The organism is Ectobacillus polymachus (assembly GCF_048159605.1).
Lineage (GTDB): Bacteria > Bacillota > Bacilli > Bacillales > Bacillaceae_G > Ectobacillus > Ectobacillus polymachus.
On sequence record NZ_JBLREB010000001.1, the window covers coordinates 747,702 to 863,044 of the forward strand.

The window sequence follows — 115,343 nt, forward strand, 5'->3', positions numbered from 1 at the left end:
TAAAGTTCGAAGCCATGGTCAAGTCATAAAAACGTTAGCGAAACTATTTGATCAAGATACGAAAGGAAAAACAATTAAAAGCGTCAGCATACCTCATGCAAACGCAATTCCTTTTGCTACAGAGATGAAGGAAGTAATTAAGAAAATTAGTGGATTTACCGAAATACAAATCTGCCATACAGGACCTAGTATTAGTACACATACAGGGAGCGGAGCAATTGGCTTTATGTATTTTGCTGAATAAATGAATAGAAGGAAATTAGGAAAGGAAAAGGAGATATCCTTTTCCTTCCGCTTTTTTAGTAAACAAGCTATGGTTGTAAATTTATAAAGTAACAAATAATAAGAGTGAGTAATGCAATAGCACTCATAATGAATCGACGCTTCAAATAAGATGGTAATGTACGAAACATCTAACGTCCTCCTAAATCCTTCTTACTATATATAATGTTCAAAAGGACGTCTTTGTTATACGGTTAGGGCATTGTTTTCGGTAATTTTTTTATTAAACATAAATTGAAGATGAGCAAGATGCAAAGTACCACCTAGAAGCAATACATGTAGTAGCTCCGGATCGAGCTCGCGCGTTTTCCAATTATTACGAAGACGTTCAAGAGCTTCATAAGGTGTTTCCGTTGTAAGTGGATAGGATCCATAATGCATAGGAATGAAATGTTTTGCCTTACAATCTATATAAGCTTGCACAGACTCCTCTGGCGACATGTGAACAGCTCTCATAAACCACTCTGGTTCATACGCACCAATTGGCAGTAGCGCATAATGAATAGAAAAACGTTCGCCAATTTCTTTAAATCCTCGAAAATACCCGCTGTCTCCAGAAAAATAAATAGATTCCTTCGATGATTCATCTAGAATAACCCATCCGCCCCAGTGAGAACGGTTTAAGTCAAATAAAGTTCTTCGTGTCCAATGCTGAGCAGGTACGAAATGAAAGGATATATTTTGGATTGTTGTATTCTCCCACCACTCCAATTCCTCAACCTGGGTAAATCCTTTTCGGTGAAATAATTTTTTAAGACCAATTGGTACCAGATATTGAATAGTAGAAGGTAATTTTCGTAATGTTGAGAAATCTAAGTGATCATAGTGACCATGTGAAATAAGTACAATATCTATAGGCGGAAGATCTTCTAAGCGAATTCCTGGTTCCGTAAGACGACGGTATATTTTTAAATCCTTCGTCCAAATAGGATCAGTTAAAATATTTATTCCATTTACTTGAATAAGAAATGTACAATGACCAATCCAAGTTATAGAAGGAGCCGTTTTATTTCTATGCAAAAATTCTATTTGTTTAATAGGTGATTGATCCATTATATATGGAAGATTATTATTTTTCTTTCTGTTTTCTTTTTTCATCTGAAAATATTGTGAAAGGGTTTTAGCAGTTATAACTCCATCCATATTTTCATATCGTTTTCTCCCCATAAACATCACCTCTAACGTTTTAGTCATAATTATTGTATACAGTTAATGTTAGTCAAAGACGCTTAAATCATTGACTACATATTAAATAAGTGTAAAATTACATTAATTATTCTTTACATAGAAAATTGAGGTGCCAGGGATGAATAAACAAAAAACAATGGTACTAGTTGCAAAGAAGATGAAGCTTGTACGTATTGAAAATGGATATACGCAAGAAAAAATGGCAGACATTCTTGGTATTTCAAAAAAAACGTTAGTACAAATAGAAAAGGAGAGAGTGATTCCATCATGGACAACGGTTGTAGCCGTATGTGCATTGTTTGCGGACAGTGAAATATTAGTTGCTTCATTTGGGGGTAACCCGTTAGAAATAGTAACGGTTTTAGCAAGGGAGTCTGTATCCTATCAAAAGAAAAAAACATTAGGCGGAAAAATATGGTGGAAGGAATTGGGACAGCAAGGTTCTTTTCGATTACAACAAAACATAATTAGTCAGCATTACCGTATAGTAGATAGTGAAGATTATCGATGGTTTAGTACGTTTCAAAAAGAGTCAGCGTTAGCTAAATTTGAAGAATTAGTAAAGTCACAGTAATTTTAAAAGTTTCACTAAATTGTCAAAGTTATATTTTTTAGTAACCGAAAGTGTTTTCATTTCATTTCTCACTTTGCTACAATAATAATGTAGTTACTAGAAAAGGAGTTCTTGTATGAAACGATATCGAAGTTTACTTGTGGTGATTTGCTTGCTTGTTATCGTTGCATCAGGGTGTAGTGCAAGTTCAAAAGTACGAAATCCATTAAATTGGAAGGTAGAGCCCTTCCAGTATATGAATCAAAATGGTCAATCATTTGGAATAGACAACTTAAAGGGAAAAGTGACAGTTGCTGATTTCTTCTTTACGAGCTGTCAAACAGTATGTCCGCCAATGACAGCGAATTTAGTTCGGTTACAGAACATGGCGAAGGAAGAAAAGCTAGATGTTCAATTTGTTTCATTTAGTGTGGATCCGGAAGTAGATACTCCTGATGCCATCCGTACCTTTGTTTCAACATATACGAATGATACGTCAAACTGGAATCTTCTAACAGGGTATAAGCAAGCAGATATTCAAAATTTAGCTCAAACATCTTTTCGAACAGTTGTGGATAAACCTTCAGGCAGCACGCAAGTAACACATGGGACTAATTTTTATTTAATTGATCGTACTGGTACCATTGTTAAAAAGTATAGTGGATATAGCAATGTCCCATACGAGAATATTATTCACGACATCAAGCTTTTATCAAAATAAAGTTCACCGAAGACTTGGGAACTAGTGCTTAAGGGATACATACTGTATTATTTCAACTTCATGTAATGTACTATTTTTCTTTCGGTCTACTAGAGCTAGAAAAGAAAAACGTTCTTTTTCATATTATTTGCCATATTGGCTTTTTATATGAAAAAGGGCGTTTTTTATTTTATCCCGCTTTAACGGGCAGTAAGACCCCCACTTCAAGGCTTAGAGAAATCGGAGAAGGCTAAGTGGGGGACAACTGCCCGTAAAAGTCCGATTGGTTCAACTAACCCTCGGTGGGGGATGAGAGAAAACCCCCACCGAGGGAAGTTTCACTTTATCGGGATGATTTCTTTAAGTATGAAACTACAATATCCTCTACACATTTTTGAGTATTTACAAGAAATAGTGTCGAATTATGAAGGAATCCTTCCGTGATGTAGCGAATAAAAATACGACATAATAAATGAGCAATCGTCCCTCTATGGTAAAAAATGATAGATTGATATATTACTTGAATTTTTTTCTTAATTACCAAAGCATATTTGTATAGGAATGATTGGCCATTAACAAAAAAGGGCAGGAGTTGGCTGCCTTTCCTATAGGAGATTGGTAACCCGTTTAAGGAGGGGAACAAATGGTTAACAAATCAGTTTATCCTAATGAAATGGAACAGGATGTCACCCTTGATCAAGTAAAAGAACAGTTAATTGAGTTTGGTAAAAAGCACGGCGTATTAACTTATGAGCAGATTGCAGAGCGAATGACTGGATTTAACATAGAATCTGATCAGCTGGCTGCTTTTTATGAACTTTTAGTGGAACAGGAAATTGAATTAGTAGGTGATTCTGAAGAAGATCCTACTAATAGCAATCAACATGCAAAAGAAGAATTTGATTTAAATGATTTAAGTATTCCACCAGGTGTTAAAGTAAACGATTCAGTTCGTATGTATTTAAATGAAATTGGCCGGGTTGATTTACTTTCTTCCGAGCAAGAAATTAAATTAGCTCATCAAATTGAACAAGGGAATGAAGAAGCAAAATGTTATTTAGCAGAAGCAAATCTGCGACTTGTTGTGAGTATAGCAAGGCGCTATGTAGGACGCGGCATGTTGTTCCTAGATTTAATTCAAGAAGGAAACATGGGCCTTATGAAAGCAGTAGAAAAATTTGATTACCGTAAAGGCTATAAATTTAGTACGTATGCGACTTGGTGGATCCGTCAAGCTATTACTCGTGCAATAGCAGACCAAGCACGTACAATTCGTATTCCGGTTCATATGGTAGAAACGATAAATAAGCTGATTCGAATTAAGCGACAATTGCTTCAAGACTTAGGACGAGAGCCTACTCCGGAAGAAATTAGTGAAGAAATGGATCTTGCACCAGAGAAGGTCAGGGAAATTATAAAGATTGCCCAAGAGCCTGTTTCACTAGAAACACCAATAGGCGAAGAAGACGATTCACATCTTGGTAACTTTATTGAAGATCATGAAGCGATATCGCCTGCCGACCATGCAGCCTATGAACTGTTAAGAGAACAGCTTGAGGATGTGTTAGATTCATTAACAGATCGGGAAGAAAATGTGCTTCGTTTACGCTTTGGGTTAGATGATGGCCGTACTCGTACATTAGAAGAGGTTGGTAAGGTATTTTGTGTTACAAGAGAACGTATTCGACAAATTGAAGCAAAGGCTCTTAGAAAGTTAAGACATCCTAGTCGTAGTAAACGTCTGAAAGATTTTTTAGATGAATGAGTGTTTGTATTCGTATAGGATTCTCTATTTCAAGTTTGAAAAGGCGTCCTAAAAAATTTTAGGACACCTTTTTTGGGGGAAAAACAGTTAATACAAGATTAGACATGTTCAAAGCTTGTGATCGTAATCTATTCGATTGATAGTGTATTCCTCTGTTTTGGAATCTTTGGTGCGCGAATTGTTAAAATGCCATTTTCATATGTTGCTTTTGATAATTTCTTATTAATGGAGTAAGGTAGTCGAAGGATACGGGATGATTCAGAAGTAGACCGTTCTCGTCGGTAATAGCTATTTACCTCTTGATCTTCTATAGTAGTCAATTCATCTTTGATAGAGATACGGATATATTCTTCTTCCATTTCAATTTTAATCTGGTTTTTTTGTATGCCAGGAATTTCAGCCTCAATAATCAGTTCGTTCCCTACTTCATATAAATCAACCGGAAATGTAACGAGACGATTGCCTTTTTGAAAGAAATGATTCATATCTTCGATGAGTCCTCGCAGTGGTGTTTGCTCAAAAAATTCGTCAATTTGCTTTAGGTACCCTTTCATTTGCAAACGGGAATCGTTACTTTTTTTATCTTCGCTCATTATTCTAACCTCCCATGAATTTACGGATGTCATATTCTATGATGAAATTGCCTACATGTGTTATATATATAGAAATTATCTTTTTTTACTTTTTCTCGCACGTTTTTCATTCTTGTGCTAGTATATATAAGGTCAATATAATAGTATAGAAAAAATGGATTCTATAGAAAGAAGGTAACAATATGTGTGGCTTTGTAGGGTGCTTATACGAAAAGCCTAGAGAACTTTCAGCTGAAGAAAAACAGCAGTTCGAGACGATGAATGCAGTTATTTTTCATCGCGGGCCTGATGATGAAGGATACTTTAGAGATGAGCATGTACAATTTGGATTTCGTCGTTTAAGTATTATTGATATTGCGGCGGGACATCAGCCGTTAACATATGAAAATGAACGTTACGTCATCATTTTTAATGGTGAAGTATATAATTATGTGGAATTACGGGAAATGTTGATTGAAAAAGGAGCTACGTTTGCTACTCAAACCGATACAGAAGTAATCGTGGCACTTTATGCTTACATGAAAGAAAAATGTGTGGATTATTTGCGAGGTATGTTTGCATTTATGATATGGGACCGTGAAGAGAAAAGACTTTTCGGCGCTCGCGACCATTTTGGTATTAAACCAATGTTTGTTGCTCAAGATGAAGATGCGATATACTTCTCTTCTGAAAAGAAAAGTATATTACCTGTTTTGCAAAACAAAGGTGTAAATCCAACTTCCCTTCAACATTATTTTACTTATCAATACGTGCCAGAACCTGATTCACTAACGGAAGATATTCGTAAGGTGGAACCTGGTCATTATTTTATTAAAGAACCAGGAAAACCAATATCATTTCATACATATTGGAAGCCATATTTTAAAGCTTCTAATCAGCCAAAGGCAGAGTATATTCAAAAAATTCGTGACGTATTGTATGATTCGGTGAAGGTACATATGCGAAGTGATGTTCCTGTTGGTTCATTTCTTTCTGGTGGAATCGATTCATCAATAGTCGTGTCAATCGCTAAAGAATTTAATCCAAACTTGCTTACATTTTCTGTTGGTTTTGAACGAGAAGGCTTTAGTGAAGTAGATGTAGCGAAAGAAACAGCAGACAAGCTAAATGTGAAAAATTACAGTGTTACTGTTTCACCTGAAGAATATATGAAAGAATTTCCTCGAATTATGTGGCATATGGACGATCCATTAGCAGATCCAGCAGCTGTTCCATTGTATTTTGTTGCGAAAGAAGCGCGTAAGCATGTTACAGTTGTTCTTTCTGGAGAAGGATCAGATGAACTGTTTGGCGGTTATAATATTTATCATGAGCCGACATCTTTAAAAATGTTTCAATATATACCGACTCCTGGTAAGCGGGTATTAAAAGCACTAAGCGGAGCATTGCATGAAGGATTTAAAGGAAAGAGCTTTCTTGAACGTGGATGTACGCCAATTGAGGAACGCTATTATGGTAACGCCAAAATCTTTACAGAAGATGAAAAAGCAAAATTAATGTTGAACTATAATAATCATATCAACTATATGGATATTACGAAGCCATTATATGAAGAAATTCGATCCTATGATGATGTAAGCAAAATGCAATATATTGATATGTTCACGTGGTTACGCGGTGATATTCTTGTGAAGGCTGATAAGATGACAATGGCTCATTCATTGGAACTTCGGGTGCCATTTTTAGACAAAGAAGTATTTAATGTTGCGTCTACCATTCCAACTGAGCTTAAAATTGCAGATGGCACGACAAAGGCAATTTTAAGAGAGGCTGTACAAGGAATTGTTCCAGATCACGTCTTAAATCGTAAAAAACTTGGATTTCCTGTGCCAATTCGTCATTGGTTGAAAAATGAAATGCACGATTGGGCAGTGTCTATCATTAAAGAAAGCGGAACCGATTACTGCATTGATAAACAATATGTACTAAATTTATTAGATGCACATTGTGCAGGAAAAGGCGACTATAGCCGTAAAATTTGGACTGTGTTATCATTCATGGTTTGGCACCAAATTTACATGGAAGATAAATATGATACGAATGTGTTTCAAGAGATAACAAAGCAGGCGTATTCCAACGTTCGATAAAAGGACAAGATACTAAGTAAAACATTATTGTTGTTAAAGGAAGAGGAATGTAAAAAAGGGAAAGGACTCTTTTTTCATACCTCTTCCTTTTTGTATAATAGAGCGTATAGATTGATTTATAAATAATGAGGAAATTTGCAAATTGGAGGAATATATGTTTACGCTAGAGCCAATAACAAAATCAACCCTATATATTATCAAAGAAATTGTGAATAGTAATATGTATTACAATGAATGTGAAAATGGAAGACCGATGAGAACGGATGATGAATTATCGGAAGAATTTAACTATGTCAATCCAGAGCGAAAGACCTACTTTATAAAAGCGGATGATACCTATATCGGGTTAGTCGATTATTTAGAAAATAATGAGAAGGACGGATATCCTTGGCTAGGATTACTTATGATTCATGGGGATTATCATCATTTTGGCTACGGAACAAATGCGTATTATTTCATTGAAGAAATGCTGATAAAGCAAGGAAAGTCTAAACTACGATTAGGTATATTTAAGAATAACAATATAGCAAAATCATTCTGGACAAAAATGGGGTATACATATTATGAAACGAAATGTTTGAATAAGGGAATTGTCGTAGATTGCTATGAAAAGGTATTGTTTTCGTAGAAGTTAGATAAGATATACTCTAGTTTGACCTTATTTGACCATAGGATTATACTAAAAATAGAAAGAGAAATCTTTCACAAATAACAAGGAGGAGACGTCATATGAAAAAATTTTTTCCTGAGTTGATGAATCGTCGCGATGGTTTCATGGATTTAGAGTCTTCTTTATGGAATATGTGGAATGGTGACTTTTTCAAGCCGCTACTTAAAGCTTCATTTGCTACTGATATTGAAGAAAAAGAAGATGCTTATGTCGTGCACGCTGAACTGCCTGGCTTTTCTAAAGAAAAATTACTAGTAGACTACCATGATGGCGTATTAACGATTCAGGCATCTCGTCAAAAAGAAGATACAAACCAAGCCGAAACATATATTCGTAATGAAAGATATAGTGGTACTTACATGCGTCGCTTTTTTGTAGATGGAATCGATAAAGAACAAATAAAGGCTTCCTATGAGGATGGTATTCTTGAGGTTATCTTACCGAAAATAAATAAAGTAAATGAACAACATAGAGTGATTGAAATTCAGTAATAGCTTAAGGTGAAAATAGAGAAGGAGGTGCCAAGACAGGATTATTTTCCGATTTAGGCACCTCTTTTTTAATAAGGTACAATATTTCTTAACTATGTTCAGTTCGTAATTGATTATTTAAGAGGAGAAAACATGATAATGATAAAATTGCTGTTTAGTTTCCTAGCTGTCCCAATCATCTACGTTATGCTTGCAACGTATCTTATCGTCTCGGCAGCTACTAAAATACCGAAGGGACAAGCAGAATATTTACTTGTTTTAGGAGCGAGGGTGTTCAAAGAAGGCATTTCGTTATCGTTAAAAGCAAGACTTGACACTGCTCTTTCCTATCTAAGAGAACACCCCGAAACAAAGGTAATTGTTTCGGGAGGCAGGGGTAAAGATGAACCTATTGAAGAGGCAATGGCTATGCAGCAATATCTTCTCGAAAACGGTGTTTTTCATGATCGTATTCTTGTAGAAGATCGTTCAACAAGCACGTATGAGAATATCTTATTCTCAATGCAAGCATTCCAATTGTCAAATGTGATAATTGTAACAAATGATTATCATATGTACCGTTCTAAATGGATTGCTAATGACCTGGGTTTACATGCATACGGATTAGCTGCTCCCACTCCTAAAAAAGCAATCATGAAATCCTACATGAGAGAATATGCTGCCATCCTCCATACGTGGCTTACACACTATTAGTATATATTTTTAAAAACGTTGGAACGTAAACGGAGATTTCGTGCGATTATAACGTTTGAAACGTATTAAATTTTTTTAGTAAGGAAAGAATGGACACGTTGTCGAATAGAATATACTATCTTGCTAGTCATGAAAATTCAAATGTAAGGAAGTGTTGGACATGGAAGAACAAGAACAGTTACAACGTATTTATTGCATAGCGCAGGATATTTTAATAATGCTTCGTAACGAATCTTTTGTAAATCGAGATCCTCACATTCGTGATTCAATCGAGTATCTTGCGAGCACAGTTGGAGCACTTTCTACCATTGCACTTAATAAAGATCCAAACTCAAACGATACATTACAATACTCCATTACGAAAATGCGTATTGCACGAAACATTGTTGAACGTGAAAAGCAAGCTAACGCCAAGAAGCAATGTGTATAATCTCCTTTAAAAAGGAATTGCAAAAGAGAGTACTCTCATTTGTAATTCCTTTTTTCTATTCTGTTAAGATTTAGCATAAGTATATAAAAGTAATGCTAAAGGAGGCGAAAGGTGTGAATTTACGGCGTGCTCTTCATCCTTCGCAAATCAAACGGTTGCATCATTTGATGTTCGTCGGTAAATATGTAAAACACGATCTGACTTCCTTTTATATACAATGTCTATCTCCTATTCCATCTTTCCTAAAGGAAATGTATACGACCTTACCTTCTGTCTTTTCTGGAATACTTTCCAATCAACATAATGAATCCTTCTTTACAAACACAACCGAAGCGGAACGTCAACAAATGCTTATTTTATTTCGTTTACGCTACAATAATCATCGGCTGCATGCTCAAATTATCCAATCACAAAAACAAGAATTAGCAAGCTCATATTGTATTATTCCTTCACCATTACTACAAAAGGGACAGACAAGAGAAGTGTTAGATCGGAAGTTAGCAAATGGATACTCCTCTTTTATGCTACCGAAATATACTAGTGATTTCGATATGCCCGAGCTACTTATTAAAGATGGCCGGCTATATGGAAATATTGATTTAAAGCCATCGATAAGTGGAACGATGTTTGTAGAGCAAACAAAGGAAGGGCTCTATCTTGATATAGAAGATTGGAACTCTTATGTGGAAATGCAAGTAGATGAACAGCTTTACTTTGTTTCATCGGATACATTTCGCTTGTTACAAAAACAATTACGAGATTTAGGGAAAAATGTTGTTTATAAAGAAGATGATCGTGTAAAAAACAACCATGTGAATGAACGAGAGTTACAATTTTTACACAATGTGAAACAGCTTGCACTTGAGAAAGAACTCTTTATTGATGAGCTAGATATTTATAATTTTCACATTTGTTTAAAAACGAGTCCAATTACCATTGTGGGTGGTATTCCGGGAATTGGAAAATCGAAACTTGCTCAAGTGTATGGGGAGGCGCTGGGACTTAGGTTTGGAAAGGATTTTCTTCTTGTTCCAATTTCAACTAGTGTACAGGAACCCCAAGATCTGCTAGGCTACCTACATCCAAATGGTACCTATATGGAAAGTGAATTTGGTATTATTTCTACTCTTATAGAGGCTGCTGCTCATCCTGAACGGCTATTTATGATTGTGTTTGATGAAATGAATATTTCTATTATTGAGCATTGGTTTACTACTTTTTTATCCGTTCTTGAATTAGATGAGGAGAAACGGATATTGAAGCTTTATGATGCAAGGGAAGAGGATACGCGTGTGCCGTCATCCGTTAAGCTTGGTCGAAATCTCATATTTGTAGGAACAGTGAATTTTGACGAAACAACAAAGGAATTGTCTGACCGTCTACTAGACAGAGTGAATATTTTACAGTTAAAGAAGCTATCATTTCGTGAGTCATTCCTACTGAAGAAGAGCAAGAAACATATATGTAACATAGTTTCTACCAATGAATATAGAGGGGAATGGAATCAACATCGATCTATTACCACCGTTTTTTCTGAAGAAGAACTCGAACTTTTTGATCGGTTACATCTAGCTTTTCAGAAAGTAGATCGTTCAAAAGGAGTATCATTTCGAACCGTTGCCGCTATTGCTTCCTATATAACAAACATTCCAACAGATGAAGATCTTCTTCCAGTTCTAAGTAGAGAAGAGGCACTAGATATACAATTATCACAACGGATTCTCCCCAAAATAAGAGGGATTGATGCTGTTGTAGGGCCTCTTGTTGATCAAGATAATCATAGCCCAACATCGCTGCTGGCTATTCTCCAATCTCCGTTTGCGCAAGAAGTATCTTCATTTGCTAATAGCATTGGTTATTTAAAACAAAAAGCAAAAGAGCTGGAGCTGTACGGTTATGTTAAATCATGAGTATTGTACAGAAATTGTAGAAGATAGGAAGGTTTTGCCGTTTCAATTGCAAATTCTAGTAGGAGGAGTTGAACGAGCGGAAGTCGTTCCATTGCGAAAGGTTACCCAATCTATTTCTCAGATTATGCACTGTATATACGATATTCAGGAGTTAAAGCCGTTACGTCTCGTTATTCACACATCATGTGATGCCAAGGTAACGTTTGTTTGGAATAAAGTAAATGATGGAAAAAAACAAGGAATGGATCTTCGTTATCATGTAAGTGCAAAGCAAAAGATGGTGCTATTATATGAGCATGGCAAGACGGAATATATATATCCATGGAGATGTGGACTGTATCATTTTGAAATCATATATGATGAAGAGGTATACTTAGGAGCCATTCGAATTGTACCGAAAAATTTTAACGATGAGCAGCTAACACTGATTCAAAATACAGTACAATCATTATGTAGAACGCTATTACTAGATCGGGGTTATTACAAGAAAACATTTCGCATATTCACAGATTTAGAAGATTCTTCTTACATGAATTCGATCCGTCTCCTTTTGAAAAAAATTCCACAAATTAAACAGCAAATTATTTACTTAGAAAAAATAAATAGTTATATACCAATCTATGAGTATAATCATACATTTCGTAAACCTACTTCAAAAACAATTCGAAAAAATGAACGAAGGTGTCCTACATCTACACAAAAACAGTGGAATCGTAAATTTAGATTGAAACCAAGCGATGCTCATCAATATGTAAAATATAAATTGGTTTCTTTTTTAGCACGTCTTCAAACTATGATTCTATTTATAGAGGAGTCCATTGTAAAGCTTGAACATGAAGTGAATGTAGGTATTAATGAAAACAGAGCAATAAAGACAATCATGCAATCAATTGAAAAGAATGGATCTGTAACAGATAGAGAAAAACATAAATATAAAAATTTATACTTAGTAAAGGATATGGAAATGAAGAAAGCTAGTGTTACCTTACAAGAATTTAAAATTCTTCATAGCCTTGTAATAGAGTTTTTTTCTTATATGTTAGACCGACTGCACCAACCATTTTGGAACAATATGAAAATCGTCCAATCATATTCCTCGTTGCCATTTCCATTTCGTCAATGTATTCAGCTGCTTGAATTAAATGATCTGTACGAATCAGAACGAATGCCTAGCTATTTGTTTGTCTATAAACCAACTTATGTCATTTATGAATATTATGTATATGTATCGCTGCTCTTCCTTCTTCAAGAAATAGGGTTTGTTGCATTAACGCCAGTTCTCAAGCAAATCCAATCGTATTTTTATATAGATGGACTTCAAGACGGAACAACAGTTGAGCTTTATAAAAATGAAAAGATGGTAAAAGTCGTATACAATGAATTAATTGAAACGCATCCGTTAATTGCACTTGAAAAAAATAGTAATTTTTATAACGGAGAAGATACGAAAAAACCAGATATACGTGTGGATTATTATGAACGGCAAGGAGCAAGATGGCAGTATCGCTCATCTATTATTATTGAAGTGAAGTATAGTCCGATGTACAACATTTTTCAACCGGTTGGAAATACAAAGGCAACAGAGCAAATGTATAAATATTGGTCTATTAAATATGTAGAGGAAAAAGAGGGTAAGCGATTTTACCAAAGAAGAGCTATATATGAAGTTGTTTGTGTATATCCTGGTAGTCAAGTTCATCCTAAAAAGGTGGAAAGTGGATGTGGGGTGTTTATTCAATTTTATCCATATAAAACAAAGAATGATGAAATTCATGTAAAGGGTAAGGCTGAAATGATGGAGCTGTTCTCTGAATGGTTAGATAAGTTTTAGTTGCATCTTTACAGGGATACGAATATAGTTAAAGAGATGAAAACGCTATCAAACCAAATATAAATAGATTGGTCAATCGATAGAAAGGTGGAGAATTATGTTTCATCGAGTTCAGACGAAAGAGGAGCATTTCGTTTTTGAACAGTTTTGGGGTGACTTTTGTGAAGAAAGAAAAATACAATTTATTGAGCGAAATTTACAGCCTGAACGATTTTTACTAATAGGCGCTGAAAATAGATATATAGGTACAGTTGAATGTGCAAAGTATGAACATCCACATGAGTCTAATTCTGAGTATTTCTATCCTTTTTCTACTCATCCTACTATTATAAAAGAGCGTAAATGGAAGCGAATCTACGAGATTGGAAAATTCTCGATTGAACGACAATTTCGTGGTCAGGGTTATTTTAAGCGACTCGTAGTTATTTTATTTATCCATGCACTAGAGACGAAAGCAACGGCATATATAACGGTTGTGACGAAAAGAATGTATATGTATTTACGTTTTTTAGGATTTCAGATGCATACGCTTGATAAGGAGTTTAAAATTAACGAATTCGTGATTGGTGTACCAATTATGATTGATGCCTATGAAGGAATAAAGCATTTGTATTCTATTAAAGAAATTCGAGATGTAATCAAGATGAATGCTCATGCTATGCAGTTATTGCGTGGTAACGATAATAAAGTTATGTTAACTTAATGCTGTATGAAGAAGATAAAGTGAAACTTCCCTCGGTGGGGGTTTTCTCTCATCCCTCACCGAGGGTTAGTTGAACCAATCGGACTTTTACGGGCAGTTGTCCCCCACTTGGTCTTCTCCGATTTCTCTAAGCCTTGAAGTGGGGGTCTTACTGCCCGTTAAAGCGGGATAAAGAGATGATAGAAAAGGATTCTAGCATTCTTTTCTATCATCTCCTTTTTTTCTATATTCAGAATCCGAACAGGCTTAGGATCAGTTTTTTACGTTTTGGTTTTTCTGTTTGAAGCTGTTGTATTTCTTTTCCAAACACTTTTGGTTCTTCTAGAGTAGCAATTTGATTTTCGAGCTGGATGATATGTTTTTGTAACTCTTCAATTTCACTTCTATGCTGTAATAGCTGGTAGTTTACAACATCATCAGCCTTTTCATGCATACGATCTTCGGTTCTTCCAATTCGTTTGTCTAACAATTGTATGAGATTCATAAGCGATTGTAACTCCTCACGAGAAACAGCACCTTGTTTAACTTTGTCTACTGTTTGGTTCGAGTTTGAAGTTTTACAGTAGTTTTCGATTTGCTGAACCTGTTCTTGTGAAAATACATAATGACCATTTTTATTTTTTTGTAAGGTAAGTTCTAATTGCTGCACGATTCGCATGACAACCTTTGGACTAACACCTAATTGTTCAGCTACCATTGGAGTTTTGATTTCCATCGTAAACCTCCTTTATCGTGTTTAAAGTAGGTTTTCTCTTTTCATTTCTCTTTCCCTTCCATGATGACAAAACAAGTCTGAAATCGGCAAAGAAAGTGATATTTTTCGTGGATTAGAAGGTATTTGAAACAATAAGTAGATAATACCAATATTTATGCAGTATTATTTTTATAATGTATTTCTCGTGGCTTGAAGAATCGTTTATAATAAGGATGCTAAGGGGAAAGGGATTTTTAATTGCAAGTAATGTGAAAATAGGATAACAAATAGTAAAATTCATAAATATTTAACTGTAATAAATTTGATAAAATACTATATAGCAAGTGTAAAATGTGACAAAGTTATTAACGAAATCTTATATTTGTGGTACTATTCATCATAACAGCAATCCGCTATACCGCTCGGGTCGTGCATAACGGAGGGGATAGGAGGTTTTTTTCAATGATAAGTGACATTGAAAATGATTTTTGCAATTATTTAGAGTACGAAAGAAAACAATTTTTAACGGATTGGAAAAAACAAATCCAAATTAGCTTTAACGATCCTTTTCATGATGAAATTATTATTAATGGAGATCATCTACTTCTCTTACTTCGATCCATTATTATGGAAGAAGCGCAATTGGAGGATTTGCAACCCCTTTGTAATAAGATTGCATCGGAGAGGGTACAGGCAGAAGCAAATATCGGGGATTTCGTATATAATACGAACATTGGCCGAAATGCGTTATTTAAAAAGATGTGTACATTTGAAGTAAAAGCTATAGAATTGCTTCCTCTTATTGATAAGGTTCATAAATTTTTTGACTATTTAACGTATAATACAGTGCTTCGCTATTCAGCGATTATCGCAAAAAATTTACAAGATCAACAGAAATATATTAATGAAACGCACAAAGACCGTCTAACAATATTAGGTCAAATGTCTGCAAGCTTTGTTCATGAATTTAGAAATCCTCTTACCTCTATTATGGGATTTGTGAAATTACTACGAGCAGAACAAGCTTCTATGCCATACTTAGACATTATTTCACATGAGATTGAACAATTAAACTTTCAAATTTCGCAATTTCTACTCATCTCTAAAAAAGAGACGAGTGGTCAGATGGAACAATTTTCTTTGAATGATATGTTTCATGAAATTATTCATTTTTTATACCCAAGTATTGTTGATAAAAATGTTAAAATCGAAGAACAAATGCTTCAACCTATAGAAATGTACGGCTATCGTAACGAGATAAGACAAGTTATTCTTAATCTTCTTATGAATAGTATAGATGCATTAGAGTCTATTCGAAAAAATAGAAAAATTATCATTCTTACTCATGAAGATGAGAATACAATTGAAATTTCGATTCAAAATAATGGTCCAATGATTCCGAAGGATCAAATTGAAATGATTTTTGAGCCGTTCGTAACTTCTAAAAAGCTCGGTACTGGGATTGGTTTATTTGTATGCAGACAAATTGTTGCTAAGCATAATGGACACATTTATTGTGAGTCATCAGAGACAAATACATCCTTTCATATGTCGTTTCAAAAGAATAAATAATAATAATTTTAATCATACATATAACAAAGTCTACAAGGAAACTTGTAGACTCTTAATTTGTATAAAGAATCGTCTCTAGTTTTGGAGGTTTCGAAGCGAAGCCAACTGCATAAATGGTATACATTATATTTGGTTTTATTTTCATATTTGGTACGGTTAATATAATATCCTTTGTTCCAGCTAAGCGAACTTCTATATCGGCGGTACCAGGTGTTACTTGTAAAAACTCGGTAAATTGTTTGAATGACACATTTGCAAATAGCACATCACCGTTCTTGAAGGCGACGTCAACTGCTGATGTGTCCGGAGAAAGATGAGCAAAACGAATTTTGGCATCCCCATAAGGCAAAAAGGTGTTATCAATGAAAGAAAGCAGTTGAAACTTACTAACATCGCCTACAGCAGTAATTGTGTACACCTTATTATTCATCACAGGTATCAATGATGAATATATAGGAGAAGTATTTGTCCCTGTTTTATATACATCGAAACGATATTGTCCTTGTGGTATGGAAAGGTAGTTACTTATCTGCTTATAGGAAATATTTTGGAGAATCTGTTGACCATTAATATACATATCGACAGCTGATGCATCGGGGGCTGCGTGTAACACACGTAATTTTGCTTGTTGTATTGATTGTTGAGGTGTAACTCGTCCGGATTCATAAGCTTGTACGAGCTTTTGCACCGCTTCATAGTGCTTGTTATAATATTGTACGTATTTTTGGGGATTTCGATATTTGTAATAACAAGCAAGCTGGTCATACATACTTGCCTCAAAAGCGTATTTCTGTGTTTCAGTCATAGCTACTCCTCCTTTTCATCCATACACTATATGCATAAATAAAGGGACAATATGTATGATTTCGATTAACTTGTCTTTTATAACCCAATACGCTACAATATTTAGAATATTATCAGGTTTTAGTGTTCTCGTATAATTGCGGAAATAAGGTCTGCAAGTTTCTACCAAGCTACCTTAAATGGCTTGACTACGAGGATAAAGGTTGATGGATGTTCCATCTTTTTTTATTCTCGTATTTAAAAAAGGAGAGTGTTCATCATGATTTCGAAACAACAATTACGAAAGCAAATTAACGTCGCAAACAAAAAAGAACGCGCTGATTTTGTGATTCGTAATGCGAATATAGTGAATGTGTTTACTAAGGAAATAATAAAGGGTGATATTGCAATAGCGGATGGTGTGATTGTAGGGATTGGCAGCTATGAGGGGATAGACGAACTGGATGCGAATGGACGGTATGTATCTCCTGGATTAATTGATGCTCATGTTCACATTGAATCATCAATGGTGACTCCTGTGCAATTTTCTCAAATTGTCCTTCCGCATGGTATTACATCTGTTATTACAGATCCACATGAAATTGCAAATGTTGTCGGTTCAAAAGGAATTCAATTTATGTTAGATGATTCAGAAGCATGTCTACTCGATATTTTTGTCATGTTGCCATCCTGTGTTCCAGCGACTCCATTTGAAAATGCCGGTGCTTCTTTACAAGCTGAGCATATTCGTCCTTTTTTAGCTAATAAAAGAGTTTTGGGTTTAGCAGAAGTTATGGATTTTCCGGCCGTGTTGCAAGCGAAGGAGGATATGCTAGATAAACTCCTGCTAACAAAACAAAAGGATGGACATGCTGCAGGATTAACAGAGCAGGATTTGAATGTCTATCGCACTGCTGGTATTTTAACAGATCATGAATGTGTAACAAAGGAAGAAGCACTCATGCGACTTCGTCTAGGGATGTATGTGATGCTTCGAGAAGGATCTGTTGCAAAAAATTTGCATTCCCTATTGTCTGCTGTAACGGAACAAAATGCGCATCGTTGTGTATTTTGTACAGATGATAAACATTTGGACGATCTAATAGAAGAGGGTAGCATTGACTATAACGTTCGAGTCGCCATTTCACAAGGACTTTCGCCGATAACAGCAATCAGTATGGGGAGCTTGTATGCTGCGCAGTGTTACGGTCTACATCAGAAAGGTGCGATTGCTCCAGGTTACGATGCAGATTTATTACTACTCGATAATCTAGATGATTTTACAATTGCAGCAGTATATAAAAATGGAAAGCTAGTTGCTAAAGATGGTGTGTATGTGGCGGATACAAAGCAAGGGGCGGATCCAGAGCATATTAAGCAAACGGTCCACATTCCAAATATCTCAGAAAAAGAGATCGCTATTGAAATGGAAGGTAATACAAAGGCGAATGTAATAGGCCTCATTCCTAATAATTTACTAACCGATCATCTCATTGTAAATGTAGATGTAAAAAAAGGAAAATTCATTCCAAGTATTGAAAAAGATCTATTAAAAATAGCTGTTATAGAACGTCATACCGCATCGGGGAATATAGGATTAGGTATTGTGAAAGGGTTCGGGCTAAAAAACGGAGCCATTGCGACAACAGTAGCACATGACTCACACAATATCATTGCAGTTGGTACAAATGATGCAGATTTATTAGCTGCAATTCGTGCACAGGGTCGTATACAAGGCGGACTAGTAGTTGTAAAGGATGGTGTAACCCTAGCAGAGCTTCCGCTAACTATTGGTGGTTTAATGTCTGACAAGAGTTTTCAGGAAGTATACAAACAGATAAAGCAAATAGACGAAGCGTTGCAGATAATTGGTGCACCATCAGAATTTAACCCATTCCTAACGTTATCGTTTCTTTCTTTACCTGTTATTCCATCTTTAAAAATTACTGATTTAGGATTATTTGATGTAGAAGTATTTCAACATATTGAGGTACGTACAACAAAGAATTGACATTTCCTTATTACTACTTCACAATGGTAAAGGTATAAATGAAGGTCCATAATGATATTTGTTGAATAAAGGATTGTGTACACCGTAAAGGCTGATTCTATATGAAAGGAGGAAGATGAGAAAATGATGGAAAGTTTTTTATTTGATTACGGTAATACAATGATTACTATCGCCATACTAAGTACGATATTTCTTGGCGGAAGATGGTCTTTCCGTCTATTCTCCACGCTTCCGAGCATATATGATTCTCATAGACGTTTGTCTTTTCCTACTGATGTGCAGCAATCCTATGAATTAATAGCAAACGTTTGGGTATTTGACGTTCGGAAACAAATTGCGATGTCGATACGTCATAAAATTGCCCCAGATAATGATGAAGATGGAATATCCTCGTTACTAGTTATTAACAAACCAAAAGTAACGAGGAGGAAATCATTTGAAAAAACTATTGGGGATGTTACCCCTTACATTGGTATTATTTTTAGCAGGATGTAGTTCAAAAGCAACCATTACCCCACAAAGCACAGGGTTTTGGGACCATTATTTTGTATACCCGATTTCGTTTATCATTACCAGCATCGCTCATCTTTTTCACGATAATTATGGTATTGGTATTATTGGAATTACAATCCTTATTCGACTTGTGACAACACCGCTTGTTATGATGCTGAATGATAATCAATGGAAAATGCAGCAAATACAGCCGGAAGTAAAGAAGTTACGTGAAAAATACAGTTCTAAGGATCAAAAAACGCAGCAAGAACTTAACAAAGAAGTAATGAAGTTATATCAACAACATAAGATAAATCCAGCTATGGGTTGTCTTCCAGCGATTGTTCAAATGTTTATTCTCTCGGCATTGTACAGCGCTATCTATCGAACAAAAGACATTGCATCGCATACATTCTTATGGTTTAGTTTAGGACAAGTCGATCCGTATCACATCTTGCCAGTCCTTGCTGCAATTGCAACGTTCTTCCAATACTACGCTATATCAAAACGTCCGACCACAGAAGGCGATCTAGCAAGTAAGCAAATGAAAACGATGATGTATACAATGCCAATTATGATCTTTTTCATGGCATTTCATTTAGCATCTGCCATTGGCTTATATTGGGTAACAGGAAATACATTTATGGCGATTCAAACTATATTTATGGAAAAACGCAAACTGAAGAAAACACAAGCGTTACAACTTAATCAAGAACTTTAAAATCTCTGCGAAGCAGAGATTTTTTTCTTTCTAGGCAAACGCACAAACCAGGTGAAGTTAGTCCATCATAACTTAAGAGTGTAGAGATTTTAATTTTAATGTAAGGAGTGAAAAACTATGTATGGATTTGGTGGTGGATATCCAGGCTATGGCTATGGTGGCTGTGGAGGCGGCTGTGGATGTGGGTCTGGATTTGCGTTAATCGTTGTGTTGTTTATTCTTTTAATTATCATTGGGACCACTGCTATTCGCTTCTAAGTACTAGTAAAGAGCGTCACATATGAAACCGATTAATCATTAATTAATCGGTTCTTTCTTTTTCGTGAAGGCTTACATAATAAATAACAAGAAAAAATATACCGTTATAACGAACGTTCGGCGCAAATTCGTTCTTATAATTCGTGAAAAAATTGACATTCTTCTTTATCCATGTTACCTTTAGTAAGGATTTTTTACTGAACGTATCAAGGAGGTTCTTCAGATGAAATATGATTATGACGTAATTGTAATTGGTGCTGGTCCGGCAGGTATTTTTACTTGCTATGAATTGTCGCTGAAAATGCCAGAAGCACGCGTGCTTTTAATCGATAAAGGTCATGATATTTATCAAAGAAATTGTCCGATACTCCAAAAGAAAATTACGAAATGTCCACCTCCTGTTGGAAAGAAAGACCATGCAGGATGCTTACCTGCCTGCAGTATTACGAATGGATTTGGCGGTGCTGGCGCATATTCTGATGGAAAATTTAATATTACAAGTGAGTTTGGCGGATGGATGACAGATTATTTGTCACCTGCTATTATTTTAGACGTAATTCATTATGTGGATGAAATAAACTTAAAGCATGGAGCAACTAGGGCTATTACGGACCCATTAACGGATAATGTAAGGGACATTGAAAAAAGAGGGTATGCAGTAGGTTTAAAACTACTACGTGCAAAAGTTCGTCATTTAGGAACCGAACAAAACTTAGAAATATTAAAAAGTATTTATGAATATTTGAAAACAAAAATTGAGATGCAGCTAAAAACGCAAGTAGAGGATATCCTTACTGAGAAGGAAAATGGTATCCATGTGATTCGAGGTATTCTTTTAAAGGATGGTACTTCCATTACAGCAAATAAAGTGGTTATTGTTCCAGGACGTGATGGAGCAACATGGTTAACAAAGATACTGAAAAAACGGCGTTTACACATGAAATCTAATCAAGTCGATATTGGTGTTCGTGTTGAAACGTCAAACATTGTTATGGAAGAGATTAATAAACATTTATATGAAGGAAAATTTATTTTTAATACGTCGGTTGGAACAAGAGTACGAACCTTCTGTAGCAACCCTTCTGGTCATGTAGTTGTTGAAAATCATTCAGGAATTATGAATGCGAATGGTCATTCTTTTAAAGATCCAGCGCTGGGAAGTTCAAATACGAACTTTGCACTTCTCGTTTCGCACCAATTTTCCGAACCGTTTGATCAGCCGAATGAATATGCACATGAAATTTCACATTTAGCTAATCAGCTAAGTATGGGTAGTGTTATTGTTCAAAGATATGGAGATTTACTAAAAGGTCGTCGTTCTACAGAAAAGCGAATTCGAGAAGGATTTATTGAGCCGACTTTAAAGGAGGCAGTCCCAGGGGATTTAGGTCTGGTGTTACCTTATAATACAATGAAGAGCTTAATTGAAATGACAGATGCACTCAATCATGTCACACCAGGAATTGCATCTGAACATACCTTATTTTACGGTGTAGAGGCGAAATTCTATTCCGCTCGTCCAAAATTGAATGAGCATTTTGAATCAGAAATTGAAGGTTTATATTTAGGTGGCGATGGAGCTGGCGTCACACGTGGTTTAGCACAGGCGAGTGCATGTGGTGTTTGGATTGCACGGGATATTGTAGAAAAAACTAAGAATACAAAAAGAAATGCTGTTGAGATTGGATAAATTAGTTTTAGAAAGAATTAAAAAGAGAATGATTATTATGAAAGACGAATATTTCTAAGTCTAATACGAGCAGATTATAAGGAGAGGTAACTTTCTTTTATAGTCTGCTCGTATTTTTTGTTTGTAATATGTCCTGGTTTTTTTATTTTGCAATGTGTATAATATACCAAAAAAACAAGGAGGCTTTCTATGAGTAAGTCATTCTATCATTATATGATGAAATATCGTAATGGTTCTAAACTGGATCCATTTGGGGTAGTAGCGAAAGTGATTTACGAGGACCATTCCTTTCCAAAGCAGTCCACCGATTATGATGAAATAAGCTCGTACTTAGAAACAAGTGGTCTTCTTGCAACGATGACGTTGTTCGATGAAGTCTGGGACATATATATTCAGGAGACGTTATCGAGTAATCAGCTATGACATGAAAAAGGAGTGCCTATCGTTTTCCTAAATTATATTAAGTTTCTGCATAATTTATGTAAAAATATTTTCTTCATCATTCATCTGATATAAGCGTTTTCTTCTAGCATGCATATACTAGTATCGTTACAATACGTTATAAATCACGACTCATAAAGGGGAGGATGATTTTGAAGAAAAAAAAGCAGCCAAAATTCAGTATCGGAGACATAGTCGTGGTTACACTATACGGCACTGTTGGCAAGATAACAAATATTAATTTTCTATTTTTATTCGGATAAAATATGGTAGCCTCCCTAACTACATATGCTAAGAGGTGATGTAAATGGGATTAGCTGCAATTTATTTACGACTATCTAGAAACGAAGAGCAACTAAACATAGATGAAATCTTATCTAAGCATAGAAATGCTTTAACGAAACTTGCAAAACAACAGAAACTAACTTACGATATTTACCAAGAAATTTCAAGCGGAGTTAGTACTGACAGACCACAATTGAATTTGCTACTTAGCAGGTTAGATGATTATGATGCTCTCCTTGTAATGGATATAGACAGAATTTCTCGTGACAACGCACATGCTGAGGAGATTAAGAAGATGCTGATTCTTCATGACATCAAAATTTTGACTCCTCAAGGTGCAATTGATCTGTCGCAGGAAAGCAATGAAATGCTTTTTTCATTCCAAGCGATGATGGCAAACTTTGAATATAAACAAATTCGTAAGCGTTTGGGGAGAGGACGATTAGCAGCAGCAGAACAAGGGAAATGGACGATGTCAAATCGAGTTCCTTTAGGATACAAGAAGAATGAAGAAAAGCGACTAGAGATAGTTGAAGATGAAGCTAAAATCATTCGTTTTATCTTCCAAAAAACACTGGAACGAGTTAGTGCAAATGAAATTGCAAAACAGTTAGATACCCTCGGATGGAGAAGTAGACAAGGAAAAATACTCACTTCAGCACATATTAGTCAGATTAGAAAGAACGTTGTTTATTACGGAGTTGTTCATGCGTGCAGACGAATCAACGGCAGAGTAGTTGATGAAGTATTTGTTGAAGATGCTCATGAACCGATTGTAAGCAAACAAACATTTTTGGAAGTACAAAAGAAACTAGAAGAAAATACATCAGGTCATTTCTTTCATAAACTGAAGGCGAAAAGAAAACTTCAAAATTTAATTTACTGTAATTGTTGCGGGCGGAAGAGATATATTCAATGTGATGGAGATGGTGTTGATTTTGTGAAGTCATGCATTTATAAAGTCGATAATAATAAGTGCAAAGACAGAGGACATAAATATGCTCCACTTGAGCAGTTTGTGTTACAAAAAGTGAAAGAAAAGAAGCCGGCCTTTGAACAAGAATTGAGGATATTAAAATCTCTTGATACAGCTGAGATAGAACATAAGTTATTGATTCAAAAAGAATCTTTAGAGAAACAATTAGATAAATTTAATAAACGTGAACAGAATCTGAAAGAAATGCGGATGGATGGAGAGATTACAAAAGCGGAGTTTTACGAAATGCGTGGCAAGAATGAAGAGCAAATCATGAAAGTTCGGCAACAAATGAAACTTATTACTATTCGATTAGAGAATCTATCTAACACAGACGAAGAACAAAAACGATTGGATGATGCTATTAAAAAGCTAGATATCCTTGAAAAACTTAATGATGAAGTCTGTAACACTTTTCTTAAGAAGTTCATAAAAAAAATACGGTTCAGCAGCAATACAGAAGCAAATCATGACACCACAAGAGCAAGAGTAGCCGCTACAGTAGAAATCGAATGGTTATAAAATGAATGATTTGCTCTTTCCTTTTATACTCAGTGCAAAAAAAGGAATATACACAAATTTCATTGATAGAATAATAGCGCTAGACTATACTCAAGCAATGTCTTTTGAAAGGGTTTACGCATTTGAGAGAAATTTACAATGCATTTATGAACTTAGGATTGAAATTCTATTACTCAGAACCTACTATTGAATTAATAGTTCACTATGTGGACAGTATCTTGACGAAGAGATTCTTAGCTAACAAATGTTCAGATGTTAAACTAATATCGAGTGAATATAAATTTTTCGAGAAACTGGGTGATGAGTGTGTCACATAATATTTTACTAATAGAAGACGATTTAGCGATTCAAGAAATGGTTAATGGGTATTTAGTGAAAGAGGGGTTTGTTATAACGGTAGCATCGGACGGAGAAGAAGGAATTGCAAAGTTTTTACAAGATCAGTTAGATTTAATCATTCTTGATATTATGCTGCCTAAAATAGATGGTTTAGAAGTTGTACGTATAATTCGTGAAACAAGTGCGGTTCCGATTTTAATTATGTCCGCAAAAGACACGGATGTTGATAAAGCAATAGGACTAGGGCTTGGTGCGGATGATTATATTTGTAAGCCATTTTCCATGATTGAATTATCTGCACGGGTGAAGGCAGGAATTCGTCGTTCGACAAAATATTCTGCTCCGCAAAAGAAACAAGATGAAATGATTATATTAGGTGATTTGAAAATTGATAAGGCTAATTTTACCGTTCAAAAAAAGAACAAAGATATTAAACTTACTTCCAAAGAATTTGAGCTTTTAAAGCTATTTGCGACAAATCAAAATCGTGTGTTTACTAAAGCGCAAATTTATAACTTTATTTGGAATGAAGAATATTACGGTGATGAGAATGTCATTAATGTTCATATGAGAAGGCTGCGGGAGAAAATTGAGGACGATCCATCTGAGCCGCAGTACATTAAGACACTATGGGGCATCGGTTATAAGTTGGAAGTGATATAGAATGGTTCTATTTTTAACGGTTATTATTTTCATATTAATTGGTGTTATTTATTTTCAATATCGCACTGGGAAAAATCGAAGTGCGAATGTACGTTATACATATGAAAAGTTGCAGGATATTGTGGAAAAGCAAACGAGTGAAAATTTATTAGTAGTAACAGATGATAAAGAATTGAAATTACTACTAGTGGCGATTAATTGTTTGTTAGATGAAAAGAAAAAAACAATTGCTAAGCATTCGAAACTAGAAATCTCGATGAGGAAGATGCTTTCCAATATATCACATGATTTAAAAACGCCGCTTACTGTGATTCTCGGTTATGTGGAAATTTTAAATGTAGATGAAACGATAAGTGAAGAGGAGCGAAAGGTATTACTTGAAAAAATACATATGAAAACGTTAGAAGTGCTAGATCTCATTCATAAGTTTTTTGATCTAGCAAAATTAGAATCCGGCGATAAAGGTATCCAAATGACGCGGATTTATATGAATGAAATTTGTCAGGAACATATATTATCATTTTATGATTTGTTAACAACGCAAGGATTTGATGTTCATATCGATATACCAGAAACGCCGATCTATGCACACGGGAATACAGAAGTTATCGGCAGAATTATGAATAACTTAATTTCAAACGCAATTGCCTACGGCGGAGACGGAAAAACATTAGGGATTACACTGCGAAGTGATGATCAATTTGTGTACGTGGATATATGGGATAAAGGAAAAGGAATCTCTGAATCTCATATCGATAAAGTATTTGAACGTATGTACACATTAGAAGATTCACGAAATCGTTTGTATCAAGGTAGTGGACTTGGGCTTACGATTACGAAGCGCCTTGTAGAAGCGTTAGAAGGAGAAATTCATCTGTCAAGTACGCCGTATGAGAAAACAGTATTTACCGTTATGCTAAGAAGAATCAACTTTTAGCTTGTAGAAAGAGAAATTCTACAAGCTTTTTTGGGGCTTAAGAAATTTGTAAGGAATAGGTAAGAAAAAAGAGAATTTTATTTCTTATTATATAAATATAGAACGGGAGCGAAAGGGGAATGGAAGATGACATATGTATTGAAAACGAATCAATTAACGAAAGTGTTTCATGGTAAAGAAGTGATTTCTAACGTAAATATGCATGTAAAACAAGGTGAAATATATGGATTTTTAGGGCCAAACGGTGCTGGTAAAACAACGATTATGAAAATGATCACGAATTTAATCAAACCAACAAGCGGTGAGATTGAGATTTTCGGTGAGAAATTAACAAGTACATCTTATGAAGTGTTAAAGCGAATGGGGACAATTATTGAATATCCAATCTTTTATGAAAAACTAACAGCTAGAGAAAATTTGTATTTACACTGCGAATACATGGGTTACTATGACAAGAAAGCAATTGACCGAGCATTGATCCTTGTAAACTTACACAATGTCGACGACAAGAAGGTAAAAGACTTCTCACTTGGGATGAAACAGCGATTGGGGATTGCAAGAGCGATTACGACAAAACCAGAGTTATTAATTTTAGATGAACCAATCAACGGTCTAGATCCAATCGGCATTAAAGAATTACGAGAATTATTTAAAATGCTTTGTAAAGAATATGGAATTACGCTGTTAGTGTCCAGCCACATTTTAGCTGAAATGGAGCAAATGGCAGATACAATTGGTATCATTCAAAATGGAAAGCTTATAAAAGAAGTTTCGATGAAAAGTATTAATGGTAAACAAACAGAATTTATTGAGGTTATGGTTCAGGATGTGAACAAAGCAGCTTATATTTTAGAAAATAAATTACGTCTCACAAATTTTAAAGTGATGAAAGAAAATGTGATTCGAATTTATGAAATGACAATCACACAGCAAGAAATCTCAAAAACGCTCATTATGAATGATGTTGTAATTGAAGGAATTAATAAGAAAAATAGCTCTCTAGAAGATTATTTCTTAAATCTTATGAAAGGAGAGGGAATCCATGCTTAATTTGATGAGATTAGAACTGATTAAATTTAAATTTGAATCTGCCATTAGAGGGGCATTTGTAGCAACAATTATTATTTTTAGCTTTTTTGTATTAACTAGTTACGGTGCAAAAGGAGATGGAGACTTTTCTTTTACAAGTTATAACGAGATATTTACTATCATTGATACTTTCGTACGAGCGACGTTTATTATTTTTGGAGCAAGTTTATTAGCGAAATTTATTGTTCAAGAATTTACAGAGAAAACGGTGACTGTGTTATTTATGTATCCAATTAACAGAAAAAAATTGCTAATTGCTAAGCTATTCATTGTAATTCTATTCACTTTTTTCTCCATTGTCATTGCAGATACGATTATATTTACTTTGTTTTATTCCGTTAACTTTTATTTTCCGCTTATGTCTGAAACACTAACAATGCCGGAGATCAAACAAATAATATTGAAATTAGTCATGAATGCTATTGCAGCAACAGGTATGAGCTTAATCCCGCTCTACTTCGGAATGAAAAAGTATTCCGTTCGTTCGACTATTATATCCTCTATTGTAATTGTAGTTCTAGTATGTTCGAATAGTAATGGAGTGTCGATAAATAATATTATTATCATTCCGATTATACTTGCATGTATTGGAGCAATTGCTGCGTATATGACAGTGCGGAAAGTTGAGCAGGTAGATTTATTTTTATAAGCAAAGCAGACGAAATAGGAGGTGAGGCTATTATGCTACAGCTTATGAAGCTTGAAATGAAAAAATTTAAACTTGGGTGGTATATAAAAGGAGCGTTGATCGCCGACCTTATCATTCTGGCCTTATTCATTTCCCTTAACTATATACAACAAATAGAAGGAGACATATTTATTACAAATTACGAGGAAGCTTTTCTATTTATAGGTGCAATGGTGCGGGGCACGTTTATCGTGTTCGCGGCTGTATTAATTGCACAATTAATTATCGAAGAATATAAAAATAAGACGATATTGATCATGTTCTCCTATCCGGTTCAGCGGAAGAAAATAATAGCTAGTAAATTATTCATTGTAGCATTACTAACATTTATAACAATTTGGATATCTCAAATACTAGTTACAGGTGCTTTCTTTACCTTACACGGATACTTTTCGTTTATACCATACTCAATCACAATTACTGAATGGATGAAACAAACTATTACCATAATTCCATTTGCAGTCGCTGCTGCTGGAACAAGTTTGATTCCATTGTATTTCGGTATGCGTAAGCATTCTGTACCCATAACAATCTTGTCATCGCTGCTGGTCGTTTCATTTGCTTGTTCTTATAATCCATCGTTCTCGGTAATCGCAATTATCCCTGTCCAGTTCGCTCTTGCAGCTGTAGGAATAATGATTGCGTACTTAGCGATTCGGAACATTGAAAAAGAGGATGCGATTTAGTTATATAGATTTTTTATAACTTTGCAAATGAGGTTCCTCAAAAAAGAGGAGCCTCATTTCATTTAGAAAGTAAATCTTACATCTTCGGTGCTTCCATTCCAGCCAGAGCCCACTCTTCTTTTGATGGGCCATAGATACCGGGCACTTTCAATCCTGCTTGACGCATAAGGACAGTCATTTGTCCGCGGTGATGGTTTTGGTGATTGATCACTGTCATAAGGACGATGGAATTAGGCATTTGTCGTCCAAAGAAGTCATGAATCGTAGCTATATCTTTATCTGTCCATTGTGTTTTGATTGCCTGAGTAAATGCCTCATTCATTTGCCGATAGCTGTTTGCGATATACTGAGCTGATGATGGAACAGGATAATCCTTCGTTTCTCCTTCGAATTTTAAACCTGTGCCTAATGTCATGACGGGAATAGCCGTCACAATATGCCAAGCAATGCGTCCTAACGACCAGTTCTCCGGAGTGATTTCTTGTTTTAACGATTCATCTGTCAGCGCATCTAAGACTTTTTGCGTTGATTTTGCTTCGTTTTCCCACGTTTTTAAAAAACCTTCTACTGTTTGGAACATAGAAAAAACCTCCTTATGATTGGATTCAAATGGTTATTCGTGAAAGTTTTGTAGTTTCCTTCTATGTATCTAAATTTATTTCACGGACTCATCACGAGCAAATCCTGTTCAGATAAAAAGACCATGCAGTGATGTAACACAGAAAAAATATCTCGCATATCATATTGCGCGAGGTGAGAAACACCATGAATTTCAAATACAATGAGATCGGAAATTTTGACGCTTGTAAGGCTGCTAAAGCACTTCTCGAATTAGCTCAAGATATAAAAGTTACAAATGAAAAGGAAGATAGAAATGAAAAGGAAGATAGAAATGAAAAGGAGCAAATAAGTTAGCCCGTACCTTACAGTGTACGGGTTTTCCTTATTATAATGAAGATTTGGAATTGCTAAATTACAAGCATTCTTTGAGGAGGGAATAAAAATAGAAAGATCACAAATATTAAAATGTTAGATGGTGTGTATGTATACGATATAAACAATCATGACGGAGTATATGTAGAAAATGTTCTTCAATTTATCACAGATTATGAGGGACAAAATGTAGAAAAAGAGTGGGTCCAATTAAACTATCAATTTTCATTCGGTGACCTTGTGCAAGTAACAGGTTATGAGAAAGATGTTTTTCGTGTAGTTGGGTGTCGAACAGAGGTATGGCGCTATAAAAATGATGCATGGGAAGATACGATATACGAACTATCTCGAATAACAGATGGTGAATGGTTAGAGGCTGATGAAGCGGATTTAAAATTGCTTGCGAACGCCCAAACTGCTACTGCTATTTTAAAAAAATTAAAAAATGATAAGTCTGGCATTAACAAGCTTGATCTAGAAAAGCTCAAGGTGGTTAACAGTTCAAAACGAGTTAGTGTCAAAACAAATCGTCAAGAAATTATTGATGGATTACTTGATATATATAATGACTATAAAGAGTTATATGAAAGTTTTCAAGATGAAGAATATGAGATTGTAATGAACGTTGTAATGAATTATTTAACAAAATTAACAGAGAAAAAATGAAACTTTAAAAAGAGAAAAGTAGCTGCAGTATTAAATATATCGTATAAGGTATGCCCACTACTGTTAAAAAGCGAATCAATACTTGAATCATTCTGTCCATTACTATATCTAATTTTTCATCTGCTAAAAATGAAAATGTACCAGCCTTTTCTGTTTCAAAACTTGTTTGTTGCTTAATCAAACGAAACTCCTCCTTCGGTTTGCTTGTACTTAATGAGTATGCACCAAAATGTTTTCCTATAACTTATACATATGAAGTAGGAAATGTTTTTTTTAGGAAACATATTTTGCATTTTTCCTCATAAAACAAAAATAAAGGAGTGATGAGTGTGAAAGAAATCGAAGTGTTTATTGATACAGATGAAATTGCGGAGTTCTTTTACAATCAATTAGTCCAGAGAGGCTATGTACCAAAATCCGAAGAGATGGACGAATTAGCGGATATTGCATTTGACTATTTATTGGAGAAATGTATGATAGATGAAATTTTTGAAGATGAAGACTGAAACATATAGTATAGCGACGAGAATTTACTCGTCGTTTTTAATTTGATTTTAGTATGGTATGGAATCTCTTCTGGGATGGAAAAGTCTTCTATGTATGAATAATATTTGGATAGCGTGAAAAACTAAAATACTCTATTCTATAAAGCGGGAGTTTACATCATGAACCTTCAAATTATCCGTTATGCAGCCTTGTCTTGTATCATTTTTATCTTTATCTCACTTACATACAATATGCATATTATGATGCTTATAGATACCGTTGTTAGTAGCTTTGTTCAGAGTATTCGTAATCCAACGCTAACTCATTTGTTTCTTTTTTTTACTACTGTTGGCTCCATGCGTATATACATTCCACTTTCTCTTCTGTTATTTATTTATTATGTTATACAGAAAAGATTTGCATCATCATTGTTAATTCTCGTATGTTTATACGGTTCTGATTACATCAATAAAGTATTAAAATCCTTTTATCATAGATCTCGTCCTGACGTTCAAACCCTTATAAGTGCATCAGGTTATAGTTTTCCAAGTGGCCACGCTATGAATGCAACCGCATTTCTAGGATTTGTAGCCTATTTGGCGATTACTGAGCATCGTCTGAATCTTGGTGAAAAAATCATGTTGATTTTTGTTAGTAGTCTTCTTATTTTAGCGATAGCGTTAAGTAGAGTATACCTTGGTGTTCATTATCTAAGCGATGTTGTGGCGGGTATGGCTGCTGGGTTTGGATGGATGTTTCTTTGTATTTTGTTTCATCAAAAGTTAAAGGAGAAAATATAATCATATTTACTAGAAAAAAAAGAATCGATCATTCACTTATCTAGTGATGACCGATTCATAATAAACTGTAAAGAGTTTAAATGATAGAATTAAATGGTTTGTAAAAATTCATGTACTTGTTCTTCTGTTTTTGCATTTGCACTATGCAAATGGCCAAGCTTCTTACCATTTTTGAATACGAGAAGGCTTGGAATTCCCATAACTTGATATTCCTCAGCGATCTCTGGAAATTTATCTTTATCAATTTCATACCACGAAAATGAATGAAAGTCAGCAATAACATCATCAATAAAATTATTTAATCGTGCACAATCTGGGCACCACGTAGTGTAAAATTTAACAACAACTGGTGTATCACCGTTACTGATTTCACGAAATTCTGCTTCTGACTGGATGGTTTTCATTAGGTCATTTCCTCCTTATTATGTATATACGGTTTACAACTTTATATTGTGGTAAAACGGGTAGGTCTTCGAAAGTAATCCCTGTTTTGAACCAATGATAGAGTTTTATTCATGCTTCTGTTATTGTAATGCGCTTTCATTTATCTTTATAAACTTTTTATAGTCTTATGTCAATTATTTGAACTGATTGCAAAGTTAAGTTAGAAAACATTACCTTCTATAAATAAGTGCTATTTCTTCCAAACTAGGTAACGATATGAAACAAGGAGGTGTCTGGAATGATGATTAAAGATTTTCGTTCGAATGGAAGGTATTCGATAAAACGAAATCATGTTAAGGCATGGAACCTATTGTTACTTCCCATTCTATTATTTTTGTTTAGTAACGGGGCTTATGCGGAATCAAATAACGAAATCATTTGTCCCAAAGCAGAAGAATTAACTGCTTCCGTTGAACAAGAAAAGGAAGAGCTCACAAAAGCTTTATCAGATTACCTTGTGAAATCAACCTATGGAAAAAGTCACAAAACATGGACGGTGGAGGTTATGAGTCCGTTAAAGGATTTAAAGCGGACGGATGCATCATACTACCATATGGCAATTCAAAAGTGTGGACGTAATGTTGCAGATCGTTCATTTTTTGTTCGGTTACGTTTTACAAGCTCATCACAGTTTAACCAAATGGGTGAATTTTTTGTTAGTAAGGATAGTAACCAAAAGTGGAAGATATGGTTTCGATATGTATAAGAAAGAGAGAGTAGGAAACATCTGTTTCCCTCTCTCTTGTCATTCTGTGAAGAAGCATTTACTATAAACAGTAAGACATGGGAGGAGATGAATAGAATGAAATTTGAAACACATACGACAATTGTAACAAATGACAACGAAATACGAATAGATATAGAGAATAATTTATTTGAACTTACATTAGAAGGGTATCACATGTATACTCTTGGGGAACCAGTGGCATTATTTAAATCAGAAAAAGAACGAATTGGTACGGCTATTCCTAATAAAGTTTCCTGGTATGATGAGAAAACGGTGCTTCACTATCAGCTTGTTTCTCTTCATTCTGTAAATTAAGAAGGTGCGGGAGAATTGAAACTATTTCACACTGCTGATTGGCATTTAGGGAAACTCATCCATGGTGTATACATGACAGAAGACCAAGCATATATTTTAGAATGCTTTATTAAAGCGATAGAGGAAGAAAGACCTGATGCGGTCATTATTGCAGGGGATTTGTATGATCGGGCAATTCCGCCAACAGATGCAGTTGAGTTGTTAAATCGTACATTAAAACGAATTGTAATCGATCTAGAAACACCGGTTCTTGCAATTGCAGGTAATCATGATAGCCCAGATCGTATCCATTTTGGAAGTGATTTGTTGAAGCGTCAAGGTCTTCATATTATTGGACAGTTTCAGTATCCGTTTGAAACGGTCAAGCTCACTGACAAATATGGAGAAGTACATTTTTATCTTGTCCCGTATGCAGATCCAGGGATTGTAAGACATGTATTGCAAAATGAGGATATACATACTCATGATGATGCGATGCGTATGATTACCTCCTCTATTTGTGAGACGATGGACCTTGATGCTCGTCATGTATTCATAGGTCATGCATTTGTAACGCCATTCGGTGAGGAAGAAGAAAACACAAGTGATTCCGAACGCCCGCTATCAATTGGCGGTGCAGAATATGTAAATAGTAGTTACTTTACGAGTTTTCATTATACGGCACTTGGTCATTTGCATCAGGCTCATTTTGTTGCTAACGAAAAGATTCGATATGCAGGCTCGCCTTTATGCTATTCCATCTCTGAAGAATCCCATAAGAAGGGATTCTTCATTGTGACATTAGATGAAGAAGGGAATACTAAGATTGAAAAGCGGCTGCTAGAGCCGTTACGTAATATGAAAACGGTAGTAGGCTCGTTGCGTGATATATTGCACCATGAAATTTCAGATGACTATGTGTTCGTTCGATTACAAGATGAGAACCCAGTATTGCAGCCAATGGAAAAGATTCGGACTGTCTATCCAAATGCTATGCATGTAGAACGAATAATAAAACGGCAAGAATCAATGGATGTAGAGAATGTTACTGAGCGACATAAAATGGATGATCTAGCATTATTGAATGCTTTTTATAGGGAAATGAAAGGAACGGAGCTGTCAGAGAGTAAGCAGCACATTTTCCAAGAGGTATTAGAAGAACTCCGATTAATGGAGGGAGAAAGATAATGAAACCGATTCAACTGACAATGACGGCATTTGGTCCCTATAAACAAAGAGAAACCATCGATTTTACGGAACTTGGAGAGCATCGTCTTTTCTCTATTTCAGGGAATACTGGATCCGGAAAAACGACGATTTTTGATGCAATTTGCTATGCTTTATATGGAGAAGCAAGTGGGGAAGAACGCAATGATGCAAATATGCTTCGTAGTCATTTTGCAGATGATGATACCTATACGAATGTTACGTTATCATTTGAAATGCATCGTAAAACCTATTACATTAAACGACAAATGGCACATCGAAAAGAAGGAAACAAAACGGCCACGGGTGGATCCGTCGAATTATATGAAGTTGTCGAAAATGAAAATATTCCATGCGTAGATCGGTTTCATGTAAGTGATGTGAATAAAAAGGTAGAAGAATTGATGGGCTTAACAAAGCATCAATTTAGTCAAATTGTCATGCTTCCCCAAGGAGAATTTCGTAAACTATTAACATCTGAAACAGAAAATAAAGAAGAAATTCTTCGCCGCATATTTAAGACAGATCGCTATAAGCTTATTCGTGAATTGCTTGATAATAAACGGAAATTTTTAAAAAGTAAGCTTGAAGGCAAAATCCAAGAGCGTGATATGTATTTTCGTCATGCACTTTCGATGCCTTTGCGAGAAGGAAGTACATTAAAAGAGCTTTCACAGAAGGATCGTGCTAACAGCTTTCAAATGATGGAAGCATTAAAGGAAGAACAGACATTTTTTAGTGAACAACTACATGTGGTAATGAAAGAAGAAGAGTTACAAACCACCCTTTTGCGTCAAAAGGAGAAAGAGCATCACGATGCACAGTCATTAAATGAGTTATTTAGCCAACTTGAGCAAAAAGAAAATGAATATAATGATCTAATGAACCGTAAATCACAAATGAAGCAGGAAGAAGAACAGTTGATACAGGGTGAGAAAGCAAATCAAATTATTCCTTTTGAAGATTCCTGGAATGATGCGATTCGTGTCTCAGAAGAGATCAATCAAGCCTGCGAGTCTATTAAAAAACGGAAAGAGCAGCTAGAGGAAGCTTATAAAATAGCTAAATCTCGGTATGAAGAAGAAAAGCAAAAACAATCCCTTCGCGATCAGAAAAAACAAGAATGGATTGCCCTTAATGACCTGAAGTCAATTGTGGAAACATTAGCTGAACGAACAACACAGCTTGCGGCAACATCATGTCAAGTAAAAACAATTAGCGAATCACTAGATACAAACAAACAACAATATGAGCATGACATACAAGAGAGAAAGAAGCTATCCTCTTATTTGCAGCAATTAGACGAAGCTTCCCAGCAATACCTAACTAAACAGCGTGAACTGGATGGAATGAGAGAAGATAGCAAGTTATTAATGAAGTATGAAAAGACATATAAAGAATATGAGCTAGATCAAAAATTGCATCGTGATGCAGAACAAGAATTGAATCGGGAAACGATGGCATATGATGCGATAGAGAAACAGTGGATGTCTGAGCAGGCTGGATATCTTGCTGCTCATTTACATGCTGGAGAAGCCTGTCCAGTTTGTGGTAGTACGGTACATCCAAGTAAAGCCGATTCTCGTTCGAATTCTATAAATGAGAGTCAAATGAATGAAGCACGAAAACAAAAAGAGTCTATTGAAAAGAAATATTATCAAATCTGTGAAAAATGGAAAATAAGCCGGAAACAATGTGAGGAGTTAGCTGAAGAAGCTGCGCAGCGGGGCTATGATGTGGCACATTTTCATCTTCAATTTCAAGAGTTATCTGATAAAGGGAAAAAACTAGCTAAAGAAGTAAAACAGCTTGAAGAGAATGAAACGAAGCGTCGCAGCATGCGAGCGAAAGAAAAGGAATTGGAAGAAAAGCTAGACAAACTCTCTCAAAAAATCAAACAGCTAGAAAACGATCAATATAGATTGAAACTTGCTGAAGCAGAGCAAAAGCTTTCGCTTGAACATGATCGAAATATGCTCCCTCATGCTATCACGTCTTATGAAGAATGGAATTCCTTATATGAAAAGGCAAAACTAGAATTAGAGCGTCTGGAGCAATCATGGTCTGAGGCAGAACGGCTCTATCAAGAACTTCATAAAGATATGATTCAAGTTGAAGCTGATTTTGCATCTATTTCTCGGGAACACGAACGCGCGTTGAAACAAAAGGATGAAAAGTATGAAACGTTTGTATTAAAACTTGCCGAGGGTGGCTTTCAGGATGCAGCTAACTATGAAACTTCGAAACGAACTCCTGAGCAAATTAGTAGTACCAAGAGAAAGATACAAGATTATTATAGTTCAGTTGATTCTGTCAAAAAGCAAGTGGAGCATTTGCGAGATTCTTTAGAAGGAAAAGAAATAATAGATATTACCGAGCTTGCAGAGGAGGTTACTGAGCTTCAACAGCTAGTTAGAACATTAATTGAACAAAGGCAAAATATAAAACTAGCGATCGAAGATGTAAGGAAGCTCCAAGATAACATAGTATCGATTGATGAACAAATCCATGATGATGAAAATAAGTATCAAGAAATTGTGGATTTATATGAAGTAGTAAAAGGGGATAATGAAAATCGGATTTCCTTTGAACGTTATATTTTAATTGAGTATTTAGAACAAATTGTCCATGCTGCCAATGAACGATTAAGAAAGTTATCAGGCGGACAATTTTTCTTAAAACGTAGTGAGCGGATTGAAAAGCGGAACCGTCAAAGCGGGTTAGGATTAGATGTATATGACGCATATACTGGGCAAACTCGTGATGTCAAAACTCTTTCAGGCGGAGAAAAATTCAATGCATCTCTTTGCTTAGCGCTTGGCATGGCTGATATCATTCAGGCGTATGAAGGAGGAATTAGCATTGAAACGATGTTTATTGATGAAGGCTTTGGTTCGCTTGACGAAGAATCTTTAATGAAAGCGATAGATACATTAATTGACCTGCAAAAATCCGGAAGAATTATTGGCGTGATTTCACATGTTCAAGAATTAAAACAAGCCCTCCCAGCTTCATTAGAAGTAACGAAAAGTAAGGATGGTTACAGTCAAACAAAATTTGTAATAAAGTAAATTTGTACAAGTAGACTAGCGGTCACATTTTTCGAATACTTCATCAAGTTTTTCTGCTACTGATTTTTGCATATCTGGTACAGCATGAACGTATGTCTTAAGAGTTGTATTTATCGTTGAATGACCCAATCGTTCAGATATAAGCATCGTTGCATGTGAATGTCTCAAATCGTGGAATCTAATCCTAGGTAATCTCAATTTTTCAGTTACGTGATAAAACGATCTTCGTATGCTACGTTGATCTAATGGATTTCCGTACTTGGATGGAAGAACTAAATCTAAATTGAACTAAATCTAAATCGATATATTTATCACCAGCTTTTTCTTTTTCATAGTCTATTAATTTTCGATGGGATTTTAGTTCTTCCACCAAAATATTTGGGATATAGATAGACCTAATGCTACTTTTGTTTTTTGCACCGTATTTCAATTCTCTTGTTTCTGCCAAAGTCTGTTTAACATAAATCAAGTTATTTTCCAAATCAATATCTTTCCATCTCAGACCTAATATCTCCCCTAAACGCATCCCTGTTAATATTGCTATCCAAAAACTGATATTAAATCGTGTGGCATACTTTTTCTTCTTGCTTTCCTTTAGGAAATAGTCTATTTGTTCTAACCCCAAATTTGCATCTCCTTTTTAGGAATCCTAGGCAATACTACATCTGTAGCTAGATTGTTTTTTATTAACTTTAGTACCTTTGCTCTTTTAAACGATGTCCTTATGAAACTAAAGACTAAGTTAATAGTTCCTTCCGAGTAATGACCATCCTCAATTAATTTTGTAATGTAATGCTGAAAGTGCATGGTTGTAATGTCTTGAATTTTAAAATGGCCCAAATGGGGCTTGATAATGTTCCTATAATGTGTGTAATTAGAGCGAAAAGTTGCTTTGTTTAGCTGATTTTTTCTTTCTCTAAACCATTGCTCCATGAATGTTTCGTAAGTTATGTTAGATAATTTAAGAAAATTTAAGAAAATCATCATTCAACAACTAAGCTTTTAGTTGCACCATAGCATTGTTAGCCTCGCGTCTACTGCCAAATCCCCTACGCTTGATCTGTTTCCGTTTTCCAGTTAAAGGGTCTTTTCCTAAATCAAAGACGAAATCAAATTTCCCAGTTTTTTTATTCTCTTTAATACTTCCTTTCACAATTCAGACCTCCATTTAGGTATTGAAATTGTAAAAGGTTCCCATGTCTGTATTGTAATATTATGGTCACGTTTTGTATAGGGGATATTACATTCAAGAAGAAAACCCTAAATCCAATATTGAATCTAGGAGTTTTAAACTTTAAAAATTAATGTCACCGAATCCTGTATTACATTTTTTATACTCTTCAATAATCGTGTCTATGATTTTTTTGCGACTGTCTTCACTATATTGTGATAGATCATGTTTAAAGAGTATATTAAAAAAATCATAGCTAGATTTATCTTTTCGCATACTCATCACTAATGTATGTAAATTAGAAATAAGATTGCTGAATGTATCAGTATTACGTTTTGACAAAAACTCCAATTCATTTGTAATTTCATCTATTTTTCTAATAGTTTCGTTTTCAAATCGTTGAATCTAAGCCATTTCTTCTTCATGACGTTCAATATCACGTTCTAACTTGTATGCTTAATAATTAGGATCGTTTTCAAGTTTTTCTTGTACTATTTCCCAATGTTCTTCCGCTTTAATTCTGTTTAGAGAGTTAATAGAAGATAAAGATTGGATAGATTATAACATCAAGAAAGTAGATGTTGCCTAATAAAAAAGGTTATTGATACTGGTGTGTATTGTTACAAATGCAAACATTTAATTGAAGATAAGAAGTTATTTGAAATGGGATGTGGTAAATGTGAACCAGATTTAAGTCATTTTGAAAATGTTGAAATAGTAATGAGGTCAAAAGATAAAACGTACTCAGCACTTAATAGACTTGATCAAGTATGTGAAAAAATTTGTAGAGTTGATGATGAAGCGGATGAATATTAATTGGGAGGTAAATGAATGACGGTAGAGCGAGAATTTGATACATTGAAGGACTTAGTTTCAGACGTACTTAAACATGATGAAATGGCACGTAATAATGATACACATTTATATTTTGAGTGCTGCAAGAAGTTAGGTGCTACAATATTTGATGATTTAGAGAAATTGAATTTAAATATCACTAGTGTACATAAGTTGAGACAGCAGATTCAAAATAAAATGGGATTATATAAGCCGAGTGAAAGTGTTCAAAAAGAACGCAATAGAAGAAAGATTAATATTAAAGAGTATCTGGGTAAATTGAAAGCAGCAAATTAATAAATGTATGGACTTGTAGCTCAATGGTAGAGCTAAACTGAGCATTTTACCTGTTCGAATCAGGTCGAGGCCACCTTTGATAATAATTTACTAGTAAAATTTAGCAGGGATTTTTGGTGATTTTGTCGAAAAAATATAAAAATAAGTTAATCTAATAATGGTAGGGGTTGCTTTTTGAATACAAATTTTCGACAAGATTTATTAGAATTAAGTAAGGATTGGGATACCGTTTTTTCAATATTAAAAAAAAGTTATTCTGATGAAAAGTTAGGAAATTGGATAGTTGCATTATTTTTATACGTATTATCAGACGTGAAGTCATTTAAAACTTTACCAAAATTGATTCCTAGTATTATAGGTATATTAGTAAGCAGTGGTGTTATGATTATACATAACCAGATGTTGGTAAAATCACTTATAGCTTTATTTATTTTTATAATATTTTTTTCTTTTAATTTATATTTATATTTAAGAAAAATGCTTAATTTTAATGAAGAAAAATATTTTCATATAGGTGCATATAGAGTTTTTAGAAAATCAGAATATAATGGGTTTATTAAATATATTCCATCTAGAGATTTTTCATTCAAGGGACTTTATGATGAGATTATATATAATATTCCTGAAGCTAAGGAACTTGAAGTAAAAAAAGCGCAGATAAAAGACATGAAGGTAATACATGAAGAGTATGTTAAAAATTCAACTGAAGATCAAAATAAATTATTATTACAAATAAAAGAGCATAACGCTCAAATTTCAATGATTGTAAAATTACTAAAGGATATTAATACAGCACTTTATCAAATGACAAATGAATGTTTTGATTCATCATCATTATTATTTATTACAGGATTTACAATTCATGAAAAGAGAGATAACAAATTAATTAAAATAATGGATAGAGGTACAACTGGAAAAACATTAAAAGAATATGATATACCAGATACAATTACAGAAAAAAGTGATGCAGTATTACGTGCATTAAGTACTAAAGAACGTTATACACCACAAATTGATATTCCATATAAAAATCACTTTATTATGTCATTTAAAATGCGTATGGCGCATGATAAAATATGGGTATTCAATTTTCAATCTGATTATGATGATGATAGAGCTTTGTTTTTTTTAATGAATAATGATATGCTTGATACAAGGGAAGTGTTTAGACTTATACACGCATTATGTTTAATTCTACAAGAAAAGGGTGTGTATGAATATGTGGAAAGATGATGCCCTAAAATTATTAAAAGACATTGAAGAGTCTAATGGGAAAGGATTTATTAATCCTAAAAGTCAGTTCGATATTAATAAAGATCGTGAAATAAAAATAGAAAATTACGAGCAAAAATTGAATGATTTATCAAAAATTAATCTTAATTTCTACCGAGTTGTTGGTAAGGAATATAATAAATCAGATAATAGAAAGCATTCACAGACCACTCCATAATTGGAGGAAGGTCTTTTCTTTTTGTATACGCAACATATGTAATACTAATGGGAGATGAGACTATTTATGTATAAGTTTTTAACAGTTGATAAAGCGAAGGAAAAAATTAAAGAATTACAGATCTTTGTTAGTTTGGCAGAATCTTATATTGCAGATAGTCCTGAGAAAATTGCAATTAAAGAATATGCACATGTAGGAAATGTAAAAAAGGTTGCAGATAAACTAAATGATTTAGGATATAGACTTGGAAATAGAAAATATATTTCAAAAGATGTAACAGAAATTATTGAGAAAGAGCCAACTGATGAATTTCATGCAATTGTTAAAAAAGTTCAAAGAGAAAATAAAAAGGCAAATATATATCTTTAAACCTTTTCCCTTCTTTGATAGTGTTTATTTAGAAAGGATGTGTCATATTATGAAGATAAAATTCTGTTTGGCTGATGGTGGAGATTTACTTTTTGTAATAACGTCAGAAGATGTAGCTGGCATTATTGAAGCTTCCAAAGGAGAAAAAATTGTATACAGTAAAAAATCTTATAAATATGATCATCATATTTTGAATCATATTGAACCACATTTTCTAGAAGTTATTGTTTATGTAAATGAATATTAATAGAACCTATTAACAGATGCTTTTTAATAATCCCTGTGGTATAAATATGGTTAGGCAACAATATTACAATATTCTCCTTTCTTAACCTTGATTTTACAAATAATGAGAGGGCGTTACTGTTTATTTGTCGAATGTATTAGGTTAGGGAGGAGGTGATTTAGATATGGAAACTACTAAAATTAATGAATTGATAAAAGAGGGAAATCAGTTTAAAGCAGGTATAACACCTATTAATTTTGAAAATTTCTGTAAATGGAATTCTGAATGTATGTTGTATATTGAGAGAAACTATAACGGATTAGAACTTACCAATCAGTATATTAAAATCTCAAAAGAGGTTATTGAATTAGTAGTAAACAATAATCAGGTTGATTTAAATCGTATTAATTATTTACATGGAGCACTTCAAGGTGTCCTAAATTATGAAAAATTAGAAGAACAGAAAAAAGCATTTGATTCTAGTATGATTGCGCAGTTAGGAAAATAAAAATTTTCATAAAGTTATAGCATCCAATAAGCAATTGGATGCTTTTTGTTATGTAAATATAATGTAAAATGTAAGGTGAAGAAATGAGTGGAAATTATTGATAACAGAAAGAAACTTGCTATTGAATTGTTAGCTGAAGGAGTAGAACAAAAAACTACAATTGCTAAAAAATGTAGAGTAACCAGATAAACGTTATGTAACTGGTTAGATGATGAAGGATTTATGGCGGAGCTTGACAAACGTTTGCATCAACGTAAGGTCTTTGTTGAAAAGATAATTGATAGTAAATTAGATAGTGCGGTGGATCAATTGCTTGAATTAGCTGAAACAACTCAATATGCTAGAGTAAAAGCCCAGGTACTTGAATATATTATTGGCAGATCACTAGGTAAGCCTACTACTAAAGTAGACCTAGAAGTTGGATTAAAGGATAATAAAAGCGTACCAGTTGATGTATTGGAGCAAGAATTCGAGGAAGAGTTTGGAGAATAAAAAAGCCCACTCAGATTAAAATGAGAAGGCTTTAGATACAGCATTTTCCATTTCTTTTTCAGGTGGATTGCTGTAACGTCTTGTTGTATTTATATTGTTGTGTCCAGCAAGTTGAGCAATTGTAAAAATATCTACATTATTTCTGGAAAGGATAGAGCAAAATGTATGTCTTAATAAGTGAGGATGGATACTGTATTTATTTAAAACAGTTTGAATCATTCGTACAGATATTCTTCCACGTTTCGAAAGGAACAACGCTTCATAGTTATCTTCTCGACTATCAAGATAACGCTTGATATATTAAAATTGCTTGGAATCTACATATACTTTTCTTGTTTGATTTGTTTTAGATTCATTGATGTGAATGGTATACGTTCCGTTATTATAAGTAATATCATCAATATTAAGATTAATTAACTCAACTCAGATACACGATAACCAGTATACAAAAGGAAGTCAATGATAGCTTGATCTCTTTGTTTAGTTGGACTGCTCTTATCATTTGCAACTGATAAACGTAATGATGTTACTTCATCTTCAGTTAACCCTTTGCTTTCCTGTTTACTGATATGTGGTACAGATTGTATTTCAATATCTTCTACAGCGTGTAACTGGTTAGAGTAATGACAGAAGGAACGAATGGCAGCGTACATACGATTGATAGTATAAGGTGAATACTTATCGCTAAGATAGTTAATGTATTGCTGTACGATTAAATCATTTAAACTATCTAATGTTACATTGTATTGTTGAATGTAATTATTAAATTGAGTTAGATCACGAGAGTAACTCTTTAAAGTGTTAGGGCTTTTATTTCTCATCTTCTTTGACTGTAAGAACTCTTCAATCATATGTAATCGCTCCTTTAAATTAGTTATACGCAATACAGAGTTAAAGAATTAAGTAACAATAACGTTCATATATGCTCTTAGCAACTCCTATACAATTTTCCAAATAATTTTTAGTAGACTATGAAACTTGATTATATCTTCATTGGTCTGATGACAGGACTATAAAGGTTAAGGTCTCGTAAAATTATTATTTTTTGTTCTAAAGTGTTCTTTTTTAAATTAATGAAGTTTATTATATTGACAGGTGATATAAATGGAGCAAGAGAATAATGAAGAGCTAAAGAAGGATATTGAGGAATCAACTAAAAAAATTAGCACTAATTTTAATAAGGTAATTGGGGAATCAATTAAAAACATAAGTGCTAATTTAAATAAAGCGATAATATTAAAAATGGATAAAATTGGTATTTATTATACTGACGAACTATTAAGGCTACAAAAATCATTATTAAACATTGATTTTAATAAATTAATTCCAAAGTTGTTTTTTGATGAAAAGGCAATAAGAAGAGCATCTTCTTATGGTTGGACGATAACAGGATCAATGACACTAGATATTTTTTATGATTCATTCAAATTAGAAGATAATTTACAGACTTATGATAAATATTTCTTTGATGTATATCAAGCAGATTCAGAGTTTCTTTTTAATCACGAGAAAGAATACATTGTAAATCATATTGAACCTCATAATAAAATATTGATTGAGCAATGTTTTACTAACTATGAGAATAATAATTATCAGATTGTAATACCAACTTTAATCATGTTAATTGAAGGACAGATATCAAACCTTTCAGAAAGTTCTAAAGTAGGGAAAGGGTTACTAAGTGATTTTGATAAAACAATTAAAGAAGGAACAAAAGAATTTACCAAAAATGAATTTGCGAAAATTATTGCATACTCTATTCTTAGATTTTTAGAGAAATATTTATTTGAAAAAAAGGACTTTAAATTAGAAAGAGAACCTTTATTAAACCGTAATTGGGTTATGCATGGAAGAGATAATCCAGAATTATGGACAAAGATTGATGCTTTAAAATTATTTATTAACTTTTCAACTTTATTATTTGTGAATGAATGATAAAACAATTTTATATAGTTATTTGTAATAAGTAACAAGGAAATACTTCCCTTTTTGTCGAATGAGAAAGAATCATAGATAGAAAGGGAGGTGAAATGAATGAGATACTCAGAAATAATAGAGAAAAATATCTACACTGTGCATTTTGATCCCGTACTACAATGTGAATTTAATGGTCAACACTTAGCTTTAGTAGTTAAGAAAAATTCAGATAAGAAAACCATCATAGTAGTCCCTCTAACAAAAAGTTCAAATGGAGATGGTGATACCAAACTTAACATTGGTAAAATTCCTACTCTTCCTAATAATTTAAAAGGAACAAACTCTTATGCTGTATATAACCAAGTAAGAACAGTTAATGCTTCTAGAGTTCAATCTTTAAAAGATGATAATAGACTTCCAATGAACTCACCTATTAGTAATGCATTGTTTATAAAAATTGTTTCCTTTTGTTCAGATGAATTATTTAACATACTTACATTAGAAGAAAAATTAGAATATCATCGAGAAAGATATATTGAATTAACAATAGAAACATTGGCTAATACATCATATGATATTATAAGATTACTTAAAGGAAATAGAAATGAAGAAGAATTAAGTAAATTAAGTTTAAAGATAATTGGTCTTTATAGTTCAAGTATTCAGATGGATGAACGTATTAGTCAAAAAGATCGTGACAATGGAATCTTAGAGATTATCAATCGGTGTTTAGATAACTCAATTTTAGATGAATTAAATCCTGTTAAAAAATAGGTAATAAAACTGTAAGATGTACTTGATTAATCTCATATCAAATGGTATTATTTAACTAAGAAAAGGACGTGAAGTCCTAACAAAAATGAATTGAGTCATGAAAACTCTAACTAAAAAGCGAACTGAGCGTGAAGCTCTAACAAAAAAGGATTTAAAGTAAAAACCTTCTTACAAGTCAATTGTGAGAAGGTTTTTTACTTATATTTTTAGACTTTAGTCTGTTGAACCTGAAGAAGGCGAAACATAAAAATAAAAGCCACGAATATCACCATGGTATTCGTAGCTTTATTATAGATTCTCCTATTAGGAATAGGCTATTTGTAATTGTGAGAACCTAAGAATACCATTTCATGATAAGAGGTATAGCCTATGACTGTTCTAAAATTCTTTCAGTATGCATGTAGTTTACTTGCAATAACTTGTTTAGTTTTTACGTATTATCATATGTCGAAAAACAAAGAAAACAATCGAGAATAAACAGTAGGATCATTTACAAACATAGTACAAAAAAAGCTAAGCGATTTCGGCTTAGCTTTTTTGCTTAGTTGGATAATTCGTATAACATACGTGTTTCTGTTTTCATTTTTGATTTGCATAAAGGACAAGTAGGTTCTTCGCTTAACGAAAATTCCTTACGCATCCAGCCTTTGCAATTTTCTGCTTCGCAAGCCCAAACTTCTACTTCTTCTAGTTTGCGTTCTTGCTGTATAGCGTCTTTTTTCTTATTCCAATTCATGAGATCACTCCTTCTAAAATAAGAATAAGGCTAAAAAAATAAAGGCTGCTAACGGATCAGTTAACAGCCTGTATCCTCATGTAATATAGAAACCAATATGGTTTACATTGGGGATTCTGGTTGCCTTGTTCAATTTGCTTGTTACAAATTCATTGTGTGATGCCTTTGTAATCTTTGCGTAAAAAAAAATGATTCACACATTGTCAAATATCACATGTAAAAGTTTTACTATGGTGTTTGACAATGTGTGAATTATAATAAAAAATATAATAAATTCATCATATCATGAGTTGGTAAAAATAGCAAGAGTAAGCAATGAATCATGGCTATGTGACATGATTCATTCATTAGCATAAAGATAAAGGGAGGAGGAACCAAGCTTGAGTATGATAGAGAGCAAAGATACAGTGCAGCAGTACAAATGGGGGCAAGATTGTGATGGCTGGCACTTCGTAAATGATAAAGATTTAAGCGTTATACAAGAAAAGATGCCACCGCACACGTTTGAGGTGCAGCATTATCATGAAAGAAGTAAGCAGTTTTTCTATATACTGCGTGGCACTGCGCTGATGAAACTAGAAAATAGAGAGGTTGAACTTCACCAAGGAGAAGGAATTAAAATTCATCCAGGAATGGTTCACCAAATGTGTAATACGTCAGAAGACGATGTGGAATTTTTAGTTATTTCAAAACCACATAGTCATCAAGATCGTCATTTAGTGAAGAAATAGCAGATATTACTTGTACAAAAGCCACTTTGTGCGTTATAATTAAGCCCTCATCAATAGTTTAAATAGAGGTGGCACACATGAATAAAACAGAATTAGTTAAAAAAGTTGCAGAAGCATCAGAATTATCACAAAAAGATGCAACAGCAGCAGTAAATGCAGTTTTTGAAACTGTAACAAAAGCGCTTGCTTCTGGTGAAAAAGTACAATTAATCGGCTTTGGAACATTTGAAGTTCGTGAACGTGCAGAACGTACAGGTCGTAATCCACAAACAGGTGCTGAAATTACGATTGCTGCAACAAAAGCACCAGCATTCAAAGCAGGAAAAGAATTAAAAGCAGCAGTAAAATAATACATATAAAAAAATACATCTATCGTACTAGATGTATTTTTTTACGAGCACTAAATAAATTTCACATACCGTATTTAATAACAAAATATAAATAAAGAATTTATTTAACAATAGGTAAAAAACGGCTCTCATTCCTTGTTACCAGAGTGTTCACAAAAAAAGGTTTAGAAATTACAAATCGTTCGACACAATTTTTGAATGCTATAGTAATAAAATGAATATTGTACCCGCATAAAAACACAACGAATTCTCATCAAAACAAGTTCGAATGAACTCACATTAGTAATAATCAGGTCCAGCAAAACAGAAATGTTTGTAATGAAATGGACGATGTAATCTGGTATCGTATATAATTTTTCTCCCCTCATTTTTAAGCAAAGAAGCAAAGATTTAAACATATGTAAGTAAAGTTTTTAACCGCTCGATCACATCTATAAAATCGCTAGTTCTCCTTTAAGAATGGAATCACTGTCTTTAGGGATTCAAAATAGGATGTTTTTCGATGGAATCCTACATGTTTGTAGAACTATGTAGGATTTTTTTTTGCCCATTTTATGGGAATATACTTTAAAATGAAAATAATGACAGAAATGATAAAATAAACAAACTATTTATGAGGCCTATCCCTAGCATTTATCTCCTTAATGACATAATACTGTCGAATATAAACAGGGAGCGTGACAATATGGAATACACAATACCACGTGAAAAGCAGATGATAAAAGAAATGGTTCGTGATTTTGCTGAAAGAGAAATTGCACCAAAGGCTATCTACTATGATCGTACAGGAGAATTTCCGTATGAAACGTTTCAAAAGATGGGAGAGCTTGGATTGCTCGGAATTCCTTTTCCTGAGGAATACGGTGGATCAGGCGGGGATACATTGTCTTACGCATTGGCAGTTGAGGAAATCGGACGTGCATGCGGAGGGACTGGTCTTAGCTACGCTGCAACGATTTCGTTAGGAGCATCTCCTATTTATTACTTTGGTACTAAGGAGCAAAAACAAAAGTACCTAGTACCAATGGCTTCTGGAAAAACACTTGGTGCATTCGGATTAACAGAACCAAACGCAGGGTCAGATGCGGGCGGAACGCAAACGAAGGCAGTTCTTGATGGTGATGAATATGTTATTAGTGGAGAGAAATGTTGGATTACAAATGCTGAGTATGCAAACACAATAATTGTAACCGCTATCAATGGCGTCGATGAAAGAGGGAAAAAGAAAATTTCTGCTTTTATCGTTCCAACGAATTCAGAAGGAATTACCATTTCAAGCCCTTATGACAAAATGGGTGTACGAGCTTCCAATACATGTGAAATTATATTAGACCAGGTTCGTGTACCAAGAGAGAATATTTTAGGAGATGAAGATAAAGGATTTAGTCAATTTTTATACACGCTAGATGGAGGACGTATTTCAATTGCAGCCTTGGCTGTTGGTATTGCGCAAGCTGCCTTTGAAAGAGCTCTTCAGTTCGCTAAAGAACGTAAGCAATTTGGAAAATCCATTTCTTCCTTTCAAGCAATTCAATTTAAATTAGCGGATATGGCAATGGAAATTGAATTAGCTAGAAATGCTGTTCATAAAGCGGCATGGTTAAAGGATCAAAATAAGCCTTTTAGTAAGGAAGCTGCTATTGCAAAATTATATGCTTCAGAAACAGCAAGCCGTACTGCAAATCAAGCAGTTCAAATCCACGGTGGTTCTGGATATATGCGAGAGTATGAAGTGGAACGTTATATGCGTGATGCGAAGCTGCTTGAAATCGGAGAAGGTACGTCTGAGATTCAGCGTCTCGTTATCGCAAGACAACTAGGACTTCGATAAGGAGGAATGTTGAATGTTTTCTAAAATCCTAATTGCAAATCGCGGTGAAATTGCAGTTCGTATTATTAAAACTTGTAAGCGTTTAGGGATTAAGACCGTTGCTGTATATTCAGAAGCAGATGCAACTGCAATGCATGTGAAAATGGCAGACGAAGCATATAGCATCGGAGGATCTCGTGTTCAAGACAGTTATTTAAAACTTGATACCATACTTGAAATTGCCAAACGAACAGAAGCAGAGGCGATCCATCCAGGCTATGGATTATTATCAGAGCATCCGGAATTTCCAACACGCTGCGCTGAAGAAGGGATTACATTTATTGGTCCTTCTAAAGATGTCATGGTGAAGATGGGAAACAAGATTCAATCCCGAAAGGCAATGATTGCTGCAGGAGTTCCTGTTGTACCAGGAATTACAACTCGTATTCCTACAGTAGAGGATGCGAAGGTTATTGCAGCAGAGATTGGTTATCCACTTATGTTAAAGGCGGCTGCCGGTGGTGGCGGCATTGGTATGCAGCGGATTGAAAATGAGCAAACGCTCGTTCAGGCTTTTGAAAGTAACCAGACTCGTGCAAAAAATTTCTTTGGGAATGGCGATATGTACATCGAGCGATTGATTACAAATGCTCATCATATTGAAATACAAGTGTTAGCCGATAGTTATGGTAATACCGTATATCTATGGGAACGAGAATGCTCTATGCAACGTCGAAACCAAAAGGTAATCGAAGAGGCGCCATCTCCGTTTTTAGACGACAGAACCCGTATAAAGATGGGAGAAATAGCAGTACAAGCAGCGAAAGCAATTGGCTATTGCAATGCAGGAACAATTGAATTTCTTGTTGATGAAGAGAAAAACTTTTATTTTCTAGAAATGAATACGCGTCTTCAAGTAGAGCATCCCGTAACAGAAGAAATTACAGGGCTTGACCTTGTTGAACAACAATTGCGTATTGCCTCAGGGGAAAGGCTTTCGTTCTCGCAAGATGATATCGCTTTAAATGGGCATAGTATTGAAGCTCGTGTGTATGCAGAAGATCCAAATACATTTTATCCTTCGCCAGGTAAAATCGTATCACTTCATCTTCCTGCTTCTGTTCGAATCGATCATTTTGTCGAGGAAGGGACGACGATCACCCCTTTTTATGATCCGATGATTGCAAAAGTGATTGCACATGGATCTACTAGAGATGAAGCAATCCAATCTTTAAATGAAGCTCTATTAGATTTTAAGTTAGAGGGGATTAAAACAAACATTCCATTATTAATTCAAGTGCTAGAGGATGAGACATTCCGAGGAGGAGTTTATACTACAAGTTTCTTAACGGATCGATTAGTCAAAAAATAATAGTAAGGGGGAATTGGAATGGCAAACGTTCATGCATCAATGGCGGGAAATATGTGGAAAATTTTAGTTAATATAGGGGATGAAATTGAGGAAGGACAAGATATTGCAATTTTAGAATCTATGAAAATGGAAATTCCGATTTCTAGTGAACAATCAGGAACGATTGTAAAGTTGAATGTGAAAGAAGGAGAATTTGTAAACGAAGGCGATGTTATTGCTGAAATGGAATAGGAGGATGATGGATGAAGCTTCCTGATTTTGTTGTGATAAAAGAGGTAGGACCTCGTGACGGTTTGCAAAATGAGAAAAAAATTGTAGGAACGAATGATAAATTGGAATGGATTCATCTCCTTTCCGATACAGGACTTTCATATATAGAGGTTTCTTCCTTTGTTCATCCAAAGTGGATTCCGGCTTTAGCGGATGCAACGGACGTCTTTGCTAATTTGGAACGAAAAGCTGATATCACATATGCGGCTCTCGTTCCGAATGAGCGTGGATTACAGCGTGCCCTAGCAGCAAATGTAGATGAAGTAAGTGTATTTCTTTCTGCTAGTGAGACGCACAATCGCAGCAATATTAATACATCTGTTGCGGATGCACTTAAGTCCATTAAAGAAGTAACTGCAGCTAGCTTACAAGCTGGAAAAAAGGTACGTGGCTACATATCAACTGTGTTCGGCTGCCCTTTTGAAGGTCCTGTCTCGATTTCGGCGGTTATGGAACTTTGTGAGGAATTGCTATCATATGGAATTTATGAAATTTCCCTTGGAGATACGATTGGAGTAGCGAATCCTCTGCAAGTGGAACAGGTACTAGAATCTTTACTTGATAAATTTCCAGCATCATCTCTTGCCCTTCATTTTCATAATACGTATGGTATGGCACTCGCTAATGTACTGCAGTCTCTTGTTATGGGGATTACAACGTTTGATAGTGCCTGCGGAGGATTAGGGGGCTGTCCATATGCACCAGGAGCTTCTGGGAACATTGCGACAAATGATCTCATTCATATGTTACATAGCATGGGGGTACAAACGAATATTGACGAAGACCGTTTTATGATTGCCAGTCAATTCATTGAACGGAAGCTAGATATTCCTTTAAACAGTCATGTACTTCACGCTAAACAGCAGAAAGCAAAAATGGGGTGAATGAGATGCAAGTATTAGAGAATAGTATAGTTGAATATCATACGAATCATGTTGCTATTGTTACGCTAAACCGCCCAAAGCAGGCGAATGCATTATCTCTTTCTTTGTTAGAGGAATTACAAGAGGTATGGAAGCAGTTGAGAGAAAATTCAGATGTACGTGTTGTCATTCTTACCGGAGCGGGAGAAAAGGCATTTTGTGCCGGTGCCGATTTGAAGGAACGAGCTGGAATGAATGAAGCTGAAGTTCGAAGAGCAGTCACACTTATTCGTGAGACAGTAAACCAAGTTGAGCAATTACCACAGCCTGTTATTGCTGCTATTAACGGGATTGCGCTTGGAGGGGGAACGGAGCTTTGCTTAGCTTGCGATATCCGCATTGCTTCTGAAACAGCAACCCTTGGTTTAACAGAAACGTCCCTCGCCATTATTCCGGGAGCGGGTGGAACACAACGGTTACCTCGTCTAGTCGGACTAGGCAGAGCCAAAGAACTCATCTATACAGCAAGACGTATAACAGGTGTCGAAGCAAAGGAATACAGTCTTGTAGAGGATACAGTACAAGCTGACGAACTGCTACCGAAAGCACTGGAAATTGCGGAGCGAATCGCACAAAATGGACCAATTGCTATAAAGGCTGCAAAGCAAGCGATTTCTGAAGGGATGCAGGTTGATCTACAAAGCGGACTGCAGGTTGAAATGAAGGCCTATGAAACAATCATTCCGACAAAGGACCGTTTAGAAGGGCTACAAGCATTTAAAGATAAGCGAAAGCCAATCTATAAGGGGGAGTAATTATGTTAGTTAGGCAGCAAAATCAAGGTACGTTAGATGAACGAGTAGAGAAAATAAAACAAGGCGGAGCGAAAAAGTATCATGAGCAAAATGAAGCAAAGGGAAAGCTGTTTGTTAGAGAGCGCCTGGCTGCCTTATTTGATGATGGTAATGTTGTAGAAGATGCGATGTTTGCCAACTGTGATAGTGCCGATCTCCCTGCGGATGGAGTGGTAACGGCTGTTGGGAAAATACATGGACGTACCGTTTGTGTAATGGCGAATGATTCAACTGTAAAAGCTGGATCTTGGGGCTCTCGTACCGTAGAAAAAATTCTTCGTATTCAAGAAACAGCTGAAAAGCTTCGTGCTCCGTTATTTTATTTAGTCGATTCTGCTGGTGCACGAATCACAGATCAAGTGGAGATGTTTCCAGGACGCCGAGGAGCAGGCCGTATTTTTTACAATCAAGTAAAGTTATCAGGGAAAATTCCACAAATTTGCTTGCTATTTGGTCCTTCTGCAGCTGGAGGAGCCTATATTCCTGCTTTTTGCGATATTGTAATGATGGTAGAAGGAAATGCTTCCATGTACTTAGGCTCACCGCGTATGGCAGAAATGGTAATTGGAGAGAAGGTAACACTAGAGGAAATGGGTGGTGCACGTATGCATTGCTCGGTTTCTGGATGCGGTGACGTTCTATGCAAAACCGAACAAGAAGCATTATTGCTTGCCCGAAAATATATTTCCTATTTTCCAAATCAGTATTTAGAAAAGCCTCCAGTGGCAGCAGCAATCCCGCCTAAAGCATTTGACAAAACATTAGAAGAAATTGTACCGAAAAATCAAAATTCGATGTTTAACATGATGGATCTAATCAATCGTATTATTGATGAAGGTTCGTTTTTTGAAATTAAGAAACTATTTGCTCAGGAGCTGATTACTGGTCTTGCTCGTATTGATGGCAAGCCGGTTGGTATCGTAGCCAATCAGCCTCGAATGAAGGGCGGCGTGCTGTTTCATGATTCGGCAGATAAAGCTGCTAAATTTATTACATTATGTGATGCCTTCCATATTCCGCTCCTATTTTTAGCGGATGTTCCAGGGTTTATGATTGGAACAAAGGTAGAACGAGCTGGGATCATTCGTCATGGTGCAAAGATGATTTCGGCAATGAGTGAAGCAACTGTTCCGAAAATATCTGTTATTGTTCGTAAAGCATATGGAGCAGGTCTATACGCTATGGCAGGCCCAGCATTTGAGCCAGATTGCTGTATCGCACTTCCAACTGCTTCTATAGCCGTTATGGGACCTGAAGCAGCAGTAAATGCCGTTTATGCAAATAAAATTGCTGCGCTGCCTGAGTCTGAACGTCCAGCATTTATTGAAGAAAAGCGTGAGGAATACAATAAAGATATCGATATTTACCATCTTGCATCCGAAATGATCATTGATGGGATTGTTCATCCAAATGAATTACGTAACGAGCTTGTAAAACGTTTTGATACCTATAGTAGCAAAAATCAAGTATTTACAGATCGCAAACATTCTGTTTATCCAGTATAATACTAGCAAATTACGAAGGAAGAGCATAATTTTGCTCTTCCTTCTACTTTTTTGTAGACCGCCTCTTATGTAGCAGCATGATAGGATCAACTGCAGCATATATTGGTACAAGCGTAAGGAGGAGGGACTACAATGAACGGGCTAGAAGCTTTTTTACTGGGGATTATTCAAGGATTAACAGAATTTTTGCCAATTAGCAGTACAGGGCATTTATACTTAGGTCGTCATCTAGTTGGTCTCGATGACGCTGGTTTATTTTTAGATACGATGCTCCATCTTGGAACATTACTTGCTATTTTTATCTACTATAAGAAAGAATGGATTCGTATTATCAAACAACCCTTTAATAAGCTTACCTATCTACTAATTGTGGGAACAATTCCTGCTGTTATTATAGGATTATTATTTAAAGATTTTTTTGAAGAAATATCAAAAACAGGAGTAACAATCGGTTGGGAGTTTTTAGCGACTGGCTGCTTTCTGTACTTGGCTGAAATGGGGAAGGGTGGCAGTAGAAAAATGAAGGATATTACTTATAAGGATGCGCTAATCATTGGTTCCTTTCAGGCATTTGCCATTTTTCCAGCTATCTCTCGATCGGGAATGACCATTGTTGCAGCGTTATGGCGTAAGTTAGACCGTAAAACAGCAGCGTATTTTTCATTTTTATTATCTACTCCAGCAATCATGGGCGCCATCGTACTACAGGCAGCCGATATTTTTCAAGGAAAAGCGGAAAGCATTTCAGGAACATCACTATTCATTGGTACCATCTCAGCAGCTTTTTTTGGATACATAGCCGTTTCATGGATGATTCAGTTTTTAAAGCATCATTCCTTAAAATTGTTTTCCTATTATGTGTGGGCACTCGGTATACTTATACTTACCATGCAATATACTGGTGTTTTCTAAAACAGAACGTTACATAATAGATATAGAATAATGAGTGAGAATAGGGATAAGCCATTGTTATTTTAGATGGAAACATGGTACTCTTTAAATAGATGTTATTTTGTAAAGAAGGGTAGGTATTTCCTTGGGTAATAAAGTAATGAAAGAAATATGGAGCTGGGTTCGTTCCATTGCAATCGCCTTTATACTGGCCTTTCTTACTAGCGTGTTCCTTATTCAGCCATATAAGGTTGAAGGGCATTCTATGGATCCAACATTGCACGACCAAGAACGAATCATGGTTTCAAAACTATCACACACATTTTCGTATCAACCAAACTATGGTGACATTGTTATCATTGATAGCCGTGTTGATCGGCCAAGATCCTTTAAGGATGACATTACAGAAAATGCGCTCTTTCAGCTAGTAACGAATAAACATCAAGATAGCTTTTTATATGTAAAGCGCATTATGGGTAAACCAGGAGATGAAATCGAATTAAAAGATCATAAGTTGTATCGAAACGGTACTCTTGTTGATGAGCCTTACATAAAAGAAGAAATGACAGTTGCAGCAGATGGAAAATGGAAGGTACCTAGCGATCATGTATTTGTAATGGGTGACAATCGAAACAATAGTAGAGATAGTAGAGAAATTGGATTTGTTCCACTCAGCCACGTATTAGGTGAAAAGGTATTTGGATTTTAGCATTAGAGGAACCCTCTAATGCTATTTTTATGGTTTTTTCCCTTCATAGGATAGTTCGTTCTTTACTTATGAGGAAAAAAAAGATACGGTAATTTCATTAGAATTAAAATGAATGAATATTCTAATAGAGATTTATTCATCGTGAATTTGAAAAAAATAGGTAAATGGTAGTAGGAGTGAACTTGGCATGCTGTCAAAACTGAATTATTTCTTGGAAAGAATGATGCCCATCATTACTCCAACAAGTGTAGTCATAGGTGTTCTATTTGCAGATCATTTAAAATCGTTTTCTTTTCTCGTTGCATGGATTTTTGCCTTTATTACGTTTACAGGAAGCTTAGGTTCAAGTTTTCAATCGTTAAAGCGTGTTGTATTGCATCCATTGCCAACGATTATCGTGCTCTTAATTTTACATATCTTAATGCCAATTTGGGCGTGGTTGCTTGGTCATCTTGCCTTTCAAGGAGATCCACTTACGATGACGGGCTTAATTTTAGCAGTTGTCATTCCAACAGGGGTTACGAGCTTAATTTGGGCAACCATCTATAAAGGAAATGCTGTACTGGCCTTGTCAATCATCTTAATTGACACCTTGCTTTCCCCATTAGTAGTTCCCTATAGTATTGCACTTTTAGGCGGCGGATCGGTATCAATGGATGTTTGGCCAATTATGAAAGGTTTATTTGGTATGATCGTATTGCCTTCTATTTTAGGAATGCTATTAAATCAAGTTACATCTGGAAAGGTAAAAACTACATTAGGAAAACCCTTATCCCCATTCTCTAAACTAGGAGTCGGGCTCGTTGTGATGATTAATAGTGCAAATATTGCACCATACCTTGTACATGTGAATCCAAAACTAATTTTCATTTGTATGATGATTCTTCTTATTTCTTTTTCAGGTTATTTGCTTTCTTGGTTCATCGGAACTATGCTGCATTTTGATAAGGAGGACATTGTCACGATTACCTTTACGGGAGGAATGCGAAATATAAGCGCAGGTGCAGTTGTGGCGATCACCTATTTTCCTCCTGCAGTAGCAGTACCTGTAATACTAGGCATGTTATTTCAGCAATCACTAGCATCATTTTATGGTCACTTTCTTGAGCGGCATTATAAAAAGATCGAAATGTCGAAGGTAAGTTAAAGTATTTAACGAATGTAAGAGAGGAGGAGCCATATGATAAGAAATGGCTCCTCCTGTATGTAGAGAAGATGAAAATGGTTTCGAACTATTGCAACCCACTTTGAAATGTACGTACCACTATTCCATCTGAAAATGTAATTTGCGCCATTGTTTTGGGTGCTTTACCTGACCATGCATAGGTAGAGGTTCCTTTTTCTTCTGATTTATCCATCAAATTTCCTTTGCTTCCTAGCAGTTGCTTCACTTCTGAGTATGTACAAATATTCGAACATTTTCGTGAAATGTATTCGTTTTCATTAATTTAGTGTATAATTAACTTGTAAAAGGAATACCCCAATGATTTTTAAGATTAATAGTTATTAAGTGGAGGTGCATGGATTATGACAGGCATGACATTCTTTGAAATTACTTTAGGAGCGTTACTTATTGTCGCATTTCAACTGGTAAATCAACAAAAACGTGTTGCTTTAGTTCCGATTAAAATAGACGAAAGAGAAGACCAACGATAGTTAACTTATAATTTTATGAATATACATAAACTCCAATGTCGAAGAAGATATTGGGGTTTTTATTATGAGTTTGGCTAAGACACCGTAATGTCCGTTAATTGTAAGAGTCAAAGTGTCAAAATGATGACCAACAGAATCATTGTTTTGTACAACTGTGATTCAATTTTGTGCGAAATCCTATTGATTCCCTTGACCCATCCACGGATTTTCATTTTCCCCCTCGTATTCACCTAATATCTCTACATAGCATTTACGGACTTAACTGCGCTTCGGAATTATTCTACTAAATCACTGCCATTTCTTTCATTAGCATCCGTATATTGAACTCCATCTAATCGCTAGATATTAATACTATAAGGAATTCCTTAATATGTTTTGCTAACAGAATCACTATTATGAAATCTTAAAAAGGTCGAGTATGTGTATTGCTGCAACTGTATAAAAATTAGTCTTAGCTTATGGCGCAGTCATTTTTTAAGTGCGGTTATTGAAGCGAGAATCATAGTAAATATTTTTTTACGAGAACCATACACAGCTTTAACATTGGCTTAATGTGGGGTTTACATTATGAAAGTATTCTAAAACAGTAAACAAACAACAAAATATCAAACAAAACAACAACACTAGGAGGAAATCTTAATGCACCGTAAATGGGGAAAGAGGTCTTTTAAATCTATTCAAGTTGTAGTTTTAGGAATGAGTTTACTAGGGTTAGCTGCTTGTGGGACAAAGCAAGAATCTGCTTCTCCCGTCGTTAGTGATCCAAATTCATTATCCGTAGCAGATATTGAAGCAAAAGCAAAGCAAGAAGGGACCATTAACAGTGCTGGTATGCCTAATTCATGGGCTAACTGGGGTGAAACGTGGGATGCCGTAACAAAAAAATATTCATTAAAACATACGGATACAGATTTATCCAGCGCTGAAGAGATTGCTAAATTTGAAGCTGAAAAACAGAATGCAACAGCTGATATTGGTGACGTTGGAATTTCTTTTGGCCCAATTGCTGCACAAAAAGGATTAACCCTTCCATATAAAACCTCTCATTGGGATGAAATACCTAAATGGGCGAAAGATGATAAAGGAAATTGGGTTGTTGGATACCAAGGAACCATCGCATTTCTTACTAATAAAAACCTTGTTAAGAACCCGCCAAAATCTTGGGATGATATTTTAAACGGTAATTACAAAGTAACAATTGGAGATGTTATGCACGGAAACCAGAATCAAATGGGAGTTCTTGCTGCAGCAATGGCATACGGTGGTAATGAATCGAATATTCAGCCAGGACTTGATTTCTTCGCTAAGCTTGCTAAGCAAGGACGCCTAAGTCTAACTGACGCAAAACCGGCTAACATTGAAAAAGGCGAAGTAGAAGTTGCGATTGTGTGGGATTTCAATGCACTAGGTTACGCATCGCAAATTAACCGTGACCAATTTGACGTAAGTATTCCAAAAGAAGGTTCTGTCGTAAGCGGATATACAACCATCATCAACAAATATGCAAAACATCCGTATGCAGCGATGGCGACTAGAGAATATATCTTAAGTGATGAGGGACAAATTAATTTAGCCAAAGGATATGCTCGTCCAATTCGTGATGATGTAAAACTTCCGAAAGATGTAGAAGACAAGTTGGTTCCAAAAGATGAATATAAAAATGTAAAACCAGTTCAAGACCAAGCTGCTTGGGACAAAACTGCTAAAACTTTACCACAACTATGGCAACAAGAGGTGTTAGTAAATGTCAAATAAAGTGATAGCCATTGTCGTTGATGGCATGAGATATGATAAAGCATGTGAGACGTTTGGATATATTCAACATCTTGTTGAAACAAATCAGGCAGCCCTTTACAAAATGAAGTCAGAGCTTCCTAGTCTTTCCCGTCCGTTATATGAAGTATTACTGACAGGTACACCTGCGTCAGTAAACGGAATTACCGCAAATCCAGTTGTTCGCTTATCTACGGAGAAGAGTCTCTTTCATCTTGCGAAAGAAAATAACTTAAGAACAGCCTCTTCAGCTTATTTCTGGGTTAGTGAACTTTACAACCGCGCTCCATTTCATTTTATAGAAGACCGCGAGCAAGAAGATGAGTCTAAGCCTATTCAATACGGAAGATTTTACTGGGATGATTATTATCCAGATAGCCATTTATTGATGGATGGAGAAGCTTTACGCAGAAAGTATGATCCTGACTTTTTATACATTCATCCTATGGGGGTTGATGTAGCAGGAGAAAAGTATGGTTCGGAATCGAAAGAATATCGTGAGCAAATTTTAAAAATGGGAAGCTTACTTGCACAGCTTCTACCTATTTGGATGAAAGAAGGATACCATATTTTAATTACAGCTGATCATGGCATGAGCGAATATGGTAACCATGGCGGAATTACTGATGGTGAACGTGACATACCGCTTTTTATCATTAGCCCTAGAATTGAAACGGGATTCCATGAGGAAGTAGTTCCGCAATTAGCTTTTGCACCGCTCGTATGTGAACTTTTAGATATTGAGCCTACTGATAAAATGATTTCTTATAGACTATCTGCATTAAAGGAAAAGGTATCACTTTAATAAAAACCCATAAGCGGGGGATTCCTTCATCTCCCGCTTACTTTTTTACAAATAATTATTGCCTATGGATCAATCTTTCATCCCTAGACAAAAAATTGTTAGCACATATTGAGGAGCGAAAAATCTTGCAAAAAATAAAAAAACAAAAATTGTATTTATTAGCTTTTTTACTCCCGTTTATTATTTTTATTATTGGTTTTGAAATCGGGCCATTAGTTTCTATGATTAGTGATAGCTTTCATGCAGATGACGGAATCAGCATTACAGTTGATCAATATGCAACTATATTTAAAAGTAAATTTTATTTACAAGCTATTCAGAATAGCGTCACCATTTCATTATGTTCTGCAATAACTTCTATTATAGTAGCCGTTATCGCAGCTTATTCATTTACAAAGTTCTCAAAGAAAGTACAAGATCGTTTACTGATGATTGCTAATATGACCTCCAATTTTGAAGGAATTCCTCTTTCTTTCTCATATATTATTTTACTCGGAAACAATGGGTTGTTTACTTTGCTTTTTGCGAAGATGGGATGGAATGTATTTGGACATTTTAATTTGTATTCCTGGACTGGATTAATTCTTGTTTATGTTTACTTTCAGATTCCTCTTGCTATAATGCTCCTTTATCCATCCTATCAAGGGATTAAACAACAATGGAAAGAAGCTGCAGCATTATTGGGTGCTTCAAAGCTACAATTTTGGCTCCATATTGGTCTACCGATTCTGTTACCTAGTATTGCAGGTATCTTCAGTATTTTATTTGCAAATGCGATGGGTGCTTATGCGACTGCCTATGCATTAGTCGGTAGCAATTACAATTTATTATCATTGCAAATTGCGAATCTCGTTTCCAGTGATGTTACATTAAATCCACAGCTAGGTAGTGCATTAGGTGTTCTTTTAACTTCAACTATGATACTAGCGATGTGGTTTAATCAACGAATGATGCGTCGCATTAGGAGGGATCTACGATGAAGTCGTCATTACATTTCCACAAAATAGTTGTTGGATTACTGATTATTTATTTATTAATTCCGCTAATAGGAACATTTTTATTTTCGATTGCCGGTACGTGGGATCATACTATTTTACCTGAGTCGTTTACGATGAACTGGTACATTCAATTATTTCAAGATGAAAGGTTTTTTGCTGCCTTTGAACGGACACTATTTTTGATTGTTATGTCTGTTGGGCTAAGTATTCTTATTATGCTTCCGACAATTTTCATAGTTACGATATACTTTCGCAAATGGGAAGGATTGCTTCAAGCAGCAGCTATGATTCCTTATGGAATTCCTCCAATTGTTGGAGCTGTCGGGTTAATCAAAATGTATTCGAATGGACCCATCCAAATTTCTGGAACGCCTTGGATTTTGATTGGAGCTTATTTTGTTACAATTTTACCATTTATGTATCAGGGCATTCGGAACAGTCTGCGTACAATTAATGCAGTGGAACTTGTTGATGCAGCCGAGCTATTGGGGGCATCCAAATTCCAAGCTTTTCGAACGGTAGTATTGCCCAATATATTATCTGGTATCCTAGTGTCCACCTTATTATCAGTAGCCCTTTTGTTTAGTGAGTTTTCGTTTGCTAAGCTGCTGGTTGGAGGTCAATTTGAAACCCTTCAAATTTTTCTCTCTGATAAACTAAATGCTAGCGGTCACTTAACAAGTGCAATTGTAATTACGTATTATACGGTAATCTTATTTTTAACAGGGGCGGTATTAAAGCTTACATTTAAAAATCAAAATCCTAATCTGGTAAAAAAGAAACGTAGTTTATCAATATTTAAGAAACAAGCTGCTAAAAAAATGACTGCTTTGGAAGGTGAAAATTCATGAGTTATGTAACCATTGACCAAGTGACTAAGAAATATGAAAATCAAGTCGTATTAAATAATATTTCGTTAACCTTGCAAAAAGGGGAGTTTGCAACCCTTCTTGGGCAAAGTGGATGCGGAAAAAGTACATTATTACGTTCCATTGCAGGACTTGAAGAAGTTGATACAGGCAACATCTTCGTAGATCAAAAAAACATTACTCACTTATCACCGCGTCAACGTGAGGTCGGTATGGTATTCCAGTCATATGCCCTTTTCCCAAATATGACGGTTTTCGATAATATCGCATATGGGCTTAAAATGAAAAAAGAGAAAAATATAAAATCAAGAGTACAAGCCATGATTGACATGGTCGATTTAACTGGGAAAGAAGGATCTTACCCGCATCAATTATCCGGTGGACAGCAGCAGCGGGTAGCTCTAGCACGTGCACTTGTGATGGAACCTAAGGTTTTGCTTTTAGATGAGCCATTAAGCGCATTAGATGCAAAAATCAGAAAGAATTTACAAAAAGAATTAAAGAGAATTCAAAGAGAATTAGAGATTACAACTATCTTTGTTACCCATGATCAGGAAGAAGCCATGACTTTATCTGATAAAGTTTTTATAATGAATCAAGGAAACATTGTACAATCCGGTTCTCCATCAGAAATTTATGTTTCCCCAATCAATACATTTGTTGCTCAATTTATTGGTAATTACAATGTTCTTCATATGGACGTATTTCATAAGTTGATTCGTAGTACGGAATTAAAGGGAAATGAAGTAGCTATTCGCCCTGAAGTATTACAATTGATACCAGTCGGACAAGATATATCAATGCAAGACAATTGGACTGCAAAAGGTTGTATTAAAGATATTTCAATGATAGGGAATGTCTTACGTTACGAAGTGGAAACAGATGGTTCCATTTTTCACGTGGATACTCTTCACCACCAAGGAGCAATATTGGACCAAGGTACACGCGTTCATATGCTTATACCGAAGAAAGAATGCATTGCGTTATAAACTATAAATAATAAGGTGATAAAATGGTCATTTTGCCAGAGGAAAGAAAGAATGAGATTTTACATGAACTCCAAAGAACCGGGAAGGTAAGAGTCACGGACTTGGCGAAACAATTTAATACTTCAGAAGAAACCATTCGTCGTGATTTGGCGATTCTGGAGGAGAAGGGATCATTGAAGAAAGTTTACGGAGGAGCGATTGCAACAATCTTTCAATCTGGGGAGCCTCCATTTTCACATCGTACGACAGTGAATCGAGCAGAAAAAATCAAAATCGGTATAAAAGCAGCAGAACTTATTTCCGATGGCGATGTGATCGTAATTGATGTCGGTACAACCACTGTTGAATTTGCTCATTTTATCGAAAATAAAAAAAATATTACCATATTAACGAATTCTATTCCTGTCTCAGCCGCGTTAATGGAATCCCTCAATCAAAATAAATTTACAGGAGAGATTTTATTACTTGGTGGACAAATTGATCCGAAACAGCAATCTGTAAGTGGTCGCCTAACCGAGCAAATGTTGAATCAATTCAATATTGATAAGGCATTTATTTCAGCAGGTGGTGTTTCGCTTCAAAACGGTGTAAGTAATTATCATTTAAATGAGACACTCGTATCCCGCATCATGGTCGATGTGTCAAAACAAATTATCCTATTAGCTGATCATTCAAAATTAGGTGTCGATACATTCTGTAAAATTTGTCCATTAGAAAAAGTCGATATGATTGTCTGTGATCAACCATTTCCAGAAACATGGAAGAATGATTTGCAAATAAACGAAACCGAATGGATAGAAGCATAGTAGATTATAAAAGGAGATATACAAATGAGTTTAATTGCAATAGACTTAGATGGGACGCTATTAAACCATCAAAATGAAATTAGTAAAGAAAATATAAGGGCAATTCAATATGCGCAAGAAAATGGGATTGAAGTCGTTATATCGACAGGCCGAGCTTATTTTGATGTTCAAAATATTTGTGAAAAGGCCGGGCTTTCTACTTTTGTTATCGGCACAAATGGTGCAACCATTCATTCAAAAGATGAAAAACCTATTTCTTCTACGACTATAGATAAAAGTCATGTCTTATCCATTCTTGGGTGGCTAGATGAACATGGTTTTTACTATGAAGTATTTACAGATAAAGCAATTTACACGCCGAAAAAGATAAGGGATGACTTCTATAACGAGATTCAATGTTTGAAAAAAGAAAACCTAGAACCAGATAGGAAAGAATTAGTTGAAATAGCGGAAAGACAATTTGATCAGTTTGGATATGTTTTAGTAGAAAGTTATCATGATATCCTAAATCGAGATGAAGATTTTTATAATATTCTAGCAGGTTCTTTTGATAAAAAGAAATTAAAAGAAGGATGGGAGCAATTCAAAGAGTTTGATGAGTTAATGGTAGTTTCATCTGCTGATCATAACATTGAAATAACGAGTAAAAACGCTTCAAAAGGAATTGCACTTGAAAAATTAGCTTCATTGATGAATGGTTCCTTACATCAGGCGATGGCAATTGGAGACAGTATCAACGATTTATCAATGCTTCAGAAAGTTGGGCACAGTGTAGCGATGGGAAATGCGAAAGATGAGATAAAGGATGTTTGTAAAGTAACAACTTTAAGAAATGATGAAAATGGTGTAGCACATGCAATATACCAATACCTTAATAAACTTGCAATTGAAAAATAAAAATAATCATAACCTGCTAAAATAGCAGGTTCTTTTGAGGTTACAAGTAACAAAGGAGAGAATCTTTAAATGGCATGGATTTACATTGTGATAGCAGGCCTTTTAGAAATAGTCTGGGTAATTGGTCTTAAATATTCGCAAGGATTTACGGTATTCATTCCGAGTATATTTACTATAGGAATTATTATTTTTAGCTTTTTTTTATTGTCCAAAGCTTTACATACCATACCAGTGGGAACAGGTTATGCAATTTTTACTGGGATGGGTACGATAGGAACGGTAGCTATCGGTGTGATTTTTTGGGGAGAGACAATCAACTTACTTAAAGTATTTTTTATTTTTTTAATGATTTTTGGAATAATCGGGCTTAAAATCATTTCAAAAGATACCCCAGCAGCAAAAGAAGGTAAATGATTTATACAAAGTTAGGTGATGAATATATGGCTTGGATTTTTCTTCTTATCGCAGGATTTGCTGAAATTGGTAGTGTCATAAGCCTTAAGCTGGCTGATGGATTTAAAAAATTTCTACCATCTATGGCTTGTCTCTTTTTCGGGAGCTTAAGCTTTTATTTTCTTTCTTTATCCATAACTGTCCTTCCAATCGGAACCGCTTATGCAATATGGACTGGCATAGGCTCTGTAGGAAGTGTTTTAATAGGAATGATTTTCTTTCATGAACCGAAGGATATAAAACGAATACTTCTAATTATTTGTATTATTATCGGAACTGTTGGTATGAAACTAACTTCAGGATTGTAAAATAAGGCTGAAAAAAACATATAAACGATGAGGGGGAGAAAGATGAATGACTAAGATTGAAGGAAGATCTATAGAAAGTTGGAAAAAAGAATATCCCTTAATAAATAAACTCATTTCAACAAAAGAAGTGTTTTGGGCAAATCCTAAATATGAATTGTTTCGAAAAGGGGTAAAAAAAAGCCAACTCAATGAACAAGATATACGAGATGCTGAAGAAAGATTAAAACGTTTTGCTCCATACATCGCAAAAGTATTTCCTGAAACAAGAAAGGTAAATGGGATTATTGAATCTCCTATCATGGAAATCTCTTCTATGCAACAACAGTTAGAACAAATCCATAAACTCGAATTACCAGGAAAATTTTTATTAAAATGTGACAGTCATCTTCCTATTTCAGGTTCTATTAAAGCAAGAGGCGGTATTTATGAGGTTCTTAAACATGCAGAGGATTTAGCTCTAAAGCAGCAGCTATTAACAGAGCAAGATGATTATTCCATACTAGATAGTGAGAAATTCAAAAACTTCTTCTCTCAATATTCCATCGCAGTAGGATCTACGGGTAACTTAGGACTTAGCATTGGAATTATGAGTGCAAAAATGGGCTTTAACGTAACCGTTCATATGTCAGCAGATGCAAAGAAATGGAAAAAAGACCTTCTCAGAAGTAAAGGAGTAACTGTAATTGAATATAAAGAAGATTACAGTAAAGCCGTAGAAGAAGGGAGAAAGCATGCAAACAACGAACCTAATTGTTATTTCGTTGATGATGAAAATTCCAGCAATCTATTTTTAGGATATGCAGTAGCCGCTTCTCGATTAAAAAAACAATTAGAGGATATGAATATAACGGTAGATGAAAATCACCCCCTATTTGTTTATCTTCCATGCGGCGTAGGAGGCGGTCCAGGGGGAGTTTCCTTTGGTTTAAAATTACTATATCAAGATCATGTACATTGTTTTTTCGCAGAACCTACACACTCGCCATGCATGCTACTTGGTTTAGCAACAGGATTGCATGATAAAGTTTCAGTACAGGATTTTGGTATTGACAACATCACAACAGCAGACGGTCTTGCGGTTGGAAGACCATCTGGTTTTGTCGGAAAGACCATCGAACCTTTTTTAAGCGGCTGTTATACGGTGAGTGATAATGAACTATATAAGCTATTAAGCACATTAATAAATACAGAGAATATTCACCTAGAGCCTTCTGCTTTGGCAAGTGTATATGGTCCAATACAGTTATTTAGAGAAAAAGAAGGACAGGAATATGTAAAGCAGCATAATTTAACGGACAAAATGAAACATGCTACCCACATCATGTGGGCTACAGGTGGCAATATGGTTCCTAAAGAAGTGATGGATGAATATTATAAAAAAGGATTAGAATTATCTAGTATTAGTGGTAACTAATTAAGATGAGCCTAGGGAAGATCATATCCTTTTGTCGCGTACTAAGTTACTTTGCTAGTTGTTCTTTAATGTTATTCATTATAGGAAGTGTTTTTTCTTTATGTGTTGCCACATACACCCCGCGCATTGTGAAGCGGTCGCGTGTTTGGAGTTGGTATAATAGAAAAGCAGTTGATATAGAAAAAATCTATACCATCTGCTTTTTGTTTATAAAAATACCATTTAGGACCGATTTTAGTTAAAATAAACATTGCCTATTTTCACAATAGTTTTTCATAAATTATAAATGTCCAAATGTACTTGTGTTTGATAATAAGTTATTAAGCATGATATAAGTGTATAAGAAGTGGAACATTTGGCTTTATATTTTTTGACCAAGAGTTTGAAGTTGTATCCATAGTGAGAGGATTTGAGTTTGAAATGATAGATAATTTTTGGCGTGATTTACCACGACCATTTTTTGTACTTGCACCAATGGAAGATGTGACAGATGTTGTTTTTCGTCACGTAGTAAGTGAAGCCGGTCGACCGGATGTATTTTTCACAGAGTTTACAAACTCGGATAGCTATTGTCATCCAGAGGGTATGAAAAGTGTGCGTGGCCGTTTGATTTTTACAGAAGATGAACAGCCAATGGTGGCACATATTTGGGGGGATAATCCCGAATATTTCCGGCAAATAAGTATTGGCATGGCAGAGCTAGGATTTAAAGGCATCGATATTAATATGGGCTGCCCTGTACCGAATGTGGCGTCGAGAGGGAAAGGTAGTGGCCTTATTCTGCGTCCAGACGTTGCGGCAGAACTTATTCAAGCAGCAAAAGCGGGCGGACTGCCTGTCAGCGTGAAAACACGACTTGGCTATAAGGATGTAAATGAGTGGGAGGAGTGGCTAACGCATATTTTAAAACAGGATATTGCGAACCTTTCTATTCATTTACGTACAAGAAAGGAAATGAGCCAAGTAGATGCGCATTGGGAGCTAATTCCGGAAATCAAAAGATTACGTGACCGTATCGCACCAAATACGCTACTAACAATCAATGGAGACATTCCTGACCGTCAAACTGGGCTGCAGCTTGCCCAGCAATATGGTATTGATGGCGTTATGATCGGGCGTGGTATTTTTAAAAATCCTTTTGCTTTTGAAAAAGAGCCAAAAGAGCATAGCAGTAAAGAATACCTTGATCTTTTAAGACTGCAGCTTGATCTTCAAGATCAATATGCAGAAGCACTGCCACGTTCAATCACAGGGCTTCATCGCTTTTTCAAAATTTATGTCAAAGGATTCCGTGGAGCTGGTGAATTAAGAAATCAATTGATGAACACGAAATCAACAGATGAAGTGCGTGCATTGCTTGATAACTTTGGAAAAGAATGTTGATGGGACGGGGACAGTGAAATGATGTAACTCTCAAAAAGTTAGAGAAAAAATGAATCACATCAACTCATATGTACTTATCTTATTCAGTTTCAAGTTCCTTTGCAGCCGACAACTTTTGTTTTGATAAAGTCTGTTTTCTGAAAGAAAAAGGTCTTAAGAATGTAATAAACCCACCAGCACCCTTGTGTTGCCACATACACTCTGCACACGTGGAGTGTGTGACCGTCGATGGTTTTAAAAGAAGAAGTAGGAACCCAATAAGGGGTCACCTGCTACTATTCAAATTTCGGGGCTGCAAATTGATAGTGAATGATGGGTGTTCCATCAGTTTTTACTTCGATTCGATTAATTAAGCGATGCACGATTACAAACTGTGGAACATAGCCACTTAACGCAACAAACCCTTTAATATCGTCACCTAAAACAAGAGCAATAGTCATTGACATAATTGCTCCCTTTTCGCAGTTATACACGCGGTGTCATAACTGCGTTATTCATTGTAATTTCCTATTCTTTTCTTAGCTATTACCGCTTGTTTGAATTAGGCTTCATAGACGGTCATTTACTATTCAAAAATTCCCCTAAGCATTTTAATGGTACCAATTTTTCTTTTAGGGAATCTTTTAGGGCGAAAATTTATACGGTAATCAATTACATCCAATAAATATCAAAATACTTAGGGGATACCGCCAACATTTCGGAAACGCTTGTTTCTTAACATAAATTAATATGATTGTTAGGTGAAGTATTCCAATTTAGCATTTGGAAAAAACTTTTCCATATAAGAATAAAGGTGACTTTTTATATCCTCTTCTTCTTCCTTTTGATAAATATATTTGCCAATTCCATATTTTCCCCATTTATATCTTCTCGATGACTCATCCAGTTCTAATTTAGTCATTGGGTAGTTCTTTTCGATCACTTTCTTTGCAGGTTTAGTGAACCTATGTTGAATAAATTCAAAAGTAATATCGTCCCTTGCATCCTTCGGTAACTCGGCATCCAGCCGTTCAAACAAATGATAGTATCCATTCTCCCATCCTTCATGAAGGTAGATAGGTGCCACGATGAACCCTAGTGGGTATCCGGCTCTTGCTACTTTTCCCGCTGCCTCAATCCGTTTCGCTAATGAAGAGGTGCCAGGCTCGAAATTTTTTATCACATAATCTGCGTTGACACTAAACCGAAATCTTGTTTTTCCACCATGTTTAGCATCCAGCAAATGATCAACATAATGAAACTTTGTGACAAAACGCAGCTTGCCATACTCTGATTTCCCAAAATGCTCAATAGCCCGCTTTAACGTATGTGTAAGATGATCAAGTCCAACAATGTCAGAGGTACAAGATGCTTCAAATCGTGTGATTTCCGGTGCTCGTTCTTCCATATACCGATCAGCAGCATATAAAATATCTTCCACATTTACATATGTACGTATGTAAGGCTTTGACCCCATTGTCGTTTGTAAATAACAATAATGGCAATGACCCATACATCCTGTTGCAAAAGGAATTGCGTATTCTGCTGAAGGCTTAGATGTATCAAACTTAAGTGTTTTTCTTACCCCAACCACTAATGTAGATTTTGCAATCCTATACCTTTTAAAATCAGTATCACCCGGTAGGTTTCTGACTTGGTTATGTGAAGTGGTGTAGCGTATTTCTACATCCATTTTTTCAAATTTGTCCTTCAGTTTCTTTCCAAGTGGATATTCCAATGCAGCTGGTTCAAAGTAAACGAGCTGTGGCGTAAATGGTTTATTCATATGATAATCTCCATTCTATTCATATCCAAAATACTGTTCATAGGCCTGCAACGCATCAGCCTCACTTGCGTAAACAGCCATTTCATTTGTTAGTGGATAATATGTTTCATACAGAAATATCGCCAATTCACCAGGATTCTCTGGATTATTCACAACTGCCGCTTCTTGAACATTTGCAACGTCCTGTGTATGTGGATTTCGATAAAAAACATAGACAACATCTCCTGGATTATAGAAGGTATAGTCAAAATTCACGTCCATTCCTTTCACCATCCTTTAAATGTCCTTATTTTTATAACGGAAAAAACGTCGCTAAGGGTGCGAAATAGTAAATTATATTGAAGGCTTATCCGCTATATTTGTAAGCCTTTCAGTGTTTGTATCAGGTTGTCCATAACCGGTAACCTTCCCTGCATGATCCTCATGGTACTTCGATCCTGACCCGGTTGATTACCGGATTGCCCTCTATGTTTCTCGCCATTTGTACGTTGCTGGTTTGACAATATAAGCATCTCCTTGCTCATTAGCATTTGTTACATTCCCTGAAGTTATTCGAAGCATATAAAAAGAGTGAAAAATAACATTTTCCAATTCCTCATTGAAACCTAGGTATTTTATTCTTTTTGGTTAAAAATAGTATCTGACCTTTTATACAGGAGTGAAGTAAAGATGATTCAATTACAAACAGAAATTGAAGGGAAAAGAGCGTATTTTGGGGCAGTTCGAGATATCTTTCATTCTCATGGATGTAGATTTTGCAGTAATTTTGATTATGACCAAGGGAAATTCGACGCATTGTTATGGCGTGATGGGGGAGAGTCTATTTACCTGAGAGTCCCCATTTATGTTTTGGATGGGGCTTAGATCATATCAGTGCATTGATTGAGTTTGGACCCCCTTTTGTTATTCAATTCATCTCGTGAAGTAACTGTTGTAAATAACGTACATGTTCTCTGTCTTTATCTAATATCGATTCGATTAATTGCTGGCTTTCAAGATCTAAATCCCCTCTTACGATATCTTCTGACACTCGAATCCCATAATAACTCTCACCCTTTAACGCACTCTCAATCATTCCAACAGGGGTTTCTGGAATCATAAATTGACTAAAAAAGCCTTGGACTGATCCAATCAATCCTTCATCATCAACCGGCTTCCCCCCAAGGTTTTGAATCCTTTCCGCAACTTTTAAAGCGTGGTTTTTATGCTCTTGTTGAATCCTTTGAAATTCTCTTCTTATCTCTGGGTCGGTTAACTTTTGTATATGGTGTTCATACGCATGGATTCCCATATATTGTCCCTTTAAAAATTGATTTAATGTTTTCAGAACATCATTACCTGCCAATATAAATCACTTCTTATTTATATAATATTTTTAAAAAGATAGTGAAATTTTTACAGTTTATTTGTCATGGTTTAGTGAAAATTAAAAAGAAACTATTCCATGGGAGGAAAATCAATGATCAATCAAGATTTAAAAGAAAAGGTTGTTAATATCATCTCTAATCACAGGACAGGCACCCTGGCATCAGTTGAAAATAATAAACCTCATTCACGATATATGACATTTTACAATGAGGACATTACATTATATACACCAACGAAAAAGGACACGGAAAAGATTGACGAAATAAAAAATAATCCATACGTATCGGTATTGCTTGGATATGAAGAGAAAGGACAAAACGATGCCCTTGTTGAAATTTTAGGCACTTCATCTATTAATAATACACAATCTTTGAAAGAGAAATTCTGGGAGGAATCGTTTAATAAATGGTTTGATGGTCCAAACGATCCAAACTACGTATTTCTTGAAATACAGCCTGAAACGGTCCGTATATTAAATCTAAACGGTGAACCACCACAAGAATTTTCGTTAAAATACTAATTGGTTAAAAAATTTCCTCATTGGCTCTTTCTAATCATTTTAAATGAAAGGAAGGGCCATCTATGCTTTAATGGTTCTTTTGCCTCTCCTTTCTTGTTGGTCTTCCCATTCACCATTCCACCATTCCACTTGAAATACGTTTGACTCCCCGAATTGAGGCGATCTCTTCTATGAGTTTTAACATTGCAAGGTTCTTCTGCTTAGCTTCAATCATAATGTCAAAGTCTTGATCCAGCATCTTTGTCATTTTTAAGAAAGGAAGGATAAAATCTAAAGAGACAAAATCAGCATGTGAACGATAGGATTGTTCTGATTTTGGTGACGAAATATTGAAAAACGATATAAACGGATTTCGTGGGTGATATTATAATACAAAATTCTTTTGGTATGCTGTAAATTTTGTGCTGTTACAGATTTAAGTTTGTCCATTCGCTCACTTTTAGAAAGAGCTGAATAGCGAGAAAGGTCAAAGTTTTGGAAGGGCTTGCGTCCCATAAACCCAATGCATTAGCTACATACCCAAAACGGATCTTCATCTATTTTTCTCCTTCATTAAAATGACTAAAACTTCAACGAATAATTTCCCAGTATATTGCGTCTTAAAGAACTAAATTATTTTGATTAACATATGCTTTCTTATAATTATTTTCTTAATGAAAGAAGTTGTCACTATGAGCAAATTTAATGCATCGAAATTAAGTACTAAATATTTGCCATCTACCACTTAATATATGCCTGTCAAAGGTCGAAAATATGTAAGATTTTTTTACCTATTTGTAGAAGTATGACTGTGGTACGGGCTGCCCGTTCATCCAATTTAGTGGTATTTGATTTAAAACCAAATTTTGTAGTAGCACAATATCTGCATACATATAATTTACTCAGAAACAGGTGTATTTTTTTGAATATAGTTCAGAAAAATAACCTCTTGGCTATTAGGTGTAAAACTAGAATAAGGAGCTGTGTATACAGCTCTTTTTCTTAATACAGATAATTGATCTTTCTTAGATTAGTAAACTTACTAGTACTAATAAATTATATATATTTTATCTTTTGTGAGGTGAATAACGTTGCAACTTCAGGTAATGAATAGTCCGTTTAATCAGGAGCAGGCTGAACTCCTTAATCGACTTCTGCCTACCTTGACAGATTCTCAAAAAGTCTGGCTGAGTGGTTATCTTGCTGCGTCCCAGTCTACTTTCGTTACGAGCACATCAGAATCAAAGGCGGCAGAAGTTTCTGCTTTGAGCACCGGGCAGATTTCAAATGAAGCGATTATTCTTTACGGATCGCAGACGGGAAACGCACAGAGGCTAGCGGAGAATGCAGGCAGGACGCTTGCGGGGCGCGGCTTTCAAATAACCGTTTCCGCCATGAGTGATTTTAAGCCAAACAATTTGAAAAAAGTCCAGAATCTACTTATTGTGGTGAGCACACATGGAGAAGGAGCCCCGCCGGATAACGCGCTGTCGTTCCATGAGTTTCTTCATGGCAGACGGGCTCCAAAGCTTGACGAACTTTACTTTTCTGTTTTGTCACTTGGAGACAGCTCATATGAGTTCTTCTGTAAGACGGGAAAAGAATTCGATAAACGGCTGGAAGAACTAGGCGGCACACGATTGTTTCCACGCGTTGACTGTGATCTTGACTATGATGAACCGGCAGCCAAATGGCTTGAGGGAGTCCTTGGTGGGTTAAGTGAATCTCAAGGCGGAAGTACTGCACTAGTTCCGGCACCAGTAACTCAAGCTGCTGAAACGGCGTATTCAAGAACTAATCCTTTTCATGCAGAAGTGCTTGAAAATATAAATTTAAATGGGCGCGGCTCGAATAAAGAAACGCGTCACCTGGAGTTATCACTTGAAGGATCAGGCATTACGTTTGAACCGGGAGACAGCCTAGGTATTTATCCAGAAAACGATCCAGCTCTTGTTGATATGCTTCTTGCGGAAATGAAATGGGATCCGGAAGAAATTGTGATGATCAATAAACAAGGAGACGTTCGTCCGCTTAAAGATGCTCTCATCTCTCATTTTGAAATTACCGTTTTAACAAAACCGCTTCTGAAGCAGGCAGTGCAGCTTTCAGCGAATGAGGATTTACAAAAGCTAATATCGCCAGGTAATGAAGAAAAATTAAAAGCGTATCTTAAAGGACGCGATTTACTTGATATGGTTCGTGATTTTGGTCCATGGAGTAAAACGGCGCAAGGATTTATCTCAATTCTCCGAAAAATGCCCGCCCGACTTTATTCAATCGCGAGCAGCTTATCTGCAAATCCAGATGAAGTGCACTTGACAATCGGCACCGTCCGATATCATACACACGGGCGTGAACGAAAAGGCGTCTGCTCCATTTTATGTGCGGAACGTCTGCAGCCTGGGGACACACTGCCGATTTTTATTCAGTATAACCCAAACTTTAAACTGATAAAGAACCAAAATACGCCGATCATCATGGTTGGACCGGGAACAGGTATTGCGCCATTCCGTTCCTTTATGCAGGAGCGCGAAGAAATAGGAGTCGAAGGGAAATCATGGTTGTTCTTCGGCGACCAGCATTTCGTGACGGATTTCCTTTACCAGACCGAATGGCAAAAATGGCTGAAAAATGGTGTGCTGACGAAAATGGATGTCGCGTTTTCTCGTGACACAGATGAAAAAGTGTATGTACAGAATCGTATGCTTGAACATAGCCCAGAATTGTTCGAATGGCTTCAAGAAGGAGCAGCGGTCTACATTTGCGGAGACGAGAAAAACATGGCACATGATGTTCATAACACCCTGATTGCGATTATCGAAAACGAAGGTGGCATGAGCCGTGAAAAAGCGGAAGACTACCTTGCCAATATGCAACAGCAAAAACGTTACCAACGTGACGTATACTGATTATGAAAGGAGTTGTATCGACATGGGAAACCAAAAATTACAAGCGCCGAACGGCCCGCCAAGCGATGTAGAGCGGATTAAAGCAGAAAGTAACTATTTACGAGGAACGCTTAGGGAAACGATGGTGGATCGGATCAGCGCGGGTATTTCCGAAGATGACAATCGCCTGATGAAATTTCATGGGAGCTACATGCAGGATGACCGAGATCTTCGTAATGAGCGCCAAAAGCAAAAACTTGAACCTGCGTATCAGTTCATGCTGCGCGTACGTACACCAGGTGGTATAACAACACCGGAGCAATGGCATGTTATCGATGAACTTGCTCAAAAATATGGAAATGGCACCATAAAATTGACAACACGTCAGGCGTTTCAAATGCATGGTATTTTAAAATGGAATATGAAAAAAACGATTCAGGGGATCCATGCATCCCTTTTGGATACGATCTCGGCGTGTGGCGACGTGAACCGGAACGTCATGTGCAACCCCAATCCATATCAATCTGAGATTCATTCCGAAGTATATGAATGGGCGAAAGGATTGAGTGATTATTTATTGCCGCGAACAAGAGCATATCATGAAATTTGGCTTGATGAAGAAAAAATGGCCGGTACGCCGGAAATAGAAGAAGTCGAACCAATGTACGGAGCGCTTTATTTGCCGCGTAAGTTTAAGATTGGGATTGCCGTTCCGCCATCGAATGATATTGACGTCTTTTCACAGGATCTTGGATTAATAGCGGTTGTGGAAGATGGAAAACTTAATGGTTTTAATGTGGCGATTGGTGGCGGTATGGGTATGACGCACGGAGACAAAGAGACGTATCCACAGCTGGCCAAAGTAATTGGCTTCTGTACGCCGGACCAAATTCCTGATGTGGCGGAAAAAGTTATTACGATTCAGCGCGACTATGGAAATCGTTCCGTCCGCAAAAATGCCCGGTTCAAGTACACAGTTGACCGTCTTGGTCTGGAAACAGTCAAAGCTGAACTCGAAAATCGCCTTGGTTGGAACCTAGAAGAAGCAAAGCCGTATCATTTTGACCATAACGGCGACCGTTACGGCTGGGTTAAGGGCACTCAAGGAAGCTGGCATTTTACACTATTTGTTCAAGGCGGCAGGATCTCGGATAGTAATGAATACAAATTGATGACCGGCTTACGCGAAATTGCCAAAATCCATACTGGTGATTTCCGTCTCACGGCAAATCAAAACCTGGTCATTGCCAATGTATCAAGCCAGAAAAAGAAAAAGATTAGCGAACTTATCGAACAATTCGGTTTGACGGATGGCAAGAATTATACCGCACTCCGACGCAGCTCGCTTGCGTGTGTCGCTCTGCCAACGTGCGGACTTGCGATGGCGGAAGCAGAACGATATTTACCGTCTCTCCTTGAGAAAGTCGAGACCATTGTTGATGAAAATGGCCTGCGGAACGAAGAAATTACCATACGTATGACCGGCTGCCCGAACGGCTGTGTACGTCCGGCTCTCGGTGAAATTGCCTTTATCGGAAAAGCACCTAGTAAATACAATATGTATCTCGGTGCAGCCTTTAATGGCAGTCGCCTAAGCAAGATATACCGTGAAAACATAGGTGAAGAAGAAATTTTGAGCGAACTGCGTATGCTTCTTACCCGCTACGCGAAAGAACGACAGGAAGGCGAGCACTTCGGTGACTTTGTCATACGCGTCGGTATCGTTAAAGCAGTGACAGACGGAACGAATTTTCATGATTGATTAAGGTGCATTTGAGACAGGAATTAATTCCTGTCTCAAATGCACATCATTGCTTCTAGTCCACTTAGAATATAAGCGCATCGACAGGTTAATGCAAAAAAAGAGTTACATAAAAAACCATAAAATCAATTCATATCGGGGTTTTTGAACCTGAAATGAACCCTACTAGGCTTCTTACAATCCTGTTAGCACAAAATAATTTAATCTGAATTAAAAAATTCCTTTGGTACATAATAGTTACGAATCTTAGCTGGAGGAGGAAGAGGAATGACGAATCAGAATGATAATCGAAAACGAAAAAATAAATATCCAAATAATCTAAAAAATGACACCGAATTCTCAAAAGATTTAAATATCAGAAGTGAAGTAACAAAAAAAGATTTAAATAAATAATGTAGTAAGTTTCCAACAGCTAATTGAAATTAAACAAAAAGAAATGAAGTGTAAACTGATAGCAGCTCACACTTCATTTTTTCGGTGATTCAGTAATTATTGAGTTAAAGTCAAAAAGACTTAATGACTACATAAAAAAGGGAGTGAGCATATGAATAAAGATTACAAATGCTATACAGGAGAAACTATTGATGTCATTTTCCACCCTGAAAGATGCGTTCATGCAGCAAAATGTGTAAAAGGACTACCAAAGGTTTTCGATGTTAACAAGAAACCGTGGGTTAATGTAGATGAGGAAGAGGCCGACGAAATTGCTAACGTTATCGAACAATGCCCAAGTGGTGCATTAGAATATACAAGAAAAGATAGAGGGGAACAAGAAGTACCTAATGATAAGACAACTGTAGAAGTTGCTTCAAATGGAATGATATTTCTTAAGGGAAACCTGGCTATTCAAAAAGGAGACGAAACGATTCCATGCACACGTGCTACGTTATGTGGATGCGGATTTTCTAAAAATAAACCATTTTGTGATAATAGTCATATGAAGAAGGAAGAAAAATGAAAATGATTGATATAAAAAAGATACGTATTATGTAGGAGAACAGGTAAAAGGATTCCGAAATACATTAAACTGGTAATGATAAATTTATGGATGGCTTATACATTGTTTCAGATAGTCTATACAGTCATGGAGTCGTTAAAGCAGTAATGGAAAAGAATAGTGAAATTTGCTCAGGAGAAAAAGATTATCCCCTTATGTCCCTTTTGCAAAGTATGACTCTTTTGCTTCCAACATGTATTTAAAATGTACTTCAGCATGGTATTCCATTTAATTACTAGGTACTGCAACTAGCTATTTTTAATTCTATAAAGTTAAAGTGGAATGTATGTAGTAAAAGTTAGAAAGTACCATATATATACTTGATTTAAAATGAGAAATATCAAATATGATCTTGATACCAATCAATTGTTTTTTGAATAGCTTCCTCATGTGGAGTTACAGAAAATGTAAAGGCTTTTTGAAATTTACTCGAATCCACTATAAAATTATGTTCATGTTGATACATTAATTCGCGAAATTCTTTTATATTAGAATTGAAAAATCCGACAATCGTAACAATAAGTTTTCCTGCCACTCTATATTTTGGCTTTATTCCAATCTGCCTAGCTATTTTTTGAACTAATTCCCGGTTTGTGGTTGGTTGTGCAGAAGGGATATGCCAGATTTCCCCATATGCTTGTTCATGTTCAGAAAGCGTAACTAAACCTCTTGCAAAATCATGTATATAAATTTGAGAATGAATTGTATCAGGATTTCCAAGCATATCTACAGGCTTATTTTCTAATAAGTTTTTAAAAACTCTTTCTCCTAATATAGAGTTTTTAACACGTGGACCATAAAAATCAGTAGCTCGACCAATAGTAGCTTTTACTTTTCCTTCTTTATGTGCATTCATTAATTTAGTAGCGACTTCCGCTCTTACTTTTGTTTTTGCACCAACAGGTATATACGATAAGTTTTCGTTCAATGCTTCGGGATGGGGACCATAAGCATAAAGATTATCTCCATATACAATCTTTGCGCCGCTTTTTGCTGCTGCTTCAATAAGATTAGCCATCATAATGGGATAGAGTTTCTTCCATGACTGATAGGGCAGTCCAATACAATGGTAAATAACGGATACAGGATATGACGTACAAATATCAAGAACACTTTTAAGATTCGTAGCATCTCCTTTTACAACTTGCACATTCTTTGGAACATCTTCTTTTCCTCTTGTATTTACCATAAGTACTTTTTTATTTTGTTTGATAAGTTGCTCCATAACTGCAATACCTAAGGGACCGGTTCCAAATATGACGTGGTAATCTTTATCCATCTATAGTGCCTCCTAGAATTAAGGTTCACGAACATCCTATCATATTTTAAAAATAACTTACCAAAATTTACTGTAAAGTTAAAAAATTTACATATGGAAAATGGTACTCTTATTTTCGAGAAGGTTAGTAGAAAAAAGAAAGTAGGGGGATCAAATTCATCTATTAATCATTTGAAAGTCTAGTTTTCTGTTGTTGATTTCGATAAATAAGAAGTTTGTTAGAGAAATCTTGTAAATGGAGTCGATTAATAGTGTAAGTGGGGTAATTTAATCAGTCACAGGCAGAACTATTTCTGCCCACCTTATATGTGTAAAAAGCATTATTAGACAACCATAAACCTAATTCAGACAAAAACACTTCTAAATTAAACCCTAAAATTAATATTTTATCTCATTTAAAAGAGGAATTAGCTCATTAAATGTGTAATTATTGTGAATTATAAGGACTTATAGAATATTATGTAATTATAGTAGAAAGAGGTGTAGATGAATTGGAGCCTAAATATTGCAAAGACAGCAAATCCATTAAAACAAGTCGTGTTTTTCCAAATGATACGAACAATAATGACACATTATTCGGTGGACGTTTGATGTACTTTATCGATGACATTGCTTCTATAGCTGCTGCAAGACATTCTAGAAGTTCTACGGTTACAGCATCAACAGATTCTGTTGACTTTTTAAATCCTATTTCAAAAGCAGATTGTGTTTGTCTAGAAGCTTATGTAACATGGACAGGCAGAACTTCTATGGAAGTGTTTGTCAAAATTATAGCTGAAAATTTAGTTACAGGTGAACGGAAAATTGCAGCAACAAGCTTTCTTACTTTCGTTGCGATAGGAACAGATGGATGGCCAAAAGAAGTTGCACCTGTCATTCCTGAAACAGATGAAGAAAAGTATTTACATACAACCGCAATTGAACGAGCTTCAAGAAGAAAGGATCACAGACAGCATAGTAAAAGCTTAGCTGAATTTATCCGAAATAATGGTAAGGTAAAACAACCTACTATATTTTAAGTTATATCGCGAAATAGACCGTCTTGAATCAGTTTTTCTATGATGGTCTATTTTGCCATGTTTCATAAGTATCTTCAGATTTCCTCTTGTTAGACTTACAACAATCACCTAATCTCGTTTCTCAGCACTAAATAGAAACCACTTCGTGAAAGAGACTGATCATTACAATTTTAGGCTTTATTAATGAATATCTTTGATTTTAGGGTAACTACAAAAAAATTGTAGTGAACTTCTTTGTATACGACAACACATTTGCGATTTCAAAATATGGTTGGCAATAACAATGGTATCGTATTATTTGGCACTTTGACCTGTATCATTTATATTCAATTTGTACAAAAGTATAGGTGTTTTTAAGATTGGTCTATTAATAACAAGAAATCTTTTGGGGGCATATATGAATTATATTTCAGGAGGTTATTACATTATTTCTCCTGCAAAAAGATCTGAGCACATGGATAAGGATGTTCTTCCAGATACAATCTTCTCGGCTAGCGAATGTATATGTGATTTACAACCACAAGTTGAAATCATTTGGGGAGAATCGTCTGAACATATACAACAAAATTATTTAAAAAAACTTAATATAAATAAAACCACCTATGAAAAAATGGAAAAGCGGATGGAGGACAAAATCAAGACAAGAGAATTTGCGTATCCACAACTGTTTGTATCGGTGGGACTAATAAAAGAGTTTTATAGTACATTCCTTAATCATTTAAGTAATTTGAAAATTATAGGAATCGGTTTACCTGAAATGTTGCAGGAGAGGAGGGAGATATTTTCGAAAGAAGTCTCCCTCTTCAAGAGTTTCAAGGGCGTAGCTAGGCGGTAAGGGGGAGCTCCAGTATCCCGACTAAGTATCTGAAACTTAATCTCTCACTAACATCCCAAAGCATAGATTCTAATGTGAATCTATGCTTTTTTATAAAAATGTAAATTAATGTAAAAATTAGTAAATAGGAATAATTACTATTTACAATTATGTTTTATTCCTTTATAATTTCAAAGTGTGATAGATAATTCTAACTTTTAAATCGTAATGATTCCTATAATCAAATTAGAATATTTATCAAGTTTATTAGAATTTTGATTCTGATAAGGGGGAATAAATGCTGAAATAGTGTTGAAAGTTTCTTTGTAATCTAGTGTTAGATCAATTGGAATTACAACGTCTTTCTATTACATAAATTGTACTTAAACATTCTAGAGTTTAGTGTATGCCGAAATACATCATCCTTAGGAAATTGGATACTACAATATATTAGGGGGAATTATGTTGAAAAGAAAAACGTGGATACCTACATTAGCAATTACTGCATTGTTTGTGGGAGCACTAGCAGGTTGTTCAAGTAAAGAAACTACGAGTTCACCTAGTAAAAAAATACATATTGTAGCTGCAGAAGACTTTTATGGTGAAGTGGCTCAGGCTGTAGGTGGAAACCATGTAGAAGTAAAATCAATCATTAATAGTCCTACGCAAGACCCTCATGAGTATGAAGCAACAACGAACGATTCGAAAGCGGTAGCCGATTCTCAGCTTATCATTTACAACGGTATTGGTTATGATGCGTGGATGGAAAAAATATTAAAATCAAATACTTCCACTACTAAAAAGACAATTGCTGTTACAAGTGATTTATTAGGCAAACAAGAGGGAGATAATGAGCACGTCTGGTATAACCCTGAAACAATGCCAAAGTTAGCAAAAAAAATAGCAGATGATTTAGCAAGTATCGATCCAAGCAATGCTAACGATTATCAAAAACGAGCAGATTCATATATAAATGAACTTGCTCCTTTACAAAGTAAAATTAACAAACTGAAACAAACTTCTACTACATCTATTGATGTATCAGAACCTATTTTCGATTACATGGCTAGTTCATTAAATTTAGATATACTAGACCCTAAGTTTGCGCAAGCAATAAATGAAGGGACAGATCCGAGTCCGACTGATATTGGAAAAATTCAAGATGATATTAAAAACAAAAAGGTTCGTTTCTTTGTTAACAATGTACAGAACACGAGTTCTACAGTTGGGAATCTAGTAAAACAAGCAAAGGATAATAATATTCCTGTAATTGATGTAACAGAAACAAAGCCAAATGGCAAAACATATATTCAATGGATGTCGGATATACTCGATCAAGTAGAAAAAGCTATAAGCGTCAAGTAAATCAACATAGGCTTATAATTCAGAAACTAATCATCTACAAATTTTAGATGATTAGCTACTGGAGAGTAGGATGACCAAATTTTTATGCATATATACACTCTGATAAATGGTCATCCTACAATACTTAAATCGTAATAATTCCTATTTACGAAAGGGATTACTTTATGAAAAAAGTACCTGTAACTGTATTAAGCGGTTATCTAGGCGGAGGAAAAACAACATTATTAAATCATATTTTAGACAATAAAGATGAAATGAAAGTAGCTGTCATCGTCAATGATATGAGTGAAATTAACATTGATGCGTCTTTAGTAAAACAAGGTGGATTGACACGTACAGAAGAAAAACTAGTAGAATTGCAAAATGGATGTATTTGCTGCACGCTTCGGGAAGATTTAATAAAAGAAGTGGAGAAGTTAGCCACATTAGGTGATATTGATTACATTATTATTGAATCAACAGGAATTAGTGAGCCAATTCCTGTTGCACAAACATTTACATACGTTGATGAGACTTTAGGAATTGATTTATCAGCATTTTGTATACTTGATACGATGGTAACAGTCGTAGATGCGAATCGTTTCTGGAATGATTTTTACTCCGGGGAAAGTTTGCTTGATCGAAAGCAGGCTACGGATGAAATGGATAGAAGAGAAGTGGTAGATTTACTAATTGATCAAATTGAATTTACTAATGTTATTATACTAAACAAAATTGATCTGGTTGAAAAAGATGATGTTCTTGAAATAAAATCTGTCCTGCAAAAATTAAATCCTGAAGCAAGAATTGTGGAATCAAACCATGCTCGTATCTCATTAGATTATGTGCTTAATACGAATTTATTTGATTTTGAAAAAGCAAGTCAGGGTGCTGGATGGATAAAAGAATTAGAGAATGAACACATACCTGAAACTGAAGAATATGATATTTCTTCTTTTGTTTATAAAAGAAGACGTCCATTTCATCCGGAACGTTTCATGAGATGGCTAGAAGACTGGCCTATAGAAGTAGTAAGAGCAAAAGGTTTCTTTTGGTTAGCATCTCGTAATAATATGGCGGGTATACTCTCGCAAGCTGGGACTTCTATCACGATTCAAGGCGCAGGTGAATGGATAGCAGCTTATCCTGAACAAGAGAAACAGCAAGTCTTAAAGGAAGAACTCGAATTGTTAGATAGATGGGATAATACGTACCCCCACATACCCTTATCTTATTTTTCTATGCTTGAAGTGGGGGTATTACTGCCCTAAAATAGTGGGATAAAAATGTAAGGAGGGAACAAAATGAGGGTAATCATTACATTAGCTTGTACAGAAACAGGAGATCGAAACTATATTACAACAAAGAATAAACGGAATCATCCAGAGCGCATAGAATTAAAAAAATATTGTCCTCGTCTTAAAAGACATACTTTACACCGAGAAACAAAATAGGCAGTACTATTTTTTGATCAAGAAATAATGGTATTTACTTGTATGGAATTTTTTCACACCAAGTAAATACCATTATTCTATTTTCACACCGACATCATACACGTATGGATTTTTCGGGACAGGAATCTTTGAGAAATTTTGTATATGAATGATTGGAACAGTCATTCCATTATATATTTTTTTATCTATTTTACCCGTGACTTGGATCCATTGATCTTTAGGTAACTGTGCTACATCCCCTTTAGCCATAATGCCATAAACAGAGGCATCAGCGATACAGCAAGTAATTGAAAATCGAGCAATCAAAATTTCATCCTGTAAGAAATTTTGTTCTCTAAAAACAAATCCTTGCGTCGTTATCGTTTTACCAAGCATGCTAGAAAGATTTTCACTTAGGATATTCATCATAGGAATGTAATATTCATCATTAATATTAATTTGGTTAGTTGTTTCCATTTTCTTTTGTATTGAGGCATATTGCGTTTTGGATAAAGGTTCTGGTGAACCCACGGACGGACTATTGTTGTTTGGAATGAGAGTATCTTGGTTTTTGTTTAAATCAGAAGATGTATTGTTGTTACTTTGAGTTTCTCCGTTTTTATCACTGGTTTGTACATCACTAACTAATTTTATAGGTCTATTCATAGCCACTGAACTGTTAAGGACATTGTCTGAAAATAAGAATCCTGTTGTAATAGGGATAATAAATAGAGAATAGAGGAGGATGCTTTTGAAAATCGATGTAGGGTAGGAATGTTCTCCTTCACAGTGACACTGATACTTGTCTTTCTTTGAAGTATCTCGTAGAATTAATAAACCACTTAAAATAAGCAAAACAACTAAGGAAAAATAAATGAATTGAACCATTTTTGGGGCAATAAAGTAAGTAATATTATTTGTAACCAGTAATTTAAATACTAGTAATGCGAATCCAATTAGAATGATTCCTCTGATAAAATGATGGTATGATCGATCTAGATTGTTCCTTTTCATATTGCAACCTCCTAATAGAACAGCTGATATATACATATAGCTGCATACACTACTATTGTAGTAACAACCATCAAAGTAAAAACAAATCTCTTTTTGAAATAGGCAAATAGCATCAACGTAATTTTTATATCCAGCATGGGACCAAACACTAGAAATGCTAGGAGGCCTCCTGTTGTAAATGTTGATCCAAACGAGGAAGCAACAAAGGCATCAGCTTCTGAACAAACGGAGAGTAAATAAGAAAAACCCATCATAATCCCTGGTGACAAGGTAGGGCTTTTCCCTACCAATTCCAATAGATTTCTGTCTAAAAAGGTTTGAAAGAGGCTTGCACAAAAGGCACCGATGAATAAATACTTACCGGTATCAAATAACTCATCACTTGCATGATACAACGTTTCTAACAGTTTATTTCCATGGGGATGGTGATGTTCATGATGATGATTGTTATTCTTTTCCCTTAAAATAGTTTGTCCCTTATATTTACGATATAAAATTAAACCAATAATGATAGAAGTTATAAAACCAATGATCATCCTTGCGTTTGCAATATAAGGAGTACTTTTAAAAGCAAAATACGTAGATGCATAGACTACAGGATTAATGATAGGAGCGCTAAGCATAAATACAATGCCAACATGCGTGGGCATTCCTTTCTTAATTAATCTTCGGACGACAGGAATAATAGCACATTCGCAGATAGGAAAAATGATTCCTAATAGGGCGGCCGGAATAACAGCCAAATAAGCATTCCTTGGGATAACTTTTTGAATTGTATTTTCCGATACAAAAGATTGAATAAGAGCTGACACAAACACACCTAACAATATAAAAGGAATGGCTTCTAAAATAATACTTAGAAATATAGAGTTAACATTTAAAAACGAGTCCGGAATTTTATGAAAAACGGAGAAATTCTTTACTTCTTCAGAAAAAAGAAATAGAGAAATAATAAGGAAAAATAAAAGAAATCCTATACTATCCTTCATAAATTTTTGTATGTGGGACACGAATTTCCTCCTTTAAAGAATAAGTTCTCTTAATCTAAGAATATTCTCCTTTATATGATTTAATGACTATTAAAGAGATTTACATAAGTAGAATCTACTTTCGTTCAGCGAGAATGGAAGTGCCTATCTATATTCTGTTCATACATACTAGGAATGATTTCGCCTAACTCGAACAAATTAACTAAAGGATCTAACTATATTGAGCCTTAAACGTCAAAGAATCCTCGTGTAATTTTTACACACTCATACATATAGTGGAACTAACACATTCAAAAAAAATGTTCTACCCCGTATCTTTTCATTGCAGTTGTTCGTTTATAGAGTAGATACGTGCTGAAGGAGTGATTATTGTGCATAGCAAACATTGTGAGGTTTCAGAGGATTGTCTAGATCATCATGATAATTTTACTGAAAAACAGCTCGAAGAACTTTATCCTAAACTTCGCCGATATTGCCAGTTTTTATCCCAAAACAAATGGGATGGAGAGGATCTCGTTCAAGAATCTTTGATTAAAGCTTGGCATCATTATAAGCACCAACCCGAAATATCTACGGCTTTACTAACTAGAATTGCACGAAATGAATGGATAGACATGGTGCGAAATCGAAGTAAAGAGTCTCTTGAAGCTATTCCTGATCAAGCTTATGATGAATCAAAGCATGTTGAAGACCGCTTTGAGGCGATTCAAAAGCTTATGAATCAATTAACACCAAAGCAGGCTGTTATGTTTGCTTTAAAAGAGGGATTTCAGTTTCAATTATCAGAAATTGCTAAGCTATTAAATACATCCGAGACTGCTGTTAAGGCTACCATCTATCGGTCAAAACAACGTTTGGAAAAACAAGAGCAAAATAAAACAAAACCACTTATCAAACAATATTGGGAAATGGAAGACCAAGAGCAAATAGAAAGAATACTTCACGAATCTTTCAAAACTCAAGATCCATCCATTCTAATTAGGTCTATTCCTTTTATCCGTTCTTTAAGAAAGGATACTAGTGCTACTTGCTCTATGCACAAATCACGTCTCTTCAACTTTCCTTCAAGCACTGTCTACATGGCTGCATAATAAGAGGCATTTTTCTACAAATTGTTTCTTGTTTGCAAGTAAAGCGAAGGGGTGTAATGAAAAATGAATATGATTCCGTATGTTATTGAACAATCAAGTCGCGGGGAACGTTCATACGATATTTACTCAAGACTTTTAAAAGATCGAATTATTATGATTGGTGAAGAAATAAATGACGTTGTTGCTAATAGTGTTGTTGCGCAGCTGCTATTTTTAGCAGCAGATAATCCTGAAAAAGACATTTCGCTTTATATTAATAGTCCCGGTGGGTCAACAACAGCTGGATTTGCTATTTTTGATACGATGCAATATATTAAACCAGATGTAAGAACCATATGTACAGGAATGGCTGCGTCCTTTGGTGCCTTGCTATTGCTTGCCGGAGCTAAAGGAAAACGACTTGCCCTCCCTAATAGTGAAATTATGATTCATCAACCTTTAGGTGGGGCTCGTGGTCAAGCAACTGAAATCGAGATTTCTGCAAAACGAATTCTGAAACTTCGAGAGCATATCAATCAAATTATTTCAGATCGTACAGGTCAACCTGTCGAAAAGGTAGCAAAAGATACCGATCGGGACTATTTTATGAGTGCTGAAGAAGCAAAAAAATACGGGATTATCGATGAAGTAATTAGAACCATAAAGGAGTAACTGTATTCCAGTCTACATCATTATGAGAAGCAAAGAGCACTTATAAAAAAAGAAGCTAACCAACTACAATAATATAGAGGGTTAGCTTCTTTGGCTTTTTTTAATATTGCTAATAAAATTTGGTACCTTTTCAGCAAACATAGGAAAGGTTCCTTTTGTCAATCCTTAATACGGTCTCGTATAACCTAAGAAGTGTTTGCTCCAGTAGGGGTTACTTAAAGATGATACGCTTACACCATTACTCGCTGCACTTATGAAGTTTCCATTTCCAAGATAGATACCGATGTGAGAGGCACCGTTTGTGTTATACGTACCTTGGAAGTATACGAGATCACCAGGTAGTGGGTTACTTGTTCTCGTAAAGCTGTTCCAATAGCTGTTTGCGCTTTGGCGGCCGAAGGAGTAGCCATATTTATTGTAAACGTAATAAATGAAGCCGCTGCAATCAAAACCATTTGGCGTCTTGCCACCAAATTCGTAAGGTACACCTTCTAACGACTTGGCATAAGAAAGCAAGGCAGGCATGCTATTAAAGATAGAAGAAGCTTGTGATGTAGAATCAGAGCTAGTTGTAGAATTCGATACATTCTGTGACGAAGATGTATTCTGTGATGTAGACGAATTCTGTGATGTAGAAACATAATCTTTATAAACATATCCATCAGACCCATTAAAATGAACCTTGTACCAATTTCCTGATTGACCCGTTACTTCTAATTTGTCTCCATTCGATAACACATCTATAACGCTGTAGTTCGTTCCAGGTCCTGTTCGAAAATGTAAACTATCCGCATTTACATATAAAGTAGAAGTTGATTGAACAGAATTGGAGTTAGAAGAAGAGTTATCAGTGGAAGAAGGTGTAAGAAAGTCTTTGCTAACATAGGCAGTCTGATTATTATATGTAATCTTGCACCATCCATTGTTATCAGATTCTACTGTAACTTCATCCCCGTTACTTAACAATCCTATAATTGAAGAACTAGTACTGGCATCACTTCGAACACGAAGAACGTCTGCTGTAACTTTGTATGTACCTTTGTTTGCAACTTTGTTTTTAGAAGAAGATACTGTAACGTAATCTTTGCTTACATAGGCCTCTTGATTGTTGTATTGAATTTTGTACCAATTACCATTTTCGCCTAGAATGGTAACTTTACTTTGATTTTGTAAGCCACCAATTACGCTATCATTCATACTAGGACCGGTTCGAACATTTAAATATGTAGCATCTACAGAGCCAACTGAGTTACCGCTTGCATGCACAGATCCCACAATGAAAGGGGAAGCAGCTAGTGCAACAGATGAAACGAAAAATGTTTGAGCTTTCAATGCAATTCCTCCGATTATAATAATGATTGTATGTAGTATTGAATATAGAAATAATTTTAAATAAAAATAACTACTACTTATATATTATTCTATTAATGTAATCGTTTTTCAATATATTTATAATTTATTTTTATTGTTTTTTCATTATCATGTTATTTTTTATGAAAATAGCAAATAAATAATATATGGTTCCTACTTGTAAAAATTAGAAAAGCAAAAAGATCTTATCTTGATTAAAAGATTTTCTATATTTTGCCCAACTTAATTTCTTGATGGTGGGAATAACACCACAAATTAAGATTTAACGTGTTACTTTAGTATTTTTACTTGTCTAATTTGCATGAAGATAATACAGCTCAATATGAGATAGTAAAAGCGAAAAAACTACTCGAATAGAGTAGTTACAAGAGATTATATATCGGCAATCTTGTTTAATAACGTAGATTCGTAGATATCTTCAGGCGAAGGTAAGGTTTGCTTCGTTAATCTTATTTTTTCACTTAAATATGAAACATTTACCAATGTTGAACAGATATAACGGTTTTTTTCTACATTGTTATCAGGGATTTGAAAGGTATATCTAAGATATTGGTGCACAATCTCGCCGAAATCATAAGGATTACCAAGATGTTGTTCAGCAAAATTCACAATATTTTCTATTTGTGTATTGGTAAATGTTTTTAAGCGCAGTACAGATGCGTGTCCAGTGTATTTAGTAATTGAACTTCGGATCACACCCGTTGGTGTTGCTTCAATAATTTCTAAAACTTCCGGATTGGAAACTATAGCAACATGACTAAATTGAGAATGTGTAATAAGCTCTATCCCTTTATCTATCAAATATGTCCCTTTAACAAGGATGATATCAGATTTTTGTAGATATAAGTCTCCCAATATTACCTACTTCCTTTTCGTTTTTAATAATATATTCAGATAGAAGTTAATAGGTATGGGGAATTTCTGGATATATGATGATTTTCAGAAATATTTTTATGGAATGATAGTATAAAAAGTATTTAATCGATAAACACGAGAAAATAAAAGTGCAGAGAGCTGCATATTCCAAACAGACCTATTTAGCGTAGACAATTCTTGTGATATTGCCAGCTTTATGGTTGCAGAGCTTACCCGTATGGCCATGCTAAACTAAAATTAACAGTTTCTACTAAATAGAAATGGACACCTGTCTTAAAACCGACAGAGTTTAGAAATGAAGGAAACGTAAGAGAAAATGATAAAAAATTATAAAATTGATTCACAGGAAGAAGTAACAATAGAATAAATGATGAGAAGTATATGTAGGGAATGATTAACCGAATAAGTAAAAATACTTAATACTAAAAATACTTAATACTAAAAAAAGAATACCTAAAATCAGGCATTCTTGTAGTGTACGTAATTCCATTGAAATTTAATAAATAAACATTTATTTTGTCAATTTATCCTTAATTTTTTTAAACTCTTCATCAGATACTTCTCCCTTTGCATATCTTTCTTTTAGGATAGTTAATGCATTATTTGATTGACTTGAATGCTGTTGGTGAGTAGTGATTCGTATTAAATGGAAAATAAAATATATGACAACGATCAAAATGATAAACTGTAATAGTATTCCTAGGACTCCCATTACCCAAAATTCATTACCATAACTGCCCATTATTCCTCCATAGCCGCCCATCATTTAGACAACACTCCTTTTTATGATTTGTAATGATTTATAATAATTTATATTATCTAAGGTTTATCCCAATACCAATCTGATACTAAGTTTCTAGTATCACGAAGTGGTATGGAAAAGCCTTTTTAACATAACTACTGTTGAAGCTGATGATTGAATCTAAGAAAACTAAGATATAGAGCATGGAAAAAATTTACTTAAAGTAACGGATGCGTTTGTTGAGGAGTTCTAGTCTCAGCACAATGAATAATTAAAAAGGCTCGCCAAAACGGACGAGCTTTTGTGTTTTTTTATTTTAATTATTATGCCAAACAGAATTTTTTATAAGGTATGGTTTGGGCAAGAATACTTTTTGTGGCAGCTCCATAGATAACAATTAGATTTCAGTTATCCTGTTGACGCTCCCATGAAAAGAATTAAAATTTATCATACTCACAACTCCATTGCATTAAAGCAGGGTGTGGATCCATTGTAATTGGAGATAGTCTTCTTCCCACATCTCTGTGGTGCGATAAATACTTCTAACTAAAACAGTAGGTAAGTAATTTGTGTATAATATGTTGATCAATACCTATATGGCTGTGTGGTTGCCCATAACGGTTAAGAAAATATCTTTATAGTAATGAATAAGGAGATTCAATAGTAAAATTTATGTGAATTGTTGATAAAAACACGAAAAGTGAATTTTATAAGAAAATATGTTGGAAAATACATTGAACTTAGATTAACATCGTTTTAAGCTGATAGTTGTACTTACTTTATAGTGAAATAAAGGAGGGTTTTGCATGGCCTATGCAAAATCAAATGTTACCATTCATAAATCTGTTGATGAAGTGTTTAAGTTTATCCTCGATGGTGAAAATAATAAATTATGGCGACCATCCGTTATCGATGTTCAAAAAACATCCGCTAATGATCTTGGTGTAGGAACAATATTTAAACAAGGAATGAAAGGGCCTTTTGGAAGACGAATTAGTGGAGATTATGAGATAACACAATGTGAAAAAAATAAAGTTATTTCGTTTCAAGTTATATCAGGGCCCGCAAGACCAATAGGTAATTATAATTTTGAATCCGATGGTTCAGAAACAAAGGTTTCATTTACCTTATCATTTAATCCTACAGGCTTTGCTAAACTAATGGATCCTATGATTAACAAACAAATGCAGCTGGAAGTAGCCAATCTTTCAAATATTAAAACATTCATGGAGAATAATAATTAATATTTCATTATTTAGGCTTAAAAGAAAGTTGAATTATCAAAGAAATCACCGCTAAACTACCTTATATATAGAAATCTGCAAATAAGTGACCGCAATAAAGATGTAATTATTGAATCGTTGAAGCGAAGAATTAAGAAAGCTGAAGAAGAAAACAAACAATTACGTAATCAACTAAAAGTGGCGTATGCAGACGTATACAAAGGACTATAAGTAAATAAAAAACTGTATTTTTATCATACGAATTTTTAATTCTTAGAAAAAACTGAATGGTATCATTGATATACTAGGGGTTTCGCCAACAAAATAACATAAAACTCAAGATAAGACGTTCTTGTGTTTTATGTTAAGGGGATAGCACCACATCGTCATCAACCTAAGAAAAGCAAATACCCCAAAACGAGAAAATTGGCATCTCCAGGTGAAAATGTACATTTTTTGTTTTGGGGCGTTATAAAATTCTTAAGTTGATGGGCATGCGGCGGGACCCCATTTAGAAATAATTAAGAAACTATAGGTTGAAATTATTAGTAATAAATTTTGTTATAGCCTCTACAATCATGTCATGATCTTCTTCCTGTGCCAAGCCAGAAACGGTAATGACTCCAATTACTCCTGATCCTTCAATCGCAATTGGAAACGCCCCGCCATGTATTGCATAATCAAATTGGCTGACTGAGTAAAAGTCAAAATATGATCTATTTTTCAGTTCATTATACAATCTCATATAATAAGAACTATGATGATGTCGGAGGACGACATTTGATTTTCTCTTAATCCATTCATCTTGGTCAGGAGATGTGCCATCCATTGCATAGTGGAATACTGTTTGTCCATTTTTTATGATATTAACGGCAACAGATTTTTTGATGTTTTTTGCAGCTTCAATGACAGACAAACCAATTTCAAGTGCATCTTCGTTTGAAAATCGTTTAAATATCAGTTTTTCTTCTTGTTTTTTAATTTTATCAAGCGTCTTTTGAATATCTATATCTTCCATTATGCTCCTCCTTGAAAAGTAAAAATTTTAATCTACATAGGTACTTTCTTTTCTGTACTGCTTTTCAGGGCAGCTTCAACGATTTTAATAACAGATAATCCTTCATGTGCCATAACTGGTGCACGTTTTCCTTCCAGGATACTTTCAGCAATTTTTTCCTGCTTCTCTTTTTTTCCATTTTCACATGCTTTTTCAAAGATATCTTTAAATTACTATGTTGTTTATCTAGAAAGCTTTTCAAAATGTTTTTTTGTTCCAAAACATTAATATTGACGAATTATTTATAACATAAAACAAGGGAAGAGGTAAACCAAAATAATTAGGTTCACCTAAATTATATATAATTTCATAAATAAAACTATATACTTTTCATAATAAAAATGTATAATAACATGGAGACGAAAATTTATGAAAAAGGAAGTTGAAGAACATGACATTAACAATGGGCTTTATCGGGTTTGGGAAATCAGCCAACCGTTATCACTTACCTTACGTGAACATCCGTGAGAATATAAATGTAAAAACAATTTTTGACCTGCACGTTAACGAAGAATTAGCGGCTCCATATCGCGAAAAAAGTGTTGACTTCACCACTGATTTGGACGAATTATTGAACGACAAAGAAATTCAATTAGTGACGATCTGTACGCCAGCACATACGCACTACGAATTGGCGAAAAAAGTTGTACTTGCTGGAAAATCAGTTATCGTTGAAAAACCATTCTGCGATACAGTTGAACATGCTAAAGAATTATTAGCTTTAGGCCGAGAAAAAGGTGTAGCCGTTATGCCTTACCAAAACCGCCGTTTTGATGGTGATTTCTTAGCTGTGAAGCAGGTCGTTGAACAAGGCTTCCTTGGTGAAATTGTTGAAGTTGAATCACATATTGATTACTTTCGTCCTGGTTCAATCAGCCATGAAGGTCCGAAAGAAGAAGGTTCATTCTACGGTTTAGGTATTCACACGATGGACCGCATGATTTCACTATTCGGCCGTCCGGATGTGGTGACATACGATATCCGCAATAATGAAGTGGAAGGTGCGGTTGATAATTATTTCGATGTTGATCTTCATTACGGAAATCAATTGAAAATTAAACTTAAAACCAACCATGTCGTAGCAAAAGATTATCCGCGCTTTATGGTTCACGGAACAAACGGCTCATTCATCAAATACGGTGAAGATCAACAGGAAAATGATCTGAAAGCAGGCATTATGCCTGAGAGTGCAGGCTTTGGTGAAGATTCACCGATGTACTACGGCATCGCTAAATATCGCAACGCAAACGGTGACTGGATTGAAAAACAAATCAAAACTCCGCTTGGCGATTACGGCCGTTTCTATGATGCAGCGTATGAAACAATCGTAAATGGCGCATCAAAACTTGTGAAAGACGAAGAAGCGGTAACTAATATTGAAATCTTGGAAAACGGATTTGCTACCCCATCACCTTCAGTTTACAAACTTGAGGCTATAAATTTGAACGAATAGAAGGTAGTTAAGTAGAAAATAAAGCATAAAGGGGGTAGGGAAATGGCAAACGGATCAACACAAGTAAAATACCTCGGCATTTATCAAAAAATTAAACAGCAAATTTTAGACGGTGAATATAAAATCAACGAAAAAATCCCAAGTAGCCCCGTCCTTGCTGAAGAATTTGACGTTTCGGCTCTTACCATTAAAAAGGCGCTGGACTTGTTGGTTAGAGACGGCTACATTATCCGCCGGCGCGGAAGTGGAACCGTGGTTCAAGACTGGCGTCAGCAGGAAAAGGCACGAATGATTCAGACCTTAACCGGTACTAAAGCTGTTTACGGCAGTGAGGTAGAAAGTAAAATCATCGAGTTTACGATTGTCGGTGCTGATGAAATAATTAGCGAAAAATTGGGGGTTTCAGTCGGCGATTTTGTTTATAAAATCATCCGCCTCCGCATCATTCACAGTATTCCGACGATTATGGAGCATACATGGATGCCGATTACGGTCATACCAGGTGTTGAAGCTTCGGTTTTAGAACAGTCGATATACTCGTACATTCAAAATAAACTTGGTTTTGAAGTGGGGACATCGATTGTTCGGGTCAAAGGAATTCGCCCAGATGATAGGGAAAAGCAGTTTATGGACTTAACGGATCAGGATTTCCTGATGCGAGTCGAACAAGTAGCCTACCTGACTGATGGACGCACCTTTGAGTACTCTTACGCCGACCATCTGCCAGAAACCTTTGAATTTGAAACAGTCATTACCGCAAAGAAGTATAAAGAGTCATAAACGTAAAACAGTCTGGGGTGAGTTTTGTCCCAGACTGTTTACGTTTATGTGCAACTAATAAAATTTGGAATACTGGATGTATAACATTGCCTGTGCAACCAAGTACGAAATTTTAAAGATTATTGAAATAATTTAAAGTCGAGATTCTTAGCGTACAGGAAAATCGACATTTTATCTTCCATAAAATGTATTAGTGTGGGTTTTATGTCATTTGGTTGGCGGGACTCTTTAATTTATTTAAAAACTTCCCTAACATAGTATACATGTCTATTATGTTAGGGGAGTTTTTTTAAAACTTTTTTTTAGTAATTAGGTCTTGATAAGAAATACGTCAGCACTTTTTTCTTAAGAATGAACTTATTACAAAATAAAAATTTCATTTACCGTAATTTATAATATTTTAATAATAATCAAAAAATTACACGGTATAAAAAAGAGGAATCCTCAGTAGAGTTGACTAAATGTCAACTCTACTTTTCTCGAGGACTCCCGATTTGTACCGGTAACCTAGGATCTTTCTGCCAGACGAACCATCCGCCGTCGTATACTTTGATATTGTCCCAGCCGTTTTCATAAAGGATCAAGAATGGGAGGGAGGCCCTCCAACCGGTGCCGCAATAGAAAGCGATTTCGTTTCCCTTTCTAATATCCCATTCTGATAACATTACTTCGACTTCGGTCATTGATTTTACAGTTCGATCATCATTGTAATAATCAGCTTCATCATGACCCCATACAGCACCTTTTGGTTCTCCTGAACGATTGATGTATGAATACCCACTTACTTCTCCAATGAACTCACGCCAACTTCTTACACTGACAAGTCTAAAATTCGGATTCTTCTGTGCTTTCAAGATTTCTGTAGGCCATGACATGAGATACTCTGGATGGACTGGAATTTCAGCGCCAAATTCTGAAATCGGTTTTGGTTCCACAATCCCTTGTTCCGTTCGATATCCAGCGCTTATCCATGCATTCAATCCTCCATCAATTACATGAACGTTTTGCACACCTGCCCAAATACAAACAAATGCAAAACGTGCAAATGATGCTCCTTTTCCGTAAATAACAACGCGTGTACTCTTGGAAATCCCGAGGCTAATTAGCGTGTCGTTAATTTCCTCTGGTGTTCGGATATTCCAGTTAATGTCTTCTTCGATTAAATCTGTATCAAGATGAATTGCCCCAGGAATATGTTTCTCTAAATACTCCTCGCTTGGTTTACCCCATGAACATTCAACAACCACATAATTGTGTGAAATAGGGTCTGTTTCAATGATTTCTTTTACCCATTGCACGGGAACAAAGACCTTGTGAAGTGTTTCAACCATTCTAATTTTCTCCTATTCTTCAACAGTGTTCTTCATTTTATTAATCATCTTTTGGAGTATCAATACGAATACAGCTCCCAAAATCGCGAGTCCAATACAAATCCAGAAAATAATTCGGTATCCAGATACACCAGGGTGATCCTGCATGATGTTGCCGAACACAGTGAACATAAAGGCATCTGGTAAAAATCCAATGAAACTGATAAGACCCGCTGCAGTACCAAGGAATGCATTTGGAATTCCAAGCTCTGACATTGGAACAAAATAGACACCGCGAAGCATAAATACAACGAATGAAGCAACAAAGCCCATGATGATAATTAGAGTTGCACTGTTTGCGTTAGCGGGAATCATAACAAAGATTGTTGTTGAAATGGCTAAAGCAATTAATGCGACAAACAAAATGCGTGTAGATGACTTAAATTTATCAACAAAAAATCCAGCGAGTGGTGCAGCAATTAATGGTAGTAAGTACAATCTAAAGCTTGAAATAGAAGCGGCTGTTCCAGATTTTACTCCAAGCACTCCGGTTAAGTATGGTACAAACTTACCAAGTCCAGGTCCTGCGACAGTATATACACAAAAGATAACCAACCCACAGAGCCAAACTCCAGGCTGTTTTAGTACGTATTTAATGCCAGAAACAAATTCTTCACTATCAATCTTCTTTGCGTTTTCCCTTTTTGAATTTGGAAGGAATAAGAAAGTAAGAACGGCAGTTATGAAATAGATGATTGAATAGAAAACGATGATATTTTTTACGCCGGTAATATCTTGCGACTTGTTATAAATTAGTAGCGTGCCGATTTGAGTAAAAATTAATGCAAACAATCCAAATCCAGCCTCGCGAAATCCAAACATTTTTCCTTGTTCATCACCAGATCCAAGGAGTTTTACAGCCTTTATCATAGCAGGCCAATATGTAAGGACAGTCGAAATCGCATAAATCCCCATAATGACTAGCAAAATTCCATAGGATGGCAAAGTGCTAAACCATAGACCGGCTAATCCAGTAACTGCAAGAGAAATCGAAATTAAGTAACGTACATTAAATCGGTCAGCAAGTATTCCACCAAAAAGGTAGGCAAATGAGCTCATAATACCTAGGACAGACATTAGATTTCCCATTTGAACATCGTTTAAGCTTGTAGCCTTCTGAAGTGGTTCATAGAAAGAGTATTGGATATACGGTAGAACGAAAATAATTCCTCCGCCCAAACAAATGATTAACATAGATAAATATTTTCTTGTCGTATTCAAAGTAAACGCTCCTTTTTGATCTGAAGGATAAGTATTATTTTATCTTATTGTAAAATAGTATTACAAGAAATCTTATTAATAAATAGAATAAGTTCTATCAAAAATTCTTATAAAAGCAACGGAGTTAAATATGGAATATAAACAATTTGAAGCGTTTAGTTAAAAAGTGTTTCAAAGGCAGAAAAAAATTTTCTTATTAAGCTAGTGGGTGCTTTCGTGGTCCAAAGTGTTGCGTCGGTAGCTCTTTTTCTTATTGTACTAAAGGGAGTTTAGTTGGATAAAGACGAATTTATTTTATTCATGAATAATGAGTGTAATACACAGGCAAAACCCCTTCAGATACGGTTGAAGGGGTTTTTAGATACTATTTTTTCTCGATCATAACGAATAAAACACCAGTAAGAATTAGGATGGAGCCTATCCAAAACGTTACACCTATGTTCTCTCCTAGAATAAACCATCCGAGTAATGTCCCAACCACGGGTTGAAAGAAGAAAAATAGCCCCCCGCTTGAGGCGTTAAGCATTTGTAATCCACGATTCCAAAGTAGAAATCCACCTGCTGTTGATACAATACCCAAATACAAGACTCCTCCCCAAATGGTCGGGTGAGTCAGTTGAGAGATATTAATTGCGTGTAACCGTGGCAAAACAAAAGGGGTCAACACGATTAGGGCTACCAAGATGGAATAGGTCGTTACCACAATTTGTGAATAATCACTCGGCACACGCTTTACAAGTACAGACATGAGTGCCCATGTTAAAGCAGCAATAAGCAGATAAATACCACCAAGTTTACTGGACAAATTCACATGACCGACTCCAACAATCAGAAAAACCCCAATTGTCGCTAAACAAACGGATAGTCCCTTTTTTATCGTCAACCGTTCTTTAAGAAGTAAGCGAGCAAAAAATACCATAAATGCTGGCGTTGAAGAAGTTATAATGGCTCCCATTTGTGCTGAGGATAGCATTGTACCAGTTTCCTGAGTAACAATTGAAATGGCGTTACCAATGATCCCAATGGCTATGATTATTAAGAAGTGACGTTTATCGATTCGCCATTTTTGTCGTGTTACGAAGCCGATAACGAGAAGTGAGACTATAGCCACTAAATACCTCATCCATACAAGTTCCAGTGGAGGTATGACCGATACTACAATTTTAACAATAACGTACATTCCACCCCAAATACTAGAAGCTAAAGCTAAATATATAGAACCTAATAAGGTGTTTTTCATTTTTTATACCCTCCGTCTTATATTTAGGTCGAAAATGCCCTTAACGGAGAGATGTAGTCACCTTCACTCCACTAAGAGCAGAAGAGTGCTGCTGGTACATCGTTTTCAAATAATGGAGTCCAATACATTTTGATTCACCTCTAGTCCAATTTACTACAATTATCTGTGCTTTATTGTATCAGAATATTAAGATTTTTAATATGTTTGATGTCTTAGCGTATAAAATTTAAAATGTCAGCGAACCCCCATATACAAAGAAGCATGTGTTATCAGGCTCTTTAGAATTCCTATATTGAGAGCTAGATTGTGAAAAAATGTACTTAAAGTAATGGAAGCAAGAGAAAAACAATGGAGTTGTTGCAGCAACTCTTTTATTATTCTACTAACGGATCAGGTTAGTGAAAGAAGAAAAAATTTCCTTTTAATATAAGTGTGATAAAATACAAAATAAACCATTCGGAGGGGGATATAGGAATGTTTGTACATAAAATTGATGATGACTTATCTTTAAAACTAATAGAAGTAAGAGATGGGGAAAGAATATTCAAATTAACAAATAATTCAAGAACTTATCTAAGAGAATGGCTTCCTTGGCTAGATGTTACAACTAAACTTGAAGATACGATAGAGTTTATTAAAACATCTTTGAAGGGATTTGCTGAAAATAAGAGTTTGAATACAGTTATTTTATTTAACGAGGAAATTGTTGGGGTTGCGGGGTACAATAGTATAAATTGGTTAAATAAAACGGCATATATTGGTTATTGGCTTGGGGAAGAATTCCAAGGAAATGGAATAATGACCAAAGTGGCTAAGGCATTGACCGATTACGCTTTTAGTGAGTTAAACTTAAATAAAGTTGAGATTAGGGCTGCTGAGGGGAATAAAAAAAGTAGAAGTATTCCCGAAAGATTGAACTATATAAATGAGGGATGTATTAGACAAGCTGAATGGCTATATGACCATTATGTTGACCACGTTGTTTATGGAATTTTAGCTGAAGAATGGAATAAAAAACTGTAACCTCTTATTTAGCTAATATGTGCTATATGACTATGAAACGTACGTTGATGAAAACGGTCAGGTGAAAAAGAGAAGAGCCTACGTATGGCGATTTGTTGGCTATGGATGTAGTTGTTTTGCAACGACAAAAAAAGAACTCGAAGAAGAAAGTGCTAGCTTCAATCCAACATTATAAAGACGATCCTGATGAATGTGGGCACAATATTTATCCATTTTATACAGATATTATCGATACGGGGGGTCAGTTATGAAAAACTTTGTTGCGTTTGATTTTGAAACAGCTAATCAAAATCGGCATAGCATTTGCTCAGTGGGGATGGTTTTTGTTGAAGATGGAAGAATAGTAGATTCAGTTTATCAATTAATTGATCCTGAAGAGGATTTTGATGGATGGAACATTGCTATTCATAACATCACTCCACGTGATGTAAAGGGTGCACCCACTTTTGAACAATTTTATAAAGCGATAAAGGATAGAATTGATAACCAATTGATGGTAGCACATTATTTAGCGTTTGATGGTTATGCTCTAAGGGATAATTTAGCAAGATACAGTGTTCAACCAGGGCTTCATCAGCTCCTTTGTACATATCAGTTGTCTAAAAGATTAATTTTAGGTCAATCAAGTTATTCTCTAGACTCTTTGTGTGAGTATTTTGGTATTGAGTTAAATAACCATCATCATGCTTTAGATGATGCTAGGGCATGTGCCGATTTGATGATTAAATTAGTAGACGCATATAGCTTAAATGATTTAGAGGCAGTCTATAACAAAACAAATATAAAAGCAGGGGAAATTTCAGCAGAAAGGTTTAGATCCTCACTAGTACATTCAAAGGATTTCTCTAACTATAAATTGGATTTGTCTGCTATTGAGGTGGCTCTTGATGCAGATAGAGAACATGCGTTTTACGGGAAAAGCATCGTTTTTACAGGTAAGTTAAATGCCTTTTCACGAAAAGAAGCTGCCGAATTATTGGCAAGTAAGGGGGGAACTCCTCAAAATGGGCTCAACAAAGAAACAAATTTTATTGTGGTTGGGGATTTTCGTGATGTGATGATTGAAGGAAACAAGTCTACAAAATTGTTGAAAGCAGAAAAAATGATCAACGAAGGAAAAGAACTTGAAATTATTAGTGAATTAGATTTCTTAAAAATGCTTTAATGAAGTTTAAGGAAGGATTGGATGAGCTTTTTCAAATCCTTAAAAAACTAAATACCAAATTCAAAACAAACCCAACACTAGTGAAAAGTACCCCCACAAAATTGATTACATTTAATTATTTGCCCCTGGTAACGTTATGGTGACCCCTAAGTAATATACAACAATCAGGCACTTTTCTGGAGTAACGAAAAAAGCCCAATTTCTAATATTAATTAAATTGGGCTTTTAATATTGTAATTTCCTTAACGTTGTAAATTCGTATTTTCCTAACACTACCCCTAATTGAAAAATGTTGACAAACTATTAGCTGGTTTAACTTAAGTACAATCCTTCATAATCTGTATTTTGAATGAATAGCAAAAGAAAGTATTAACATCTTTCCAAATGAATGATCCTCTTCTTCCTCAAAAATTCCAGTCTACTTAGTATCTAACCTTATTCCCCCGTAGAAATAGGCACCCAAATCAGTAACAGCAACCTAATTTGAATCATATTTTGTTGAAGAGAGTACACGAGGAATCTGGCGGTTCTATCTGACTAGACTAACAAATGACTTTTGATATACTCTCCGTTCACGTATCAGTTACTTATTTATTTTAACTTTAAAGGGGGGGAAAGTATGCAATTTCAAAATGAATTGCAAATGTTAGGCATGGATAATTACTATGTTGGTGAAGTAGTTCCAATGAATCCGCAAAACCACCAATTTCTAGAAGATTCTCGGCGATGCGGCGGGTGCGGACGGTGCGGCGGGTGCGGACGGTGCGGTGGAGGATTTCGTTGTGGAGGGTTCCGATGTGGTGGATTTGGTTGTTTTGGCTGCTTTGGCTGTGTTAGCTGTTTTGGTTGTTCCAACTGTAACTGTTCCAACTGTTTTGGTTTTGCAGGTAGTTGTTTCGGATTCGGTATCGGTTTCATATAAAAAGAAAGTGTCCCTGCAGATCTGCTCAGGGGCACTTCTTTTTGGTTTATCATAATGGACAAATAAATGAACATAAAATGATAGTGCAAAATTAGGATGAATTTTAGGAAGAAGGAGGAGCTGAATGACAAAACTGACCTCGTCCTCACGTTTAAAGGTAAAAAGGGATACTATTTTTCTCCCTGATCCCAAAAATGGTGTTTATTTTAGAAATAATATAAGCTCGTTCCGTATGGAAGGTGCCACCATCTATCAGTGGATTGAAAAACTAATGCCGATGTTCAATGGGGAGCAGACATTGGGAGATTTGACAGAGGGATTAACTGCTCCTTATCGGAACCGGGTATATGAGATCGGTGAAACGTTGTACAAGAATGGCTTTGTTCGAGATATAGGCCAAGATATACCACATCAATTAACCAAGATGGTTCTTCATCACTATGCTACACAAATAGAATTTATCGAAAGTTTTGTGGAATCGGGTGCGTATCGATTTCAGCAATACCGACAAGCTAAAGTGCTGACAATCGGGTCTGGCGCCTTCATCGTTTCTTTGGTTTCATCGTTACTAGAATCAGGACTACCTAAATTTCATGTCATGGTAACAGATTCCATTCCAACAAACCGGCAGCGATTAAATGAAATAGAGGAGAAAGCTAAAATGACGGACCCTGAGGTGGAAGTAGAGGTAGTACCTTTTCAAAAAGAAGAGGGGAGTAGTTTTTGGAGAGAAGCTGTGAAGCCCTATGATTGGGTTCTGTATATATCGCAGGATGGAAATATAAAAGAAATAAAGGATCTAAATCAGGTCTGTAAAGAAGAAAAGAAAGCCTTTATACCCACTATATGTTTAGATCAAGTGGGGTTAGCTGGTCCACTTGTTCATCCAGAATCAGATGGCTGCTGGGAGTCCGCTTGGCGGCGCCTTCATCAAACTGTAGTAAATACAAATAAGCAGCCCCAAACTTTCTCTTCGATTGCAGGATCACTTTTGGCGAATGTTTCGGTGTTCGAATTTTTCAAGAAGGTGACAGGGGTTGCGGGATCAAATCAAGGGAACCAAATTTACCTTCTTGATCTTGAAACGCTAGAAGGAGATTGGCTTTCGTTCCTAACACATCCAATGGTAACGACTAAAAAGGATACACCGAGACAGGTTGAAGATCTGGATGTTAGGCTCAAACAGGAAGTGGAAAGAAATGAATCGCCAAGTTACCTCTTAGACTATTTCAGTCGCTTAACTTCAGAAGAAACTGGAATTTTTCATACATGGGAGGAACAAAATTTGACCCAGCTACCGCTTGCACAGTGCTATGTTCAAGCAGTTAATCCCTTGTCAGAAGGTCCGGCAGAACTGCTAACAGAATGTATTTGTGGAGGTTTAACTCATGAGGAAGCACAACGGGAAGCCGGACTGACAGGTATTGAAATGTATGTTTCACAAATGATTGATTCATTTGTGAAGGGAGACAGCAATAACGCATGTGCAAGCCTTTCAAGCGGATTTATAGGTATTGGAGCAGGTGAAACAATCGAAGAGGCTGTTTGCCGAGGGTTGCAAGCCTATTTAGAGGAAGAATTAAGAAAAAGAAAGGTTGAACAACTGAATATGATTTTTAGTATGGAGCTCGGATCGATAGAAGATCGACACTGCCGATTTTATTTAAATGCCCTGACTACCTTGAATAGCATAACGACGATCGGAGTAGAAGAGGAAATACATGGCTTTCCCGTAATATGGATTAGATCAAATGACAGATGGTACACAAAGGTGGGTTTAAATACAACATTAGCGTTAAGGAGTGCATTACAACAAGCTCTTATGGATGCTCAAAATCAAGTGAATTCCAATGAGAGGCAATTGGTAGAGCCAGCAGCTATTTTGAAAAATAATTCTTCTAAACTTGACATTCCCTCTTGTGAGGAAATGACACAATTTGAGCTATTCCAATCCTCCATTCAGGTCCTTCACAGGAATAACAAACAACTTTCCGTCTATGATTTTGCCTTTGAACCTTTTTTAAAGCAACATGAACTGGCAGGAGTGTTTGGTGTTCAGCTGCGAGGGGGGAATTCTGATGGCTGCCAAAATTCTAATTGAAGGAGAGGGGTTACTAGCAGATTATGTCAGTGATCTTTTGTCTAATCAATATGACGTAAGGCGACAAAGCAACTTAGCAGAAGTTCCCGAAGAAATAGAATTAGCTTTGGTATTACACGATGCCTGGCATCCATCGATTCATCAAAAAGCGGAAGAAAAATTTCGGACTACTAGTATCCCCTGGCTTCGAGGGTTTATTTCGTTCGGGGAGGGAATCATTGGTCCAATCGTATTCCCTGATGGACCAGGATGTTCTCGCTGTGCTGACATACGGCGCTTGATCGCAGGACCCGATCGGCTGGAAATGTGGGGGCTACAGATAAGAATGGCGGAAGCAGGAGAAATACGGAGTGATGCATGGGCATCTCGAACTGGACTATTGCATATGGCCTTATTGATAATCAAAGAGGCACAGAAGGTCCTTAAAGGTGAACGTACCTATTTAGAAAATAGAATGTATATTACGAATCTAAGAACATTACTTACTTCTAACCACTTTTTCTTGCCTGATCCATCATGCTCAGTATGCAGCCCATTACCTGCTGACACAGCAGCATTAGCACAAATGAGAATCAAATCTAGTCCTAAAATCAGTGAGGATAGTTACCGCTGCCGTCCTATTAGTGAATTAAAATCAGTTTTGGCCAAAGAATATTTGGACTTTCGAACCGGTGTCATGAATGGAAAAATGCAGGATTACAGACTGCCATTTGCTGATGTCCTTGTTAACATGCCGATGTTTGGAGCCGATGAGGGAGTTGCAGGGCGATCGAATTCTTATGAGTTGAGTGAGCTGACAGCCATTTTGGAAGGCTTGGAGCGATATTGTGGGATCGAGCCTAGAGGAAAAAAGACGGTCATTCGAGATAGCTACCGCAATTTGGAGGATATAGCACTATATCCTGAACGTGTAGGTTTACATGAAAAGGAACAGTATGCAAAGGTGAATTTTCCATTTAAACCGTTTCAACCTGATGACCAATTGAATTGGGTATGGGGATATTCGTTTTTACAAGAACGTCCTATTTTGGTTCCGGAGCTACTCGCTTATTACAGTTTAGGCGGTAGAGAGGGCTTAGTTTATGAAACGTCTAACGGATGTGCATTAGGAGGGAGTCTAGAGGAAGCTATTTTCCATGGCATTATGGAAGTTATTGAACGAGATTCATTCCTAATAACTTGGTATGCAAATTTGCCTCTTCCTCGTCTGGACCTTCATTCAGCGAATGATAAAGAGGTAATGCTGATGGTCGACCGTGTGCGAGAGGTTTCCGGATATGACCTCTATTTTTATAATTCAACGATGGAACATGAAATTCCAAGTGTTTGGGCAATCGCAAAAAATAGAAGATCCACGGGTGTAAACCTTATTTGTGCAGCCGGAGCAAATCCGGATCCAGTAAATGCAGTTAAAAGTGCAATTTACGAGCTTGCAGGAATGATGTATCGACATGATGAAAAATTGGAGGAAAACCGACAAGAATATGAAAGGATGTTACTAGATCCATTCGAAGTAAAGACGATGGAGGACCATGGCATGCTGTATGGCTTGCCAGAGGCAGAGGAACGCCTAAATTTTTTATTGGATAATAACCGTCCATTAAGAACGTTTGAAGAGGAATATAAGCCACAGCCGAAATATACAGATTTGAAAGATGATCTTGAGGACATCTTGCAAAGGTTTCGTCAGTTAAACCTCGAGATTATTGTGGTTGACCAGTCAACACCTGAAATCAAACGGAACGGTTTATTCTGTGTAAAAGTATTGATTCCAGGAATGTTACCAATGACATTTGGTCATCACCTTACTCGTGTAAAAGGGCTGGAAAGGGTCTTAAACGTACCGATGAAACTTGGCTTTACAAAGCATCCGTTAGAATACGGACATCTAAATCCATATCCTCATCCGTTTCCATAATGGGAGTAGGAGGTTAAAGGTTGAATCTAGACACATTTCTATACAATTTGCATTTTGAACCAGATAAAATCTCTCCGCCGGATTGGCAGGTTGATTGGGAAGATGCACCACTTTCCTATAAATTGTATCGTGGTTTACCAGAGATACCACTTTCTACAGAAGTACCGTTATTCATCGAGGAACGGGAAGGTGCTGTAAAACCAAGTCTTAAGGGCATCGGTCATCTTCTATGGTATATATATGGCCTTACTCAATATTCACAGACCGCTTTTTCCAATGGGATCACAGAAAATGATGTGATGATTGCCCAATCGTTACGACGATTTGTTCCTTCTGGAGGAGCAATGTACCCCAATGAATTATATGTCTATTTAAAGTTAGATGATATACCAGAAGGAATCTACCATTACTCCGTTGCTCATCACCGCCTCGTAATGTTGAGAGAAGGAAATTACGACTCCTATTTATCTCGTAGTCTAGGAAATAACTGTGATATTTCAGACTGTTTTGGAACCCTTTTTATTTCAACAATGTTTTGGAAAAACTTTTATAAATATAATAACTTTTCTTATCGTTTGCAAGGGTTAGATGCAGGTGTGTTGATTGGGCAAACGTTAGAAGTGGCGAATCGGTTAGGGTTCTCTACAAGGATATGCTACCAATTCCTTGATCGACCGATCAATCATTTACTAGGGCTATCCGAACAGAATGAAAGTGTATATGCGGTTATCCCCTTATCAATACAACCAGTTAATAATTTCGGTGAAAGTGATAAACTAGAAAGGGTTTGCGCCAGTGCTTTATGCCAGGAGTTGCCAGTGTTGATCCATGAATCCTTTCAACGATCAAAAAGAGTACTAGATTACCCGATGATAAGAAAGATCAATGAAGCATCGATGGTAGAATCAACAGATGCATTTGTGAAGATGGAACAGGATAATCAGATGAGTGTTTCTTCAAGCATGGAAACTGTTATGCTGCCATTTACAGAGCCCTTATCATATGATCTCGCAGCTGTTTGCAGGAAGCGGTATTCTATTAATGAAGATTTTTTGATAGGGAAAGTGAGTCAAGTACAATTAGCCACTTTGTTAAAAGAGACATTTTCCTTTTCATATCAGAATGACCTTGACAAAGCAGAGGGAAATATTGAGTCTCGTTTGGACTTGTTTAGTTGTTTTTATCATGTAGACGATATTCCAAATGGGGCATACTCCTATGACAAAAGGATGAATGCCCTTCATAGAATATCGCCAGGTGATTATCGGGAGTATTTACAATATGGATTAACATTGGATAATGTGAATCTGTTTCAGGTCCCGCTTGGTTTCCATGTCGTTGGAGACAAGAATCACCTCATCGAGAAATTGGGGTATAGAGGATACCGGATTCAGCAGATGGAAGCGGGTATTCTTGTACAACGACTCCTTTTGGCAGCGAATGCTTTAGGGATGGGAGGCCACCCGCTTCTGGGTTTTGATGCTAAATCATGTGACGAACTTTACCAGATTGAATCAAAAGGGAAAACCAGTTTAATCCACATCCCTATCGGCCACTACCGTCCACGCGCTTGGTTAAAGGGAAGTTTGCATAGCTAGATGGAGAAATAATGAATCTGGTTTTCTTACAGATAAATAATATAGTCATTTTCAAATTGATATATTTCATATTTTAAAAACAATTAGGAAACATATAGGATCCTCTTCATGTACTTGAAACTCTTCTTGTATTGCTTTATATTTACACAATAGAGGTACAATCATAGAATGAAGAGGGAGGAGAGCCTCCCTTTTTTTCCTTTACTATGTAAGCGTACTGTTTGGTTTGATAAATCAAGGTTTAAATATTGGAGGTCTATTGTGGAAAATAACGATATATTAATTCGATTGAGATATGCAACGGAAATAAAAAATAAAGAAATGGCAGAGATATTTAAACTTGGCGGCGTGGATGTAACAGTCCCAGAAGTAATAAAGATTCTCACAAAATCAGACGAGTATGATGCTGAAAGTGACGATCAAATAAAATGTAATAACAGTATGTTAGATTCATTTTTAAATGGTTTTATTATTTTTAAAAGAGGAAAACAAGAGCCCAGACCAGGACAGCCTGATACGCCAGAACCGTCTATAAAGAAAAGTCCAAACGTTAATAATCTCCTGTTAAAGAAAGTAAAAATAGCATTGGCATTAACTTCTGAGGATATGCTGGATATATTCGAAAAAGCAGGAATCACGGTTTCAAAAGGAGAACTAGGCGCTTTCTTAAGAAAAGAAGGGCATAAGAATTATAAAGAGTGCGGAGATAAATACGCCAGGAATTTCTTAAAAGGGTTGGCTGTCAAATACAGAGGATGATGCATGAAAGAATCTTACAGGTGATTACATGATACATACCTACTTAGGTGAGACAATACGTTTTGAGATCAAGTACAAAAATCGTTTGTCTATAGGAATTACGATAGATAGTTATGGAAATGTTGAGGTCCAGGCTCCGAAAGGGACACCTGATGATAGAGTGCTTCAATTAGTAGAGGGAAAATGGGATCTTATTCAGCAAAAATTAATAGAAATGAAGGGTAGGCTGCTTGGACCTCAGAAGAAGGTCTATGAGGATGGTGAGAGTTTTCTTTATTTAGGAACCATCTATCCCATACAAATCTTTCAAGATATAAATATAACGCCAGAACATGTAGTGTTTAATGAAGAAAAGCTACATATATATGTAAAGCAGCTTGACACTGAAAAAATAAAACAAGCTTTAAAACGATTTTATTACCAGCAGTGTAAGGCATTAGTTGCGAAGAGCATATCCTCCTATCAAAGCAACTTCAAAACAAAACCACGTTCTTTTCGTATCTCGGATAGTAAAACTACTTGGGGAACCTGTGATTCAAAACTGCAGTTAACATTCAATTGGAGACTGGCAATGGCACCACGAGAGGTAATCGACTATGTAGTCGTTCACGAAATGTGCCATATGGTTCATCTTAACCACGACCGATCCTTCTGGCGTCTTGTTGGAAAAATAATGCCTGACTATAAGGAAAAGGAAAACTGGTTGACTTTATCAAGTTGGAAAATGATTGTTTAGCAGTCTCATTACCAGTTACAAAATGCAAATGTAACAAAAAATAAAATAAAATGAGATGCGATGCTTACATATGGCATCGCCTTTTCCTTGTTCCACTAACGGGCAGATTTAGTTTAATGAGTTCAATTAAATAAAGAATACATGAACATGATAAAATGAGGACGAGTGAAGAAAAATAGTACAGATTTCGAATATATAGATACCTTAGGGCAAATAGAAAGGAAGGAGCGGGAGTACATGGATATAAAAGTAAATGACAAGATGATAAAAGAAATGTGCGGTACCGTCTCCTTCAAAAGAGGAGAATCTTTTTATCAAGCGAGTAAAGTAACATTTAACCAGTATAGACCTGATTTCTGTGAAGCCACCGTTAATGGAACGGAAGACTTTCATGTCACAATTGAAGAAGATGCGAAAGGGGTCATTCAGACGAAATGTAGTTGTCCTACGTTACCAAATTTCGGGAAGTGTTGCCAACACATTGCGGCCGTTTTAATAGCCATTTATGAACAGCAACGACATGTCGGGGCACAGGGCACGCAATCCAATTATGGAGAGATGACAGAAGACTTCGTGAAGCTCTTCCGTGAAAAACCCACTCGAACTAGTGGACATCAGCTTCATTTTGAAAAAAGGAAAGTACTTGATGTCAAGTTCACATGTAAACCTTTCTCAATAGGAAAAGGTCAGTCCTTGTTTGGAATGGAAGTAGCGATTGGTCATACGAAGCTAAAAAATATTCGTGATTTTCTTCAGGACGTAAAACAAGGGGACCCCAGTAACATAACCCCTACATTTAGGTATGACCCAAGCCTTCATTGCTTTTTAAACGAATCAGATGCGGTTATTCATCAACTTATCCGGGTCGTTCATGATGAAAAGGCTTTTTTAGAAGCATTACCGAATCCTTCTGACTGTACAGTTAGTAATCAAACATTACTTATTCCACCATCCACTTGGATGAGACTTATCCCTTTACTCACAAAGACCCCGTTGGTAACGATTGAGCATGATGGTCATTCTTTTGAGAGCCTACGAATTCTGGATGGACCACCTCCTATACAGTTTACATTTGAAGAAATCGAAGGCGATGATTACCAATTGACGATTAAAGGCTTTGACCGGATGGTCGTTTTGAATTCCTATAGTTCTGTGCTATGTGACGGAATAGTCTTTCGGTTAGAAGGGCAGGACTGTGAACGATTATCCGAACTAAAGCAAATGCTAGCCTTTCCAGGTACGGATCACATTCCTATTCCTCATGAACAAATTGATTTTTTTCTAAAAAAAATCGTACCAGGTCTGAAAAGAATTGGCGATGTTCAACTGTCTAAAGTGTTATCTCAAGAGATGATAAAAACACCACTTGTTGCCAAGCTTTACTTGGATCGTCTAAAAAATCGACTGCTTGCAGGACTAGAATTTCACTATGAAAATGTCGTGATTCAACCATTGGAAAGCCGAGACATTCCAACAGGACCAATGATTATTAGAGATCTGGAAAAGGAAGAGGAAATCCTTCAGCTCATGGAGGAGAGTGGATTTTCTACAACAGAAGGCGGTTATTATATGCAAAATGAAGCATTGGAGTATGAGTTTTTATATCATGTCGTTCCAAAGCTTCATCAGCTCGTCCAAATTTATGCGACAACAGCTGTTCGAAATCGTATCTTGAGAAAGAATGCTCATCCAAAAATTAGAGTGAAGATTAAAAAAGAACGAATCAATTGGCTGGAATTTAAATTTGAGATGGACGGTATTGCAGACAAACAGATTCGAGAGATTTTAGCGGCACTAGAAGAAAAGCAGAAATATTACCGCCTGCAAAATGGATCACTCCTATCTCTCGAGACAAAGGAAATGGAAGAAATCCGTCGTTTTCTGAAGGAAGTTCCAGTTCAGAAAGATGATTTTGAAGCTAGTCTAAATATGCCTATTATTCAAAGTCTTAAACACCTTGATTTTATTGATGATAGTCAAGTCTTCACGGTAGAGGAATCGTTCCGTCAGTTTCTTGATAATTTACGTAACCCAGGTAACTTAGATTTCGATGTGCCACAAAGTTTAGATAACATAGTAAGAGACTACCAAAAACACGGATATAAATGGTTGAAGGTACTTGCTAGTCACGGATTTGGCGGCGTTCTAGCAGATGATATGGGACTTGGCAAAACGTTGCAAAGTATTACGTTCATTGTTTCTGAGCTTTCCAGCATTCGTGAAAGGGGGCTCCCGGTTCTCATTGTTTGCCCGTCATCCTTAACATATAACTGGTTATATGAAATAACGAAATTTGCGCCTGATCTTCAAGCAATCGTTATAGACGGGAATAAAGCGGATCGAGAAGAGCTACAAAAGGATACCAAAGATGTAGATGTCATGATTACGTCCTACCCGCTACTACGTCGTGATATAAAGGGGTATGAGAACCAAACGTTTCATACTGTTTTCTTTGATGAGGCACAGGCGTTTAAAAATCCAGTGACCCAAACGGCTCGAGCTGTTAAAAGGATACAGGCAGATAATCGTTTTGGACTTACAGGAACACCAGTGGAAAATTCACTTGAAGAGCTTTGGTCGATCTTTCATATTGTCTTCCCACAGCTATTCCAAGGATTAAGGGAATACAGCCATCTTTCAAGGAAAGCAATTGCCAGAAGGGTTCGTCCATTTTTACTTCGTAGAAGAAAAGCGGATGTGCTTGCCGAGTTACCTGAAAAAATTGAGTCGCTTGAATTATCAGAGCTGCTACCTGAACAAAAGAAACTCTATACTGCATATTTGGCGAAGCTACGCCATGATACATTGAAGCACCTCGACAAGGACACTATTCGAAAAAATCGTATTAAAATTTTAGCGGGATTGACGAGATTGCGACAAATTTGTTGTCACCCTGCCTTGTTTGTAGAAGGCTACAAGGGAAGCTCAGCAAAATACGAGCAGCTGCTACAAATAGTAGAGGAATCAAGACTTTCTGGAAGAAGAGTGTTGATATTCTCCCAATTTACGAAAATGCTTGAGCTGATAGGCAGAGAGATAACAATGCGAGGTCAAACGTATTTCTATCTTGATGGACAAACCCCTTCAGAAAAACGAGTGGAAATCTGCAATCGATTTAATGATGGTGAACGAGATTTGTTTCTTATTTCCTTAAAAGCAGGAGGTACAGGACTAAACCTAACAGGTGCAGATACAGTTATCTTATATGACCTTTGGTGGAATCCTGCGGTCGAGGAGCAAGCAGCAGACCGAGCTCATCGAATGGGTCAAAAACATGCTGTACAGGTTATCAAGCTTGTTGCCCATGGCACAATTGAAGAAAAGATGAACGAGCTCCAAGAAAAAAAGAGAGATCTCATTGCAGACATTATTGATTTTGAAGAAAAAGCGTCCACAACTTTAACCGAAGAGGATATTCGTGAAATTTTGATGGTATAAATATAGACTTATCTTTTTTGATAATAAATAAAACAGAGGCACTACTATCGTACCGTGTAGTGCCTTTTATCAGCTTCTTGTATAATGGAATAAGTTTATAGCTGTAATCTAATGTGATTCAAAAGGAGGAAAATTCAATGCTAGTTGTTACAACTGAAAATATTACAGGGTACAAGGTAGTAGAAGTAAAAGGTCAGGCTTTTGGATTAATTGTAAGAAGTCGTGGATTAGGTGGAAACATAATGGCTGGGTTAAGAAGTCTAATAGGTGGAGAAATTCATGAGTACACAGCAATGCTTGAAGATGCACGTAAACAAGCAATAGACCGACTAGTTAAAAATGCAACTGCAATGGGAGCAAATGCAGTGGTAATGATGAGATTTGACTCTAGCGAGATTGGTCAGAATATGAGTGAAGTATTAGCATTTGGCACCGCAGTTGTAATTGAGAAGGAATAATTAATATGCACATATTTGATATTTATGCTTTTGTTGAAGTAGGAATTTTAATCTTTGCTGTTATTTCCTTAGTATTTTTGGATAAGAGATATAGAAAAAATCATGGTTCAACTATCCCAAATGGGTTTAAGAGGACTGAAGAAGTAACCATAGACCCAAACACTAATAAAAAACTCAGAGTTTACTATAACCCTACTACTGGTGAGAGATTTTATCACGAAGAGGATAATGATAGATAAATTTTCTCGAATGTTTGTAGAGAAGTAAAAGATATTATTTCATATTCTTCTTATTAGACGAACGAAAGGTATCTATTTGAAGCCTTTTAATTTAGTTGCAATACCAACACTATACTAAAAGAGCCGTAGAAAAAAATAAATTCTCTGGCCTACAAAAATATCCTCACTTAGCACTATCATAGAGAACCGTATCACAAGTTAAATATAGTAATCAAATTGTACAATACCTTGATCTTCAACAATCGAGCGCAATTCCAGAATAAGAACTGCGCTCTTTCTGTATGTTAAGGGCCAGCTTGTGTATCCTTAAAAATGGACGGTTATTTTTTAACGTGAAATCGCTCTTTTAAAAAGCCCCCTAAATTTCTCCCTATCTTCTAATGTAAATGGTTTTGGTCCCTTTGTACGCTTTCCGCTTTTTCGAGCCATTGCACTAAAATAACGTGTTTGTAATAATTGGTCAATGTTTTCATTTGTATAGCTAAAGCCTATATGGTGAAGAACCGTACATCCTTTTGCTAAACCTAGCGAAGCAAGACCATAATCTTGCGTAACAATTATATCTCCTATTTCTACTAACTTTATAATCCGATAATCCGCAGCATCTGCTCCAGAATCAACATAAATGGTTTCCACTCCTGATGGTTGTTCCGCATTAGAAAAATGAGAAAAGCTAGTAACAAGGATAACAGGAATTTCCGCATTCGTACCTTCAGAGATGATAATATCTTTTACCGGGCAAGCATCTGCATCAACATAAATTTTCATCTTTATCTCTCCCATAAATCAGTTCGAATTGATAGTGATAATAACGGCAGATTAGGATTTTGTCAAACGATGAAGATGCTTAAGCAAAAATCATTTTTAAAAATCGTATATTGATTTTAGCTATTCGGTATATAAAAAGTAAGGAAAGTAGCATCTGGCAAAGGATGAGAAGAAGGTGTATATTAATTCAGCTTAATTACAAATTAAAAATAATAATTTTATTTGATCAAAAAATACAAGTATACTAAAGTCAGTTAATTCGCAATAGTTAATTTATTACTTAGAATGAAAGCGCTAACAATTTGCGAATGGCGATTATCTTTCATTGGAAGAGGGGGATATAAGTGAGTAATGTAAAAAAAGATGTTGTAGCATTTAATGCCAATCATGTTAATCCAGACGATTTGCCTTGGGTTCCTTATTTTGGAGATGCGCAATTTAAGCTGCTTAAAGTAAACCCGGTGACAGGACAAAATATTACCATATTAAAAGTTCCCGCTGGTATGCAACTACCTGCTCATTTTCATCCTGGTGCAGTCATTGTTTATACCATCAAGGGAGCATGGAGGTATATTGAGAATGATTGGATCTCCAGAGAGGGTGATCTCGTATATGAACCTGCTGGCTCCAAACATACACCACAAGGCTTAGGGGATGAAGACGTTATTACGTTCAATATAGTAGAAGGAACATTAGACTATTTGGGTGAGAATGGCGAAATTATTGCGAGAGATAATTGGGAATCATTCCTGAAAAGATACCATGACTACTGTGCGGTCGAAGGAATCGAACCTGTAGATGTGACTAAATTCTAAAGTAAAAAAGAGAAGCTCAGGGTCCAGTGCGACCGAGATGCTTCTCTTTTTTCTTTTTCAATTCTTTATAATTTCAGATTTTAGAAGATGAATATATTTGTTGGCAAAAGTAGATAAATGCTTAACCTCTGATCGAACCAACCCGATAGAAATATTTACAGGCCCATGATTCGCAAAATCAATGGGAATGATATCACCCTTTATAACAGGAGGATAATTTTTCATTAGGAAATCAGCAGAAAATGTAATTGCTAAACCTTCAATAACGGCTTGGAGAACTCCATCCATATTATGGGCTCTAAATAAAATTTTCAAGGGCCTGTACTTTTTAAAGAAATCTTGCACAAAAAAATGCATTAATGCACTGTTATAGGTGACTAGAGTCTGATCCAGTAGATCTTGCGGAGTTATCGTATTAAGAAATGCTAAGGGAGAGTGCTTAGAAACATATACTTTCGGTTTTCCTTCAAGTAGTGCTTCAAAAGCGATTCCTTCCATGTTGATGTTCAAATCCGTTGAATACGTAATCAGTCCGATGTCGGTCTTATGCTGACGAACATCTTCAATCACAGTAGGAGCCCATTTTTCAGTAACTTCAACATTTACGTGTGGATAATCGTGTCTAAAAGCGGCAATAGCTTTTACTAAAAACGTTGTCATTCCGGGGGCGGAAGATACCTGTAGTTCTCCCACTTCCGTAGAGGTTAATGAATTAGCTGTCTCTTTCATTTCTTCCATCTTTCTCAGCACTTCATAAGCTTGTTTCAGAATGATTCTGCCTTCATCAGTTGGTACTGCACCATGTCCCCGTGATCGATTAAAAATTTTTAGTCCCAACTCTTTTTCTAAGCTGGTAATAGACTGACTGATACCGGATTGGGTCACATGAAGATTCTGTGCAGCTATAGATAAAGAATTGTGTTTTGCTACTTCCGCAATATATTGCAAATGTTCAAAGTTCATGGCGGTTCACCCTATTTCAACATTAGTAATACTTACTTGCAAGTAAAATTCTGTAATTTTATTTAAATACAATTGATGAGTATAATCAAGATAAAATTCAAAATAATACCAATTGTAACGATAATCATCATTTGCTAACCTCTAAAATTTAGTGCAGAGAATGAAGGAGGATTATTTATGGGATCCATCTTAATGGAAAAAATTCAAGGACCAGTAGAATGGAAAGGGAGATTATTTGTGCGAAAAAACGATTTCAGTGGTCTCATTTTTCGTCAGCACTTTTATTCTTAAGGATGAACTATTACAAAATTTCATTTACCATATTATGTAATATGATGATAGTA

At 35.7% G+C, this 115,343-nt stretch carries 124 protein-coding genes, 1 tRNA gene, 3 pseudogenes and 1 riboswitch (1 of these 129 only partly in view); of the genes and pseudogenes, 95 read left to right on the plus strand and 33 right to left on the minus strand.

Translation table 11 applies throughout. The features are described from left to right. Window positions 1-244, plus strand: the 3' end of a protein-coding gene (locus tag ACM5BR_RS03810) for a DegV family protein (RefSeq protein WP_416826025.1). 599 nt of this gene lie to the left of the window's left edge; only the last 244 of its 843 coding nucleotides appear in the window; its start codon lies off the left edge, out of view; it ends in the stop codon at window positions 242-244. A 224-nt stretch (window positions 245-468) separates the two neighbouring features. Here ACM5BR_RS03810 and ACM5BR_RS03815 read toward each other — a convergent pair whose 3' ends face one another. Next, window positions 469-1,449 (minus strand): MBL fold metallo-hydrolase, encoded by a 981-nt coding sequence (locus tag ACM5BR_RS03815; RefSeq protein ID WP_416826027.1) that lies wholly within the window; start codon window positions 1,447-1,449, stop codon window positions 469-471. A gap of 139 nt (window positions 1,450-1,588) precedes the next feature. Between ACM5BR_RS03815 and ACM5BR_RS03820 the strand changes: the two genes are divergently transcribed. The 3 genes from ACM5BR_RS03820 to rpoD all read left to right on the plus strand — a co-directional run bounded on the left by ACM5BR_RS03820 (window position 1,589) and on the right by rpoD (window position 4,488). Beyond that, window positions 1,589-2,044 carry a helix-turn-helix transcriptional regulator gene (locus ACM5BR_RS03820; RefSeq protein WP_416826029.1) on the plus strand — a complete coding sequence of 152 codons (456 nt, stop codon included), beginning with the start codon at window positions 1,589-1,591 and terminating at the stop codon, window positions 2,042-2,044. 115 nt (window positions 2,045-2,159) lie between these two features. Beyond that, window positions 2,160-2,744, plus strand: coding sequence for an SCO family protein (locus tag ACM5BR_RS03825; RefSeq protein ID WP_416826030.1), 585 nt, complete (start codon window positions 2,160-2,162; stop codon window positions 2,742-2,744). A gap of 652 nt (window positions 2,745-3,396) precedes the next feature. Beyond that, window positions 3,397-4,488: an RNA polymerase sigma factor RpoD gene (gene rpoD / locus ACM5BR_RS03830; RefSeq protein WP_416827826.1), complete on the plus strand. Its 1,092-nt coding sequence runs from the start codon at window positions 3,397-3,399 to the stop codon at window positions 4,486-4,488. Window positions 4,489-4,616: 128 nt separating this feature from the next. On the opposite strand, the gene ACM5BR_RS03835 is transcribed toward rpoD, so the two are convergent. Beyond that, a complete protein-coding gene (locus ACM5BR_RS03835) occupies window positions 4,617-5,081 on the minus strand; it encodes an Hsp20/alpha crystallin family protein (RefSeq protein ID WP_416826032.1) in 465 nt (154 codons plus the stop codon). 182 nt (window positions 5,082-5,263) lie between these two features. Here ACM5BR_RS03835 and asnB point away from each other — a divergent pair, with 182 nt between their 5' ends. The 8 genes from asnB to ACM5BR_RS03875 all read left to right on the plus strand — a co-directional run bounded on the left by asnB (window position 5,264) and on the right by ACM5BR_RS03875 (window position 13,896). After that, window positions 5,264-7,168: an asparagine synthase (glutamine-hydrolyzing) gene (asnB, locus tag ACM5BR_RS03840; protein WP_416826034.1), complete on the plus strand. Its 1,905-nt coding sequence runs from the start codon at window positions 5,264-5,266 to the stop codon at window positions 7,166-7,168. A 154-nt stretch (window positions 7,169-7,322) separates the two neighbouring features. After that, entirely contained in the window at window positions 7,323-7,796 is a 474-nt protein-coding gene (locus tag ACM5BR_RS03845; RefSeq protein WP_416826036.1) for a GNAT family N-acetyltransferase, read from the plus strand. Between the two features lie 101 nt (window positions 7,797-7,897). After that, a complete protein-coding gene (locus ACM5BR_RS03850) occupies window positions 7,898-8,329 on the plus strand; it encodes an Hsp20/alpha crystallin family protein (RefSeq protein ID WP_416826038.1) in 432 nt (143 codons plus the stop codon). A 132-nt stretch (window positions 8,330-8,461) separates the two neighbouring features. After that, window positions 8,462-9,022 carry a YdcF family protein gene (locus ACM5BR_RS03855; protein WP_416826040.1) on the plus strand — a complete coding sequence of 187 codons (561 nt, stop codon included), beginning with the start codon at window positions 8,462-8,464 and terminating at the stop codon, window positions 9,020-9,022. 160 nt (window positions 9,023-9,182) lie between these two features. Beyond that, complete coding sequence (locus ACM5BR_RS03860; protein WP_416826042.1) at window positions 9,183-9,452, plus strand: LemA domain protein; 270 nt, start codon at window positions 9,183-9,185, stop codon at window positions 9,450-9,452. 113 nt (window positions 9,453-9,565) lie between these two features. After that, on the plus strand, window positions 9,566-11,362 hold the full coding sequence (locus ACM5BR_RS03865) for a hypothetical protein (protein WP_416826043.1): 1,797 nt from the start codon (window positions 9,566-9,568) through the stop codon (window positions 11,360-11,362). After that, window positions 11,349-13,193, plus strand: coding sequence for a hypothetical protein (locus tag ACM5BR_RS03870; RefSeq protein ID WP_416826045.1), 1,845 nt, complete (start codon window positions 11,349-11,351; stop codon window positions 13,191-13,193). The genes ACM5BR_RS03865 and ACM5BR_RS03870 overlap by 14 nt, the downstream gene beginning before the upstream one ends. Window positions 13,194-13,290: 97 nt before the next feature. After that, on the plus strand, window positions 13,291-13,896 hold the full coding sequence (locus ACM5BR_RS03875) for a GNAT family N-acetyltransferase (RefSeq protein ID WP_416826047.1): 606 nt from the start codon (window positions 13,291-13,293) through the stop codon (window positions 13,894-13,896). 229 nt (window positions 13,897-14,125) lie between these two features. Here ACM5BR_RS03875 and ACM5BR_RS03880 read toward each other — a convergent pair whose 3' ends face one another. Further along, window positions 14,126-14,611, minus strand: coding sequence for a chromosome segregation protein (locus tag ACM5BR_RS03880; RefSeq protein ID WP_416826049.1), 486 nt, complete (start codon window positions 14,609-14,611; stop codon window positions 14,126-14,128). A 441-nt stretch (window positions 14,612-15,052) separates the two neighbouring features. Between ACM5BR_RS03880 and ACM5BR_RS03885 the strand changes: the two genes are divergently transcribed. Further along, a complete protein-coding gene (locus tag ACM5BR_RS03885) occupies window positions 15,053-16,162 on the plus strand; it encodes a histidine kinase N-terminal domain-containing protein (protein WP_416826051.1) in 1,110 nt (369 codons plus the stop codon). A 52-nt stretch (window positions 16,163-16,214) separates the two neighbouring features. Here the strand turns inward: ACM5BR_RS03885 and ACM5BR_RS03890 are convergent, their stop codons facing one another. Then, complete coding sequence (locus ACM5BR_RS03890; protein WP_416826053.1) at window positions 16,215-16,967, minus strand: DUF4397 domain-containing protein; 753 nt, start codon at window positions 16,965-16,967, stop codon at window positions 16,215-16,217. A 108-nt stretch (window positions 16,968-17,075) separates the two neighbouring features. Then, window positions 17,076-17,177, plus strand: a riboswitch (purine riboswitch). A 48-nt stretch (window positions 17,178-17,225) separates the two neighbouring features. Between ACM5BR_RS03890 and ade the strand changes: the two genes are divergently transcribed. The 12 genes from ade (at window position 17,226) to ACM5BR_RS03950 (ending at window position 28,743) form a co-directional block, all read left to right on the plus strand. Beyond that, complete coding sequence (ade, locus tag ACM5BR_RS03895; RefSeq protein ID WP_416826054.1) at window positions 17,226-18,956, plus strand: adenine deaminase; 1,731 nt, start codon at window positions 17,226-17,228, stop codon at window positions 18,954-18,956. A 123-nt stretch (window positions 18,957-19,079) separates the two neighbouring features. After that, a complete protein-coding gene (locus ACM5BR_RS03900; protein ID WP_416826056.1) occupies window positions 19,080-19,451 on the plus strand; it encodes a hypothetical protein in 372 nt (123 codons plus the stop codon). Next, on the plus strand, window positions 19,393-20,169 hold the full coding sequence (yidC, locus tag ACM5BR_RS03905; RefSeq protein WP_416826058.1) for a membrane protein insertase YidC: 777 nt from the start codon (window positions 19,393-19,395) through the stop codon (window positions 20,167-20,169). The genes ACM5BR_RS03900 and yidC overlap by 59 nt, the downstream gene beginning before the upstream one ends. A gap of 117 nt (window positions 20,170-20,286) precedes the next feature. Beyond that, window positions 20,287-20,427: a YjcZ family sporulation protein gene (locus ACM5BR_RS03910; protein WP_416826060.1), complete on the plus strand. Its 141-nt coding sequence runs from the start codon at window positions 20,287-20,289 to the stop codon at window positions 20,425-20,427. A 223-nt stretch (window positions 20,428-20,650) separates the two neighbouring features. Beyond that, the gene (locus tag ACM5BR_RS03915) at window positions 20,651-22,117 is read left to right on the plus strand and encodes an NAD(P)/FAD-dependent oxidoreductase (RefSeq protein WP_416826062.1); all 1,467 of its coding nucleotides are present in this window, start codon (window positions 20,651-20,653) and stop codon (window positions 22,115-22,117) included. A gap of 189 nt (window positions 22,118-22,306) precedes the next feature. Beyond that, on the plus strand, window positions 22,307-22,540 hold the full coding sequence (locus ACM5BR_RS03920) for a YozE family protein (RefSeq protein WP_416826064.1): 234 nt from the start codon (window positions 22,307-22,309) through the stop codon (window positions 22,538-22,540). A gap of 325 nt (window positions 22,541-22,865) precedes the next feature. Next, on the plus strand, window positions 22,866-24,341 hold the full coding sequence (locus tag ACM5BR_RS03925) for a recombinase family protein (protein ID WP_416826066.1): 1,476 nt from the start codon (window positions 22,866-22,868) through the stop codon (window positions 24,339-24,341). 306 nt (window positions 24,342-24,647) lie between these two features. After that, on the plus strand, window positions 24,648-25,343 hold the full coding sequence (locus tag ACM5BR_RS03930; protein WP_416826068.1) for a response regulator transcription factor: 696 nt from the start codon (window positions 24,648-24,650) through the stop codon (window positions 25,341-25,343). Between the two features lies 1 nt (window position 25,344). After that, the gene (locus ACM5BR_RS03935; protein WP_416826070.1) at window positions 25,345-26,280 is read left to right on the plus strand and encodes an ATP-binding protein; all 936 of its coding nucleotides are present in this window, start codon (window positions 25,345-25,347) and stop codon (window positions 26,278-26,280) included. Between the two features lie 126 nt (window positions 26,281-26,406). Further along, window positions 26,407-27,330 carry an ABC transporter ATP-binding protein gene (locus ACM5BR_RS03940; RefSeq protein ID WP_416826072.1) on the plus strand — a complete coding sequence of 308 codons (924 nt, stop codon included), beginning with the start codon at window positions 26,407-26,409 and terminating at the stop codon, window positions 27,328-27,330. After that, window positions 27,323-28,018 (plus strand): ABC transporter permease, encoded by a 696-nt coding sequence (locus ACM5BR_RS03945; protein WP_416826073.1) that lies wholly within the window; start codon window positions 27,323-27,325, stop codon window positions 28,016-28,018. Before ACM5BR_RS03940 ends, ACM5BR_RS03945 begins: the two co-directional genes overlap by 8 nt. A gap of 32 nt (window positions 28,019-28,050) precedes the next feature. After that, window positions 28,051-28,743, plus strand: coding sequence for an ABC transporter permease (locus tag ACM5BR_RS03950; protein ID WP_416826075.1), 693 nt, complete (start codon window positions 28,051-28,053; stop codon window positions 28,741-28,743). 76 nt (window positions 28,744-28,819) lie between these two features. On the opposite strand, the gene ACM5BR_RS03955 is transcribed toward ACM5BR_RS03950, so the two are convergent. After that, window positions 28,820-29,323: a DinB family protein gene (locus ACM5BR_RS03955; protein ID WP_416826076.1), complete on the minus strand. Its 504-nt coding sequence runs from the start codon at window positions 29,321-29,323 to the stop codon at window positions 28,820-28,822. 185 nt (window positions 29,324-29,508) lie between these two features. Here ACM5BR_RS03955 and ACM5BR_RS03960 point away from each other — a divergent pair, with 185 nt between their 5' ends. Beyond that, window positions 29,509-29,658: a hypothetical protein gene (locus tag ACM5BR_RS03960; protein ID WP_416826078.1), complete on the plus strand. Its 150-nt coding sequence runs from the start codon at window positions 29,509-29,511 to the stop codon at window positions 29,656-29,658. 111 nt (window positions 29,659-29,769) lie between these two features. Beyond that, entirely contained in the window at window positions 29,770-30,342 is a 573-nt protein-coding gene (locus ACM5BR_RS03965; protein ID WP_416826080.1) for a hypothetical protein, read from the plus strand. A gap of 4 nt (window positions 30,343-30,346) precedes the next feature. Here the strand turns inward: ACM5BR_RS03965 and ACM5BR_RS03970 are convergent, their stop codons facing one another. Then, window positions 30,347-30,523 (minus strand): DUF3930 family protein, encoded by a 177-nt coding sequence (locus ACM5BR_RS03970; RefSeq protein WP_416826081.1) that lies wholly within the window; start codon window positions 30,521-30,523, stop codon window positions 30,347-30,349. Window positions 30,524-30,671: 148 nt separating this feature from the next. Between ACM5BR_RS03970 and ACM5BR_RS03975 the strand changes: the two genes are divergently transcribed. Both ACM5BR_RS03975 and ACM5BR_RS03980 read left to right on the plus strand, forming a co-directional pair. Continuing rightward, window positions 30,672-30,848 carry a YozD family protein gene (locus ACM5BR_RS03975; protein ID WP_416827827.1) on the plus strand — a complete coding sequence of 59 codons (177 nt, stop codon included), beginning with the start codon at window positions 30,672-30,674 and terminating at the stop codon, window positions 30,846-30,848. Window positions 30,849-31,007: 159 nt separating this feature from the next. Beyond that, complete coding sequence (locus ACM5BR_RS03980; protein ID WP_416826083.1) at window positions 31,008-31,628, plus strand: phosphatase PAP2 family protein; 621 nt, start codon at window positions 31,008-31,010, stop codon at window positions 31,626-31,628. An 89-nt stretch (window positions 31,629-31,717) separates the two neighbouring features. On the opposite strand, the gene ACM5BR_RS03985 is transcribed toward ACM5BR_RS03980, so the two are convergent. Continuing rightward, on the minus strand, window positions 31,718-32,032 hold the full coding sequence (locus ACM5BR_RS03985) for a thioredoxin family protein (RefSeq protein WP_416826085.1): 315 nt from the start codon (window positions 32,030-32,032) through the stop codon (window positions 31,718-31,720). Window positions 32,033-32,310: 278 nt separating this feature from the next. Between ACM5BR_RS03985 and ACM5BR_RS03990 the strand changes: the two genes are divergently transcribed. From ACM5BR_RS03990 to ACM5BR_RS04005, 4 genes are all read left to right on the plus strand, one after another. Then, window positions 32,311-32,778: a hypothetical protein gene (locus ACM5BR_RS03990; RefSeq protein WP_416826087.1), complete on the plus strand. Its 468-nt coding sequence runs from the start codon at window positions 32,311-32,313 to the stop codon at window positions 32,776-32,778. A gap of 96 nt (window positions 32,779-32,874) precedes the next feature. Further along, a complete protein-coding gene (locus ACM5BR_RS03995) occupies window positions 32,875-33,114 on the plus strand; it encodes a DUF2584 family protein (protein WP_416826089.1) in 240 nt (79 codons plus the stop codon). A gap of 15 nt (window positions 33,115-33,129) precedes the next feature. After that, the gene (locus ACM5BR_RS04000) at window positions 33,130-34,281 is read left to right on the plus strand and encodes an exonuclease SbcCD subunit D (RefSeq protein ID WP_416826091.1); all 1,152 of its coding nucleotides are present in this window, start codon (window positions 33,130-33,132) and stop codon (window positions 34,279-34,281) included. Continuing rightward, window positions 34,281-37,370 carry an AAA family ATPase gene (locus ACM5BR_RS04005; RefSeq protein WP_416826093.1) on the plus strand — a complete coding sequence of 1,030 codons (3,090 nt, stop codon included), beginning with the start codon at window positions 34,281-34,283 and terminating at the stop codon, window positions 37,368-37,370. Before ACM5BR_RS04000 ends, ACM5BR_RS04005 begins: the two co-directional genes overlap by 1 nt. A gap of 15 nt (window positions 37,371-37,385) precedes the next feature. Here ACM5BR_RS04005 and ACM5BR_RS04010 read toward each other — a convergent pair whose 3' ends face one another. From ACM5BR_RS04010 to ACM5BR_RS04025, 4 genes are read right to left on the minus strand one after another with little or no spacing between them, the layout of a single operon-like run. Continuing rightward, a complete protein-coding gene (locus ACM5BR_RS04010) occupies window positions 37,386-37,601 on the minus strand; it encodes a site-specific integrase (RefSeq protein WP_416827828.1) in 216 nt (71 codons plus the stop codon). A gap of 1 nt (window position 37,602) precedes the next feature. After that, on the minus strand, window positions 37,603-37,995 hold the full coding sequence (locus ACM5BR_RS04015; RefSeq protein WP_416826095.1) for a tyrosine-type recombinase/integrase: 393 nt from the start codon (window positions 37,993-37,995) through the stop codon (window positions 37,603-37,605). Continuing rightward, window positions 37,986-38,357, minus strand: a complete 372-nt coding sequence (locus ACM5BR_RS04020; protein ID WP_416826097.1) for a tyrosine-type recombinase/integrase — start codon at window positions 38,355-38,357, stop codon at window positions 37,986-37,988. Before ACM5BR_RS04020 ends, ACM5BR_RS04015 begins: the two co-directional genes overlap by 10 nt. Window positions 38,358-38,364: 7 nt before the next feature. Next, window positions 38,365-38,523, minus strand: a complete 159-nt coding sequence (locus ACM5BR_RS04025) for an Arm DNA-binding domain-containing protein (RefSeq protein WP_416826099.1) — start codon at window positions 38,521-38,523, stop codon at window positions 38,365-38,367. Window positions 38,524-39,372: 849 nt separating this feature from the next. Here ACM5BR_RS04025 and ACM5BR_RS04030 point away from each other — a divergent pair. From ACM5BR_RS04030 to ACM5BR_RS04065, 8 genes are all read left to right on the plus strand, one after another. Continuing rightward, entirely contained in the window at window positions 39,373-39,672 is a 300-nt protein-coding gene (locus ACM5BR_RS04030) for a hypothetical protein (RefSeq protein WP_416826100.1), read from the plus strand. 9 nt (window positions 39,673-39,681) lie between these two features. Continuing rightward, window positions 39,682-39,745, plus strand: a tRNA-Ser gene (locus ACM5BR_RS04035). A 101-nt stretch (window positions 39,746-39,846) separates the two neighbouring features. Continuing rightward, a complete protein-coding gene (locus ACM5BR_RS04040; RefSeq protein WP_416826102.1) occupies window positions 39,847-40,905 on the plus strand; it encodes a hypothetical protein in 1,059 nt (352 codons plus the stop codon). Continuing rightward, the gene (locus tag ACM5BR_RS04045; RefSeq protein ID WP_416826104.1) at window positions 40,892-41,122 is read left to right on the plus strand and encodes a hypothetical protein; all 231 of its coding nucleotides are present in this window, start codon (window positions 40,892-40,894) and stop codon (window positions 41,120-41,122) included. Before ACM5BR_RS04040 ends, ACM5BR_RS04045 begins: the two co-directional genes overlap by 14 nt. 66 nt (window positions 41,123-41,188) lie before the next feature. Further along, window positions 41,189-41,491, plus strand: a complete 303-nt coding sequence (locus ACM5BR_RS04050; protein WP_416826106.1) for a hypothetical protein — start codon at window positions 41,189-41,191, stop codon at window positions 41,489-41,491. Between the two features lie 49 nt (window positions 41,492-41,540). Then, window positions 41,541-41,738, plus strand: a complete 198-nt coding sequence (locus tag ACM5BR_RS04055; protein ID WP_416826108.1) for a hypothetical protein — start codon at window positions 41,541-41,543, stop codon at window positions 41,736-41,738. A 163-nt stretch (window positions 41,739-41,901) separates the two neighbouring features. After that, the gene (locus tag ACM5BR_RS04060; RefSeq protein WP_416826110.1) at window positions 41,902-42,225 is read left to right on the plus strand and encodes a hypothetical protein; all 324 of its coding nucleotides are present in this window, start codon (window positions 41,902-41,904) and stop codon (window positions 42,223-42,225) included. A 222-nt stretch (window positions 42,226-42,447) separates the two neighbouring features. Then, on the plus strand, window positions 42,448-42,717 hold the full coding sequence (locus ACM5BR_RS04065) for a hypothetical protein (protein ID WP_416826111.1): 270 nt from the start codon (window positions 42,448-42,450) through the stop codon (window positions 42,715-42,717). A gap of 15 nt (window positions 42,718-42,732) precedes the next feature. Here the strand turns inward: ACM5BR_RS04065 and ACM5BR_RS04070 are convergent, their stop codons facing one another. Both ACM5BR_RS04070 and ACM5BR_RS04075 read right to left on the minus strand, forming a co-directional pair. Further along, window positions 42,733-43,014, minus strand: coding sequence for a tyrosine-type recombinase/integrase (locus tag ACM5BR_RS04070; protein ID WP_416827829.1), 282 nt, complete (start codon window positions 43,012-43,014; stop codon window positions 42,733-42,735). Window positions 43,015-43,130: 116 nt separating this feature from the next. After that, a complete protein-coding gene (locus ACM5BR_RS04075) occupies window positions 43,131-43,568 on the minus strand; it encodes a tyrosine-type recombinase/integrase (protein WP_416826113.1) in 438 nt (145 codons plus the stop codon). A 253-nt stretch (window positions 43,569-43,821) separates the two neighbouring features. Between ACM5BR_RS04075 and ACM5BR_RS04080 the strand changes: the two genes are divergently transcribed. After that, window positions 43,822-44,652 carry a hypothetical protein gene (locus ACM5BR_RS04080; protein ID WP_416826115.1) on the plus strand — a complete coding sequence of 277 codons (831 nt, stop codon included), beginning with the start codon at window positions 43,822-43,824 and terminating at the stop codon, window positions 44,650-44,652. Between the two features lie 99 nt (window positions 44,653-44,751). After that, complete coding sequence (locus ACM5BR_RS04085) at window positions 44,752-45,408, plus strand: type II toxin-antitoxin system PemK/MazF family toxin (RefSeq protein WP_416826117.1); 657 nt, start codon at window positions 44,752-44,754, stop codon at window positions 45,406-45,408. Between the two features lie 541 nt (window positions 45,409-45,949). On the opposite strand, the gene ACM5BR_RS04090 is transcribed toward ACM5BR_RS04085, so the two are convergent. Continuing rightward, the gene (locus ACM5BR_RS04090) at window positions 45,950-46,144 is read right to left on the minus strand and encodes a cold-inducible protein YdjO-related protein (protein ID WP_416826119.1); all 195 of its coding nucleotides are present in this window, start codon (window positions 46,142-46,144) and stop codon (window positions 45,950-45,952) included. Between the two features lie 386 nt (window positions 46,145-46,530). Here ACM5BR_RS04090 and ACM5BR_RS04095 point away from each other — a divergent pair, with 386 nt between their 5' ends. From ACM5BR_RS04095 to ACM5BR_RS04145, 11 genes are all read left to right on the plus strand, one after another. Beyond that, complete coding sequence (locus ACM5BR_RS04095) at window positions 46,531-46,875, plus strand: cupin domain-containing protein (protein ID WP_416827830.1); 345 nt, start codon at window positions 46,531-46,533, stop codon at window positions 46,873-46,875. 77 nt (window positions 46,876-46,952) lie between these two features. Next, window positions 46,953-47,225, plus strand: coding sequence for an HU family DNA-binding protein (locus ACM5BR_RS04100; RefSeq protein ID WP_416826121.1), 273 nt, complete (start codon window positions 46,953-46,955; stop codon window positions 47,223-47,225). 685 nt (window positions 47,226-47,910) lie between these two features. Continuing rightward, a complete protein-coding gene (locus ACM5BR_RS04105) occupies window positions 47,911-49,056 on the plus strand; it encodes an acyl-CoA dehydrogenase (RefSeq protein ID WP_416826123.1) in 1,146 nt (381 codons plus the stop codon). Window positions 49,057-49,069: 13 nt separating this feature from the next. Then, window positions 49,070-50,407 (plus strand): acetyl-CoA carboxylase biotin carboxylase subunit, encoded by a 1,338-nt coding sequence (locus tag ACM5BR_RS04110; RefSeq protein ID WP_416826125.1) that lies wholly within the window; start codon window positions 49,070-49,072, stop codon window positions 50,405-50,407. An 18-nt stretch (window positions 50,408-50,425) separates the two neighbouring features. Beyond that, window positions 50,426-50,638, plus strand: a complete 213-nt coding sequence (locus ACM5BR_RS04115) for an acetyl-CoA carboxylase biotin carboxyl carrier protein subunit (protein ID WP_416826126.1) — start codon at window positions 50,426-50,428, stop codon at window positions 50,636-50,638. A gap of 11 nt (window positions 50,639-50,649) precedes the next feature. Next, the gene (locus tag ACM5BR_RS04120; protein ID WP_416826128.1) at window positions 50,650-51,561 is read left to right on the plus strand and encodes a hydroxymethylglutaryl-CoA lyase; all 912 of its coding nucleotides are present in this window, start codon (window positions 50,650-50,652) and stop codon (window positions 51,559-51,561) included. 5 nt (window positions 51,562-51,566) lie between these two features. Further along, window positions 51,567-52,355, plus strand: coding sequence for an enoyl-CoA hydratase (locus tag ACM5BR_RS04125; protein WP_416826130.1), 789 nt, complete (start codon window positions 51,567-51,569; stop codon window positions 52,353-52,355). 2 nt (window positions 52,356-52,357) lie between these two features. Next, window positions 52,358-53,899 carry an acyl-CoA carboxylase subunit beta gene (locus ACM5BR_RS04130; RefSeq protein ID WP_416826132.1) on the plus strand — a complete coding sequence of 514 codons (1,542 nt, stop codon included), beginning with the start codon at window positions 52,358-52,360 and terminating at the stop codon, window positions 53,897-53,899. Window positions 53,900-54,031: 132 nt separating this feature from the next. Further along, window positions 54,032-54,811, plus strand: coding sequence for an undecaprenyl-diphosphate phosphatase (locus ACM5BR_RS04135; protein WP_416826134.1), 780 nt, complete (start codon window positions 54,032-54,034; stop codon window positions 54,809-54,811). A 139-nt stretch (window positions 54,812-54,950) separates the two neighbouring features. Further along, complete coding sequence (lepB, locus tag ACM5BR_RS04140; protein WP_416827831.1) at window positions 54,951-55,499, plus strand: signal peptidase I; 549 nt, start codon at window positions 54,951-54,953, stop codon at window positions 55,497-55,499. A 187-nt stretch (window positions 55,500-55,686) separates the two neighbouring features. After that, window positions 55,687-56,646 (plus strand): bile acid:sodium symporter family protein, encoded by a 960-nt coding sequence (locus ACM5BR_RS04145; protein ID WP_416826136.1) that lies wholly within the window; start codon window positions 55,687-55,689, stop codon window positions 56,644-56,646. An 85-nt stretch (window positions 56,647-56,731) separates the two neighbouring features. Here ACM5BR_RS04145 and ACM5BR_RS04150 read toward each other — a convergent pair whose 3' ends face one another. Further along, window positions 56,732-56,857 carry a hypothetical protein gene (locus ACM5BR_RS04150; RefSeq protein WP_416826138.1) on the minus strand — a complete coding sequence of 42 codons (126 nt, stop codon included), beginning with the start codon at window positions 56,855-56,857 and terminating at the stop codon, window positions 56,732-56,734. Window positions 56,858-57,026: 169 nt separating this feature from the next. Here ACM5BR_RS04150 and ACM5BR_RS04155 point away from each other — a divergent pair, with 169 nt between their 5' ends. From ACM5BR_RS04155 to ACM5BR_RS04210, 12 genes are all read left to right on the plus strand, one after another. Then, complete coding sequence (locus ACM5BR_RS04155) at window positions 57,027-57,155, plus strand: hypothetical protein (protein ID WP_416826140.1); 129 nt, start codon at window positions 57,027-57,029, stop codon at window positions 57,153-57,155. A 696-nt stretch (window positions 57,156-57,851) separates the two neighbouring features. Then, on the plus strand, window positions 57,852-58,910 hold the full coding sequence (locus ACM5BR_RS04160; RefSeq protein ID WP_416827832.1) for an ABC transporter substrate-binding protein: 1,059 nt from the start codon (window positions 57,852-57,854) through the stop codon (window positions 58,908-58,910). Then, window positions 58,900-59,733, plus strand: a complete 834-nt coding sequence (locus tag ACM5BR_RS04165) for an alkaline phosphatase family protein (RefSeq protein WP_416826142.1) — start codon at window positions 58,900-58,902, stop codon at window positions 59,731-59,733. The genes ACM5BR_RS04160 and ACM5BR_RS04165 overlap by 11 nt, the downstream gene beginning before the upstream one ends. Window positions 59,734-59,858: 125 nt before the next feature. Continuing rightward, complete coding sequence (locus tag ACM5BR_RS04170) at window positions 59,859-60,713, plus strand: ABC transporter permease (protein ID WP_416826143.1); 855 nt, start codon at window positions 59,859-59,861, stop codon at window positions 60,711-60,713. After that, the gene (locus ACM5BR_RS04175; protein ID WP_416826145.1) at window positions 60,710-61,582 is read left to right on the plus strand and encodes an ABC transporter permease; all 873 of its coding nucleotides are present in this window, start codon (window positions 60,710-60,712) and stop codon (window positions 61,580-61,582) included. The genes ACM5BR_RS04170 and ACM5BR_RS04175 overlap by 4 nt, the downstream gene beginning before the upstream one ends. After that, window positions 61,579-62,589 carry an ABC transporter ATP-binding protein gene (locus ACM5BR_RS04180; protein WP_416826147.1) on the plus strand — a complete coding sequence of 337 codons (1,011 nt, stop codon included), beginning with the start codon at window positions 61,579-61,581 and terminating at the stop codon, window positions 62,587-62,589. Before ACM5BR_RS04175 ends, ACM5BR_RS04180 begins: the two co-directional genes overlap by 4 nt. A 23-nt stretch (window positions 62,590-62,612) precedes the next feature. After that, the gene (locus ACM5BR_RS04185) at window positions 62,613-63,395 is read left to right on the plus strand and encodes a DeoR/GlpR family DNA-binding transcription regulator (protein WP_416826149.1); all 783 of its coding nucleotides are present in this window, start codon (window positions 62,613-62,615) and stop codon (window positions 63,393-63,395) included. A gap of 24 nt (window positions 63,396-63,419) precedes the next feature. After that, a complete protein-coding gene (locus tag ACM5BR_RS04190; protein WP_416826150.1) occupies window positions 63,420-64,292 on the plus strand; it encodes a Cof-type HAD-IIB family hydrolase in 873 nt (290 codons plus the stop codon). Between the two features lie 69 nt (window positions 64,293-64,361). After that, window positions 64,362-64,706, plus strand: coding sequence for a DMT family transporter (locus tag ACM5BR_RS04195; protein ID WP_416826152.1), 345 nt, complete (start codon window positions 64,362-64,364; stop codon window positions 64,704-64,706). Between the two features lie 26 nt (window positions 64,707-64,732). After that, window positions 64,733-65,053, plus strand: a complete 321-nt coding sequence (locus ACM5BR_RS04200; RefSeq protein ID WP_416826154.1) for a DMT family transporter — start codon at window positions 64,733-64,735, stop codon at window positions 65,051-65,053. Between the two features lie 46 nt (window positions 65,054-65,099). Next, window positions 65,100-66,467: a D-serine ammonia-lyase gene (locus ACM5BR_RS04205; protein ID WP_416826155.1), complete on the plus strand. Its 1,368-nt coding sequence runs from the start codon at window positions 65,100-65,102 to the stop codon at window positions 66,465-66,467. Between the two features lie 420 nt (window positions 66,468-66,887). Then, the gene (locus ACM5BR_RS04210) at window positions 66,888-67,850 is read left to right on the plus strand and encodes a tRNA dihydrouridine synthase (protein ID WP_416826157.1); all 963 of its coding nucleotides are present in this window, start codon (window positions 66,888-66,890) and stop codon (window positions 67,848-67,850) included. A gap of 275 nt (window positions 67,851-68,125) precedes the next feature. Here ACM5BR_RS04210 and ACM5BR_RS04215 read toward each other — a convergent pair whose 3' ends face one another. From ACM5BR_RS04215 to ACM5BR_RS04225, 3 genes are all read right to left on the minus strand, one after another. Beyond that, complete coding sequence (locus ACM5BR_RS04215) at window positions 68,126-68,296, minus strand: hypothetical protein (RefSeq protein ID WP_416826159.1); 171 nt, start codon at window positions 68,294-68,296, stop codon at window positions 68,126-68,128. Window positions 68,297-68,586: 290 nt separating this feature from the next. Beyond that, window positions 68,587-69,615 carry a spore photoproduct lyase gene (splB, locus tag ACM5BR_RS04220; protein WP_416826161.1) on the minus strand — a complete coding sequence of 343 codons (1,029 nt, stop codon included), beginning with the start codon at window positions 69,613-69,615 and terminating at the stop codon, window positions 68,587-68,589. Window positions 69,616-69,630: 15 nt separating this feature from the next. Beyond that, on the minus strand, window positions 69,631-69,876 hold the full coding sequence (locus tag ACM5BR_RS04225; RefSeq protein WP_416826163.1) for a transcriptional regulator SplA domain-containing protein: 246 nt from the start codon (window positions 69,874-69,876) through the stop codon (window positions 69,631-69,633). 408 nt (window positions 69,877-70,284) lie between these two features. Between ACM5BR_RS04225 and ACM5BR_RS04230 the strand changes: the two genes are divergently transcribed. After that, window positions 70,285-70,479, plus strand: coding sequence for a YugN family protein (locus ACM5BR_RS04230; protein ID WP_416826165.1), 195 nt, complete (start codon window positions 70,285-70,287; stop codon window positions 70,477-70,479). 43 nt (window positions 70,480-70,522) lie between these two features. Here the strand turns inward: ACM5BR_RS04230 and ACM5BR_RS04235 are convergent, their stop codons facing one another. Next, entirely contained in the window at window positions 70,523-70,960 is a 438-nt protein-coding gene (locus ACM5BR_RS04235) for a ferritin-like domain-containing protein (protein WP_416826167.1), read from the minus strand. A 114-nt stretch (window positions 70,961-71,074) separates the two neighbouring features. On the opposite strand from ACM5BR_RS04235, the gene ACM5BR_RS04240 reads away from it, so the two are divergent. Further along, window positions 71,075-71,503 carry a pyridoxamine 5'-phosphate oxidase family protein gene (locus ACM5BR_RS04240; protein WP_416826169.1) on the plus strand — a complete coding sequence of 143 codons (429 nt, stop codon included), beginning with the start codon at window positions 71,075-71,077 and terminating at the stop codon, window positions 71,501-71,503. 109 nt (window positions 71,504-71,612) lie between these two features. Here the strand turns inward: ACM5BR_RS04240 and ACM5BR_RS04245 are convergent. After that, window positions 71,613-72,039, minus strand: a pseudogene (locus ACM5BR_RS04245) (hypothetical protein). 534 nt (window positions 72,040-72,573) lie between these two features. Between ACM5BR_RS04245 and ACM5BR_RS04250 the strand changes: the two are divergent. From ACM5BR_RS04250 to ACM5BR_RS04265, 4 genes are all read left to right on the plus strand, one after another. Further along, complete coding sequence (locus ACM5BR_RS04250) at window positions 72,574-74,391, plus strand: assimilatory sulfite reductase (NADPH) flavoprotein subunit (protein WP_416826171.1); 1,818 nt, start codon at window positions 72,574-72,576, stop codon at window positions 74,389-74,391. 22 nt (window positions 74,392-74,413) lie between these two features. Continuing rightward, on the plus strand, window positions 74,414-76,132 hold the full coding sequence (cysI, locus tag ACM5BR_RS04255; protein ID WP_416826173.1) for an assimilatory sulfite reductase (NADPH) hemoprotein subunit: 1,719 nt from the start codon (window positions 74,414-74,416) through the stop codon (window positions 76,130-76,132). 267 nt (window positions 76,133-76,399) lie between these two features. Further along, complete coding sequence (locus ACM5BR_RS04260; RefSeq protein ID WP_416826175.1) at window positions 76,400-76,525, plus strand: hypothetical protein; 126 nt, start codon at window positions 76,400-76,402, stop codon at window positions 76,523-76,525. Between the two features lie 151 nt (window positions 76,526-76,676). Next, window positions 76,677-77,090 (plus strand): (4Fe-4S)-binding protein, encoded by a 414-nt coding sequence (locus tag ACM5BR_RS04265; RefSeq protein ID WP_416826176.1) that lies wholly within the window; start codon window positions 76,677-76,679, stop codon window positions 77,088-77,090. 379 nt (window positions 77,091-77,469) lie between these two features. Here the strand turns inward: ACM5BR_RS04265 and ACM5BR_RS04270 are convergent, their stop codons facing one another. Then, window positions 77,470-78,408 (minus strand): NAD-dependent epimerase/dehydratase family protein, encoded by a 939-nt coding sequence (locus ACM5BR_RS04270; protein WP_416826178.1) that lies wholly within the window; start codon window positions 78,406-78,408, stop codon window positions 77,470-77,472. A gap of 491 nt (window positions 78,409-78,899) precedes the next feature. Here ACM5BR_RS04270 and ACM5BR_RS04275 point away from each other — a divergent pair, with 491 nt between their 5' ends. The 5 genes from ACM5BR_RS04275 to rpmG all read left to right on the plus strand — a co-directional run bounded on the left by ACM5BR_RS04275 (window position 78,900) and on the right by rpmG (window position 83,039). After that, the gene (locus ACM5BR_RS04275) at window positions 78,900-79,427 is read left to right on the plus strand and encodes an acyl-CoA thioesterase (protein ID WP_416826180.1); all 528 of its coding nucleotides are present in this window, start codon (window positions 78,900-78,902) and stop codon (window positions 79,425-79,427) included. A 397-nt stretch (window positions 79,428-79,824) separates the two neighbouring features. Then, the gene (locus ACM5BR_RS04280; protein WP_416826182.1) at window positions 79,825-80,262 is read left to right on the plus strand and encodes a hypothetical protein; all 438 of its coding nucleotides are present in this window, start codon (window positions 79,825-79,827) and stop codon (window positions 80,260-80,262) included. A gap of 444 nt (window positions 80,263-80,706) precedes the next feature. After that, window positions 80,707-81,606 carry a metal ABC transporter solute-binding protein, Zn/Mn family gene (locus ACM5BR_RS04285; RefSeq protein ID WP_416826184.1) on the plus strand — a complete coding sequence of 300 codons (900 nt, stop codon included), beginning with the start codon at window positions 80,707-80,709 and terminating at the stop codon, window positions 81,604-81,606. Window positions 81,607-81,770: 164 nt separating this feature from the next. Further along, entirely contained in the window at window positions 81,771-82,856 is a 1,086-nt protein-coding gene (locus ACM5BR_RS04290) for a GTP-binding protein (RefSeq protein WP_416826185.1), read from the plus strand. A 33-nt stretch (window positions 82,857-82,889) separates the two neighbouring features. Then, window positions 82,890-83,039, plus strand: a complete 150-nt coding sequence (gene rpmG / locus ACM5BR_RS04295; protein WP_416826187.1) for a 50S ribosomal protein L33 — start codon at window positions 82,890-82,892, stop codon at window positions 83,037-83,039. Between the two features lie 72 nt (window positions 83,040-83,111). Here the strand turns inward: rpmG and ACM5BR_RS04300 are convergent, their stop codons facing one another. Next, a complete protein-coding gene (locus ACM5BR_RS04300; RefSeq protein WP_416826189.1) occupies window positions 83,112-84,032 on the minus strand; it encodes a TIGR03943 family putative permease subunit in 921 nt (306 codons plus the stop codon). A gap of 11 nt (window positions 84,033-84,043) precedes the next feature. Beyond that, window positions 84,044-85,042: a permease gene (locus tag ACM5BR_RS04305; RefSeq protein WP_416826190.1), complete on the minus strand. Its 999-nt coding sequence runs from the start codon at window positions 85,040-85,042 to the stop codon at window positions 84,044-84,046. 350 nt (window positions 85,043-85,392) lie between these two features. Between ACM5BR_RS04305 and ACM5BR_RS04310 the strand changes: the two genes are divergently transcribed. Both ACM5BR_RS04310 and clpP read left to right on the plus strand, forming a co-directional pair. Beyond that, window positions 85,393-86,112 carry a sigma-70 family RNA polymerase sigma factor gene (locus tag ACM5BR_RS04310; protein ID WP_416826191.1) on the plus strand — a complete coding sequence of 240 codons (720 nt, stop codon included), beginning with the start codon at window positions 85,393-85,395 and terminating at the stop codon, window positions 86,110-86,112. Between the two features lie 63 nt (window positions 86,113-86,175). After that, a complete protein-coding gene (clpP, locus tag ACM5BR_RS04315) occupies window positions 86,176-86,763 on the plus strand; it encodes an ATP-dependent Clp endopeptidase proteolytic subunit ClpP (protein WP_416826193.1) in 588 nt (195 codons plus the stop codon). 165 nt (window positions 86,764-86,928) lie between these two features. Here the strand turns inward: clpP and ACM5BR_RS04320 are convergent, their stop codons facing one another. The 3 genes from ACM5BR_RS04320 to ACM5BR_RS04330 form a co-directional block, all read right to left on the minus strand. After that, complete coding sequence (locus ACM5BR_RS04320) at window positions 86,929-88,095, minus strand: C40 family peptidase (protein ID WP_416826195.1); 1,167 nt, start codon at window positions 88,093-88,095, stop codon at window positions 86,929-86,931. Between the two features lie 411 nt (window positions 88,096-88,506). Then, on the minus strand, window positions 88,507-88,989 hold the full coding sequence (locus tag ACM5BR_RS04325; RefSeq protein ID WP_416826197.1) for a YiiX/YebB-like N1pC/P60 family cysteine hydrolase: 483 nt from the start codon (window positions 88,987-88,989) through the stop codon (window positions 88,507-88,509). A 532-nt stretch (window positions 88,990-89,521) separates the two neighbouring features. Continuing rightward, complete coding sequence (locus ACM5BR_RS04330; protein WP_416826199.1) at window positions 89,522-89,776, minus strand: SHOCT domain-containing protein; 255 nt, start codon at window positions 89,774-89,776, stop codon at window positions 89,522-89,524. Between the two features lie 782 nt (window positions 89,777-90,558). Here ACM5BR_RS04330 and ACM5BR_RS04335 point away from each other — a divergent pair. Together ACM5BR_RS04335 and ACM5BR_RS04340 are read left to right on the plus strand one after the other, a co-directional pair. Beyond that, window positions 90,559-90,996, plus strand: a complete 438-nt coding sequence (locus tag ACM5BR_RS04335) for an SRPBCC family protein (RefSeq protein WP_416826201.1) — start codon at window positions 90,559-90,561, stop codon at window positions 90,994-90,996. 78 nt (window positions 90,997-91,074) lie between these two features. Further along, window positions 91,075-91,206, plus strand: a pseudogene (locus tag ACM5BR_RS04340) (DUF6262 family protein); the annotation flags it as partial. A gap of 298 nt (window positions 91,207-91,504) precedes the next feature. Here ACM5BR_RS04340 and ACM5BR_RS04345 read toward each other — a convergent pair. Then, the gene (locus ACM5BR_RS04345) at window positions 91,505-91,993 is read right to left on the minus strand and encodes a heme-degrading domain-containing protein (protein WP_416826203.1); all 489 of its coding nucleotides are present in this window, start codon (window positions 91,991-91,993) and stop codon (window positions 91,505-91,507) included. Window positions 91,994-92,025: 32 nt separating this feature from the next. Next, window positions 92,026-92,148: pseudogene (locus ACM5BR_RS04350) on the minus strand (oxidoreductase); the annotation flags it as partial. 275 nt (window positions 92,149-92,423) lie between these two features. Between ACM5BR_RS04350 and ACM5BR_RS04355 the strand changes: the two are divergent. After that, a complete protein-coding gene (locus tag ACM5BR_RS04355) occupies window positions 92,424-93,485 on the plus strand; it encodes an oxidoreductase (RefSeq protein WP_416826205.1) in 1,062 nt (353 codons plus the stop codon). A 42-nt stretch (window positions 93,486-93,527) separates the two neighbouring features. Then, window positions 93,528-94,265: a GntR family transcriptional regulator gene (locus tag ACM5BR_RS04360; protein WP_416826207.1), complete on the plus strand. Its 738-nt coding sequence runs from the start codon at window positions 93,528-93,530 to the stop codon at window positions 94,263-94,265. 470 nt (window positions 94,266-94,735) lie between these two features. Here ACM5BR_RS04360 and ACM5BR_RS04365 read toward each other — a convergent pair whose 3' ends face one another. The 3 genes from ACM5BR_RS04365 to ACM5BR_RS04375 form a co-directional block, all read right to left on the minus strand. Next, a complete protein-coding gene (locus ACM5BR_RS04365; protein ID WP_416826209.1) occupies window positions 94,736-95,596 on the minus strand; it encodes a sulfurtransferase in 861 nt (286 codons plus the stop codon). A gap of 12 nt (window positions 95,597-95,608) precedes the next feature. Next, entirely contained in the window at window positions 95,609-96,856 is a 1,248-nt protein-coding gene (locus tag ACM5BR_RS04370) for an MFS transporter (protein WP_416826211.1), read from the minus strand. A 364-nt stretch (window positions 96,857-97,220) separates the two neighbouring features. Continuing rightward, entirely contained in the window at window positions 97,221-98,096 is an 876-nt protein-coding gene (locus ACM5BR_RS04375; RefSeq protein WP_416826213.1) for a DMT family transporter, read from the minus strand. Window positions 98,097-98,570: 474 nt separating this feature from the next. On the opposite strand from ACM5BR_RS04375, the gene ACM5BR_RS04380 reads away from it, so the two are divergent. From ACM5BR_RS04380 to ACM5BR_RS04430, 11 genes are all read left to right on the plus strand, one after another. Beyond that, window positions 98,571-99,119 carry a GNAT family N-acetyltransferase gene (locus ACM5BR_RS04380; RefSeq protein WP_416826215.1) on the plus strand — a complete coding sequence of 183 codons (549 nt, stop codon included), beginning with the start codon at window positions 98,571-98,573 and terminating at the stop codon, window positions 99,117-99,119. A 247-nt stretch (window positions 99,120-99,366) separates the two neighbouring features. After that, window positions 99,367-100,284 (plus strand): exonuclease domain-containing protein, encoded by a 918-nt coding sequence (locus ACM5BR_RS04385; protein WP_416826217.1) that lies wholly within the window; start codon window positions 99,367-99,369, stop codon window positions 100,282-100,284. Between the two features lie 652 nt (window positions 100,285-100,936). Next, the gene (locus tag ACM5BR_RS04390; protein ID WP_416827833.1) at window positions 100,937-101,206 is read left to right on the plus strand and encodes a heterocycloanthracin/sonorensin family bacteriocin; all 270 of its coding nucleotides are present in this window, start codon (window positions 100,937-100,939) and stop codon (window positions 101,204-101,206) included. Between the two features lie 124 nt (window positions 101,207-101,330). Further along, complete coding sequence (locus tag ACM5BR_RS04395) at window positions 101,331-103,307, plus strand: putative thiazole-containing bacteriocin maturation protein (protein WP_416826219.1); 1,977 nt, start codon at window positions 101,331-101,333, stop codon at window positions 103,305-103,307. Next, window positions 103,285-105,225, plus strand: coding sequence for a TOMM precursor leader peptide-binding protein (locus tag ACM5BR_RS04400; RefSeq protein WP_416826221.1), 1,941 nt, complete (start codon window positions 103,285-103,287; stop codon window positions 105,223-105,225). Before ACM5BR_RS04395 ends, ACM5BR_RS04400 begins: the two co-directional genes overlap by 23 nt. 20 nt (window positions 105,226-105,245) lie before the next feature. Next, a complete protein-coding gene (locus ACM5BR_RS04405; protein WP_416826223.1) occupies window positions 105,246-106,823 on the plus strand; it encodes a SagB family peptide dehydrogenase in 1,578 nt (525 codons plus the stop codon). 261 nt (window positions 106,824-107,084) lie between these two features. Then, window positions 107,085-107,582, plus strand: a complete 498-nt coding sequence (locus tag ACM5BR_RS04410; protein WP_416826226.1) for a YehS family protein — start codon at window positions 107,085-107,087, stop codon at window positions 107,580-107,582. Window positions 107,583-107,610: 28 nt separating this feature from the next. Next, a complete protein-coding gene (locus ACM5BR_RS04415) occupies window positions 107,611-108,318 on the plus strand; it encodes a M48 family metallopeptidase (protein WP_416826228.1) in 708 nt (235 codons plus the stop codon). A 237-nt stretch (window positions 108,319-108,555) separates the two neighbouring features. Continuing rightward, window positions 108,556-111,756 (plus strand): DEAD/DEAH box helicase, encoded by a 3,201-nt coding sequence (locus ACM5BR_RS04420; RefSeq protein WP_416826230.1) that lies wholly within the window; start codon window positions 108,556-108,558, stop codon window positions 111,754-111,756. Window positions 111,757-111,893: 137 nt separating this feature from the next. Beyond that, a complete protein-coding gene (locus ACM5BR_RS04425) occupies window positions 111,894-112,214 on the plus strand; it encodes a heavy metal-binding domain-containing protein (RefSeq protein ID WP_416826232.1) in 321 nt (106 codons plus the stop codon). Window positions 112,215-112,219: 5 nt separating this feature from the next. Next, entirely contained in the window at window positions 112,220-112,453 is a 234-nt protein-coding gene (locus tag ACM5BR_RS04430) for a hypothetical protein (protein ID WP_416826233.1), read from the plus strand. A gap of 327 nt (window positions 112,454-112,780) precedes the next feature. Here the strand turns inward: ACM5BR_RS04430 and ACM5BR_RS04435 are convergent, their stop codons facing one another. After that, a complete protein-coding gene (locus tag ACM5BR_RS04435) occupies window positions 112,781-113,221 on the minus strand; it encodes a YaiI/YqxD family protein (RefSeq protein WP_416826235.1) in 441 nt (146 codons plus the stop codon). Window positions 113,222-113,565: 344 nt separating this feature from the next. Here ACM5BR_RS04435 and ACM5BR_RS04440 point away from each other — a divergent pair, with 344 nt between their 5' ends. Continuing rightward, a complete protein-coding gene (locus tag ACM5BR_RS04440) occupies window positions 113,566-114,036 on the plus strand; it encodes a 2,4'-dihydroxyacetophenone dioxygenase family protein (protein ID WP_416826236.1) in 471 nt (156 codons plus the stop codon). Window positions 114,037-114,093: 57 nt separating this feature from the next. On the opposite strand, the gene ACM5BR_RS04445 is transcribed toward ACM5BR_RS04440, so the two are convergent. Beyond that, window positions 114,094-114,999, minus strand: coding sequence for a LysR family transcriptional regulator (locus ACM5BR_RS04445; protein WP_416826238.1), 906 nt, complete (start codon window positions 114,997-114,999; stop codon window positions 114,094-114,096). Between the last annotated feature and the right edge of the window lie 344 nt (window positions 115,000-115,343).

What these genes read in the sequence shown, in the direction of transcription:
- ACM5BR_RS03820 (WP_416826029.1), top strand. Translation starts at nt 1,589, where the DNA reads ATGAATAAACAAAAAACAATGGTACTAGTTGCAAAGAAGATGAAGCTT.
- ACM5BR_RS04280 (WP_416826182.1), top strand. Translation starts at nt 79,825, where the DNA reads ATGAATTATATTTCAGGAGGTTATTACATTATTTCTCCTGCAAAAAGA.
- ACM5BR_RS04180 (WP_416826147.1), top strand. Translation starts at nt 61,579, where the DNA reads ATGAGTTATGTAACCATTGACCAAGTGACTAAGAAATATGAAAATCAA.
- ACM5BR_RS04345 (WP_416826203.1), bottom strand. Translation starts at nt 91,993, where the DNA reads ATGGAAGATATAGATATTCAAAAGACGCTTGATAAAATTAAAAAACAA.
- ACM5BR_RS03825 (WP_416826030.1), top strand. Translation starts at nt 2,160, where the DNA reads ATGAAACGATATCGAAGTTTACTTGTGGTGATTTGCTTGCTTGTTATC.
- lepB (WP_416827831.1), top strand. Translation starts at nt 54,951, where the DNA reads ATGAAAGAAATATGGAGCTGGGTTCGTTCCATTGCAATCGCCTTTATA.
- ACM5BR_RS03845 (WP_416826036.1), top strand. Translation starts at nt 7,323, where the DNA reads ATGTTTACGCTAGAGCCAATAACAAAATCAACCCTATATATTATCAAA.
- ACM5BR_RS03855 (WP_416826040.1), top strand. Translation starts at nt 8,462, where the DNA reads ATGATAATGATAAAATTGCTGTTTAGTTTCCTAGCTGTCCCAATCATC.
- ACM5BR_RS04005 (WP_416826093.1), top strand. Translation starts at nt 34,281, where the DNA reads ATGAAACCGATTCAACTGACAATGACGGCATTTGGTCCCTATAAACAA.
- ACM5BR_RS03960 (WP_416826078.1), top strand. Translation starts at nt 29,509, where the DNA reads ATGAATTTCAAATACAATGAGATCGGAAATTTTGACGCTTGTAAGGCT.
- ACM5BR_RS04085 (WP_416826117.1), top strand. Translation starts at nt 44,752, where the DNA reads ATGAGATACTCAGAAATAATAGAGAAAAATATCTACACTGTGCATTTT.
- rpmG (WP_416826187.1), top strand. Translation starts at nt 82,890, where the DNA reads ATGAGGGTAATCATTACATTAGCTTGTACAGAAACAGGAGATCGAAAC.
- ACM5BR_RS04300 (WP_416826189.1), bottom strand. Translation starts at nt 84,032, where the DNA reads ATGAAAAGGAACAATCTAGATCGATCATACCATCATTTTATCAGAGGA.
- ACM5BR_RS03870 (WP_416826045.1), top strand. Translation starts at nt 11,349, where the DNA reads ATGTTAAATCATGAGTATTGTACAGAAATTGTAGAAGATAGGAAGGTT.
- ACM5BR_RS04160 (WP_416827832.1), top strand. Translation starts at nt 57,852, where the DNA reads ATGAGTTTACTAGGGTTAGCTGCTTGTGGGACAAAGCAAGAATCTGCT.
- ACM5BR_RS04100 (WP_416826121.1), top strand. Translation starts at nt 46,953, where the DNA reads ATGAATAAAACAGAATTAGTTAAAAAAGTTGCAGAAGCATCAGAATTA.
- ACM5BR_RS04380 (WP_416826215.1), top strand. Translation starts at nt 98,571, where the DNA reads ATGTTTGTACATAAAATTGATGATGACTTATCTTTAAAACTAATAGAA.
- ACM5BR_RS03900 (WP_416826056.1), top strand. Translation starts at nt 19,080, where the DNA reads ATGATGGAAAGTTTTTTATTTGATTACGGTAATACAATGATTACTATC.
- ACM5BR_RS03985 (WP_416826085.1), bottom strand. Translation starts at nt 32,032, where the DNA reads ATGAAAACCATCCAGTCAGAAGCAGAATTTCGTGAAATCAGTAACGGT.
- ACM5BR_RS03890 (WP_416826053.1), bottom strand. Translation starts at nt 16,967, where the DNA reads ATGACTGAAACACAGAAATACGCTTTTGAGGCAAGTATGTATGACCAG.
- ACM5BR_RS04230 (WP_416826165.1), top strand. Translation starts at nt 70,285, where the DNA reads ATGATTCAATTACAAACAGAAATTGAAGGGAAAAGAGCGTATTTTGGG.
- ACM5BR_RS03915 (WP_416826062.1), top strand. Translation starts at nt 20,651, where the DNA reads ATGAAATATGATTATGACGTAATTGTAATTGGTGCTGGTCCGGCAGGT.
- ACM5BR_RS04190 (WP_416826150.1), top strand. Translation starts at nt 63,420, where the DNA reads ATGAGTTTAATTGCAATAGACTTAGATGGGACGCTATTAAACCATCAA.
- ACM5BR_RS04390 (WP_416827833.1), top strand. Translation starts at nt 100,937, where the DNA reads ATGGATAATTACTATGTTGGTGAAGTAGTTCCAATGAATCCGCAAAAC.
- ACM5BR_RS04125 (WP_416826130.1), top strand. Translation starts at nt 51,567, where the DNA reads ATGCAAGTATTAGAGAATAGTATAGTTGAATATCATACGAATCATGTT.
- ACM5BR_RS04175 (WP_416826145.1), top strand. Translation starts at nt 60,710, where the DNA reads ATGAAGTCGTCATTACATTTCCACAAAATAGTTGTTGGATTACTGATT.
- ACM5BR_RS04355 (WP_416826205.1), top strand. Translation starts at nt 92,424, where the DNA reads ATGACATTAACAATGGGCTTTATCGGGTTTGGGAAATCAGCCAACCGT.
- ACM5BR_RS03815 (WP_416826027.1), bottom strand. Translation starts at nt 1,449, where the DNA reads ATGGGGAGAAAACGATATGAAAATATGGATGGAGTTATAACTGCTAAA.
- ACM5BR_RS04445 (WP_416826238.1), bottom strand. Translation starts at nt 114,999, where the DNA reads ATGAACTTTGAACATTTGCAATATATTGCGGAAGTAGCAAAACACAAT.
- ACM5BR_RS03880 (WP_416826049.1), bottom strand. Translation starts at nt 14,611, where the DNA reads ATGGAAATCAAAACTCCAATGGTAGCTGAACAATTAGGTGTTAGTCCA.
- ACM5BR_RS04425 (WP_416826232.1), top strand. Translation starts at nt 111,894, where the DNA reads ATGCTAGTTGTTACAACTGAAAATATTACAGGGTACAAGGTAGTAGAA.
- ACM5BR_RS04020 (WP_416826097.1), bottom strand. Translation starts at nt 38,357, where the DNA reads ATGATGATTTTCTTAAATTTTCTTAAATTATCTAACATAACTTACGAA.
- ACM5BR_RS04095 (WP_416827830.1), top strand. Translation starts at nt 46,531, where the DNA reads ATGATAGAGAGCAAAGATACAGTGCAGCAGTACAAATGGGGGCAAGAT.
- ACM5BR_RS04365 (WP_416826209.1), bottom strand. Translation starts at nt 95,596, where the DNA reads ATGGTTGAAACACTTCACAAGGTCTTTGTTCCCGTGCAATGGGTAAAA.
- ACM5BR_RS04430 (WP_416826233.1), top strand. Translation starts at nt 112,220, where the DNA reads ATGCACATATTTGATATTTATGCTTTTGTTGAAGTAGGAATTTTAATC.
- ACM5BR_RS04065 (WP_416826111.1), top strand. Translation starts at nt 42,448, where the DNA reads ATGGCGGAGCTTGACAAACGTTTGCATCAACGTAAGGTCTTTGTTGAA.
- ACM5BR_RS04195 (WP_416826152.1), top strand. Translation starts at nt 64,362, where the DNA reads ATGGCATGGATTTACATTGTGATAGCAGGCCTTTTAGAAATAGTCTGG.
- ACM5BR_RS04270 (WP_416826178.1), bottom strand. Translation starts at nt 78,408, where the DNA reads ATGGATAAAGATTACCACGTCATATTTGGAACCGGTCCCTTAGGTATT.
- ACM5BR_RS04200 (WP_416826154.1), top strand. Translation starts at nt 64,733, where the DNA reads ATGGCTTGGATTTTTCTTCTTATCGCAGGATTTGCTGAAATTGGTAGT.
- ACM5BR_RS04030 (WP_416826100.1), top strand. Translation starts at nt 39,373, where the DNA reads ATGACGGTAGAGCGAGAATTTGATACATTGAAGGACTTAGTTTCAGAC.
- ACM5BR_RS03920 (WP_416826064.1), top strand. Translation starts at nt 22,307, where the DNA reads ATGAGTAAGTCATTCTATCATTATATGATGAAATATCGTAATGGTTCT.
- ACM5BR_RS04145 (WP_416826136.1), top strand. Translation starts at nt 55,687, where the DNA reads ATGCTGTCAAAACTGAATTATTTCTTGGAAAGAATGATGCCCATCATT.
- ACM5BR_RS04240 (WP_416826169.1), top strand. Translation starts at nt 71,075, where the DNA reads ATGATCAATCAAGATTTAAAAGAAAAGGTTGTTAATATCATCTCTAAT.
- ACM5BR_RS04115 (WP_416826126.1), top strand. Translation starts at nt 50,426, where the DNA reads ATGGCAAACGTTCATGCATCAATGGCGGGAAATATGTGGAAAATTTTA.
- ACM5BR_RS03860 (WP_416826042.1), top strand. Translation starts at nt 9,183, where the DNA reads ATGGAAGAACAAGAACAGTTACAACGTATTTATTGCATAGCGCAGGAT.
- ACM5BR_RS04075 (WP_416826113.1), bottom strand. Translation starts at nt 43,568, where the DNA reads ATGATTGAAGAGTTCTTACAGTCAAAGAAGATGAGAAATAAAAGCCCT.
- ACM5BR_RS04205 (WP_416826155.1), top strand. Translation starts at nt 65,100, where the DNA reads ATGACTAAGATTGAAGGAAGATCTATAGAAAGTTGGAAAAAAGAATAT.
- ACM5BR_RS04225 (WP_416826163.1), bottom strand. Translation starts at nt 69,876, where the DNA reads ATGGACGTGAATTTTGACTATACCTTCTATAATCCAGGAGATGTTGTC.
- ACM5BR_RS03950 (WP_416826075.1), top strand. Translation starts at nt 28,051, where the DNA reads ATGCTACAGCTTATGAAGCTTGAAATGAAAAAATTTAAACTTGGGTGG.
- ACM5BR_RS03945 (WP_416826073.1), top strand. Translation starts at nt 27,323, where the DNA reads ATGCTTAATTTGATGAGATTAGAACTGATTAAATTTAAATTTGAATCT.
- ade (WP_416826054.1), top strand. Translation starts at nt 17,226, where the DNA reads ATGATTTCGAAACAACAATTACGAAAGCAAATTAACGTCGCAAACAAA.
- ACM5BR_RS03940 (WP_416826072.1), top strand. Translation starts at nt 26,407, where the DNA reads ATGACATATGTATTGAAAACGAATCAATTAACGAAAGTGTTTCATGGT.
- ACM5BR_RS04290 (WP_416826185.1), top strand. Translation starts at nt 81,771, where the DNA reads ATGAAAAAAGTACCTGTAACTGTATTAAGCGGTTATCTAGGCGGAGGA.
- ACM5BR_RS04385 (WP_416826217.1), top strand. Translation starts at nt 99,367, where the DNA reads ATGAAAAACTTTGTTGCGTTTGATTTTGAAACAGCTAATCAAAATCGG.
- ACM5BR_RS04335 (WP_416826201.1), top strand. Translation starts at nt 90,559, where the DNA reads ATGGCCTATGCAAAATCAAATGTTACCATTCATAAATCTGTTGATGAA.
- asnB (WP_416826034.1), top strand. Translation starts at nt 5,264, where the DNA reads ATGTGTGGCTTTGTAGGGTGCTTATACGAAAAGCCTAGAGAACTTTCA.
- ACM5BR_RS04395 (WP_416826219.1), top strand. Translation starts at nt 101,331, where the DNA reads ATGACAAAACTGACCTCGTCCTCACGTTTAAAGGTAAAAAGGGATACT.
- ACM5BR_RS04215 (WP_416826159.1), bottom strand. Translation starts at nt 68,296, where the DNA reads ATGTCAATGACTATTGCTCTTGTTTTAGGTGACGATATTAAAGGGTTT.
- ACM5BR_RS03935 (WP_416826070.1), top strand. Translation starts at nt 25,345, where the DNA reads ATGGTTCTATTTTTAACGGTTATTATTTTCATATTAATTGGTGTTATT.
- ACM5BR_RS04060 (WP_416826110.1), top strand. Translation starts at nt 41,902, where the DNA reads ATGGAAACTACTAAAATTAATGAATTGATAAAAGAGGGAAATCAGTTT.
- ACM5BR_RS04105 (WP_416826123.1), top strand. Translation starts at nt 47,911, where the DNA reads ATGGAATACACAATACCACGTGAAAAGCAGATGATAAAAGAAATGGTT.
- ACM5BR_RS04045 (WP_416826104.1), top strand. Translation starts at nt 40,892, where the DNA reads ATGTGGAAAGATGATGCCCTAAAATTATTAAAAGACATTGAAGAGTCT.
- ACM5BR_RS04130 (WP_416826132.1), top strand. Translation starts at nt 52,358, where the DNA reads ATGTTAGTTAGGCAGCAAAATCAAGGTACGTTAGATGAACGAGTAGAG.
- clpP (WP_416826193.1), top strand. Translation starts at nt 86,176, where the DNA reads ATGAATATGATTCCGTATGTTATTGAACAATCAAGTCGCGGGGAACGT.
- ACM5BR_RS03850 (WP_416826038.1), top strand. Translation starts at nt 7,898, where the DNA reads ATGAAAAAATTTTTTCCTGAGTTGATGAATCGTCGCGATGGTTTCATG.
- ACM5BR_RS04265 (WP_416826176.1), top strand. Translation starts at nt 76,677, where the DNA reads ATGAATAAAGATTACAAATGCTATACAGGAGAAACTATTGATGTCATT.
- ACM5BR_RS04110 (WP_416826125.1), top strand. Translation starts at nt 49,070, where the DNA reads ATGTTTTCTAAAATCCTAATTGCAAATCGCGGTGAAATTGCAGTTCGT.
- ACM5BR_RS04165 (WP_416826142.1), top strand. Translation starts at nt 58,900, where the DNA reads ATGTCAAATAAAGTGATAGCCATTGTCGTTGATGGCATGAGATATGAT.
- ACM5BR_RS04360 (WP_416826207.1), top strand. Translation starts at nt 93,528, where the DNA reads ATGGCAAACGGATCAACACAAGTAAAATACCTCGGCATTTATCAAAAA.
- ACM5BR_RS04185 (WP_416826149.1), top strand. Translation starts at nt 62,613, where the DNA reads ATGGTCATTTTGCCAGAGGAAAGAAAGAATGAGATTTTACATGAACTC.
- ACM5BR_RS04435 (WP_416826235.1), bottom strand. Translation starts at nt 113,221, where the DNA reads ATGAAAATTTATGTTGATGCAGATGCTTGCCCGGTAAAAGATATTATC.
- ACM5BR_RS04415 (WP_416826228.1), top strand. Translation starts at nt 107,611, where the DNA reads ATGATACATACCTACTTAGGTGAGACAATACGTTTTGAGATCAAGTAC.
- ACM5BR_RS03885 (WP_416826051.1), top strand. Translation starts at nt 15,053, where the DNA reads ATGATAAGTGACATTGAAAATGATTTTTGCAATTATTTAGAGTACGAA.
- ACM5BR_RS04210 (WP_416826157.1), top strand. Translation starts at nt 66,888, where the DNA reads ATGATAGATAATTTTTGGCGTGATTTACCACGACCATTTTTTGTACTT.
- cysI (WP_416826173.1), top strand. Translation starts at nt 74,414, where the DNA reads ATGGGAAACCAAAAATTACAAGCGCCGAACGGCCCGCCAAGCGATGTA.
- ACM5BR_RS03925 (WP_416826066.1), top strand. Translation starts at nt 22,866, where the DNA reads ATGGGATTAGCTGCAATTTATTTACGACTATCTAGAAACGAAGAGCAA.
- ACM5BR_RS03875 (WP_416826047.1), top strand. Translation starts at nt 13,291, where the DNA reads ATGTTTCATCGAGTTCAGACGAAAGAGGAGCATTTCGTTTTTGAACAG.
- ACM5BR_RS03835 (WP_416826032.1), bottom strand. Translation starts at nt 5,081, where the DNA reads ATGAGCGAAGATAAAAAAAGTAACGATTCCCGTTTGCAAATGAAAGGG.
- ACM5BR_RS04400 (WP_416826221.1), top strand. Translation starts at nt 103,285, where the DNA reads ATGGCTGCCAAAATTCTAATTGAAGGAGAGGGGTTACTAGCAGATTAT.
- rpoD (WP_416827826.1), top strand. Translation starts at nt 3,397, where the DNA reads ATGGAACAGGATGTCACCCTTGATCAAGTAAAAGAACAGTTAATTGAG.
- ACM5BR_RS04330 (WP_416826199.1), bottom strand. Translation starts at nt 89,776, where the DNA reads ATGATGGGCGGCTATGGAGGAATAATGGGCAGTTATGGTAATGAATTT.
- ACM5BR_RS04260 (WP_416826175.1), top strand. Translation starts at nt 76,400, where the DNA reads ATGACGAATCAGAATGATAATCGAAAACGAAAAAATAAATATCCAAAT.
- ACM5BR_RS03995 (WP_416826089.1), top strand. Translation starts at nt 32,875, where the DNA reads ATGAAATTTGAAACACATACGACAATTGTAACAAATGACAACGAAATA.
- ACM5BR_RS03980 (WP_416826083.1), top strand. Translation starts at nt 31,008, where the DNA reads ATGAACCTTCAAATTATCCGTTATGCAGCCTTGTCTTGTATCATTTTT.
- ACM5BR_RS03990 (WP_416826087.1), top strand. Translation starts at nt 32,311, where the DNA reads ATGATGATTAAAGATTTTCGTTCGAATGGAAGGTATTCGATAAAACGA.
- ACM5BR_RS04420 (WP_416826230.1), top strand. Translation starts at nt 108,556, where the DNA reads ATGGATATAAAAGTAAATGACAAGATGATAAAAGAAATGTGCGGTACC.
- ACM5BR_RS04120 (WP_416826128.1), top strand. Translation starts at nt 50,650, where the DNA reads ATGAAGCTTCCTGATTTTGTTGTGATAAAAGAGGTAGGACCTCGTGAC.
- ACM5BR_RS04135 (WP_416826134.1), top strand. Translation starts at nt 54,032, where the DNA reads ATGAACGGGCTAGAAGCTTTTTTACTGGGGATTATTCAAGGATTAACA.
- ACM5BR_RS03955 (WP_416826076.1), bottom strand. Translation starts at nt 29,323, where the DNA reads ATGTTCCAAACAGTAGAAGGTTTTTTAAAAACGTGGGAAAACGAAGCA.
- ACM5BR_RS04155 (WP_416826140.1), top strand. Translation starts at nt 57,027, where the DNA reads ATGACAGGCATGACATTCTTTGAAATTACTTTAGGAGCGTTACTTATT.
- ACM5BR_RS04150 (WP_416826138.1), bottom strand. Translation starts at nt 56,857, where the DNA reads ATGGATAAATCAGAAGAAAAAGGAACCTCTACCTATGCATGGTCAGGT.
- ACM5BR_RS03965 (WP_416826080.1), top strand. Translation starts at nt 29,770, where the DNA reads ATGTTAGATGGTGTGTATGTATACGATATAAACAATCATGACGGAGTA.
- ACM5BR_RS04055 (WP_416826108.1), top strand. Translation starts at nt 41,541, where the DNA reads ATGAAGATAAAATTCTGTTTGGCTGATGGTGGAGATTTACTTTTTGTA.
- ACM5BR_RS04090 (WP_416826119.1), bottom strand. Translation starts at nt 46,144, where the DNA reads ATGAATTGGAATAAGAAAAAAGACGCTATACAGCAAGAACGCAAACTA.
- ACM5BR_RS04080 (WP_416826115.1), top strand. Translation starts at nt 43,822, where the DNA reads ATGGAGCAAGAGAATAATGAAGAGCTAAAGAAGGATATTGAGGAATCA.
- ACM5BR_RS04375 (WP_416826213.1), bottom strand. Translation starts at nt 98,096, where the DNA reads ATGAAAAACACCTTATTAGGTTCTATATATTTAGCTTTAGCTTCTAGT.
- ACM5BR_RS04050 (WP_416826106.1), top strand. Translation starts at nt 41,189, where the DNA reads ATGTATAAGTTTTTAACAGTTGATAAAGCGAAGGAAAAAATTAAAGAA.
- ACM5BR_RS03910 (WP_416826060.1), top strand. Translation starts at nt 20,287, where the DNA reads ATGTATGGATTTGGTGGTGGATATCCAGGCTATGGCTATGGTGGCTGT.
- splB (WP_416826161.1), bottom strand. Translation starts at nt 69,615, where the DNA reads ATGAATAAACCATTTACGCCACAGCTCGTTTACTTTGAACCAGCTGCA.